This window comes from Aquamicrobium sp. NLF2-7 (genome assembly GCF_022359935.1).
GTDB lineage: Bacteria > Pseudomonadota > Alphaproteobacteria > Rhizobiales > Rhizobiaceae > Mesorhizobium > Mesorhizobium lusatiense.
This window is the reverse complement of sequence record NZ_JAKSED010000001.1, coordinates 2798450-2912522: the sequence shown is the minus strand read 5'-3', so window position 1 is coordinate 2912522 and position 114073 is coordinate 2798450. Positions and strand designations below refer to the sequence as shown.

General features: G+C 62.5%; 106 protein-coding genes, 2 tRNA genes and 1 pseudogene (2 of these 109 cut by a window edge). 41 read left to right on the top strand and 68 right to left on the bottom strand.

The genetic code is table 11. The features are described from left to right. The 3 genes from MIC97_RS14330 to MIC97_RS14320 form a co-directional block, all read right to left on the bottom strand. Window positions 1-368: the 5' portion of an NADH dehydrogenase ubiquinone Fe-S protein 4 gene (locus MIC97_RS14330; RefSeq protein ID WP_345773549.1), read on the bottom strand. Its footprint begins 364 nt before the window's first position; 368 of the gene's 732 nt are visible here — the first part of the coding sequence; it begins with the start codon at window positions 366-368; its stop codon lies off the left edge, out of view. A 71-nt stretch (window positions 369-439) separates the two neighbouring features. After that, window positions 440-952 (bottom strand): Hsp20/alpha crystallin family protein, encoded by a 513-nt coding sequence (locus tag MIC97_RS14325; protein ID WP_035029032.1) that lies wholly within the window; start codon window positions 950-952, stop codon window positions 440-442. Between the two features lie 96 nt (window positions 953-1048). Further along, entirely contained in the window at window positions 1049-1525 is a 477-nt protein-coding gene (locus MIC97_RS14320; RefSeq protein ID WP_035029034.1) for an Hsp20 family protein, read from the bottom strand. Window positions 1526-1744: 219 nt separating this feature from the next. On the opposite strand from MIC97_RS14320, the gene MIC97_RS14315 reads away from it, so the two are divergent. Together MIC97_RS14315 and MIC97_RS14310 are read left to right on the top strand one after the other, a co-directional pair. Continuing rightward, complete coding sequence (locus MIC97_RS14315) at window positions 1745-1960, top strand: hypothetical protein (RefSeq protein WP_035029037.1); 216 nt, start codon at window positions 1745-1747, stop codon at window positions 1958-1960. A gap of 33 nt (window positions 1961-1993) precedes the next feature. Further along, complete coding sequence (locus MIC97_RS14310; RefSeq protein ID WP_338149057.1) at window positions 1994-2380, top strand: DUF982 domain-containing protein; 387 nt, start codon at window positions 1994-1996, stop codon at window positions 2378-2380. On the opposite strand, the gene MIC97_RS14305 is transcribed toward MIC97_RS14310, so the two are convergent. Together MIC97_RS14305 and MIC97_RS14300 are read right to left on the bottom strand one after the other, a co-directional pair. Then, complete coding sequence (locus MIC97_RS14305; RefSeq protein WP_091523882.1) at window positions 2374-2652, bottom strand: usg protein; 279 nt, start codon at window positions 2650-2652, stop codon at window positions 2374-2376. The genes MIC97_RS14310 and MIC97_RS14305 overlap by 7 nt on opposite strands. A gap of 19 nt (window positions 2653-2671) precedes the next feature. Beyond that, entirely contained in the window at window positions 2672-3016 is a 345-nt protein-coding gene (locus tag MIC97_RS14300) for a hypothetical protein (protein WP_183824455.1), read from the bottom strand. A 340-nt stretch (window positions 3017-3356) separates the two neighbouring features. Between MIC97_RS14300 and MIC97_RS14295 the strand changes: the two genes are divergently transcribed. The 4 genes and pseudogenes from MIC97_RS14295 to MIC97_RS14280 all read left to right on the top strand — a co-directional run. Continuing rightward, window positions 3357-3671 (top strand): co-chaperone GroES, encoded by a 315-nt coding sequence (locus MIC97_RS14295; protein WP_122066815.1) that lies wholly within the window; start codon window positions 3357-3359, stop codon window positions 3669-3671. 56 nt (window positions 3672-3727) lie between these two features. Then, window positions 3728-5353 (top strand): chaperonin GroEL, encoded by a 1626-nt coding sequence (gene groL, locus MIC97_RS14290; RefSeq protein ID WP_239800560.1) that lies wholly within the window; start codon window positions 3728-3730, stop codon window positions 5351-5353. Window positions 5354-5424: 71 nt separating this feature from the next. Next, window positions 5425-5649, top strand: a complete 225-nt coding sequence (locus MIC97_RS14285; protein ID WP_239800559.1) for a hypothetical protein — start codon at window positions 5425-5427, stop codon at window positions 5647-5649. Between the two features lie 134 nt (window positions 5650-5783). Next, window positions 5784-6209, top strand: a pseudogene (locus MIC97_RS14280) (trypsin-like peptidase domain-containing protein); the annotation flags it as partial. An 82-nt stretch (window positions 6210-6291) separates the two neighbouring features. Here the strand turns inward: MIC97_RS14280 and MIC97_RS14275 are convergent. From MIC97_RS14275 to MIC97_RS14260, 4 genes are read right to left on the bottom strand one after another with little or no spacing between them, the layout of a single operon-like run. Next, window positions 6292-6786, bottom strand: a complete 495-nt coding sequence (locus tag MIC97_RS14275) for a hypothetical protein (protein WP_239800558.1) — start codon at window positions 6784-6786, stop codon at window positions 6292-6294. Between the two features lie 15 nt (window positions 6787-6801). Further along, window positions 6802-7614 carry a hypothetical protein gene (locus tag MIC97_RS14270; RefSeq protein WP_239800557.1) on the bottom strand — a complete coding sequence of 271 codons (813 nt, stop codon included), beginning with the start codon at window positions 7612-7614 and terminating at the stop codon, window positions 6802-6804. Window positions 7615-7616: 2 nt separating this feature from the next. Further along, window positions 7617-9647, bottom strand: coding sequence for a VWA domain-containing protein (locus MIC97_RS14265; protein ID WP_239800556.1), 2031 nt, complete (start codon window positions 9645-9647; stop codon window positions 7617-7619). A 23-nt stretch (window positions 9648-9670) separates the two neighbouring features. Next, window positions 9671-10654, bottom strand: coding sequence for a hypothetical protein (locus tag MIC97_RS14260; RefSeq protein WP_239800555.1), 984 nt, complete (start codon window positions 10652-10654; stop codon window positions 9671-9673). A 79-nt stretch (window positions 10655-10733) separates the two neighbouring features. On the opposite strand from MIC97_RS14260, the gene MIC97_RS14255 reads away from it, so the two are divergent. Genes MIC97_RS14255 through MIC97_RS14245 form a run of 3 tightly spaced genes read left to right on the top strand, consistent with a single transcriptional unit; the run spans window position 10734 to window position 13809 of the window. Next, window positions 10734-11357 carry a molybdopterin-dependent oxidoreductase gene (locus MIC97_RS14255; protein WP_239800554.1) on the top strand — a complete coding sequence of 208 codons (624 nt, stop codon included), beginning with the start codon at window positions 10734-10736 and terminating at the stop codon, window positions 11355-11357. Beyond that, the gene (locus MIC97_RS14250; protein WP_239800553.1) at window positions 11354-13165 is read left to right on the top strand and encodes a PAS domain-containing sensor histidine kinase; all 1812 of its coding nucleotides are present in this window, start codon (window positions 11354-11356) and stop codon (window positions 13163-13165) included. Before MIC97_RS14255 ends, MIC97_RS14250 begins: the two co-directional genes overlap by 4 nt. Then, a complete protein-coding gene (locus tag MIC97_RS14245; protein ID WP_239800552.1) occupies window positions 13162-13809 on the top strand; it encodes a response regulator transcription factor in 648 nt (215 codons plus the stop codon). The genes MIC97_RS14250 and MIC97_RS14245 overlap by 4 nt, the downstream gene beginning before the upstream one ends. Window positions 13810-13953: 144 nt before the next feature. On the opposite strand, the gene MIC97_RS14240 is transcribed toward MIC97_RS14245, so the two are convergent. The 11 genes from MIC97_RS14240 to MIC97_RS14190 form a co-directional block, all read right to left on the bottom strand. Further along, window positions 13954-15051 (bottom strand): ABC transporter ATP-binding protein, encoded by a 1098-nt coding sequence (locus MIC97_RS14240; RefSeq protein WP_239800551.1) that lies wholly within the window; start codon window positions 15049-15051, stop codon window positions 13954-13956. Between the two features lie 21 nt (window positions 15052-15072). Next, complete coding sequence (locus tag MIC97_RS14235) at window positions 15073-15867, bottom strand: ABC transporter permease (RefSeq protein WP_239800550.1); 795 nt, start codon at window positions 15865-15867, stop codon at window positions 15073-15075. Then, a complete protein-coding gene (locus tag MIC97_RS14230; RefSeq protein ID WP_239800549.1) occupies window positions 15864-16790 on the bottom strand; it encodes an ABC transporter permease in 927 nt (308 codons plus the stop codon). Before MIC97_RS14230 ends, MIC97_RS14235 begins: the two co-directional genes overlap by 4 nt. 51 nt (window positions 16791-16841) lie before the next feature. After that, window positions 16842-17942 (bottom strand): extracellular solute-binding protein, encoded by a 1101-nt coding sequence (locus MIC97_RS14225; protein WP_239800548.1) that lies wholly within the window; start codon window positions 17940-17942, stop codon window positions 16842-16844. Window positions 17943-18039: 97 nt separating this feature from the next. Next, window positions 18040-19014: an ornithine cyclodeaminase gene (locus tag MIC97_RS14220; RefSeq protein WP_239800547.1), complete on the bottom strand. Its 975-nt coding sequence runs from the start codon at window positions 19012-19014 to the stop codon at window positions 18040-18042. Between the two features lie 38 nt (window positions 19015-19052). After that, on the bottom strand, window positions 19053-20222 hold the full coding sequence (locus tag MIC97_RS14215; RefSeq protein WP_239800546.1) for a mandelate racemase/muconate lactonizing enzyme family protein: 1170 nt from the start codon (window positions 20220-20222) through the stop codon (window positions 19053-19055). A gap of 15 nt (window positions 20223-20237) precedes the next feature. Beyond that, window positions 20238-21401 carry a M20 family metallopeptidase gene (locus tag MIC97_RS14210; RefSeq protein WP_239800545.1) on the bottom strand — a complete coding sequence of 388 codons (1164 nt, stop codon included), beginning with the start codon at window positions 21399-21401 and terminating at the stop codon, window positions 20238-20240. Window positions 21402-21437: 36 nt separating this feature from the next. After that, complete coding sequence (locus MIC97_RS14205; RefSeq protein ID WP_239800544.1) at window positions 21438-23486, bottom strand: dipeptide ABC transporter ATP-binding protein; 2049 nt, start codon at window positions 23484-23486, stop codon at window positions 21438-21440. Continuing rightward, a complete protein-coding gene (locus MIC97_RS14200) occupies window positions 23476-24348 on the bottom strand; it encodes an ABC transporter permease (protein WP_239800543.1) in 873 nt (290 codons plus the stop codon). The genes MIC97_RS14205 and MIC97_RS14200 overlap by 11 nt, the downstream gene beginning before the upstream one ends. Continuing rightward, window positions 24345-25358, bottom strand: coding sequence for an ABC transporter permease (locus MIC97_RS14195; protein ID WP_239800542.1), 1014 nt, complete (start codon window positions 25356-25358; stop codon window positions 24345-24347). The genes MIC97_RS14200 and MIC97_RS14195 overlap by 4 nt, the downstream gene beginning before the upstream one ends. 48 nt (window positions 25359-25406) lie before the next feature. After that, window positions 25407-27074, bottom strand: coding sequence for an ABC transporter substrate-binding protein (locus MIC97_RS14190; protein ID WP_239800541.1), 1668 nt, complete (start codon window positions 27072-27074; stop codon window positions 25407-25409). Between the two features lie 309 nt (window positions 27075-27383). Between MIC97_RS14190 and MIC97_RS14185 the strand changes: the two genes are divergently transcribed. Continuing rightward, window positions 27384-27938 (top strand): XRE family transcriptional regulator, encoded by a 555-nt coding sequence (locus MIC97_RS14185; protein WP_239800540.1) that lies wholly within the window; start codon window positions 27384-27386, stop codon window positions 27936-27938. A 96-nt stretch (window positions 27939-28034) separates the two neighbouring features. On the opposite strand, the gene MIC97_RS14180 is transcribed toward MIC97_RS14185, so the two are convergent. From MIC97_RS14180 to MIC97_RS14135, 10 genes are all read right to left on the bottom strand, one after another. Then, window positions 28035-28778, bottom strand: coding sequence for a creatininase family protein (locus tag MIC97_RS14180; protein WP_239800539.1), 744 nt, complete (start codon window positions 28776-28778; stop codon window positions 28035-28037). 253 nt (window positions 28779-29031) lie between these two features. After that, on the bottom strand, window positions 29032-29961 hold the full coding sequence (locus MIC97_RS14175) for a pyridoxal-phosphate dependent enzyme (RefSeq protein ID WP_239800538.1): 930 nt from the start codon (window positions 29959-29961) through the stop codon (window positions 29032-29034). Beyond that, window positions 29936-30607, bottom strand: a complete 672-nt coding sequence (locus MIC97_RS14170; RefSeq protein WP_239800537.1) for a helix-turn-helix domain-containing protein — start codon at window positions 30605-30607, stop codon at window positions 29936-29938. The genes MIC97_RS14175 and MIC97_RS14170 overlap by 26 nt, the downstream gene beginning before the upstream one ends. After that, the gene (locus tag MIC97_RS14165; protein WP_239800536.1) at window positions 30604-31320 is read right to left on the bottom strand and encodes an amino acid ABC transporter permease; all 717 of its coding nucleotides are present in this window, start codon (window positions 31318-31320) and stop codon (window positions 30604-30606) included. The genes MIC97_RS14170 and MIC97_RS14165 overlap by 4 nt, the downstream gene beginning before the upstream one ends. Continuing rightward, a complete protein-coding gene (locus MIC97_RS14160) occupies window positions 31317-32030 on the bottom strand; it encodes an amino acid ABC transporter permease (RefSeq protein ID WP_239801143.1) in 714 nt (237 codons plus the stop codon). Before MIC97_RS14160 ends, MIC97_RS14165 begins: the two co-directional genes overlap by 4 nt. Window positions 32031-32094: 64 nt before the next feature. Then, entirely contained in the window at window positions 32095-32895 is an 801-nt protein-coding gene (locus tag MIC97_RS14155; RefSeq protein ID WP_239800535.1) for an ABC transporter substrate-binding protein, read from the bottom strand. A gap of 60 nt (window positions 32896-32955) precedes the next feature. Continuing rightward, on the bottom strand, window positions 32956-33657 hold the full coding sequence (locus tag MIC97_RS14150; RefSeq protein WP_239801142.1) for an amino acid ABC transporter ATP-binding protein: 702 nt from the start codon (window positions 33655-33657) through the stop codon (window positions 32956-32958). A gap of 393 nt (window positions 33658-34050) precedes the next feature. Then, window positions 34051-34127: transfer RNA gene (locus MIC97_RS14145), tRNA-Arg, on the bottom strand. Window positions 34128-34564: 437 nt separating this feature from the next. Next, entirely contained in the window at window positions 34565-35773 is a 1209-nt protein-coding gene (locus MIC97_RS14140; RefSeq protein WP_239800534.1) for an NAD(P)/FAD-dependent oxidoreductase, read from the bottom strand. A gap of 92 nt (window positions 35774-35865) precedes the next feature. Further along, window positions 35866-37299: a short-chain fatty acyl-CoA regulator family protein gene (locus tag MIC97_RS14135; protein WP_239800533.1), complete on the bottom strand. Its 1434-nt coding sequence runs from the start codon at window positions 37297-37299 to the stop codon at window positions 35866-35868. Window positions 37300-37452: 153 nt separating this feature from the next. On the opposite strand from MIC97_RS14135, the gene MIC97_RS14130 reads away from it, so the two are divergent. From MIC97_RS14130 to prpB, 4 genes are read left to right on the top strand one after another with little or no spacing between them, the layout of a single operon-like run. Further along, window positions 37453-37863, top strand: coding sequence for an acyl-CoA thioesterase (locus tag MIC97_RS14130; RefSeq protein WP_239800532.1), 411 nt, complete (start codon window positions 37453-37455; stop codon window positions 37861-37863). After that, window positions 37860-39374 (top strand): MmgE/PrpD family protein, encoded by a 1515-nt coding sequence (locus MIC97_RS14125; RefSeq protein WP_239800531.1) that lies wholly within the window; start codon window positions 37860-37862, stop codon window positions 39372-39374. The genes MIC97_RS14130 and MIC97_RS14125 overlap by 4 nt, the downstream gene beginning before the upstream one ends. A 10-nt stretch (window positions 39375-39384) precedes the next feature. Beyond that, window positions 39385-40551: a 2-methylcitrate synthase gene (prpC, locus tag MIC97_RS14120; RefSeq protein WP_239800530.1), complete on the top strand. Its 1167-nt coding sequence runs from the start codon at window positions 39385-39387 to the stop codon at window positions 40549-40551. An 8-nt stretch (window positions 40552-40559) separates the two neighbouring features. After that, the gene (gene prpB / locus MIC97_RS14115) at window positions 40560-41471 is read left to right on the top strand and encodes a methylisocitrate lyase (protein WP_239800529.1); all 912 of its coding nucleotides are present in this window, start codon (window positions 40560-40562) and stop codon (window positions 41469-41471) included. Window positions 41472-41817: 346 nt separating this feature from the next. On the opposite strand, the gene MIC97_RS14110 is transcribed toward prpB, so the two are convergent. Beyond that, the gene (locus MIC97_RS14110; protein WP_239800528.1) at window positions 41818-42120 is read right to left on the bottom strand and encodes a hypothetical protein; all 303 of its coding nucleotides are present in this window, start codon (window positions 42118-42120) and stop codon (window positions 41818-41820) included. A 26-nt stretch (window positions 42121-42146) separates the two neighbouring features. Further along, on the bottom strand, window positions 42147-42305 hold the full coding sequence (locus tag MIC97_RS14105) for a hypothetical protein (protein ID WP_239800527.1): 159 nt from the start codon (window positions 42303-42305) through the stop codon (window positions 42147-42149). Here MIC97_RS14105 and MIC97_RS14100 point away from each other — a divergent pair. Together MIC97_RS14100 and MIC97_RS14095 are read left to right on the top strand one after the other, a co-directional pair. Continuing rightward, window positions 42304-43095: an IclR family transcriptional regulator gene (locus MIC97_RS14100; RefSeq protein ID WP_239800526.1), complete on the top strand. Its 792-nt coding sequence runs from the start codon at window positions 42304-42306 to the stop codon at window positions 43093-43095. The genes MIC97_RS14105 and MIC97_RS14100 overlap by 2 nt on opposite strands. 295 nt (window positions 43096-43390) lie before the next feature. Then, window positions 43391-44728: an aspartate aminotransferase family protein gene (locus tag MIC97_RS14095; RefSeq protein WP_239800525.1), complete on the top strand. Its 1338-nt coding sequence runs from the start codon at window positions 43391-43393 to the stop codon at window positions 44726-44728. A 20-nt stretch (window positions 44729-44748) separates the two neighbouring features. Here MIC97_RS14095 and MIC97_RS14090 read toward each other — a convergent pair whose 3' ends face one another. From MIC97_RS14090 to MIC97_RS14020, 15 genes are all read right to left on the bottom strand, one after another. Next, window positions 44749-45774: a LacI family DNA-binding transcriptional regulator gene (locus MIC97_RS14090; protein WP_239800524.1), complete on the bottom strand. Its 1026-nt coding sequence runs from the start codon at window positions 45772-45774 to the stop codon at window positions 44749-44751. A 192-nt stretch (window positions 45775-45966) separates the two neighbouring features. Continuing rightward, window positions 45967-46812, bottom strand: coding sequence for a fumarylacetoacetate hydrolase family protein (locus MIC97_RS14085; RefSeq protein WP_239800523.1), 846 nt, complete (start codon window positions 46810-46812; stop codon window positions 45967-45969). A gap of 66 nt (window positions 46813-46878) precedes the next feature. Then, window positions 46879-47622 carry an amino acid ABC transporter ATP-binding protein gene (locus tag MIC97_RS14080; RefSeq protein ID WP_239800522.1) on the bottom strand — a complete coding sequence of 248 codons (744 nt, stop codon included), beginning with the start codon at window positions 47620-47622 and terminating at the stop codon, window positions 46879-46881. After that, on the bottom strand, window positions 47619-48272 hold the full coding sequence (locus MIC97_RS14075; protein WP_183827272.1) for an amino acid ABC transporter permease: 654 nt from the start codon (window positions 48270-48272) through the stop codon (window positions 47619-47621). The genes MIC97_RS14080 and MIC97_RS14075 overlap by 4 nt, the downstream gene beginning before the upstream one ends. Before the next feature lie 161 nt (window positions 48273-48433). Continuing rightward, window positions 48434-49306: a transporter substrate-binding domain-containing protein gene (locus tag MIC97_RS14070; RefSeq protein ID WP_239800521.1), complete on the bottom strand. Its 873-nt coding sequence runs from the start codon at window positions 49304-49306 to the stop codon at window positions 48434-48436. A gap of 303 nt (window positions 49307-49609) precedes the next feature. Then, window positions 49610-49786, bottom strand: coding sequence for a hypothetical protein (locus MIC97_RS14065; protein WP_239800520.1), 177 nt, complete (start codon window positions 49784-49786; stop codon window positions 49610-49612). A 656-nt stretch (window positions 49787-50442) separates the two neighbouring features. Continuing rightward, window positions 50443-51135, bottom strand: coding sequence for a cytochrome c (locus tag MIC97_RS14060; protein ID WP_239800519.1), 693 nt, complete (start codon window positions 51133-51135; stop codon window positions 50443-50445). After that, a complete protein-coding gene (gene soxC / locus MIC97_RS14055) occupies window positions 51119-52330 on the bottom strand; it encodes a sulfite dehydrogenase (RefSeq protein WP_239801141.1) in 1212 nt (403 codons plus the stop codon). The genes MIC97_RS14060 and soxC overlap by 17 nt, the downstream gene beginning before the upstream one ends. 162 nt (window positions 52331-52492) lie before the next feature. Further along, entirely contained in the window at window positions 52493-54193 is a 1701-nt protein-coding gene (soxB, locus tag MIC97_RS14050; protein ID WP_239800518.1) for a thiosulfohydrolase SoxB, read from the bottom strand. A gap of 189 nt (window positions 54194-54382) precedes the next feature. Continuing rightward, window positions 54383-55243 carry a sulfur oxidation c-type cytochrome SoxA gene (soxA, locus tag MIC97_RS14045; protein WP_239800517.1) on the bottom strand — a complete coding sequence of 287 codons (861 nt, stop codon included), beginning with the start codon at window positions 55241-55243 and terminating at the stop codon, window positions 54383-54385. 47 nt (window positions 55244-55290) lie between these two features. Further along, on the bottom strand, window positions 55291-55620 hold the full coding sequence (gene soxZ / locus MIC97_RS14040; RefSeq protein ID WP_183827257.1) for a thiosulfate oxidation carrier complex protein SoxZ: 330 nt from the start codon (window positions 55618-55620) through the stop codon (window positions 55291-55293). Between the two features lie 43 nt (window positions 55621-55663). Next, window positions 55664-56119, bottom strand: coding sequence for a thiosulfate oxidation carrier protein SoxY (gene soxY / locus MIC97_RS14035; protein WP_239800516.1), 456 nt, complete (start codon window positions 56117-56119; stop codon window positions 55664-55666). Between the two features lie 17 nt (window positions 56120-56136). Then, on the bottom strand, window positions 56137-56598 hold the full coding sequence (gene soxX / locus MIC97_RS14030) for a sulfur oxidation c-type cytochrome SoxX (RefSeq protein WP_239800515.1): 462 nt from the start codon (window positions 56596-56598) through the stop codon (window positions 56137-56139). A 111-nt stretch (window positions 56599-56709) separates the two neighbouring features. Next, complete coding sequence (locus tag MIC97_RS14025; RefSeq protein ID WP_239800514.1) at window positions 56710-57306, bottom strand: thioredoxin family protein; 597 nt, start codon at window positions 57304-57306, stop codon at window positions 56710-56712. Window positions 57307-57333: 27 nt separating this feature from the next. Next, window positions 57334-58068 carry a cytochrome c biogenesis protein CcdA gene (locus MIC97_RS14020; RefSeq protein WP_239800513.1) on the bottom strand — a complete coding sequence of 245 codons (735 nt, stop codon included), beginning with the start codon at window positions 58066-58068 and terminating at the stop codon, window positions 57334-57336. 107 nt (window positions 58069-58175) lie between these two features. On the opposite strand from MIC97_RS14020, the gene MIC97_RS14015 reads away from it, so the two are divergent. The 3 genes from MIC97_RS14015 (at window position 58176) to MIC97_RS14005 (ending at window position 60168) form a co-directional block, all read left to right on the top strand. Beyond that, window positions 58176-58550, top strand: coding sequence for a transcriptional regulator (locus MIC97_RS14015; protein WP_183827242.1), 375 nt, complete (start codon window positions 58176-58178; stop codon window positions 58548-58550). Between the two features lie 69 nt (window positions 58551-58619). Further along, on the top strand, window positions 58620-58973 hold the full coding sequence (locus tag MIC97_RS14010; protein WP_183827240.1) for a metalloregulator ArsR/SmtB family transcription factor: 354 nt from the start codon (window positions 58620-58622) through the stop codon (window positions 58971-58973). Window positions 58974-59073: 100 nt separating this feature from the next. Continuing rightward, a complete protein-coding gene (locus MIC97_RS14005; protein ID WP_239800512.1) occupies window positions 59074-60168 on the top strand; it encodes a YeeE/YedE family protein in 1095 nt (364 codons plus the stop codon). 38 nt (window positions 60169-60206) lie between these two features. Here MIC97_RS14005 and MIC97_RS14000 read toward each other — a convergent pair whose 3' ends face one another. Beyond that, a complete protein-coding gene (locus MIC97_RS14000; protein ID WP_239800511.1) occupies window positions 60207-61145 on the bottom strand; it encodes an MBL fold metallo-hydrolase in 939 nt (312 codons plus the stop codon). A gap of 119 nt (window positions 61146-61264) precedes the next feature. Here MIC97_RS14000 and MIC97_RS13995 point away from each other — a divergent pair, with 119 nt between their 5' ends. Together MIC97_RS13995 and MIC97_RS13990 are read left to right on the top strand one after the other, a co-directional pair. Next, window positions 61265-61735 (top strand): DUF302 domain-containing protein, encoded by a 471-nt coding sequence (locus MIC97_RS13995; protein ID WP_239800510.1) that lies wholly within the window; start codon window positions 61265-61267, stop codon window positions 61733-61735. A gap of 184 nt (window positions 61736-61919) precedes the next feature. After that, window positions 61920-62282, top strand: a complete 363-nt coding sequence (locus MIC97_RS13990) for a pseudoazurin (RefSeq protein WP_239801140.1) — start codon at window positions 61920-61922, stop codon at window positions 62280-62282. A 74-nt stretch (window positions 62283-62356) separates the two neighbouring features. Here the strand turns inward: MIC97_RS13990 and MIC97_RS13985 are convergent, their stop codons facing one another. Next, on the bottom strand, window positions 62357-63220 hold the full coding sequence (locus MIC97_RS13985; protein WP_239800509.1) for a DMT family transporter: 864 nt from the start codon (window positions 63218-63220) through the stop codon (window positions 62357-62359). Between the two features lie 106 nt (window positions 63221-63326). On the opposite strand from MIC97_RS13985, the gene MIC97_RS13980 reads away from it, so the two are divergent. Then, window positions 63327-64736 carry a PLP-dependent aminotransferase family protein gene (locus MIC97_RS13980; protein ID WP_239800508.1) on the top strand — a complete coding sequence of 470 codons (1410 nt, stop codon included), beginning with the start codon at window positions 63327-63329 and terminating at the stop codon, window positions 64734-64736. A 104-nt stretch (window positions 64737-64840) separates the two neighbouring features. Here the strand turns inward: MIC97_RS13980 and MIC97_RS13975 are convergent, their stop codons facing one another. Both MIC97_RS13975 and rocF read right to left on the bottom strand, forming a co-directional pair. Then, on the bottom strand, window positions 64841-65899 hold the full coding sequence (locus MIC97_RS13975) for an ornithine cyclodeaminase (protein WP_239800507.1): 1059 nt from the start codon (window positions 65897-65899) through the stop codon (window positions 64841-64843). Further along, a complete protein-coding gene (gene rocF / locus MIC97_RS13970) occupies window positions 65900-66817 on the bottom strand; it encodes an arginase (protein ID WP_239800506.1) in 918 nt (305 codons plus the stop codon). A 130-nt stretch (window positions 66818-66947) separates the two neighbouring features. On the opposite strand from rocF, the gene MIC97_RS13965 reads away from it, so the two are divergent. Beyond that, window positions 66948-67385, top strand: a complete 438-nt coding sequence (locus tag MIC97_RS13965) for an Lrp/AsnC family transcriptional regulator (protein ID WP_239800505.1) — start codon at window positions 66948-66950, stop codon at window positions 67383-67385. Window positions 67386-67433: 48 nt separating this feature from the next. Here the strand turns inward: MIC97_RS13965 and MIC97_RS13960 are convergent, their stop codons facing one another. After that, on the bottom strand, window positions 67434-67622 hold the full coding sequence (locus MIC97_RS13960; RefSeq protein WP_239800504.1) for a hypothetical protein: 189 nt from the start codon (window positions 67620-67622) through the stop codon (window positions 67434-67436). A gap of 175 nt (window positions 67623-67797) precedes the next feature. Beyond that, a tRNA-Thr gene (locus MIC97_RS13955) sits at window positions 67798-67873 on the bottom strand. Between the two features lie 316 nt (window positions 67874-68189). Between MIC97_RS13955 and MIC97_RS13950 the strand changes: the two genes are divergently transcribed. After that, a complete protein-coding gene (locus MIC97_RS13950) occupies window positions 68190-69155 on the top strand; it encodes a hypothetical protein (protein WP_239800503.1) in 966 nt (321 codons plus the stop codon). A gap of 122 nt (window positions 69156-69277) precedes the next feature. On the opposite strand, the gene MIC97_RS13945 is transcribed toward MIC97_RS13950, so the two are convergent. Together MIC97_RS13945 and MIC97_RS13940 are read right to left on the bottom strand one after the other, a co-directional pair. Further along, window positions 69278-70882: a cisplatin damage response ATP-dependent DNA ligase gene (locus MIC97_RS13945; protein ID WP_239800502.1), complete on the bottom strand. Its 1605-nt coding sequence runs from the start codon at window positions 70880-70882 to the stop codon at window positions 69278-69280. 5 nt (window positions 70883-70887) lie between these two features. Then, window positions 70888-71898, bottom strand: coding sequence for a ligase-associated DNA damage response exonuclease (locus tag MIC97_RS13940; RefSeq protein WP_239801139.1), 1011 nt, complete (start codon window positions 71896-71898; stop codon window positions 70888-70890). A 153-nt stretch (window positions 71899-72051) separates the two neighbouring features. Here MIC97_RS13940 and MIC97_RS13935 point away from each other — a divergent pair, with 153 nt between their 5' ends. Together MIC97_RS13935 and pdeM are read left to right on the top strand one after the other, a co-directional pair. After that, window positions 72052-74676: a ligase-associated DNA damage response DEXH box helicase gene (locus MIC97_RS13935; RefSeq protein ID WP_239800501.1), complete on the top strand. Its 2625-nt coding sequence runs from the start codon at window positions 72052-72054 to the stop codon at window positions 74674-74676. Further along, complete coding sequence (pdeM, locus tag MIC97_RS13930) at window positions 74673-75386, top strand: ligase-associated DNA damage response endonuclease PdeM (protein ID WP_239800500.1); 714 nt, start codon at window positions 74673-74675, stop codon at window positions 75384-75386. Before MIC97_RS13935 ends, pdeM begins: the two co-directional genes overlap by 4 nt. 68 nt (window positions 75387-75454) lie before the next feature. Here the strand turns inward: pdeM and MIC97_RS13925 are convergent, their stop codons facing one another. From MIC97_RS13925 to MIC97_RS13915, 3 genes are all read right to left on the bottom strand, one after another. Continuing rightward, window positions 75455-76255, bottom strand: a complete 801-nt coding sequence (locus MIC97_RS13925; protein WP_239800499.1) for a TIGR02186 family protein — start codon at window positions 76253-76255, stop codon at window positions 75455-75457. Next, window positions 76255-77178, bottom strand: coding sequence for a sulfite exporter TauE/SafE family protein (locus MIC97_RS13920; RefSeq protein WP_183827208.1), 924 nt, complete (start codon window positions 77176-77178; stop codon window positions 76255-76257). The genes MIC97_RS13925 and MIC97_RS13920 overlap by 1 nt, the downstream gene beginning before the upstream one ends. Window positions 77179-77445: 267 nt before the next feature. After that, a complete protein-coding gene (locus MIC97_RS13915; protein WP_239800498.1) occupies window positions 77446-81186 on the bottom strand; it encodes a peptidoglycan-binding protein in 3741 nt (1246 codons plus the stop codon). Window positions 81187-81574: 388 nt separating this feature from the next. On the opposite strand from MIC97_RS13915, the gene MIC97_RS13910 reads away from it, so the two are divergent. The 8 genes from MIC97_RS13910 to trxA all read left to right on the top strand — a co-directional run bounded on the left by MIC97_RS13910 (window position 81575) and on the right by trxA (window position 95731). After that, window positions 81575-82036: a MerR family DNA-binding transcriptional regulator gene (locus tag MIC97_RS13910; RefSeq protein ID WP_239800497.1), complete on the top strand. Its 462-nt coding sequence runs from the start codon at window positions 81575-81577 to the stop codon at window positions 82034-82036. A 249-nt stretch (window positions 82037-82285) separates the two neighbouring features. After that, complete coding sequence (gene ahcY / locus MIC97_RS13905; RefSeq protein WP_239800496.1) at window positions 82286-83686, top strand: adenosylhomocysteinase; 1401 nt, start codon at window positions 82286-82288, stop codon at window positions 83684-83686. Window positions 83687-83886: 200 nt separating this feature from the next. Beyond that, entirely contained in the window at window positions 83887-86439 is a 2553-nt protein-coding gene (locus tag MIC97_RS13900) for a PAS domain-containing sensor histidine kinase (protein WP_239800495.1), read from the top strand. A gap of 8 nt (window positions 86440-86447) precedes the next feature. Beyond that, window positions 86448-87959 (top strand): tRNA (adenosine(37)-N6)-threonylcarbamoyltransferase complex ATPase subunit type 1 TsaE, encoded by a 1512-nt coding sequence (gene tsaE, locus MIC97_RS13895; protein ID WP_239800494.1) that lies wholly within the window; start codon window positions 86448-86450, stop codon window positions 87957-87959. Window positions 87960-87976: 17 nt separating this feature from the next. Continuing rightward, on the top strand, window positions 87977-88681 hold the full coding sequence (locus tag MIC97_RS13890; RefSeq protein ID WP_239801138.1) for a nucleotidyltransferase family protein: 705 nt from the start codon (window positions 87977-87979) through the stop codon (window positions 88679-88681). After that, a complete protein-coding gene (addB, locus tag MIC97_RS13885; protein WP_239800493.1) occupies window positions 88678-91803 on the top strand; it encodes a double-strand break repair protein AddB in 3126 nt (1041 codons plus the stop codon). Before MIC97_RS13890 ends, addB begins: the two co-directional genes overlap by 4 nt. Then, complete coding sequence (gene addA, locus MIC97_RS13880) at window positions 91800-95318, top strand: double-strand break repair helicase AddA (protein WP_239800492.1); 3519 nt, start codon at window positions 91800-91802, stop codon at window positions 95316-95318. The genes addB and addA overlap by 4 nt, the downstream gene beginning before the upstream one ends. An 89-nt stretch (window positions 95319-95407) precedes the next feature. Next, window positions 95408-95731 carry a thioredoxin gene (gene trxA / locus MIC97_RS13875; RefSeq protein WP_183827196.1) on the top strand — a complete coding sequence of 108 codons (324 nt, stop codon included), beginning with the start codon at window positions 95408-95410 and terminating at the stop codon, window positions 95729-95731. Between the two features lie 94 nt (window positions 95732-95825). Here trxA and MIC97_RS13870 read toward each other — a convergent pair whose 3' ends face one another. The 9 genes from MIC97_RS13870 to MIC97_RS13830 all read right to left on the bottom strand — a co-directional run bounded on the left by MIC97_RS13870 (window position 95826) and on the right by MIC97_RS13830 (window position 104541). Beyond that, window positions 95826-97157, bottom strand: a complete 1332-nt coding sequence (locus tag MIC97_RS13870) for a folylpolyglutamate synthase/dihydrofolate synthase family protein (protein ID WP_239800491.1) — start codon at window positions 97155-97157, stop codon at window positions 95826-95828. Between the two features lie 9 nt (window positions 97158-97166). Then, window positions 97167-98090, bottom strand: a complete 924-nt coding sequence (gene accD, locus MIC97_RS13865) for an acetyl-CoA carboxylase, carboxyltransferase subunit beta (protein ID WP_239800490.1) — start codon at window positions 98088-98090, stop codon at window positions 97167-97169. Between the two features lie 45 nt (window positions 98091-98135). Then, window positions 98136-98978, bottom strand: a complete 843-nt coding sequence (gene trpA, locus MIC97_RS13860; protein WP_239800489.1) for a tryptophan synthase subunit alpha — start codon at window positions 98976-98978, stop codon at window positions 98136-98138. A gap of 1 nt (window position 98979) precedes the next feature. Further along, window positions 98980-100200 carry a tryptophan synthase subunit beta gene (trpB, locus tag MIC97_RS13855; protein ID WP_239800488.1) on the bottom strand — a complete coding sequence of 407 codons (1221 nt, stop codon included), beginning with the start codon at window positions 100198-100200 and terminating at the stop codon, window positions 98980-98982. A gap of 30 nt (window positions 100201-100230) precedes the next feature. Then, window positions 100231-100890 carry a phosphoribosylanthranilate isomerase gene (locus MIC97_RS13850; protein ID WP_239800487.1) on the bottom strand — a complete coding sequence of 220 codons (660 nt, stop codon included), beginning with the start codon at window positions 100888-100890 and terminating at the stop codon, window positions 100231-100233. Window positions 100891-100989: 99 nt separating this feature from the next. Next, window positions 100990-101733 (bottom strand): amino acid ABC transporter ATP-binding protein, encoded by a 744-nt coding sequence (locus tag MIC97_RS13845; protein WP_239800486.1) that lies wholly within the window; start codon window positions 101731-101733, stop codon window positions 100990-100992. A 2-nt stretch (window positions 101734-101735) separates the two neighbouring features. Beyond that, on the bottom strand, window positions 101736-102806 hold the full coding sequence (locus MIC97_RS13840; protein ID WP_239800485.1) for an amino acid ABC transporter permease: 1071 nt from the start codon (window positions 102804-102806) through the stop codon (window positions 101736-101738). A gap of 106 nt (window positions 102807-102912) precedes the next feature. Then, window positions 102913-103755 carry an ABC transporter substrate-binding protein gene (locus MIC97_RS13835; RefSeq protein WP_239800484.1) on the bottom strand — a complete coding sequence of 281 codons (843 nt, stop codon included), beginning with the start codon at window positions 103753-103755 and terminating at the stop codon, window positions 102913-102915. Window positions 103756-103788: 33 nt separating this feature from the next. Then, entirely contained in the window at window positions 103789-104541 is a 753-nt protein-coding gene (locus tag MIC97_RS13830) for a gamma-glutamyl-gamma-aminobutyrate hydrolase family protein (protein ID WP_239800483.1), read from the bottom strand. Window positions 104542-104594: 53 nt separating this feature from the next. On the opposite strand from MIC97_RS13830, the gene MIC97_RS13825 reads away from it, so the two are divergent. Beyond that, window positions 104595-105299, top strand: a complete 705-nt coding sequence (locus MIC97_RS13825) for an FCD domain-containing protein (RefSeq protein ID WP_183827167.1) — start codon at window positions 104595-104597, stop codon at window positions 105297-105299. Between the two features lie 96 nt (window positions 105300-105395). On the opposite strand, the gene MIC97_RS13820 is transcribed toward MIC97_RS13825, so the two are convergent. Continuing rightward, complete coding sequence (locus MIC97_RS13820) at window positions 105396-106259, bottom strand: outer membrane protein (RefSeq protein ID WP_239800482.1); 864 nt, start codon at window positions 106257-106259, stop codon at window positions 105396-105398. A 288-nt stretch (window positions 106260-106547) separates the two neighbouring features. Here MIC97_RS13820 and MIC97_RS13815 point away from each other — a divergent pair, with 288 nt between their 5' ends. The 6 genes from MIC97_RS13815 to asnB form a co-directional block, all read left to right on the top strand. Next, entirely contained in the window at window positions 106548-107759 is a 1212-nt protein-coding gene (locus MIC97_RS13815; RefSeq protein WP_239800481.1) for a GNAT family N-acetyltransferase, read from the top strand. Between the two features lie 85 nt (window positions 107760-107844). Then, the gene (locus MIC97_RS13810) at window positions 107845-109074 is read left to right on the top strand and encodes a glycosyltransferase (protein ID WP_239800480.1); all 1230 of its coding nucleotides are present in this window, start codon (window positions 107845-107847) and stop codon (window positions 109072-109074) included. Window positions 109075-109140: 66 nt separating this feature from the next. Then, on the top strand, window positions 109141-111105 hold the full coding sequence (locus MIC97_RS13805) for a heparinase II/III-family protein (protein WP_239800479.1): 1965 nt from the start codon (window positions 109141-109143) through the stop codon (window positions 111103-111105). A 90-nt stretch (window positions 111106-111195) separates the two neighbouring features. After that, a complete protein-coding gene (locus tag MIC97_RS13800; protein WP_239800478.1) occupies window positions 111196-112509 on the top strand; it encodes a UDP-glucose/GDP-mannose dehydrogenase family protein in 1314 nt (437 codons plus the stop codon). Continuing rightward, complete coding sequence (locus MIC97_RS13795) at window positions 112490-113746, top strand: glycosyltransferase family 4 protein (protein ID WP_239800477.1); 1257 nt, start codon at window positions 112490-112492, stop codon at window positions 113744-113746. The genes MIC97_RS13800 and MIC97_RS13795 overlap by 20 nt, the downstream gene beginning before the upstream one ends. Before the next feature lie 11 nt (window positions 113747-113757). Continuing rightward, window positions 113758-114073 carry the 5' end (the start) of an asparagine synthase (glutamine-hydrolyzing) gene (gene asnB / locus MIC97_RS13790; RefSeq protein ID WP_239800476.1) on the top strand. Its footprint extends 1565 nt past the window's final position, so 316 of the gene's 1881 nt are visible here — the first part of the coding sequence; its start codon is at window positions 113758-113760; the stop codon falls past the right edge of the window.

The following is a 114073-nucleotide window of genomic DNA, read 5'->3' as shown; positions in this document are numbered from 1 at the left end:
GTAATCCTAGCCTTATCCTTTGGTACGTCCACGACATAGCAAAGACCCTGCCGCTGCGCGTAACGGATCGCAGACGCCAGCGTCGGGAACTTAAGCTCGACCTGCTTCAGTGTGTCCCGGCTGCCGGTGTAGCCCATGAGCGGTTCGATAAAAGACGGGCTGCGCGCCTCGAACACGAGCTTCCATTGATCGCGCGACGGAGCACTGGTAGTCGCCGAGCGAGATGGGCGGTAGATCCTGGCCACGGCATCGCTGGGGAATAAGGAGCGTCCTATTGACAGCATCGTGCGACGATTGTCGTTGGCTCCCGGCACGGCCCGGTCGACAGGACCATCTGCCATTGATGTCCTTCTTGCAGCAATGTTCATGGTTCTTCCTCCGTGATCGGTGAAGGTCGGCGCCGACGGGCGCAACGAACCCGCCGGCGTAGAAACCGTCGTCAGCTCTTGATCGCTATGCGTTTTACCTGCGACTGTGCCTTTTCGGTCTTGGGAAGGATGAGGTTGAGCACGCCATTCTTGAACCTGGCGTCGATCTTGTCCTCGACGATTTCCCTTCCAACCGGGATACGGCGCTCGAAACGGCCGTAGAAGCGTTCCGAGAACTGCTTGTCCTTGTCCTCGGTCTCAGATCGCTTTTCGCCTCTTAGCGTCAGCACACCGTCGTCCAGAACCAGTTCGATGTCCTTTTCCTCCAGACCTGGCACTTCTGCGGTTATGCGGATCTCCTTTTCAGTCTCGGAGATTTCGACGCTTGGCCACCCCCGTCCGAAGGAAGCCAGAGAGTCAAAAGCTGGCAGGTTTCGATCAAACGAGCGAAAGACATCATCGAACAGGCGATTGACTTCCCGGTGCAGCGACAGGAACGGATTGCGGTCCTCTTCACGATAGACAGCGGGAGCCTGATTGCTGCTCGTGTCACGGCCCCAGGGGATCAGGTCACGTACGTTCATGGTTACTCTCCTTCTGTTCTGAACAATTGGACACAGCTTCGCTGATGGCGCCGGACGCGTGGCCCGGCGCTGGCGATACGTAAACTGACAAAAGCGTCAGGCTGCGATCTGCTCGTTGGTCTGCGAAGGGGCTTCAATCTGCATCGTCTTCTCCTGCGACGAGATCGCAATCCGACGAGGCTTCATCTCCTCCGGGATCTCACGCCGAAGATCGATTGTCAGGAGGCCGTTGACGAGAGTCGCGCCTTCAACTCGCACGTGGTCGGCGAGCTGGAAGCGACGCTGGAACGAGCGTCCGGCAATGCCGCGATGCAGATACTGCGCATTCTCGTCGGTGGCTTTGCTACCCGCCACGAGAAGCATGTTCTGCTCCTGCGTGATGGAAAGCTCGTCTTCGCTGAAGCCGGCCACCGCCATGGTGATGCGGTAGTCGTCTTCGTCAGTCTTTGCGATGTCATAGGGAGGCCAATTGTCGATGCTCTCGACGCGGCTGGCTGCCTCCAGCGCATTGACCAGACGGTCGAAGCCGATGCTCGACCGGAACAGGGGAGAAAAATCGAAAGTGGTTCTCATAGCCACATCCTCCTTGAAGCAACATGGGTACAAGATTGTCCGGCTTTTTTAACCGGCGCCGCCCCGTAGTGGCAGCGGCGCACAATCGATCTGGTTTCGTCATCTCTGAGTTTCAAGAGGGTGACGGCAGAAAATTTCTACAGCTATTTCAGGCTGTTGGAATTTGAGAACAACTACACCATGTGATGAGTTGGTTGGTAATATGAATGGAGGCCTGCCATGACCTATGACGACATCGTTTCAGTGCTCGGCTCCATAGACGACGATCTGGCGGCGGGGCTTATCGCAACCGGGGCGAGTGTTGATGAACTGCGAGAAGCGTGGAACTGGCTTAACAATGACGAGGCGCTGATGGGCGAAGGGCGACCGCTCCCGGACACACGCGTCAGCCAACTCATCGATCTGCTTGAACCTGATGATGACGGCGTTGACTGAGATACGGATGGAGGGTTGAAGAGGCCCGTCGGTATGCCCAGATCACAAGAGATCGTACAGAACGATCAGTTACTTGCTCTTAAAAGACGATCAGAAAACAAGGAGGAAGTGATGTCTGATGTCGTGTTCCAAGAACCCGTAATTCTGCGCATGCCAAAAACTGGCCTCCGAAAGGTGGCGACAGGTTTTGAAGCACTGGAATGCCTTGAGCGCGAATGGCCGGACTGGGCACGTGGACGTCGTTGGCGGAATGCCATTGCTGCCTGTCGGGACGCACTCGATGGATGGCGCTCTGCGAAGGAGGCGCGCCGGAGCTTCATGAAGGCTGCAATGCGAGCGGGCCTCGTTCAGGGAGCACGACGCACGCGAGTTCGGGGTACTCTCGGTAGCTATCAGGGAATTCCCGCCGGGCTTCAGTGAACGGATATGATCCCGTCGACGGCTTTCCATTCTGATGGCTGGATCAGACGGTGGTGGGCGACGCGCACGGAGTGCAGCGCGCCCTCCAGCGTCTCGGTCCAGTAGTCGAGAAAGCCGCGCAGTTCGGGAAACTTCGGGGCAAGATCGTAATCCTGCCAGACATAGACCTGCAACAGGCTCGGGTGATCTGGAAGACGATAGTGGATTTCGGCTGTGGTCAGGCCGTAGCCTTCCATCTGCATCCGGAATTCACGACTGACGATCGCTGGCATATGTCTCTCCTTTGTCGTTTCATGCGTGAAGACGATGGTGATGGTCTGCGGATCCGCATACGGCATCGTCCGCCCCGATGTCGTCGCGATCAAGTCGCCGCAGCGCATCCATGATGACATCGAATGGGATGGGGCTTTCTGCGCCCGGCGGCTGGCGCAGTGCGGGCATCGATTCGACCGCGCATGCGTCGGATGCCCATGACGAGAGAATGGCGCGCTTTTCGCTGCGTTCGAGCGTGTCGTCGCGCAGCACATCCTCGGGATGCCTGTAGTGGCGCGCCGGCGACAGGAGCCGGTCGAGCGCAATGTCTTCGGCTCGTGGCGCGAGAGAGGGAATGATCGTCGAAAAATCGGCTCGGCGCATCGCTGTCCTCCTTCCGTTTTCAGCCGTTCCAAAAACTCCGTTTCGATCAGGACTCCGGACCGCACCTCCCGGCACGGCACAGAAGGAAGTTCGGCCAATCGAGCGAATTTTTCAAGTGCCCGGATGCTCGATGGTGTCAATTTCGGCTGCGATTACATCGCACTAGCAGTGAATGGCTGCGAGTGCCAAAAATTTTGCATTCCTCTCTTGAAATCGAAAATCGCCAAAACCAGATCGATACGCGCGTGACGCCGACAAGGGTTGCGCGGCCCCGCTCCGGTTCTCACCGGGCCGGAGCGGAGGGACCTCTCAAAATCTGTTTGTCCTTGAGGAGAACGATATGACGTTCCGTCCATTGCATGACCGTATCCTGGTTCGCCGCATCGAAGCCGACGAGAAAACCGCAGGCGGCATCATCATTCCCGATACCGCCAAGGAAAAGCCGAGCGAAGGCGAAGTGATCGCCGTCGGCCCCGGTGCCCGCGACGATGCGGGCAAGATCATTGAGCTCGACGTAAAGGTCGGCGACCGCATTCTGTTCGGCAAATGGTCCGGCACCGAGATCCGGCTCGACGGCGAAGACCTGCTCATCATGAAGGAAAGCGACGTGATGGGCGTGATCGAGCAGACCGCGACGCTGAAGAAGGCCGCCTGACGGATTCTTCGATCATCAACCAGTCAATGAAAACTGCCTATTGAAGGAGTGATCCAATGGCTGCCAAGGAAGTCAAGTTCAACACCGAAGCCCGCGAGAAGATGCTGCGCGGCGTCGACATTCTCGCCAATGCCGTCAAGGTGACGCTCGGGCCGAAGGGCCGCAACGTCGTCATCGACAAGTCGTTCGGCGCGCCGCGCATCACCAAGGACGGCGTTTCGGTCGCGAAGGAGATCGAGCTTGAGGACAAGTTCGAGAACATGGGCGCGCAGATGGTGCGCGAGGTGGCGAGTAAGACCAACGATCTCGCCGGCGACGGCACAACCACCGCGACCGTTCTGGCGCAGGCCATCGTCAAGGAAGGCGCGAAGGCCGTGGCCTCCGGTATGAACCCGATGGATTTGAAGCGCGGCATCGACAAGGCGGTGGATGCGGTTGTCGCCGAACTCAAGGCCAACGCCCGCAAGATTTCGAAGAACGACGAGATCGCGCAGGTCGGCACGATCTCGGCCAATGGCGATTCCGAGATAGGCCGCTTCCTCGCTGAGGCGATGCAGAAGGTCGGCAATGAGGGCGTCATCACGGTCGAAGAAGCCAAGACCGCCGAGACCGAGCTCGAGGTGGTCGAGGGCATGCAGTTCGACCGCGGCTATCTCTCGCCCTACTTCATCACCAATCAGGACAAGATGCGGGTCGAGTTCGAGGATCCCTATGTCCTTATCCATGAAAAGAAGCTTTCCAACCTTCAGGCCATGCTTCCCGTGCTCGAAGCTGTCGTCCAGTCCGGCAAGCCGCTCGTCATCATCGCCGAGGATGTCGAGGGCGAGGCGCTGGCCACGCTCGTCGTCAACCGTCTGCGCGGTGGCTTGAAGGTCGCGGCCGTCAAGGCGCCGGGCTTCGGCGACCGCCGCAAGGCCATGCTGGAGGACATCGCCATCCTCACCGGCGGCACGGCGATCAGTGAGGATCTCGGCATCAAGCTGGAGAATGTCACGCTGGAGATGCTCGGGCGCGCCAAGAAGGTGGTGATCGAGAAGGAGAACACCACCATCGTCGATGGCGCCGGTTCAAAGGCCGAGATCGAAGGCCGCGTGAAGCAGATCAAGGCGCAGATCGAGGAGACGACCTCCGATTACGACCGCGAGAAGCTGCAGGAGCGGCTGGCCAAGCTCGCCGGCGGCGTCGCGGTGATCCGCGTCGGCGGTGCGACCGAGGTCGAGGTCAAGGAGAAGAAGGACCGCGTCGATGACGCGTTGCATGCGACCCGCGCGGCTGTTGAGGAGGGTATTCTGCCCGGCGGCGGCGTGGCGCTGCTGCGTGCGCAGAAGGCACTCGACAGTATCCAGACCGACAATGTCGACCAGAAGCACGGCGTGGAGATCGTGCGCCGGGCCATCGAGGCGCCGGTGCGCCAGATCGCCGAAAATGCCGGCGCCGAAGGTTCGATCATCGTCGGCAAGCTGCGGGAGAAGCCCGATTTTGCTTACGGGTGGAACGCCCAGACCGACGAGTATGGCGATCTCTTCGCACAGGGGGTCATAGACCCGGCGAAGGTGGTGCGTACTGCCTTGCAGGACGCGGCGTCCGTCGCCGGCCTGCTCGTCACCACCGAGGCGATGATCGCAGAGAAGCCGAAGAAGGAAGCAGCCCCGGCGATGCCTGCGGGCGGCATGGACTTCTGACCATCTCGCGCTGAAAGTGACCGCTCTCGTATCGGGAGCGGTCAGGAGCAAAGCATAGATCGGAGACTGACATGAGCCTCATGCCAGACTTTGACCATGTACCTGTGCCGCATCATCCGCCGTCCGAGTTCCTGTCGCACGATGCGGAGGCGCGGACGGCATTGGCCCCGCTGATCGAAACCCTGCTCGACAGGCTCGTGATGGCTGGATGGGATCGGCGCACGGCAGCCTCCGCGCTGATGTTCCATGCGGCGGCGCAGGTGTCGGCCCTGTCGAGAGGCAGCCGGCCGCAATGATCCAGGAACCTCGCCTTCGGGCGGGGTTCATCTCCAATCGCACCAGATGCGCGAAGGACCGGCGGCGGAAGATCTCTTCCGGTGCGACGGCAGCGCCGTATCCCACACGAAGGAACCATATCGGGAGATCGACAATGTTCATCGGCCTGCCTCGCGCCCCGCAGATTGTCGCCGTCCTTGTCACGTGCCTTGCATTGTCATTTTCCGGTGGCGCTGTGCCGCCCGCTGCCGCACAGGATGTGGCATCCGGCGTGCGTGGCGAGCGTTCGTTGCCCGATGTTCTGGAGGAGGCCACGCCCGCGGTGGTCAACATCGCCGTCCCGTCTCGCGCGTCTGCCGAAACCAACCCGCTCTTCAACGATCCCTATTTCCGGCGCTTCTTCGACCTGCCGCAGATGCCGCAGCAAAGGCCCCGCATGAGCGCCGGGTCCGGCGTCATCGTCGACGCGGACAAGGGTTACATTCTCACCAACCACCATGTCGTCGACGGCGCGAGCTAGATCGCGGTGACGCTGAAGGATCGCCGCCGCTTCACGGCCGAACTGGTCGGCAGCGACAAGACACGCAACCCAATCCATGAAAGCGTTCATTCCTGGGCGAAAACTACGTGTTAAACCTCGCAGGAAATCAAGGCCCTGTTCCTTACTGCGCGCCGCAATCGATGGTTAGGGTCGCGCCGTCATCGATAGATGCGCCGTTTTCGTCCACCAAGACCAGACCGGCAACGGACAGTTGTCTCCCGGAAGCCACGATTGTGAACTCCTGTGAATAGACACGTCCGGCCTGGATCCGACGCTCGGGACTGGCGAACGGGCCATCGACGCCGAGGCCGATGGTCATTGCATTTGCAGTAGAAGACAGTTCGAAAAAGAGTCTTTCTCCATCTGGTGCCGTCCCTGGTCCCTGGATTTCAATATCGTCGAAACCATCCTGGCTATGGATGCCGCATGTGGTCGGCGTAAATTCGTAGCGCCCTGCGGATGTTTCCAAAACACTTATTGCGACGGCGGCGGAGCTTTCTGATGTCGGCGCTTCTGCCTCCGCTCTGCAACCTGTCAGCATCAGGGCGCCGAACAAGCCGACCATGGCAACGGATACGGTTCTACACCCGTCCATTCCAAAATTTCCTGTGATCACGACTTTCTCCATGACCTACGGATAAGACCAGCCATTGTGCTCGACGCGGAAGATCCGCAATGGCGCGCCGGGTTTTGTGGTGTCGGCGCGCAGGTGGAAGACCGCGCGCTGGTCCTTGCCGAAATTGGTGAAATCGACATTGATGGTAATCATCCCGCGCAGCATCGGCTGATCGAGGTCGGGCATGGGGTCTCCGATGGCGCCGTCGAAGTCCTGGGCGCCATACAGAGGATGTGCACCGACATTGCCGGAAGCCAGCCAGGCGACGATGTCGTCGGTGAAGTAGTTTCTGGATACGGCAGGATCGAATGCGCTCGGCAGATTGCTGTTTTCCGACTGGAACTGGCGTTCGTAGAGCTCACGCACCAAGTCCTGCGCCTGAGCAACCGGATCGATGCCGGGGGCTGCTGCATAGGGTTCGGGCGCTGGCTGTGCCGGGCGGGACTTTGTCGCTGAGGCGATGGGTTCGCTGCCATCGGGGGTGATATAGCGTTGCGCTACCCAGCCGGCCTTGCTCATGGCCTTGTTGCGCATCAGGCACCAGCGGGGCGGCAGCGCGCTGATCTGCGCCTGCGTCATCGCCATATAGTGGGCAGCGGTGTAGAACGGCACACAGGTGATCTGCTGCATGTTGCGTTCATTGTGGGCGAATGTCTCGATCACCGGATAATTGGTGCCGGGGCCCATCCGGGCGTTGAGAACATCGTTGCCGGATACGCCCGTGACGCGCCAGGCATCCGGGCCGTGGCCGTCGATTTCGGCATGGGCGGCAGGCGCGGCCAGGCCGAGCACCATGACAAGCAATGCGGCCTTGAATGTGTGCGTCATGGTCATTTCACCTCTACGATTGAACGGCCCAGAACCTTGCGGCCGCCGAGGTCAAGAAACCGGATTTCATAGGTTCCGGCCTGTGCCGGCATCTGCAGTTCCAGCGACTTTTCCGTTCCGATCTTGTGCGCGGCAATCCAGCTGAAATCGGCCTGATCGGCGCGGGCAAGGGCGACGCGCTGGTCAGCGCTTCCGGCTTCCGCGCGCCACGACACAGTGATTGTCTCGCCGGCCCCGGCCTCTGACGGTGCCGCCAGTCCAGCCCCGTCATCCAGCGGCGCGTCTTGCGCCACCACTTCCAGCTGGTGGCTGGCAAGAGTGCGGGCGCCTTCGCGCAACACATAGCGGATTTCGTAAAGCCCTGTTTCGGCTGGCGCCTTCATCTCGCCGGCACGTGCGTCCCGAACCCGGATATAGTCGGCATATTTACCCTCGGCAGTCCCAGCGGGAACAATGGTGACATAGTCTTCCGGGTGGATCGAGATCGACCAACTCACCTGAATCCTGGTTCCCGCCCGGACGACATCGGGGCCGCTCACCGTCACTTCGGCCTCAACGATTTCCACAGGGGTGGACGCCATGGTGCGGCCCTCTTCGCGCAGCACATAGCGCACTTCGTAAAGACCCGGCTCTGCGGGCGCGACCAATCGGTTTTCGGTGACATCGCGCACGCGCTGATAGTTGGTGTATTTTCCTTCCTCGGCTCCCACGGGAACGATGGTGACATAGTCTTCCGGATGGATCGACGCCGACCAGGTCACCTTGAAGCTTGCGCCAGTAATCACCTCTTTCGGCGCGGCGACCCCGATCTCGGCTTCAACGACCTCCACAGGCGTAGACGCCATGGTGCGGCCCCCTTCGCGCAGCACGTAGCGTACTTCGTAAAGGCCGGGCTCTGCCGGCGCGGTCAGTCTGTTTTCGGTGACATCGCGCACGCGCTGATAGTTGGTGTATTTTCCCTCCTCGGTTCCGGTGGGGACGATGGTGACATAATCTTCCGGATGGATCGACGTCGACCATGTCACCTTGAAGCTTGCGCCTGTGGTCACCTGTTGCGGCGCAGTGATACCGATTTCGGTCTCGACGACCTCGACGGGAGTTGCTCCCAGCGTATGGCCATCTTTCCGTGTGACGTAACGTACCTCGTACAAACCGGGCTGGGCGGGCGCGATCAACCTGTTTTCGGTGACATCACGCACGCGCTGATAGTTGGTGTATTTTCCTTCCTCGGCTCCGACCGGAACGATGGTGACATAGTCTTCCGGATGGATCGACGCCGACCAGGTTACCTTGAAGCTTGATCCGGTCGTCACCTGTTCCGGCGCCTGGATCGCTATTTCCGCTTGTGGCTCCGGCTCCGGCTCAGGCGCCACTTCGGCCTCTGGCGGCGTCATTGGCTGCAAATCCATCACCGACTGGACATGGGCCAGCGCGGCCTTCAATTCATCGGCATTCTGCGCCGGAACGAAGACGCCGCCGGTGTTTTCGGCAATACAGGCAAGGCTTTCATGGGCCTGATCCTCAAGGTCGAAGCCGACGACATGGGTCGTGAACTTCACGCCCTGCCGCGCCAGTTGCTCGGCCAGCGCACAAGGGTCGGCCTGACAGGTTTCCAGACCATCGGAAATGAGCACCACGGTGGCGGGGTTGTCGCGATAGGACAGGAGTTCCGCGGCGTGCTGAACCGCGGCGGAAATCGGCGTCTTTCCTTTCGGGCGGATGCGGTTCACCGTGCTGATGAAGCTTGCCCGGTCGAGCGGCCCCGGCTCGATCAGGGTCTCGATGTCGCGGCAGTCGCCTTCCGAGCGATGCCCGTAGGCGACGAGGCCGAGATTGATGTCGTCGGACCAGCCGGTCACGAGATCGGCCATCACGTCGCGCGCGATTTCAATCTTGCTGGTGCCGTCGATCTGGCCCCACATCGAGCCGGAGGCGTCATAGACGATCACCACATCCTCAGCCGCCGAGGCGTCCGAAATGGACATCGTGACTGCCGTGGCCGCGACCAGCGCTGCCTTCAGAACTTTCATCATTGTCTCCTGTCGTGAATGGCGCGTCACGCCTGACGCCAGCTGCTTTCGGCTGCGGCGGAAGGTCGTGCTTCACCCAGGGCCCGGGCCTTCAGCTTGCGGAATTTGGCCGACATCTGTTCCAGCCTTGCGTCCCATTCGGGGTTTGGCTGCTGGCCTTCAATGGTCCTGAAGTAGACCTGCATCATGCAGGCGATGGCGAAGGGTTCCAGAAGCGCCGCCTTGACACTCCAGGCAAACAGCAGTGCGAAGACGAAGCCGCCTGCCGCCCAGGCTCCCGGCATCAGATAGACGACGAGAGCCGCCGGCGCGAGCATGACCAGAAACACGAGAAAGCTCATGAGGTAGACAATGATCGCCAGCCAGGCGGCGTTCTTGAGCATCACCTTGTAATTCTGGCCATAGAGCACCAGCGCTTCCCTGGCCGATCCCCATGGGTTGGTCGAACCAGTGCGAATTGCGTAGGCGAGGATGACCTCGTCGATGAAGCCGACGGCGACCCGCAGGAAGGCATGCAGGATACCGGAAAGCTGCTGCGCGCCAGGTATGGGCAGGATGGTCAGAATTCCGCGCACCAGCCCCGTGATCGCGCCGATCACGCCCTTGACGAGCTGATCGATGGCAAACAGCACGCTGGCCTGAGCGAAACGCTCCTTTACCACCGCTGTCGCATGGCTGACTTGCGACTTTCCGTCTGGCATTGGCTTGCCGTCGATCAGCTCGACCAGCACCGCTATATGGCCCGCCTTGACGATATAAAGGATGTATTCGCGCGCCCAGTACATGATGGCGCCAAACAGGCCGAACCCCATGATGGCGCCCCACATGGTCGTATTGGCCTGAAATCCTTCGTCACCGAAGCCGCCAACGCCATAGCCGATGCCCGCACCGGTTCCGGTTACCAGAACGTAGCCAGCGGCGATGCCGAAATAGACGACCATCCGCAGCACGATGAACGGCATGGTCCGCGCCATCATTGCCAGCGCATTGCCGACATTGAAATCCCACATGCTCTGCTCCGCCCTATATGCCTGTTGCGCAAGCTTAGCAGGCGCAAACCCAATATGCCCCGTTCATTTGGATAGGGACATGCCGGCAAGCCTGGGTATAATTGGCCCCAGCTATCCGAGCTGCAGAACGGATGGAATAAACTGGCAGAAAAAATACACGGAAAAGCCTGGGAGGCGGCGCGTCAATTTGCGAAGATTTTTCTTTTCTATCCTGGCGGCCACGTTGTTTCACTTTTCCTCTGACGTCCATGGACGTGACATGGAAAAAATCCCGCCGCCAATGTCTCCCCCAATACTTGAGGTTCGGGGTGCCATTTCCAGGATCAATACGCAAGGAGCGGCGTATTTCGACATGGAGATGCTGAGGGCGTTGCCTGTCGCCCGGCTGGAAACAGCGACAGCCGTCACAGATGGTGTGCGTCGCTTTAGCGGATTTCTGATGAGAGACCTTCTGGCGCATATCGGTGCCCGGGGCACAACCGTGACGGCGAGAGCCCTGAACGATTACGCAATTGACATTGCGATCGAGGAATTCGACCGGTTTGATGTCCTCGTAGCCTATGAAATGGATGGCGAACCGTTGTTGCCGAGCGACAAGGGGCCGTTATGGATAATCTATCCGCGTGACCAGCATGCGGAGTTGCAGGATATCCGCTTCGACTATCGCTGGGTCTGGCAATTGCGATGGCTGGATATTCAATGAGCCGTCAGGCGCGTGCATTGCTTGGCGTCGCGCTGCCGGTTTCGGCCATCGTCATCTTCGTTGCTCTGCTGGCGTTTTCGCTGATGCGTCTTTCCGACCTTGAGCGGGATATGCGCATCGAGGCCACCCAGAACATGCTTTGGGTGATCTCCAGGGCGCATATTTCAAGCCTCCAGTTGGGCGAGGCCGCCGCAGGCAGCGTTGCCGGTGAGGTTGATCACGCGCAGCTGGAATTGCGTTACAACGTATTTCTCAGCCGGCTTGCCTTGCTTGATGATGGCCCGCAGCGGCGGCGGATGGAAGCGCTGGGTGCCGCCGCCGCGCTTGGTACCCTGCGGGGAAGCCTGCCCGAACTTGGCTCGCTGTTGATGAGCGGTAGACCAGAGGTAGTACCCCGCATCAGGGCTCTGCTTGCTCCTTACAATGCCGCCCTCACGCAGGCGGCCAACAAGGCAATGGTGGCCGAATGGGACGATCTTGGCGCTACGCTGGACGCCACACGCAAGCAGTTATGGCAGATCATCATCTCCATGATCGGCATATCGCTGGCGGGCACCGTGCTTTGCATCCATTTTCTGCTGGCGATCCGCGATGCAAGGCAACGGTCCCGTCTGCTCAACCAGGAAAAGGCGTTCTCCGAACTTTTGATCGGCTCCAGCGGTGAAGGCATCATCGCTGTGGATATGGATCGGCGCTGCACGGTCTGGAACGAGGCTGCCAAACGGTTGTTTGGGGTTAACGCTGACGTGGCTACAGGCGCGATGTTGAGCGACGTCTCAGGCTTTTTCGAGGTCGGCAGGATTGAGCAGGCGATCAGCGATGCCCTTCAGGGACAGGCTGTTGCACTGCTGGACCAACCGTTCTTCCCATCCCACCAGTGCGAGCCGCTTTATGTCGACTTGCGCTGCTTCTCTCTGCGTGACGGCGAACGCATCATCGGCACGATCCTGTTGGCGTCTGATGTGACGCAACGCAGGGCGGCGCAACGGGAGATTGCCGATCATCGCGATCATCTGGAGAAATTGGTTCAGGCCCGTACGCAGGAGCTTGACGCGGCCCTGACCCGGGAGCGGGCTACAGCGGATCTTTATCGGAACTTCGGCACCATGATCTCGCACCAGTTCCGCACGCCGCTCGCCCTTGTCGATTCCGCGCTTCAGCGCCTGATGCGCCGGCGTGACCGGCTGACTCCGGAAGAAATCCTGGAACGGGGCGAGGAAGCCCGCAGCGCTGTCGCGCGTCTGGTGCGGTTGGTGGAAAGCACCCTCGACGCCGCACGCCTCGATGCCGGCCAGATCGAAGTCCGCAGTCAGCTTTGCGATCTCGGTGACCTCGTAGCAGAGATCTGCTCCCGGTCGACAGAAAACACTGGCTCGGGGCGAATCACTGTCACGCTTCCAGACGGCGCTTCTCCCATTGCCTATTGTGATCCCGTGCATGCGGAACACATCCTCACGAATCTGCTGTCCAATGCCGTCAAATACTCACCGGCAAAGACACCGATAAGCATTACCCTCACCGACAGCGGCACGCAGATCGAATGCGTAGTAGCCAACACTGGACCTCAGGAGAGGTCATTCGAACGGGAGGCGCTGTTCGAACGCTATTATCGCGGCAGCAATACGGAAGGCCGTCCCGGTATCGGAGTCGGCCTCTATATGGCCAGAGCGCTTGCCCGCTTGCAGGGCGGTGATGTGCAATTGCAAAATTCGGAGCCTGGCATGGTTCGAATGGCGATGCTGCTGCCCAGTAGTGCCTCCGGTTCCGGCTCCGTTACAGCCATGGCCCTACGAAAGGAACCGGCATGACATTCGCGCCGTCTCCGAACCGGAAGCGCTTTGTGATCCTTTGCATCGAGGATGAAGCGCAACTGAGGCGTGACATCAGGGATGAACTGGTCGAGGCAGGCTATGATGTGGTAGAAGCCGACAATGGCAAGCATGCGCTCGGCAAGCTGGCGCGTGTCTGCCCCGATCTGGTTCTTTGCGACATCTCCATGCCCGAACTTAACGGCTATGGCGTGCTTAAGGCCCTGCATGAAAGGGGGCCGGACTATGCCGAAATTCCGTTCGTGTTCCTCTCTGCCCTTGCGGATCCAAGGCATATTGTGGATGGTAAGCGGCTTGGTGCCGATGATTATCTTGTCAAACCAATCGATTATGACCTGTTGCTGGCGACCATCGAAGCGCGTTTGCGCCAGATCGAACGTATCCGTTCGGCACGCCCACCGGAGACGACGGGTCCAGATTTTTCAACGCTGGCGCAGTCATACGGCCTCACGCCCGCAGAAATACGGATAACCCAAGCGCTTACACAAGGCAGGAAGCTGATGCAGATCGCGGCTGACCTTGGTGTATCCCGGTCCACCGTTGCCTTCCATATGCGCAATATATTCCAGAAGACTGATACCGGCAGGCAGGCGGAACTGGTTGCTCTATTGCTCAAGAAATAACAGCGCCTGCGAGGCTTTCGTATATGGAGGTCGTCATGTGACCACCGAGCCGGTGTTTTCTCCACCAAGTCCAGATTAAGCAGCGACTTGCTGGAAACGCTCCACTACATCTCATGACGTCGAGTTTGTGAGCAGGAGGCTGGTTCATTTCTGGTCGACAGCCAGAACGACCATCTCGTTCGACCCGCAGATGAAGCTGACTGTATCGCCGACGTTGTCAGCCATCGAAGGAGGTGCCTCTGCCAGGATCATTTGTCCGGTGGCCGTGACAAAACGTATGTGGGCCCGCCCCCCGAGAAACGTCACATCCTCCAACCTGCCTTGCAATTCGAGCGATTGCTCCTGCCCGCGCCCACCGGCGGCGAGTTGCTCGGGACGGATGACGACCGTTGCCGCGTCGCCAGCCCTCAGGGCACGCCCGGAGGTCAAGCGTGACGAGGGCAGCCTGAACCGGCTGCCGCCGATATCGAGAACGATGCCGTCGCCATCGACGCCCTCTACCTCGGCGTCCAGCATGTTGGCTGCGCCGATGAAACCGGCGACGAAGGCGGTGGCGGGACGCGAATAGATTTCGCGCGGCGATGCGATCTGCTCGATCCGGCCACGGTTCATCACCGCCACCAGATCCGACATCGACATCGCCTCCTCCTGATCGTGGGTGACGAAGACGAAGGTCTTGCCTGTCCGCTTCTGAACCGCCTTCAGTTCGTTCTGCATCTCCTGCCTCAGCTTCAGGTCGAGCGCGCCCAGCGGCTCGTCGAGCAGCAGCGAAACCGGGTCGGGCGCCAGCGCACGGGCCAGCGCCACGCGCTGGCGCTGGCCGCCGGAAAGCTCGTCCGGCATGCGCTCGCCGAGCTGCGGCAGGCGGATGAGCTCCAGAAGCTCGTCGCATCGCCTTTCAATCGCCGCGCGATCCAAGTTCTTCATCTCGCAGCCGAAGCCTATATTGCGACGCACGCTCATATGCGGGAACAGCGCATAGTCCTGAAAGACCATATTGACCGGCCGGCGAAAAGCGGGCTCGTGCGTGATGTCGCGGCCATCGACCAGAATCTTGCCCGAATCCGGCTCCACAAAACCGCCGATCGATCTCAGCAGCGTCGATTTTCCGCAGCCGGACGGCCCCAGAAGCGTCAGGAACACGCCACGCTCAACGGTGAGAGAGACCCCGTCAATGGCAACCGCCGCTCCATAGCTCTTGCGGATATCCTTCAGTTCGATCGCCGGATTGGTACTCGTCATCTCATTCAGCTCCGCAAGGTGTCACTGGTCGTCGCGGCGCAGCCGTCTGCGTCGCGTGAAGCGTTCGGCATAGAGGCCGAGCGCCATGGTGGTGAAAAGGACCATTGTCGAAATCGCCGCGATGCCGGGATTGAGGCCGAAGCGCAGCTTGGCGAACAACAGCACGGGAAATGTCGGCTCAAAACCACCAAGGAAAAAGGACCGGACGAAATCCTCGAACGACAACAGCAGGCAGAACATGAAGGCCCCGAACAAGGCCGGCGCCAGCCATGGAAGCACGACGCGCACGAACACGATCACCTCGTCGGCGCCGAGGTCGCGCGCAGCATCCGCCAGATTGTGGCCCATGCTGTCCAGTCGCGTCAGGGCCATCACCGCGACGAACGGCGTTGAGCCTGCAGCATGACCGAATACGATCGCGGCAGTGCCCGGCTCGATACCCAGCCTGCTGATGAACATCCGCAGTGCGATCGACGAAACGACCACCGGCAGAAAGGCCGGCATGACGACGATCGCCACCAGAATGGCGCGCATCACCCCACGGGTGCGTGTCAGCAGCAATGCTGTCGGCAAACCCACCGCCAGTGCGATAAGTGTGGACAGGACAGCGACGCGAGCCGACAGCACCAATGCAGACAGCATCTCCCGATCGAACACCATGTCGGCATACCAGTGGGTTGTCCATTTGGTGATCGGAAAAGCGATGAAGGCGGAATCGCGTAACCCCATCGCCGCCATCACCAGTAGGGGCGCGAAGAGATAGGCGATGAAAAGCCAGAAATAGGCGGGCAGTGAAAAACCACGCAGGTATCTCATGACGTTTTTCTCCGGCGCGGCTGGAACAGAAGCATGAACAGGCCGACATAGGCGAGCGCGGCGGCAAGCAGAATAAGGCTGAAAGCACTGCCGAGCGGCCATGAATCGCCTGCCTTGGCGAACACCTGACCGATTGTGGTGGCGAACATGGTGGTGTTGGGACCGCCCAGCAATTGCGGCATGGCGAACAAGCCAACCGTCAGCAGGAAAACCAATGTGCAGCCCGTAACCACACCCTCGCGTGACAAGGGCAGGACGATGCGGGTGAAACGCCGCCATCCGGGTGCTCCCAGATCGGAGGCAGCCTCCAGAACGCTTCTGTCGATCTTCTCCAGTGCCGCATAGAGCGGCAAAAGCATGTAGAGTGACGTCAGATAGATAACACCGATGGTCAGGGAAACATTGTTGTAGAGCAGTTCATAAGGCGTGCCCGGCAGACCGATCCATGAAGCGAAGGAGTTCACCGCACCGCGGTTGGCCAGCATAAGTATCCATGCGAAGCTGCGGATGACCTCGCTTACCCAGAACGGCGCAATCACCAGCAACAGCAGGCGGGTTCGGCGTGCCGGCGCGGCGACCTTGGATATGTAGAAGGCGATCGGAAACACCACCACCAGTGTCAGCGCGGTGACTGCGGTGCCGAAGACAAAGGTGCGCAGGAAGGCCGTCAGGTAGAGCGGCCGCCCGAAGAAGGCCGTGTAGTGACGCAGTGTGAATTGCGGCTCAGTGCCTGGGGCGAGTGGATAGCGATCATAAAGGCTGATCATCGCCATCTGGACGAGCGGAGCCAGATTGGCAACGATGATCCACGCGACCGGCAGTGCGGCGACAATGGACAGCCGAAACCAGCCGGCGCGCGCATGCAGGTCCAGCAGGGCCCGATAGGCTCGGAAATCGCGCGCATGCACGAGTAAGCGGGTCATGACAAATATCCTGTGCAGTGAGAAACGGCGGCGCGAACGCCGCCGTTGCAGTTATGCCGCCCGAATTTCCTCGGCCGCCTTGTCGATCAGGTCGAAGATGAAGGGCGCGGTTTCGACATTGACCCAGGTGAGCCTGCCGCGATGCTCCGGTGACAGGAACAGAACCTTCCTTTCCTCGTCGGAAAGCAGCGCTTCAGTGCCCTTGAGTGCTGAGATATAGCCTGTCTCGCGCACCATCGCCGCGCCATTTTCCGGGCTGGCCAGCAGCGCGTCGAGGAAGCGATAGGCATTGTCGAGGTTCTTTGCCCCGCGCACGATGTTGAAGCCATAGGCAAACGCCCAGCCACCCTCTTTCGGAATGGTGTAACTGGCAGGAAAGCCGTCAAGGATCAGCTTGGAGGCTGCTCCTGACCACGACTGGGCAAGGGCGATGTCCCCATTGACCATCATTTGCTGCACTTCTGTGCCGGAATCGTAAAACCGCCGTACCAGCGGTTTTTTCCCGATGAGGAAGTCGCGCGTAGCATCCACCGCGCGCTGGGCAACATCCGTGTTGCCCCGATAGCGCGCCGCCGATCCGTCGAAGCCCAGATAGTCCATCGCAATCGGGAAGAAGTCCTGTATCTGATAGGCGATCCTGCCCTTGTTCTCTTCTGCGAACATTGGAGCCCAGCTGTCCGTATCGGTGAAGGTCTCGGTGTTGTACAGCAGCCCCATCGAAGCGATCAGCAAAGGTACGCCCCATCGCTGGCCACCGCGCGATACCCAGTCCGCTTCGGCATATTCAGTTTCGATCTGCGACCAGTTGGAAAGCCGCGACGTATCGACCGGCTCAAGAAAGCTGGCATCGACGAACTGATAGAAGCGGTGACCGGCACAGCATACGATGTCGGTGCTGAAATTGCCGTTTTCGGCCGCCAGCAGATTGAACTGCTCGCCCTGATCCGACACGAGGCGGATATTGAGGCGGATGCCGCTTTCCTTCTCGAAGCGATTGCGAAACTCCTCTGTGACAAATCCGTTATAAGCCCAGATGTTGAGCTGATCCGATGCGGCCCACGCGCGGCTGACGAATGCCGGCATTGCAAGTGCGCCAGCCCCCATGGCTGCAGTGCTCTTCAGGAACTCTCGTCTTGGAAAGGTCTTTGACATGTTCTCCTCCTCTTGTTTTGCATTCCAGAACAGGCGGCTTGTTTTTCGGGTCGCCGCTGGCCTTCCTGCCAGCGGCGAGCCCATTGCGTCATGCCAGTTACGATGAGCATTTTGTCCGGAAAGGCCGCCCATGCAGGCGATCAACCAGATACTTCGCGACGTAATAGTCCATATGCGCACCACCGCCGTTCTTCATGACAGTGATCTGGTCGGCCGAGGTGCGGCCGGGGACCTTCTTCTGGCAAAGATCGAACATGTCGCCGCAAATGTCGGTGGGCGAAATGATGCCGCGCGCATAGGGATCGAGGAACTCGCCCGAACGCTCCGTCGTCTGGCGGTGATCGACGAAGACGGCGGCGCGCGTCAGCACATCGTCATCGGCCTCGCGCATCTCCGGCGTGAACGACCCCACCAGATCGACATGGGTTCCGGGCCGGAGCAGCCTGCCCTTGAGATGGGGTGTGCTGGCCATGGTGGCGCTGGAAATGATGTCGGCCCCGGCCACCGCCTCGTCGAGATCGTCCGCCACCTCGGCCGGCACATCTTCAGCGCGCAGCAGCGTGGCCAGCTTTTCCGCATTGGCACGGGTGCGGTTCCAGATCCGCACCTTTTCCAGCGATGGCCGCACGCTCAGATGGGCGCGCACGAGATAGGGGGCGAGTGCGCCCGCGCCGATCATCAGCATGGTGCGCGAATCCTCGCGCGACAGCAGGCGTGAGCCGAGCGCGGAGTCCGCCGAGGTCTTGCGAAAGATCATCGCCTCGCCATCGATGATGGCCTCGGTAATGCCGGTGTTGCCGTCGCTGAAGGCATAGATCGAGTTGACGTTGGAAACGCCGTGGCGCGCCTGATTGTTGGGAAAGGAGGTGACCAGCTTGCACAGCAGGCCCTCCTGCGGCTCCCATGCCGGCAGGATGATGACGGCATCGGGATGGCCGCCCCCGTTTTCCTGGCTGTAGATGAGACGATCCGAAATCTTCGGCATGCCTCCCAGATGTGCCACCTCGATCGCATTGATCAGCCCTTCATATTCAAGCAACTGGTGGACCCGCTCGGCGTCGATGAGTTTCATCTTGATTTTCTCCTGAATTGATCTGGTTATGGAAAGGGTCAGGCCCGGCAATCCGCATACAGATGCGGCGCAAGCGAAGCGCTATGAAGCTCGACGCCAAGCCCGGCGCCTTCCGGAACCGGCATGAAGCCGGCCTCTACCGTGTGTTCGAGCGGGCACTCCAGCACCGGCTGGTATCCCGGCTCCCTGTCGAAATCGGGAAAGTGCTCCAGCACCATGAAGTTCGGCGTGGTGGCTGCGAGCTGCACCGCCACGGCGGTCGCCAGCGCGCTTCCGTAATTGTGGGGCGCGACGCGCGCGTTGCGGCTTTCGGCCATGGCCGCCATCATGCGCGCCTCAAGCAGGCCGCCGGTGTTGCAAACGTCGGGCTGGAGAATGTCGATGGCGCCGCTGTCCAGCAGGCGCTGGCAGCCGGACCGGCCATAGGCGCGCTCGCCGGCGGCCAGCGGAATGGAGGTATTGGCAGCCACCTTCGCCAGCGCCTCCATGGAAGAGGGATCGACCGGCTCCTCGATGAACAGGACGTCGAAGGGTTCCAGTCGCTTGCACAGCCGGATGACCTGATCCGTGGTCAGGCCGCCGCCAAGATCCAGCATGATGTCGACTTCCGGCCCCACAGCCTCGCGAATTGCCGCCACACGGTCGGCAGCCAGAAACAGCACCTGCGTCTCAACCTGCCGCCGCACCGGGTGGCGAACAACCGTCACCGGATCGGCAAGGCCCAGCGGATAAAGTTTCAACCCCCTGTAGCCCCGGGAGACCGTCGCAGCGGCAGCGCGCGCATATTCGTCAGGTGTGTCGCATCCGATCCACCAGCCATTGGCGTAAACCGGCAGCTTGTCCCAGACCCGACCGCCCATAAGCTCGTAGACGGGAACGCCCAGCCGGCGGCCCTTGATGTCCCACAGCGCCTGCTCGACAGCGCTGAGCGCGGCAAAGGAAATAGCACCGCCGTTGCGCGTCCAGAAGGACCGATCGTAAATATCGCTCCAGATGGCAGTGATAGCGGAAGGGTCGCGGCCAATTACGTGACGCTCGACCATCGATCGGATCATGGCTGCAGCGGCTTCCCCACCCAATCCGTAGGCGACGCCTGCCTCACCAATTCCGCGCGTACCCTCGGCGGTCACCAGTTCAAGCACAATAGCACGGCGATTGCCGGTCGGCGCGACATAGATTCGCGCCTCCTCGACGATTGTCCTGGGCATGTTTTCAGTCCTTTTTCAGTTCGATTGGGCGCGGCGCCAGACGGCCCCTGCAAGCAGTTGCGCGCGTGGCACGAGGCTGTCGAGCCGCAGATATTCCTCTGCTGTATGGGCTTTCCAACCCATTGGTCCGGTGCCACAAAGGCTGGGGCAGCCGGCATTGTGGGTGAAGCCGGAATCGGCACAGCCCCCGGAAAACTCACCTTCGACGCTCATTCCGAGATCCGCTGCCGACTGCCGGTAGATTTCCAGCATCTCCCGCGTGCCCTCATTCGGTTCCATCGGATCGAAGCGAGCGAGAATTTCGAGGCGGGAGCGCGTACCGGGCACGAAAGACCGGCGGACGATCTCGTCGATATCCGCCTTCAGCGCATCGCGCTGCGCCACGGTGACGAAACGGCAGTCGATCAGGGCTCTTGCCGACGGTGCGACCGTATTGTGAGACTGACCGCCCTCGACCACGCCGACATTGACCGTGTAGCCGGCCTCGACATCGCTCAGGGCATGCAGAGCCGTTATCTTGCCCGCCAGCTCGCCGATTGCCGAGATGCCCTCGGTGAAGTTGCCTCCGGAATGGGCCGAGCGGCCTTCGATGACGAGTTCCAGGATCATGCCGCCGCGACGGCCGGTCACCACATTGCCCGTCGGGCGTGCCGGCTCCGAGTTGAAGACCGCACGGGCCTTGCGGCCATATTCGATGATGATTTCACGGCAGGAAGGCGAGCCGATTTCCTCGTCGCTGGTCATCATCACCATCAGTGACGGCGGGTTCACCTGCGTATGGTGGAAGGCGGCGAGCACGAAAGCGTTCTGGACAAGCCCGCCTTTCATATCGCAGACGCCCGGCCCGTAGGCTACCCCGTCGACGATACTGAACGGTCGCTGAGCAACCTCACCTGTGGGGAATACGGTATCGCGATGGCCGAGCATCATGATCGGGCGATCTGTTGCTGAGACCGGGCCGATTTCCGCGATCAGCACGTCGCCGGCGGCAGGCAGCGGCAGGGTGCGCGTCGCGATGCCATGTTCTTGGAAGAAATCGCGGAACCGTGTGCCGACAGCATCAACGCCCTGCTTGTCGTGCGAATTGGAATCGATGTTCACCACATCGCGCAACAGATCGACCATCGCGTCCTCCTGCCCCGACAGCCATTGATGTAACCTGCTGATTTCTTCGTGCATCTTGTTGTACCGGTTGCATGTTCTGTTATGCTTCACTCAGGCGAAAGCGCCCTGCCCCAGGGCAGACACGGGCAGATGACAGCAGATGAGATGGTTCTCGCCCGTCTCCAGGTTCGGCGGCGATTGGATGTCGCAAAGTCCCTCAATGCTGCTTTCGCAGCGTGCGGAAAACGGGCAGCCACGCGATTGTGGCGTCCAGCTTGTAGCCTCGCCCTCAAGCGGACGGTGCGGCGCAGCGATGTCCTGATCGACGCTCGGAACAGCATCCAGCAATGCCTGCGTGTAGGGATGGAAGGGCGGTTCGAACACCTCTTCAACCCCGCCTGTTTCAAGGACATGACCGAGATACATCACGCACACGCGGTCGGCGATATAGCGCACCACGGCCAGATCATGGGAGATGAAAACCAGAGCGGTTCCGGTCTGCTTCTGCACGGACAGAAGAAGCTCCAGTATGGCGGTCTTGACCGACGTATCGAGAGCGGAGGTCGGCTCGTCAGCGACCACAAGCGCGGGACGGCCGGCAAAAGCGCGCGCCACCGCAACGCGCTGTTTTTGTCCGCCTGACAACCGGCCCGCGCGCATGCGCATGACTTCTGCCGGAAGCCGCACGAGGTCAAGCAGGCGCTCCACCTCTCGCCGCCGACCGTCCCTGTCGCGAACGCCGCCCAGCAGCTTCACCGCACGGTCGAGGATGAACCCCACCGTATGCAGCGGGTTGAGCGTGCTGTCGGGGTTCTGAAACACCATCTGGACGTTGCGGACCTGCTCGCGGCTGCGCTGCTCGACTTGTTTTCCGGTCACATCGTCACCGAGCACGACGACCCGGCCCGAACTCGGAGCCTCCAGCCCCATGATGACGCGCGCCAGCGTGGACTTGCCGCAGCCGGACTCGCCGACGATGCCGAGCGTTTCTCCCGGCGACAGGGCGATCGAAATGCTTTCGCCGGCGCGCACCTGCCTGCTGCGTTTCCCAAACAGGTCGAATGGACTGCGCAGTTCATAGGTCTTGCACATGTTCTCGACCGAAAGCACGCAGTCCCTGCGATGCCGGGGCATTTCTGGCTCCCGCGCAGGCGCTTCGGGACCAGCATCCTTGCCGAGGTCCTTCCACCGCGCACACCGCACGTCCACCGAGGAGCGCGCCGGCCCGATGTCGATGCGGGTGTCGCATTCGCCAGGCACGGCATGGTGACAGCGATCCATGAAGGTGCAGCGCCGCGGCGCCGAAGAAAGCCGGGGCACCTGACCGGGGATCGAGTTCAGGCGATAGTCGGCGCGGCCACGATCGAGGCGCGGGATGCAGCTCACCAGCCCCTGCGTGTAAGGATGCTGCGGCGCTCCCAGAATGGTTGCGGTGGCGCCGCGCTCGACGATCTGGCCGGCATACATCACCGACACGCGCTCGCACACGCGCCGCACCAGACCCAGATTGTGGGAGATGAACAGCATCGCCGTGCCGTGCTCCTCGCGCATGCGGGCAAGAAGCTCGATGATCTGCGCCTCGACGGTCACGTCGAGCGCCGTGGTCGGTTCATCGAGGATGAGCAGAGCCGGCTCCGCGAGGAAAGCCATGGCGATGACGATGCGCTGTTGCTGGCCACCCGAGAGCTGATGCGGGTAGCGGCCCATCGTGCCCTCGGGGTCGGGAATGCCGACCTTGCGCAGCATCTCCAGAACACGGGGGGCGATGCTGCCGGCTTCGGCATGCTCATGAGTCTCCAGAACCTCGGCAAGCTGACGCCCGATCTTCATGGTCGGGTTCAGCGCGCTCGACGCGTCCTGATAGACCATGGCGATGCCGCCCCTGCGCAGGGCGCGCAGGTCCGCTTCGGTCATGGTGCCCAAATCCTGTCCGCGAAACAGGATGCGGCCCTGTGCGATGCGCCCGTTTTCACCGAGATAACGCATGACGGACATTGCCACGGTGGATTTTCCGCAACCGGATTCACCGATCAGAGCCATGCATTCGCCGGCGCCAAGCTCCAGGCTGACATCATTGACCGCCAGAACCTCGCGATCAGCTCCCCTATAGCGAATTTCGAGATCCTCGATCCTGAGCAGGGGCGTTGCTTCAGCGGCCATGATCAAGCTCCTGAAGTCCATCGGCAATGAGGTTGAAGGCCGAAACCAGCGTCACAATGGCCAGCGAAGGAAACAGCGCCGCGTGCGGATAGACGTTGAGGATGGGCGTCGCGTCGCGCACCATTCCGCCCCAGTCCGGATCGGGGGGTGGCAGGCCGAGGCCGAGGAAGCCCAGCACACCGATGGCGATGATGGTGTAGCCCATGCGCACGCAGAAATCGACGATGAGCGGGCCGCGGGCCAGCGGCAGGATTTCCACGAAGACGATGTAGAGACTGGTTTCGCCGCGTGTGCGCGCCGCCGCCACGAAGTCGCGTGTCTTGATGTCGAGTGCGAGGCCCCGCACCAGACGGGCAATGCCCGGACTGGAACTGAGGACGATGGCCAGCACGATGTTGAGAGCGGACGGACCAAGCGAGGCGATCAGCACCACGTAAAGCACGATCTTCGGGAAGGAGAGCAGCACGTCGATGACGCGCGACACGACCTCGTCCACCCAGCCTCCCTTGTAGCCGGCCGCCAGACCGGCGCTGATACCCACGACATAGGCGCAGATCAGCGAAACCGGCGCGATGAGCAGGACCGGGCGCGCGCCCCAGATGATGCGGGAGAGGATATCCCTGTGAAGGCTGTCGGCGCCGAACCAGTGATGAGCGGAAGGCCCCAGATCGGACACCGCCGTCATGTGCTGGGCGTTGGGCGCGTAAGGTGCGATCCACGGCGCCAGCACGGCCACCGCAATCCAGAAAAAAAGGATCGCCAGCCCCACGCACAGGATGGGGGAATGGGCGAGCGCCCTGCCCCACCGGCTGGCAGGACTGCCCGAACCGGCGCGGATTTCATTGTCCATCGTCGCGCTCATGACAATCTTATCCGCGGATTGAGCAGCACATAGCCGACGTCGCCGACAAGCTGGGTGGAGATGGCGATGGCCACCGTGATCAGGCTGGTCGCCTCGATTAGCGCGATGTCGCCGAACATGGCCGCCTCCAGCAGCATGCGGCCGATGCCGGGATAGGCGAACACGACCTCTGTGACCACGACACCGCTGATCAGCCAGTTGATCTGGAGCAGGATGATTGTGAACGGCGCCATCATCGCGTTGCGCATCACATGGCGGGCAACGACCTGTCGGGGTTTCAGCCCCTTCAGAACGGCGGTCCGCACATAGGGCGTCTGCATCACCTCCATCACGGAAGTGCGCACGAATCGGGTAACGTAAGCTGTCACGTAAAGCGCGAGCACTGTCACCGGCAGAATGTATTGCAGATAGATCGGCCAGCCGCCCGCGGTCTGCAACGGACTGGTTCCTGGCAGCCAGCCCAGCCACACCACGAAGACGCTGGCCAGTATGACGGCCGACGCGAACTCAGGTATGGAGGCGAGCATGGTTGTCACGATCGTCACGGCGCGGTCGGCCGGCTTATTGGCGCGCAAGCCTGCATAGGTACCGATCAGGATCGCCAGCGGCACGATGGTCGCAAAGGCGAGCGCCGCCAGCTTCAGCGAATTGCCGAGACGCTCCCAGATGATGTCGGCGACCGGCATGTTCATCATCGACGAATAGCCGAAATTGCCGAAATAGCGGTCGCCGCGCGGATCCTCGAACCCAAGCCCCAGGTCCGGGTCCTGCAGGGGATCTGCCTGCAGGCCCACCAGCACACCAAGCCACCGGCCGTAGCGGACGAGCACAGGATCGTTGAGATGCAGACGTTCATAGAGCAGAAGCACCTGCTCCTCCGAGGCGAATGGCCCAAGTGTCTTTCGGGCCACATTACCCGGCGAAGCCTCGACCAGCATGAATATGATGAACGAGGCCGCAATCATCGTCACGAGTGACGAGGCGAGACGCCTTATCAGGATGGTGTTCACGAGACTTACCGATTTTTACAATGTTCTCTTTGCCGGAAGCGTCCCTTCCTATTCCTCGATCCACATATCTTTGTAATAATTGTAGTTGGACGGATGCATCGAGAAGTTCTTCAGCTTCTTGTTGTAAGCCGTGTACACGTTCCGATAGACAGGCTGGACAAGAGGGCCGTCCTCGATGAGAATTTCCTCCAGCTTGCTCATGATCTTCTTGCGCTCATCCAGTTCGACCGTTGCTCCCGCCTCATCCAAAAGCTTGTCGAAATCCGGATTGGAATAAGCGGATTCGTTCCACTCTCCGCCGGTGCGAAGCACCAAGTCGTAAAGCATGATACCAAGCGGACGGTGGTTCCAGTCTGTGAAGCCGAGCGGGACCTTCTGCCAGATTTCCCAGTACTGGGCCGGCGGCACAGGACGCATCGTCACGCGAATGCCGGCCTCGGCCCATTGACCAAGCATGCTCTGGACAATCTTGCTTTCCCACGAAGGCGCTGACTTCAGGTAAAGCTCGACATCAATGCCATCCGGATAACCAGCCTCGGCAAGCAGCTTCTTTGCCTGTTCAATGTCACGCTCAGGCGCCACAACCGCGCCATAATCTGCATGGTGTTTCGACACCAGATGATGCTCGCCAAGATAGCCCAGACCACCGAGACCAAGTTGCAGCACGGCCTCGCGATCGATGGCAAGACGCATGGCCTTGCGCACCCGCCCATCATCGAACGGCTTTTCAGTGACGCGCATACGCACCGCGCCGGTATTGGCGCTCGGCGCCTCGTAAACCTGAACGTGGCCAAGCTTGCGCAGCGTATCCAGAGCAGCGTTGTCCACCCAGATCAGCCCATCCACCTGCTTCGATGCTATTGCTGCGAGCTGGGCGTTGGGGTCCGTTCCTAGATCGAGCCACTCAAGTTCCTCGATGTAGGGACCCTCACCCCAATAATCATCCCGCGCCCGCATGCTGCACCGCTGACCCTTCTTGAAATCCACCAGCCTGTAAGGCCCGGTCGAAGCAGAGTCCGGGCCGAACCTGCCATTATCTTTCGGATCAATGATGAAGAGCTGCTCGTGGAACAGATGCTCTGGCACAAGCACATTGGCGCTCTTGCCGTTGAGGCGCACGGTGTGGTCGTCGAGCTTCTCGATGGCATCGTCGCGCCACAGACGATGACCTGTGACAGGCTTTCCGCCGTCATCCTTCTTGTCTGTCTCGTAAGCTTCCATGATGAAGCCAGCAAAAAGGCTCAGGAATGAAGAGCCCGAAGCCGGATCAAGCGCGTGCTTCAGGTTCCAGACCACATCGTCCGCGGTGAAGGGGCGACCATCGCTCCACTTCACATCTCTGCGCAGGCGCAGCGTCCAGATTTTTGCGTCGTCACTGGCCTCCCAGCGCTCCAGAAGCAGAGGCCGCGTGACATTGTCGGCACCGGTGACCGTCAGCGTTTCAAGAACCTGACGCATGAACATCTCCTGCCCCCAGCTGTAGGCATGGGGTGCGGAAACATCATCGAGATTGGCAAGGATGCGCAGCTTGCCGCCTTTTTTGGGCGCTTGCTGCTGGGCAAAGGCAGGAGTGAGACCAGCCACGCCATAAGCAGCCCCCGCCGACATGCCGAGCAAGGTGGCCAGTCGCAGGAAGGCGCGACGATCAAGCAGACCACCCTCCATTTGCTTTGCATAGGCGGAAATCATCGGATGGGCAGGTTCTTTGATCGGCATTCTGGTCTCCTCCAAGCCAATTTCAGGCCACTTTAAGAGAACATGATCCATTGTCAATTCCATATTATGATTTTTGTGATCCTTTAGTAGACTTATCTCCCGAAAGGGCCCACCTCCTGTTTTTTCGGTCCGAACCGCTCATTCGTGAACTTCTCTCGTAATCCGGCACCCGACCGAAGGGGAGTGACGAAGGCATGAATAGAGGATATTTGGGCTGCAAAGGCGCAGAGTCTACTATATGAGTACGAATCGCAGGGTAAGGGTCAGATGATGCTAAGTTCTTTTGAACAGTCGCCACGGGAAGCGGACATGGAAATTCATGTCGGCAACAACATCCGTGACCTGCGCAAAAAACATGGGTGGTCTCTGACCGACGCGGCGCAGCAGCTTGGCATTGGTCGCTCTACGCTGGCGAAGATTGAGGCTGCATCCATGTCGCCGACAGTGGGCATGCTTCAGAAGATTGCTCTTGGGCTGGGAGTGGACATAACTGCTCTCATCTCACAACCCAATTCGGCACCCGCCTCCGGGCGCCTGACCGTCACCTATTCCGGGCAGGGTGAACATCACAGCACACCGGAGCACCACCACGAATTGCTTGGCGCGGGTCTTGCCAACAAACGCATGGTGCCTTTCCGCAGCCGGATAAAGGCCCGCAAGCACGACAAGTTGCCGCCATGGTATCGCCATGACGCGGAAGAGTTCATTTTCGTTCTTGAGGGAGAAGTGGTTCTCCACAGCGAACACTATGCACCAACCGACCTTCGACCCGGGGATTCTGTCTATCTCGACGGGCGCATGGGCCACTGCTTTGTGGCAAAAGGCGACGCGGACGCGATTGTGCTGTTTGTCCTGGCCCAATAATGTCTGCCGGCCAGTTACCTCTGCTCCTGCACCCGCACGCTAACCGATATCGGGTTATTTCGCGCGGCTGTCCAAGGTCCACACCCAACTGGATCTTCACGCGCCTTTCATAGCTATGAAAACCCTAAGCATCTCCACCAGCCCCGCAATCGCGCTCTGCAATATCCGCTCTCCATGTTTCGCCTCTGACAGGCCTGGATTGGAGCCGATGCGGCCGTCCGGAAAGCGTTGGCGGAAATCGGCAGCATCATGAAACTCGCCGGTCGGCGCGACGGCAGGATCCAGAACTACGTTCTTAGCGTGATCGGGAAACAGATGGCGGGTGATTGCGATCTCGCTGGCCGTGGCATGGCTTCCCTCTACATCCCCATAATATTCCTGCGACAGTTCAGCCACGCCTGCCGGATCCCACCAGTTCGCCAGTTGACAACGGATTGCCGGCAGGCCGGCCTGCCAGCGCAGCGCATGGATCTCTGCAAAAGCGGAGTTGATCGTAGCGATATTGCCGCCATGGCCGTTGACGAAGAAGAAGCTGCGGAACCCATGCGCCGCAAGCGCCATCACCTGTTCGCGCACAATTGAAATGAGCACCGTCGGCGTATGACTCATGCTTCCGGGAAAGGCCATGTGATGCGCAGCCATGCCGACCGAAATGGTCGGCGCAACCAGAACTCCTGTTCGACCTCCGACACCGCACGCTACATGTTCCGCACAGATCGCATCCGTACCGATCAGGCCGTTTGGCCCATGCTGCTCGGTGGAGCCGATCGGCACGACTATGGCGTCGCAGTTGCGAAGATAGGCCTCCACCTCAGGCCATGTCGACAGGGAAAGCAACACGTCACTACGCCCCCACGGCTATCGGCATGCCAGCTTCGCGCTCCAATGCGCGAAACAGATGGAACTGGGAGAATAGCGACGCGGTGCCGCCCGTGTGGATCACGCAAGGCGGCTCGTCTGGGGGGATTGCCTCGCTTGTAACGAGGTCCATGAAGCCGGCGAATGTCTTGGCGGTATAGATATGTTCGAGCAATATGCCTTCCGTGCGCGCCAATGTTACAATCGCTTTCTCCGAAGCTTCTGTGGGATGGCCTTAGCCCGGGCCGAGATGGTCCATGTGATAGTGAACAAGCAAGTTGTCAAATTCAGGTGCAGCCAGCCCTGTATGAGCCGCCAGATCGCAGTAGATGCGCGCGATGCGCGCGGCCAAATCGGCTTGACCGTATTCAACGCTGACCAGATGAATCTCGAAAGGATTGTCCTGCAGGGCATTGCCGAAGATGAAGCCTGCCTCTGTCGGGCCCATCGAACCGGGAAGCACGACATGGCGTATGGGCGCATCCAGTGACCGTGACTGGCGGTGAAGTTCGAGCGCACCCTGTACATAGCCAAGTGCCCCGATAATCGCATCGCCGACAATGTAGGGGGATCGGCCCTGCCTCCTCAACTCGTCTGCCGCCTCCTCAACCAGAACGGCCCTTTGTTGCTCGCTGACATTGCCAAGGAAACGCACCTCGGCCCCGAACAAGCCGTTGAGGAAAGAGGCACGGAGACTTTCATCATGCGGGTTGGCATTGTGGAATACGACACAGTCAAGCCCCGCCACCGAAGCCGCAGCGGCTGTCAAGCGGCACTGGTTCGACATCGGCCCGCCGGCGACGAGCACCACGTCGGCTCCCTCATCCAGTGCCGCGCCCAGCCAGTATTCGAGACTGCGCAGCTTGTTGCCGCCCATGCCGATTTCCATGTGGTCGTCACGTTTCACATAAAGCGGGGCCCGGCCAATCCTTCCCTCCAGGCGCATCATCCGGCGCAGAGGTGTGGGGGTGTGGAGAAGGGTAAAACGGGAGTCTTTTATGTTGAGCATTGATAGTCCTGGCGGAGCAAAAGATATATTTTCAAGCGTGGAATTCGGGGTCTTAGTGCCGGAAAGGCTTTGAACCGGTCCGACCATGCACCGAGCCGCAATCAGGTGTTTTCCATCTGATTGCAGGGCTTCAAGATTGAGCGTGTCCGCCTCCACCCTTCTTGATCTGGTCGAGATAGTTGTAGATCGTGTATTTCGAGATGTTGAGCTTGGTGGATACGATATCGACGGAGCCCTTGACGAGGAACACTCCACGCTCGTCCAGCCTCCTGACGATCTCCATCCGATGCGCCTTGCCGGTCACACTGCGCGGATTGCTCTGGTTTCGCAGGGCATCGGCGATGATGGTGTCGACGAGTTCACCAATATCCTCGACCGGCCCCTCGGCCGCGGCCTTCGGCTCCTCGTAATTGCAGAAGGTCTGCAGCACATCGATGCTGGTCATCAGATGCTCGATGCAGAAATCGATCTTCATGCACCCCACCGGCTGACCCGTTTCGGGGTCGTCTATGATGGACAGGGACGAACTGAGCCGCCGTCCATCCGGTGTGGAGGAGGTGAAGATGGTTTTGCCGGTATTAGCGCGGCTGGCCTGTTCCAGCTTGGAAACGATGCTTGCCGGCAATCGCGAGCCGATCGCGACCTCCATTACCGAGCCAGCCACCGCGATCAGCCTGGCGCCACCTGCCCGCGTGTCGTAAAGAGAAACCTGACAATTGGTTCCGAACTGCGCGACAAGCGTGTCCATCAACCGAAGACATGTGCGGAACACAGGGGGCACTTCGAGGGTGATCTGGTTCATTCCGCTGCCTCCAGGCGACCGGACAGGACCGCCGTTCCGTATTTTGCGCCAACCTTGGTGCGCCGCTCCAGCCAGTCCACGGTCATCAGCACCGGAAAGCAGAAGGCGAAGTAGAGCAGCGCCACGAGAAGGTATATATAGAGAATATCCGCGGGAAAGCGCAGAATCGAAATCTCCCCCTGCCGGGTCAGCTCGGCAATTCCGACCACGGAAACAATCGACGTCGCCTTGATCAGGTTGACATAGACCCCACCGAGCGAAGGCATGATCAACCCCACCGACTGTGGCAGGATGACATGGCGCAGAGACTGCATGCGGGTGAAGCCCACCGCGAAGGATGCCTCCCACTGGCCGCGCGGAATAGCCCGGATCGCGGCGCTGACAATTTCCGTGACATAGCTTGATGTGTAGATGCCAAGGCTGGCGAAGGCGGCAGTCTGGGAATCCCACATCAGCCAGGCAAGACCTGTATTCGGCAGGACGAAATAGGCGATGTAGAGTTGCACGAGAAACGGTGTGCCGCGCAGGATGTGGATATACGCCCCGATCAGCGGGGAAAAAAAGGCGATCTGCTGGCCCCGAATTATGCCCAAAAGCGCTCCCAGCACGGAACCCCAGAGCACCCCGACAAGAGAAAGCTTCAGCGTTTCGGCAAATCCCTGAAGCAGGAAAGGCATGACCGAGAAGAAGACGTCGATGTGATGCTGGCTCATGCCGTCCTCGCTTTACGGCTGGTGCCGGCAAGATAGTGTTCGGCCACCCGTGACAGCATCAGCATCACGAAATAGATGGCGAGATAGATTACGGCCACGGACAGAAAGCCCTCGTTGGGACGGATGCGCTCACTGTTGAGCAGCATGCCGGCGCTCACCAGATCGAAGACCGTTATCAGCGACAAGAGCGAGGTATCCTTGACCAGAATGGCGGACTGGCCAAGCAAGGGCGGCAGCGTGTTGGTGAAGGCTTGCGGCAATATGATATGGCGATATTGCTGAATCGGGGTCATGCCCACGGCAATGGCCCCTTCGCGCTGGCCGCGCGGAACGGAAACGATGCCTGAGCGGATGATCTCGGCCATATAGGGCGTCGTGTGCAAGGTAAGGGCGATCACTCCGAGCACGACTTCCGACCACCTGCCGGTTGCCGGAATCAGCAGGGGAAGGCCGAAATAGACGATATAAATCTGCAGCAACAGCGGCGTTGCACGTATCGAATGCGTGTAGGCGGCAGCCGGATAGGTAAGCCAACTGCGTCCTGACAGCCGGATGAGCGCCAGCAGGAAGCCGAACGCGATCGAGAGGACAAGGCTTGCGGCCGCAGCCGAGAGGGTATTGCCGATGCCCCTCGAAAATTCGTCCGCATATTGCAGGACTATTCTGTAATTGTAGATCGGAACTATCTGTTGGCCAAGCAATTCCAGCATGATCGCCACTGATGGTTGCCTTCCCGGCGGCCGTCATAGATGACGCCGGGAAGGGAAATGATGATTATTTGTGATCGGCCTGCCAGGCTGTGGTGTTCCACCAGTAGTCGAGCAGCCGGTCCAGCTTGTGGTTGGCCGAGATGAGTTCGACGTAGTTGTCCATCCAGAACTTCAGGTGAACATTTTCCTTGCGGGTCGCGAAAGCAAGCGGCTCGCGCGTGATGACACCGTCCAGAAGTTTCAGATTATCGTATTCTTGGGCGTAACCGCGCACATTGCCGAGATCGGACAAGGCGCCGTCGATACGGCCGGCCGAAAGCGCCTGCGCCACGGTCGGCCCACTCGCAAATTCCTTGACATTGGTTTCGGGCAGGAACTCCTTCACCGCAGTCACATAGGTGCCGCCCTGCACGGCGCCGATGTTGAGGCCGGCGACATTGAGATCCTGCCAGGTGGTGTAGGGCTTGTCCGTGGTGGTGAAGGCCACGGTTTCCTGGTAGAAGAATGGCCTGGAGAAAAGGAGCGCAGCGGTCCGCTCGGCTGTCGGCGTCATATCGGCGGCAATGAGATCGAATTTGCCGGCCAGCAATGCCGGTATCAACCCCTTCCAATCGTAATCCTGAAGAACCAGCTTCACACCCAGATCATCCGCCATCATCCTGGCGATGTCGATGGCAAGCCCCGCGCGCTCACCGTCCTTGTTGACGAAACTGACTGGCGCACCCTGGGTCTGCACGCCGACGCGCAGTTCACCCCGCTGCAGGATTTCATCCATGATGGTGTCCGCGGCATGGGCCACACTCTGGCCAACGACCATGGCTGCAAGACCGAGCGCTGCGGTGAGCAGCCTGAGATATCTTTTCATTCCAGTTCCTCCCTTGAAAATCGAGTGACAATTGCGGCCTGCCCGAATGGCCGGCAGAGTTCAGTTCACGAGCGACAGGAAGCGCCTCGTGCGCTCGTTGACAGGACTGTCGAAGATCTGCGCCGGCGCCCCTTCCTCGACGACGGCCCCGGCATCCATGAACACGACCCGGTCAGCCACATCGCGGGCGAACCCCATTTCGTGCGTGACAACGACCATGGTCATGCCTTCGGAGGCAAGCTGACGCATGAGGTCGAGTATTCCGCCGACCATTTCAGGATCGAGCGCGGAAGTCGCCTCATCGAACAGCATCACCTGAGGATGCATCGCCAGCGCCCGGGCTATGGCAACGCGCTGCTGCTGACCGCCGGAAAGCTGCATCGGATAATGATCGGCGCGATCGGCCACACCGACCTTGTCAAGCAGCGAGCGGGCTATCTCGACGGCTTCAGCCCTTGAGCGCCCCTTCACTACCATCTGGGGCAACACGACGTTCTCAATCGCGGTGCGATGATGAAACAGGTTGAAATGCTGAAACACCATGCCAACCTTGGCACGCAGCTTCGGCAAGTTCGCACCGCGTCCCGTGACTTCGTCGCCATTGACCACGATGGTGCCGGAATCGACAGCCTCCAGCGCATTGATCGTACGCAACAGCGTGCTTTTTCCGGAGCCGGAAGGACCGATGATGACCACCACCTGCCCCGCCTCCACAGAGAGATCGACCCTGTTCAGGGCAACACAACGCCGGCCATTGCCCATGCCCGCAAAAGTCTTGCATACGCTGTCGATGGTGATGGCGGCGGTGCCCCGCGGTCGCATGCCGCCTTCACGAAGTTTTTGTGTTGCGGCCATGCTCTCCCCCCAATGCAAGACATGGAAGAGCGATATACCGGCTCAGAGCTTTATGTCAAATTTTTTTGCTTTTAAAAATTTTGTTGAAATCCGGCATGCCTGATGCCCACAGAGGCCGACACGCCAAAAAAATGAAAATGAGGATGACAGGTTGAACCATCGCGTGCTCTGACGCAGCGCGTCGAGGTTGCTGACGATGAGGTTCGTATAATGGGATCGAAGTCAGAGCTGCTGCGAACGCTAGTCGCGGCTTCTAGCGTAGAAACGGCGGCGTTCGGCGTTCATAGTTCTGTACTGAAATGGCGCACCCGACAGGATTCGAACCTGTGACCTTTGGCTTCGGAGGCCAACACTCTATCCAGCTGAGCTACGGGTGCATGCTCTGTTTTGCCTAGCCCGAACGACCACTAAAGGCAACGGATTCGGCCGACATAATCATCGCTTCGCCAACAGATCAACGCCGCATTTCAACCGTGCGCTACGTCATCCCTTTTCCCGCCACCGTTTCCTCTAAACTGCTTACGCGCCGCTTACGTGGAAATTTTCGCTGTCTCGGTGGTTTGTGGCTCGGCTCTTAAACTGCTGTATTCCCTTCATTTTTTTCGTCTTCAGTTCATGCATCCACCCTTGACAGCAGCCTTCGGAGGGCGACACTCTATCCAGCTGAGCTACGGGTGCATAAGCAGTGCGAGCAACCTCTTAGACGATCCGCGCGCGGGCATCAACGGCAGAGATTGCGAAATGGGTGTTTTGTAAGGGAAGCTGCAGCCAAGATGGTGATAGTCGTTCGCTGCCGCTACCGATGTGACAGCGCTCATGCTGCCCGTTCGGCAATCGCTGTTCCAGCCGCCCAGCCGGACGACCATGCCCACTGGAAATTGTAGCCGCCGAGCCAGCCGGTCACGTCCACCACCTCGCCGATGAAATGCAGGCCCGGGACGGCTTTGGCTTCCATGGTGCGGGAATCGAGGCCGCCGGTGTCGACACCGCCAAGTGTGACTTCCGCCGTGCGGTAGCCTTCCGTGCCGATGGGGAAGACCTCCCAGCCCTGAAGCGTGGCGGCGATCGCGGCGAGCCTTTTGTCGGTGGTTTCGCCCAGTGCTCCCACCCAGCCCTGCGCCTGCGCCAGATGGGCAGCCAGCCGTTTCGGCAGGAGTTCGCCAAGCGCGGTGGCGATGCTGCGGCGGCCGTTTTCGCGCTTGGCGGCGGCGAGTGCGGCGGAAAAATCCTGACCGGGCAGAAAGGCGATGCGAACCGGCTGTTTTTCACGCCAGTAGGATGAAATCTGCAGGATGGCGGGACCGGAAAGGCCTCTGTGCGTGAACAGCAAGGCTTCCTCGAAAGCGGTCTTGCCGCAGCTCACGCGCGCGTCGACCGCAACGCCTGCGATTTCACGAAAGCCGGCCAGCACATCCTCACCAAACGTCAGGGGAACGAGGCCGGCGCGGGTTTCAGTCACAGCGAGACCGAATTGCGTTGCGATCTGGTAGCCGAGGCCGGTCGCGCCCATCTTCGGGATGGATTTGCCGCCGCAGGCAACAACGAAGTTGCGGCAGGCAATGTTTGCAGCGCCCTCGCCGCCCAGCGTCACCGAAAAACCGGCTTCGCTGCGCCCGACCTTTTCGAGCGTGGTCGAAAGCCGGACCTCGCAGCCCGCACGCGCCATCTCGTCCAGCAGCATGGCGATGATGTCCTTTGCGGAATGATCGCAGAAAAGCTGGCCGAGCGTCTTTTCGTGATAGGCGATGCCATGCTTTTCGACCAGCGCGATAAAATGCTGCGGCGTGTAGCGGCCAAGCGCGGACTTGGCGAAATGCGGATTCGCTGACAGGAAGTTGCGGGCAGTGGCGCCGGTGTTGGTGAAATTGCAGCGGCCGCCGCCTGAAATACGGATCTTTTCACCCGGATTGCGGGCATGGTCGACGATCAGCACGCGGCCGCCGCGGGCGGCGGCGTGGATCGCGCACATCATGCCGGCGGCACCGGCGCCGAGAATGACGGTATCGAAACTTTGCGTGCGCATCCGGACCTTTCCGCAGGGCAATTTCGCCCGGCGCCCGCCCTACCCCATCGCGGCTTCGAGGGGAACCTGTTTCGGCAGCAGCAGCCCCGACCTCAGGTGGAGGCATAGGGGGTGAAGCTGCTGCGCGTCTCGTCGATGCGCAGCGCCTGCGCCACCGGCGGAAAGGCGCGCTGCGGACAGGCAGGCCGCTCGCAGATCTTGCAGCCGGCGCCGATCGGCGTGCGCGCCTCGGCGTCGTCGAGCCGCAGTCCCTTGGAATAGACCAGCCCCGGCGCATGCTGGAGATCACAGCCAAGACCGATGGCGAAGGTCTTGTCGGGCGTTCCGTAGCCGCCTGCCGAGTGATCGACCGTGCGCGCCATCCACAGATAGGTGCGCCCGTCCGGCATCTCGGCAAGCTGGGTGACGATGCGTCCGGGCCGGGTGAAGGCCTCGTAGACATTCCACAGGGGGCATGTGCCGCCCACTCGCGAGAAGTGAAAGTCCGTGGCCGACTGGCGCTTGGAGATGTTGCCGGCGCGATCGACGCGGATGAAAAAGAAGGGAACGCCGCGCGCACCCGGCCGCTGCAATGTGCTGAGGCGATGGCAGACGGTCTCGAAACCGACATCGAATTTCTGTCCGAGCAGGTCGATGTCGTAGCGCAGTTCCTTGGCCGATTGCAGGAAGACGGAATAAGGCAGCACCAGCGCGCCTGCGAAATAATTGGCAAGGCCGATGCGGGCGAGCGCGCGGGTCTCGGCATTGGAGAACGAGGCTTCCGCCAGTTCCGCATCGATCAGCCCGCCATATTCGAGAAAGGCAAGCTGCGTTGCCAGCTGGAACGCCTGCTGGCCGCCGCTCAGGCGCTCCGAGAGCCGCAGCACCCGTGCCTGCGGATCGAACGCGCGTTGCACGCCTGAGCCGGGCGGCAGCGCGTGGCGCAACACCCGCACGCCGTGCTTCGCTTCCAGATAGGTCTCCAGCCCCGTTACCATGCGCCCCGGCGGCAGGCCAAGCCCCGTGGCAGCTGCCTCGGCGGCCCGGTCAAGCGCATCGATATGATTGTGCCTTGAATAGAAGAAGTCGCGCACCTCCTCGAAGGGAGCGGCCGCGATGGGTGCTGAGTCCGCCCCGCCGTCGCCCTGCCGGTCATCGCCCAGCCGCGCGGCCAGCGCCGCAGACTGGTCCAGCGCGCGCGACAGACGCTTATGCAGCCCGACGATGGCGCGCCCCACGGCAGGCATGCCGGTGGCGATCTCCTTCAGTTCGGCGCTCGAAATCTCCTCGCCCACGCCCGGATCGAACAGCGCCTCGCGCAGCTCGCCCACCAGCCGCGCTTCGTCCTCGCCGGAGAAAAGCTGCACGTCGACGCCGAAGGCGGCGTTGAGCTTCAGGAGCACCGCTACGGTGAGCGGGCGCTGGTTATTCTCGATCTGGTTGAGATAGCTCAGCGAAATGCCGATGGCGTCGGCCAGCGCCTGCTGGGTGAGCCGTCGCTCTTCCCGCAGCCGCTTCAATCGCACGCCCATAAACAGCTTTTTCACGGTGTCACCCTCGCCTCACAAACTTCGCAAACTTTGCAAATTCACTGATCTGGCTTTGCAAATGTCTGCTTTTTCAGTGGTTTACGATTTTCAACATATGCGGATATTGCGGATTAGCAAAGAGGCTCTCGAACCAAGGGGCACGTTTCAGGAATGCCGGAGGAACTTTCCCTGCACAGTGATGCGCGCTTCAGCGAACTGGTTCTGCCGGCGCTGACCAATCACTACGGCACCCTTTATGGCGCCAACGCGCTGCATCTGATGGGCAAGGCCGCCTTCCTGTGCGCTGCCCGCCACGCCGGCTGCGATGTGGTCATGGCCAAGGCCGACGGCATCGAGTTCCATCGCCCGGTGCGGCTGGGTGAGATCATCGACATCAGCGCCCGCATCGTGTTTCGCGGCCGCTCCTCCATGACCATTCTGGTCAACGCCTTCACCGACGACGGCGGTGAGAAACACCCCGCCATCAGCGGCCATTTCATGATGGTCGCCGTCGATGGCGACGGCAGGCCGACACCCCTCCCCACTTCCGATCAATGCAACGCAGAGGATATTCATTCGTGAAGTCGCATAAGGTCCGCACCTACAAATCCGCCGAGAACCTCGCCCGCGAGGACCAGCTCGCCTGGAAGATCGCCTCGATCGCTGCCGACAACGTCGCGCTCGACGCCGATGTGGTCGAGATGATCGGCAACCGCATCATCGACAATGCAGCCGTCGCTGCGGCCTCCGTGGCGCGCCGCCCGGTGGCGAGCGCCCGGGCGCAGGCGCAGGCTCACCCCTTCCTGCCCGGCGCTACCGTGTTCGGTCTTTCCACCGCCAAGCGCATTTCGCCGGAATGGGCGGCATGGGCCAACGGCGTGGCGGTGCGCGAGCTTGATTTCCACGACACCTTCCTCGCTGCCGACTATTCGCATCCGGGCGACAACATTCCGCCGATCCTTGCCGTGGCGCAGCATTGCGGCCTGTCGGGCGCGGCACTCGCCAGAGGCATCGCCACCGGCTACGAGGTGCAGGTCAATCTGGTGAAGGGCATCTGCCTGCATGAGCACAAGATCGACCACATCGCCCATCTCGGCCCCTCGGCCGCCGCCGGCATCGGCACGGCGCTGGGGCTTTCGGCGGAAGTGATCTATCAGGCCGTGCAGCAGGCGCTGCATGTCACTACCACCACCCGCCAGTCGCGCAAGGGCGAGATTTCAAGCTGGAAGGCCTACGCGCCGGCCTTCGCCGGCAAGATGGCGGTCGAGGCCGTGGATCGCGTACTGCGCGGCGAAGGCGCGCCTTCGCCGGCATGGGAAGGCGAAGACGGCTTCATCGCTTACCTGCTCTCCGGCCCCAAGGCCGAATATGTGGTGCCGCTGCCCGAAAAGGGCGAGGCCAAGCGCGCCATCATGGACACCTACACCAAGGAGCATTCGGCTGAATATCAGAGCCAGGCGCTTATCGATCTGGCACGCCGCATGGGACCAAAGGTCGGCGACCTCACCAGGGTGAAGGACATCGTCATCCACACCAGCCATCACACCCACTACGTGATCGGCACCGGCGCGAACGATCCGCAGAAGATGGACCCGAAGGCCAGCCGCGAAACGCTCGACCATTCGATCATGTACATCTTCGCCGTGGCACTGGAAGACGGCGGCTGGCACCACGAGCGCTCCTATGCGCCCGAACGCGCCAACCGGCCGGAAACGGTGGCCCTGTGGCACAAGATCTCCACCATCGAGGACCCGGAGTGGACGCGTCGCTACCACAGCCATGACCCGAAGGAAAAGGCGTTCGGCGGCCGCGTCACCGTCACCCTTCAGGACGGCTCGGTCATCGAGGACGAGCTGGCGATCGCCGATGCGCATCCGCTGGGCGCCCGCCCCTTCACCCGTCCGGACTACGTCAACAAGTTCCGCACGCTGGCCGAGGGTGTCGTGGAAAAGGCCGAGCAGGACCGCTTCATCGCAACCGTCGAGCGCCTCATGGAGCTGAAGCCGGAAGAACTGTCGGGCCTCACCTTCACGGTCGCGCAGGACAAGCTCGGCCCGGCCGCCGCCACCGGCATTTTCGACTGGAAGAGATAGGGAGGAAACAATGAGCGCATTCAAGCCGAAGAAGTCCGTTGCCCTGTCCGGCGTCGTTGCCGGCAACACGGCGCTGTGCACCGTGGGGCGCACCGGAAACGATCTCCACTATCGCGGCTACGACATTCTCGACGTGGCCGAGACCTGCGAGTTCGAGGAGATCGCCCACCTCCTCGTCCACGGCACGCTGCCGACGCAGGCCGAGCTTGCCGCCTACAAGGCAAAGCTCAAGGCCCTGCGCGGGCTGCCGGATGCGGTCAAGCGCACGCTGGAGCTGTTGCCGGCCGCGACCCATCCGATGGATGTGATGCGCTCCGGCGTCTCCGCTCTCGGCTGCGTGCTGCCGGAAGCGGCGGACCACAACCTGCCCGGCGCGCGCGACATCGCCGACCGGCTGATGGCCTCGCTCGGCTCGATGCTGCTCTACTGGCACCACTATGCCCATAACGGGCGGCGCATCGAGGTCGAGACCGATGACGACAGCATCGGCGGTCACTTCCTGCACCTTCTGCACGGCAAAGCACCGAAGGCCTCGCATGTGAAGGCGATGCACATCTCGTTGATCCTCTATGCGGAGCACGAGTTCAACGCATCGACCTTCACCGGGCGCATGATCGCCGGCACCGGCTCGGACGTCTACTCGGCCATCACTGGGGCCATCGGCGCGCTGCGCGGGCCGAAGCACGGCGGGGCCAACGAGGTCGCGTTCGAGATCCAGAAGCGCTACGCCGATCCCGACGAGGCGGAAGCCGACATCCGCCGCCGCGTCGAGGCTAAAGAGGTCGTCATCGGATTCGGCCATCCGGTCTATACGGTGAGCGACCCGCGCAACAAGGTCATCAAGACTGTGGCGCGCCAGCTCTCGGTCGAGACCGGATCGACAAAGATGTTCGACATTGCCGAGCGCATCGAATCCACCATGGCCGATGCCAAGGCTATGTTCCCGAACCTCGACTGGTTCAGCGCGGTCTCCTATCACATGATGGGCGTACCGACGGCCATGTTCACGCCGCTGTTCGTCATCTCGCGCACCAGCGGCTGGGCAGCGCACATCATCGAGCAACGCGTCGACAACAAGATCATCCGGCCTTCCGCCAATTACACGGGACCGGAAAATCTGGAATTCGTGTCGATCGAGCGCCGTGGCCGGCCGGCCGAAAAATCCAAGGCAGCCTGAGGAAAAGCATGCCCTATCTCGTCTCTTCAGACCTTCCGCAACACTCCGCAGGCGAGCGCTTCCGGGCGCTCGTCGCAAGCGGCGGCATCACCCGGCTTCCCGGAGCCCATAACGGCATGGCCGCCCTGCAGGCCAGGGCCGCCGGCTTCGAGGGGCTTTACCTGTCAGGCGCGGCCATGACCGCCTCGATGGGCATTCCCGATCTCGGCATCATCACCGTCGATGAAGTGGCCTTCTTCATCCGCCAGATCGCGCGTGCCTCCGGCCTGCCGCTGCTGGTCGACGGCGACACCGGCTATGGCGAGGCACTCAACGTCATGCACATGGTGCGCACCTTCGAGGAGGCGGGCGCCGGCGCGGTTCACCTCGAAGACCAGCTCCTGCCCAAGAAATGCGGCCACCTCAACGACAAGAAGCTGGCCGACGCCAACGACATGGCGGCCAAGGTCGCCGCTGCGGCAAAGGCGCGGCGCAACCTCTACATCATCGCGCGCACCGATGCGGCGGCCAGCGAAGGCATGGACGGCGCCGTGGCGCGGGCAAAGCTCTACATGGAAGCGGGCGCGGATGCGATCTTCCCCGAGGCGCTGACCACGGCGGACATGTTCCGCGAATTCGCAGCGCGGATGCCGGGCGTGCCGCTGCTCGCCAACATGACCGAATTCGGCCGCACGCCCTTCTTCACGGCCGACGAGTTCGAGGCGATGGGCTACAAAATGGTGATCTGGCCGGTTTCCTCGCTGCGCGTCGCCAACAAGGCGCAGGAAAAGCTTTACGCGACGCTGAAGCGCGACGACTCGACAAAGGCGATGGTGCCCGAAATGCAGACCCGGGCCGAGCTCTACGACATGATCGACCTTGCCGGTTACGAGGCGCTCGACGCCTCCATCGTGGCGACGGTGGTGCCGACGCCGGTCTGAAGACCGAGGCCCCGGAACCGGTCCGTCAGAGCCGTTCAGTATTTCACGGAATCACTGAACAGCTCCAAGTCTTTGATTCGTCGCGTTTCCGAACCGGAAAAGTGGTTCCACTTTTCCTGGAAACGCTCCAGTCGTCAGCAATGGCCGCCCGGCAAGCCGGGGCGGCCATTCGCTTTTCGTAGCTGCCGGCGCGGTTGCCGGAGTGCCGGGCAGGTCAGTCGTTGATAGCCGTTATCCGGATTTCGCCTGGCTCCCCGACAGCCGAAAACCAGATTTCGCCGTCGCCAACCATCACCCCCTGCCAGTTCGCGAACAGGCTCTCATAGGCCTGCGCCTCAAGGGCATGCTACACCTTTGCGGTGACGACCTGATCGTAATCGGCAACGAAATGGGCGGCATCACGGATTCTCACCGACTTGCCCTTTATCCGGGCCTGAAACGGATAATCCACCATCGCCGCGAAGGACTTCTTGTCACCCTCCGCGACCGCTTTCTTCAGCGCCGTGAAAAAGCTGTGGTAGCGGTCGTGCTCGCCGAACAGGGAATCGAGGCTGGCATTCATCTCGTCGGCTGTCTGCGCACTGGCCGGGAGAGGCATCGCCACGCCAGCCAGAAGTGAAATGCCTGCTGCGATAAACAGTCTGCGCATGTTTTCCCTCTCCTTTGCGGAAGCTCTCAGCCTGCCCACCGTAGCATGTGCGCGCGCCCTTCAAAATCGGACGGCGCAGCGAAAACATCGGCCCGCACCCACAATTCGCCCACCCGGAACCTTGCTGCTTCCGCCATCATGAGCGACATGGCATCACAGATGCCGAAACCGGAGATGTCAGCCATGACTGGTACAGTGCCGCAACACGTTCCCGCCTCCGAAGTGCGGATCCAGTCCATCGCCCGCGCCAAAGCCCTGCTGGATGCCATGGCCGACGGCGAATGGGTTTCGCTGCGGGATCTGGCCCAGCGCACCGGACTTGTGAAAACCACGGCGTTCAACCTCATCAAGGCGCTGGTCGAGACGGGGCTCGCCGAGCACGATACGGGAACGGGCTCCTATCGGCTCGGACTTCAGCACCTCGTCTATGGAAACGCGGTGGCCCGCCGGCTGGACATCGCCACGATTGCACGCCCGCATCTGACCGCCCTGTGCGCGCAGACGCGTGAGACGATCAACCTTGCCATTCCAGGCCCCGCTGACGTGTTCATCGCGGAGAGCCTCGAAGGCAGTTACAATCTGCGCGTTTCCTCCTATTCCGGCACGAGGGCTTCCTATCATTCCACCGCCTGCGGGCGCGCGCTGCTGGCTTACCAGCCCGAGGATTTCCGGCGCTTCATCTATGAGGTCGCGCCGCTGCAAAAATTGACGCCCAACACCATTACCGACCCGGAAGAACTCGAAAGCGTATTGCAGGACTGCCGCACCAGAGGATGGACGCAGGAGTTCGAGGAAAACGAACCCGGCAGTGCCTGCATAGCGGCCCCGATTTTCGGTCCGGGCGGCAATGTCGTTGCCTCCGTCAGCATCGCCGGCCCTGCCTCACGGTTCGATGGCCCGGCCGTCTCGCGCCTTTCCGATATCCTCATTACCAGCCTCGCCGGCATCACCCGGGATCTCGCCGGCCAGTCCTGAAAGACGCGGAAAAGGCCCAAATTCCTGAAATCTTATAATGCAGGATGGTTTTCTCAGAACTGACCTCAATAACGATAAATCATGATGGTTTATCGTGATAATCAGCTTGATAAAGGCTAAAATTCCGTATTAGATTGCGGCATGAACATCGGAGGTCGTCCTACATTATGCGACTAACGATCTTATGGGGAGCGGGGCACTGAGACATGCCTGTACCGTCGCGGCCAGCCCGTGGCGGCTACAGACTGCAGCCTCTGTGAGCACACCGCCTCATCGGTCTTATCGGGAGCAAGCCATGACTGCCTCAAGCAACGCCATCACATCGCACCTTCTGTCCTTCACCAGATCGGCGGAGGCCATCCGGCACAACTGCCAATGGATGGCGGGTGGCGTTAACAGCAATTTCCGCCTGAACATCTCCCCCACGCCGCTGGTGATCGAGCGCGGCGAAGGCCCCTTTCTGTATGACGTCGATGGCAATCGGCTGATCGACTACTATCTGGGCATGGGGCCGATGATCCTCGGCCACAACCCCGCAGCCCTGACACAGGCCGTCAAACGGCAGATAGACGACGGCATTCTGTTCGGCGCGCAGAGCGCTGTCGAAGCCGAGGCTGCGCGGCTAGTCTGCCAGATGGTCCCATCCGCTGAGCGCATGCGCTTCGGAGGCTCCGGCTCCGAAGTGGATCAGGCGGCCCTTCGCCTTGCACGCGCCGCCACGGGGCGCCGGAACATCATCAAGTTCGAGGGCCATTATCACGGCTGGTTCGACAATGTGCTGTGGTCGACGGCACCCGCACCCGACGCAGCCGGCCCGCGCGAAGCACCGAAGGCTGTCGCGGGCAGCAAGGGGCAACTTGCCGACACCGCCGACACGCTGGTGGTGTTGCCATGGAACGATCCGGAGCTTCTGGAAGCCCGCCTCGCGCAGGGAGATATCGCCGCCGTCATCATGGAAGCCGCCATGTGCAATGCGGGCGCCGTTCACCCCCTTCCCGGCTATCTGGAAGGCGTTCGCGAAGCCTGCACCCGTCACGGCACGATCCTTATCTTCGATGAGGTCATCACCGGTTTCCGCCTTGCCCCCGGCGGCGCACAGGAACTGTTCGGCGTCACGCCCGATCTTTCAACCTTCGGCAAGGCGATCGCCAACGGCTTCCCCGTCGCCGCCATCGCCGGCCGGGCCGACCTTCTGGACATGTTCGTGAGCGGCGGCGTCGTGCATGGCGGCACCTACAATGCACAGCCCATCGCCATGGCGGCCACCGTTGCAACCCTGCAGTCGCTGAAGCCTTCGCTTTACGAAGAGATCGCCGTCAATGGCACAAGGCTGATGGACGGCATGCGCGAGATTTTCGCACGTCATGGCGTCCAAGCCGTGGTTGAAGGCTTTCCGCAGGTCTTCCATGTCGCCTTCGGACTTGAGCAGCCGGCACGGGACTATCGCGATCTGGCGCGCATGAACCGGCAGGCTTACGTCGCCTTCACCACCGCCCTGCTGCATCGCGGCGTGCGCGCCCTCGAACGCGGCGCATGGTTCATGTCGATCGCCCATGACGACGCGGTGGTCGCCTCCACGCTGGAGGCGGTCGAAGGTGCCGTGAAGCAGATCAGGGCCGATGGCGCGATCTGAGCCACATCATCGGTCGCGGATCAGGACCGGGTGGAAGCACCCGGTTCCAGCTTCACCGGCAGGATGATCTCATGAGAGCTGAACGTTGCCGCCTGAAGCCGCGCGATCAGCTCCGCCGCCGCCCGCTCGCCCAGCGCATGGGCGGCGGAACGCACCGTGGTCAGCACCGGATCCACGTAGCGCCAGAAATCAAAGGCATTGAAGCCGGTGATCTGGATATCTTCCGGAACCCTCAATCCGTGAGCGATACAGGCCTTCATCGCCCCCACCGCCATCTGGTCGTTGCCGCCGACAATGGCATCAGGCGCCGTGCGGCTGCGCAGGGCGGCGAGCGTTTCGGCATAGTTGACGTCAAAACTCTCGTCGGCGCAGCGGATCACTTCTGGCGGCGGCAGGCCAGCCTCCCGCCACACGGAGGCAACGCCTTCCATACGCGCCCGCATCGCCGGCCATTCGGTCTGCGGCATCAGCATCCAGCAGGTGCGGGTTCCGTTGGCGATGAGATGCCGCGCAATCTGGCGACCGCCATCGAAATCATCCTGCCGGATGATCGTGCAGTCGTCATGGGCCGGGCGCTGATGCTCCTGCAGGAGCACGAACGGCACACGCAGGGTGGCCAGCTCGCTCACGAACCATTTGCGCTGCACCTCGTCGCCCGAGAGAATGGCCACCATGCCATCGGCTTCAATGTCCTGAAACAGGCCAGACGTGCGGAAATCCGAAGGCTTGATGCCACGCAGGATCAGGCTGTAGGCATGCGCCGTGAGATAGTTGGTCAGACCCGTCACCTGCGCGGTGATGAAGGGATCAGAAAGAAAATCCGGGTCTTCCACGACGATCAGCATGCCGATCGTCCATTGCTGGGAAAGCCGCAGCCGCCGTGCCGCCACCGAAGGCCGATACCCAAGCCGATCGACGACATCGCGCACGTTCTGCGCCGTGGTTTCGGCCACGCGCCCGCGCCCGTTCAGCACATTGGAGACGGTCATCGCCGAGACTCCCGCCTCGCGCGCCACATCCTTGATCGTTACCGGCTTGTCCGACATATGCATCTCTGGCTATTTTCTCTGGTTTGACCGAAAACCAATCCAGTCTGCAATAGAGCGTTTCGGCTTTTCCCGCCGTTGCGCCCGTTCATCATCGTTGCCGGGCGGAAATAGTGCCCGAAACAATGAACCGCCGGACGCTATACATCATCCGGCGGCCCGATCATCTGATACGAAAGTCCTGAGCTAGGACTAGGCGTCCGCCTTCACATTCTGCTTCTGCGTGCCCAGCCCTTCGATGCCGAGTTCGATAACATCGCCGGCCCTGAGAAAACGCTGCGGCTTCATGCCCATGCCGACGCCCGGTGGCGTGCCTGTCGAAATGATGTCGCCCGGCATCAGGCTCATGAACTGGCTCAGATACGAAACCAGATAGGCCACCTGATAGACCATGGTTCTGGTCGAGCCGTTCTGCATCGTCTCGCCGTTCACTTTCAGCCACATGCCAAGCTGCTGCGGATCGGCGATCTCATCCTTCGTCACCATCCACGGCCCGATCGGCCCGAAGGTGTCGCAGCTCTTGCCCTTGGTCCACTGACCCTGACGCTCGTTCTGGAAAGCGCGCTCGGACACGTCGTGTGCGACGCAATAGCCCGCCACATAATCCAGCGCCTCGGCTTCGGAGACGTATTTCGCCTTGCGGCCGATGACGATGCCAAGCTCGACTTCCCAGTCGGTCTTTTCGGAACCGCGCGGGATCAGCACATCGTCATCGGGACCGACAATGGCGGACGAGGCCTTCATGAAAACCACCGGCTCGGACGGCACGGCCAGGCCCGCTTCTGCGGCATGGTCGGCATAGTTGAGGCCGATGCAGATGAACTTGCCGACATTGGCAACGCAGGGTCCGATGCGCGGCGAGCCTGAGACCGCAGGCAGGGTCTGCGGGTCGAGCTTCGCCAGTTCCGCCAGCGCGGCGGGATCAAGCGCGGCGCCCCCGATATCGGTCACATGTGCCGACAGGTCGCGGATCCCGCCCTCAGCATCGAGCAGGCCGGGCTTTTCAGCGCCCGGCTCTCCATAGCGCAACAATTTCATGAAATATCCTCTCCACAGCGCCCGTTCCGGGCTTCTTGTCAATCCGCGACGCCGGAGCGCCGAGGGTCAGGTGGTCTGTTCCAGAACAGCCGTCAGGAACTTCCTGAGCCGCTCGCTCTTCGGCCGGGTGAAAATCTCCTCCGGTGGTCCGACCTCGACCACGACCCCGCCATCCATGAACACGACCCTGTCCGCGAATTCGCGGGCAAAGCGCATTTCATGGGTAACGAGTAGCATGGTCATGCCCTGACGCGCCAGATCGCGCACCACATCGAGAACCTCGCCGACCAGCTCGGGATCGAGCGCTGAGGTAATCTCATCAAGCAGCAGAAGCCGCGGCTGCATGGCAAGGCAGCGCGCAATGGCCACACGCTGCTTCTGCCCGCCGGAAAGCTGCTTTGGGAAGGAACCCGCCTTCTCCAGCATGCCCACCTTTTCCAGAAGCCGGCGCGCTTCAGCCTCGGCCTGATCGCGCTTGATCCTGCGCACATGAACCGGCGCTTCCATCACATTGGCAAGAGCCGTCATGTGTGGAAACAGATTGAACTGCTGGAACACCATGCCCATGCGCGTGCGCAGCTGGTTGATGTCGGTGCGCGCATCGATGCGGTTTCCCTCGAAGAGCACATCGCCGCCGGTCGGGGTTTCCAGCCGGTTCAGACAGCGCAGCAGCGTGCTCTTGCCCGAGCCGCTCGGCCCGATGATGGCAATGCTCTCGCCCTCTTCGACCTTCAGGTCCACGCCGCGCAGAACGCTGAGCTGGCCGAAGGCCATCTCAAGCCCCTGCAGTTCGAGTATGGTCTTGCTCATCGGGAAGCCCTGCGCTTTTCAAGAGCCTTCGCAAACCCGGACAGGGGAAGGCAGATCGCCAGATAGAGAACGGCCGCCATCGAATAGATGGCCATGCTGCGGTACGACTGGCTGGACGCATCGTAGGACCGGTACATGATCTCCGGGACCGAAATGGTCAGCGCCAGCGACGTGTCCTTGATCATGGAAATGACGAAGTTGGTGAAGGGCGGCAGCACGATCACCGCCGCCTGCGGCAGAATGATGCGGCGCATCGCCAGCGGAGTGGACATGCCAAGGCTGCGGGCGGCCTCGAACTGCCCGGTATCCACCGCCTCAATGCCGGCGCGGAAGATTTCCGCCGCATACGCGCCGCCGACCAGTGACAGGGTGATGGACGCCGCAGTGAACGGATCCAGCCGCAGGCCGAACGAGGTCAGGCCGAAATAGATGATGAAGAGCTGCAGCAGCGCCGGCGTGGCGCGGATCAGCTCGATGTAGATGCTGGCAACGATGCGCAGCAGACGCAGATTGGCGAGCTTGGCGAAGGTCGTGAGAAGACCGAGCGCCACGCTGCCCAGCAGCGCCACGATCGTCAGCTGGATCGTGATCGACGCGCCCTTGGCCACGTAGGGAAAATAGGTTTGCACAAGCTGGAGATAATCGCTCATCGATTTCCAATCCGGGAGACAGGAGCCCCGACGCCTGCGCGCCGGGAGCCTTGTTCATGAGATGCGGGGCATTTGCGCCTTTACGGGAAGAGCGAAATGCGCCTGCTCTTTGATGAAAGCAATTCGGAATGCCGAATTGCGGGCACTTCTGCCTGAACCGCTCAGAACTTGCCGGTCAGGTAGGACGGATTGCTGAGGCCGTATTTTTCCATGATCTGCTTGTCAACGCCGGCGGCCTTGAGCTTCTCCGTGGCGGCATCGAAGGCCTGGATCAGGCCGGCGGTGCCGTTCTTGGAGAAGACGTAGTAGTTGCCGGGCAGCGTCTCGCTGTTGAGATATTCCGGCGCCAGATACTCGACGACCTTGAAGTCGTAATCCGGGTTCTGCTGGGCAGCGTAGTCGAATGTGTAGCCCCACCAGACCGCCGCATCGAGACGACCGGCCTTGAGATCCATCAGCATCGGATCGGCGGCATCGTACTTGCGGATATCGGAAATGCCGTAGCGCTTCTGCAGCTCGGCAGCCTCGATTTCCTGCGCGGAGCCGCGCACGGTGCCGATCACCTTGTCCTTGAGGTCTTCAACCGTGGCCACGCCGCCTTCGGAGCGGGTGAGCAGCACGTCGATGCCGTACCAGTAAGGTGCGGAGGCATATGCCATCACTTTTTCGCGCTCAGCGGTGCGGTAGAGACCGGAAATCACGTCGATACGGCCGGAATCGAGGGCCGGAGCCAGCGCCGAGTGAACCAGCACGACCGGATCGACCTCAACACCGATCTCTTCCGCCACAGCCTTGGTGAAGTCGGCCGCGATGCCTTTCCATTCGCCGGTGCTGATGTCGATCCAGGTTTCCGGCGGAATGCTGAAGGTGCCGACGCGGATGAAACCGCGCTTTTTGATGTCTGCCAGCAGATCGGCGTCCTGCGCGAAGGCAAGGCTGGTGCCGGCGGTGAGGCCCGCACCGGCAGAAGCCGCAGCCAGACCGAAAGTTGCGCCCGCACGCATGAACCCGCGGCGCGTCATCCCATTGTTCATCTCAAGTCTCCATTGTCGTTTTTGTAGGAAGGACTGACACTTGCCGGCGCGGGTCCTCCATACCCAACCCACGCCATTACTTCACACTGCACTCCCCCACCACGCTCCGGAGAGCCTGACGGGAAATCTTTCATTCAATGCCTCGTCCGCCATCCGGTGCGGGACGCTCTGGCGCCGGGAACCGCCCTTTTTCACGCGAGGGAATTGACGAGCTTTTCCGTGATCCCGATGTTGGTGTCGGCGCAATCGAGCGAGATCGGGACCTGCCTTGTGACCGCCGGGAAATGAAACACGCCATTTCGATCAGCGCACGACGACAGGCGAGACGCCCGGGCAGATGATGGCGATCACCGCCTCATCGACTTCCGGGTTGCCATGGCCGAACAGTTGCGAGGGCGTGATCACTCGGTTCAGCGACATCGTTCCACCAGCACTGTACTGGCGCCGACGATCAACGGTGCTCGCAAGGTCTGCCGACATAACTCCCCTTTCGCCGATATGCGATGCAGGCGGCTTTTAGCACCTGTTCACAGCGCGTCCGCTTCTTATCCCGGCAATCTAGGTGAGTTAAGTTTAACGTTAAGTCAAGTGGGTTATTCGCAGGATTCGGCCATAAACGTCATCCTGGCCGAATTTTCCACGAAATACACACGATCAAGGACGGCGTGGTGGGCAAACGCGATGAAGGCAGATTTCCTCCATTCCATATTATAGGACGAAGATCGAAAATCTTCCGGACAGAATGGACATGTACGGACTTCATTCCCGTTCCGGACATGAATTCAGGCCTGAAGGAGACGCATGGAAAAAGGAAGTGTCCGGGCACAACGGGCAGCTAACGGGAAGACGAGGAGCCCGTTGCCTTCACCGCTCTTAGGGCGGAAGGAAAAGCTTCGTTTCCGTGCGATGTCAGAGCGACTGCCTTGCCGCACCTGTGCCAAATGACGGCAGCACACTTTCAGGCAAGAGCAGATTTCCCCGCCAAAAAGAAACGGCGCCGCCGGCAAAAGCCGGCAGCGCCGTCGAAGCAAGCTACCCATATTGGCAGCACGAAGACTGGAGAACCGAAATGGCGGCCCTTCTCTCCGGGCCGGAATTCCCGCCTCTTTCAGCCGCATTCCTGCGGCATCAGCTGCTCAGTCGATGCCGCCTTGCGGGGCGCTGTCATCGGCATTTTCCGGCGTTACATCCAGCACCGCCGCATGCATTTTGACCTCCGCCTTGCCCGGCTTGCAATCGCTCATGCAGGGATCCGACTTGTCGGCATAATGCGGCTCGCTCTCGCGATCGTCTTCGATGAAATTATCCGCATTGGGCAATTTGATCGACGTGAAGTTTTCCTTCGACAGCTCGAAGTCCTCATCATCGACGATATCGTTGAGATAGAGGAGGTAAGCCGTCAGCGCGTAGACATCGTCATCGGAAAGAGACCGCGCATTGCCGAACGGCATGGCGCGACGCACGTAATCATAGACGGTCGACAGATGGGGCCAGTAAGAGCCGATGGTCTTTTCGGGCCGCTCGTTCTCCAGCGTGCCCTGCCCGCCGGCCAGAACCGGCCAGCGATCCACCGCCTCACCGAAATCGCCATGACAGGAAGCGCAGTTCTCATCATAGATCGCCATGCCTTCGGCCGCAGTGCCGCGTCCTTCCGGAAGGCCGAGACCATCGGGGCGTACGTCGATATCCCATGCAGCCACTTCTTCCGGCGTGGCCTCGCGGCCAATGCCGAATTTTCCGGCTGCCGGCGCGTCCTGCGCGGCAAGGGAAATCGATGCGGGAGCCACCAGCAGCGCGACGGCCAGAACAAGCTCAGGAAATCTCGACATTCTCGACCACTCCCTCGCCGTCGACATGCCAGGTCTGGATGCCATTGTTGTGATAGATGGAATTCGGGCCGCGCACCGAGCGCAGCTGCTCCTTGGTGGGCTGGATGAAGCCCTTGTCATCGATGGCGCGCGACTGCAGGAACAGCTCTGAACCGTCCCAGTCGAACTCATAGTAGAAGCGATGCAACGCCATGGGCAGGCTCGGCCCGTCGATGCGCGCCGCGTGCCAGTTGCGGCCGCCATCGATGGAGACATCCACCCGGCTGATCGCACCATTGCCCGACCAGGCCAGCCCGGAAAGCACCATGGCGCCCTTACCGTGCGTGATCGGGGCCTGCGGGCTCGGATTGGTGATCACCGACTTCACGTCCATCACCCAAGTGTGACGACGCGCCTTGCCGTTGGCGAGCAGGTCCGTGTATTTCGACGTCTCCTCGCGCTGCTCCCAGGGCTCGTCGCCCACTTCGAGGCGGCGCAGCCACTTGATCCACATATTGCCTTCCCAGCCGGGCACCACGAGACGGATCGGATAGCCCTGCTCGGGACGCAATGCCTCGCCATTCATGGCGAAAGCGACCATGCAGTCGTCCAGCGCCTTCTCCACCGGGATCGATCGGGTCATGGCCGACGCGTCGGCGCCCTCGGCCAGAAGCCATTTGCCTGCCGTCTTCACGCCGGCTTCCTCAAGCAGATATTTGAGGCGCACGCCGGTATAGGCGACGCAATGGATCATACCATGGGTGAACTGGCAGCCATTGAGCTGCGCGCCGCGCCATTCCATGCCGGAATTGGCTGCGCATTCGAGGAAGAAGATCCGGTTTTCACGCGGGAAGCGCTTCAGATCCGCCATGGTGAAAACCAGCTGCCGATCCACCAGACCGTTGATCATCAGCCGGTGCGATCCGGGCTCGATCTCGGCAATGCCGGCATGGTGACGCTCGAAGCACAGGCCGTTCGGCGTGATGATGCCATCCAGCTCATGCAGCGGCGTGAAGTTGATCGACGAGATGGAATCGGACGTCAGCCACGGCACGTTCTTGCGCACCACATGCGCCTCGAACTGGGAGGGCTGACCATAAGGGCGCGCATCGACACCATCGCCGGGATAGCGGTTCCAGTCCTGGATCTCGGTGATGACCTCCTCACCTTCCGAAGCACGGGCAAGGCCCGTGCTCGCAAGAGCGGCAGCGCCCATCAGCCCGCCAGTGAGGAAGCCGCGCCGCGATGGCGACAGCACCTGCTGCCGTTCAGCCATGATGTCCTCCAGATAATTCTTTCATCAATTCTAACATATGAATTTTTCTATGTATAGGACGACAAGAAAGCCGGCGTAAAGCCGGCTCGCTGCGGATTGCGCTTACTGGATGACTTTTACGGTCCGCTCATCCGCAACGGACACCGTGCCCTTGCCGGAAATGTAGCTTTCCATGAGGTCGTAGATGGCGGGACCTTCGGCGCCTTCGTTGACGGAAGCCCAGCCTCCGACGACATAGGTCGCATCCGGCTCTATCGCCTCGCCGGTGGCGGCGAGCTTCATGTCGGAAATGCGGTTGCCGATCTTCTCGCCCACCGTGCAACTGTAGGTCATGCCGCCGACGCGCACCATATCGCCGCCCTGCTGCAGGAAGGGATCGGGATTGAAGAGGTTGTCGCAGACATCCTCCAGCACTTCCTTGAGCTGCGCGCCGGTCATCTCGTTGCGATAGACGGCCGGATAGCTCATCGAGGTTTCGGTGTAGAGATCATCGATGGTGATGTCCTGACCCGGCAGCAGGGTCGTGCCCCAGCGGAAGCCGGGCGACAGCGCAATCTGCGTGTCCCGCTCTTCCATGATACCCCTGCAGATGAGATCGTCCCACGTGCCGTTGAAGTTGCCCCGGCGATAGAGCAGCGACTCGGTCTTGCCGATGACGCGGCCAAGCTCGTCCTTGTAGGGGTCGCGCACTTCCGCAATCTTGGCGGCCATTTCGGCGTCAGGCGTAATCACGTCGGAGAACACCGGGATCAGCTTCGAGCTGTAGCCCGTCACCTTGCCATCGGACACTTCCAGATCGATGCGGCCGAGATATTTGCCGTGCGAACCGGACGACATGACGAGCGTGTCCTCCACCTGCAAGGCAACCGGCACGGCATCATGGGTATGGCCGGTGAGGATGACATCGATACCCTTGACCACGCTGCACAGCTTGCGATCGACGTCGAAGCCATTGTGCGAGATCAGCACGACGATCTCGGCACCGGCTTCGCGGGCGGCGTCGACATTGGCCTGAAGCACGTCCGGGCGGATGCCGAACGACCATTTGGGGAACATCCAGCGCGGATTGGCGATCGGCGTATAGGGCATCGCCTGGCCGATCACCGCCACCTGCACGCCACCCCGCTCGAACATGGCGGTGTTGTCGAAGGCCGGTTCGTCCCACTCCGCATCGAAGATGTTGGAAGCAAGGAATGGGTAGCCCATGCTTTCGATGATTTCGAGAAAACGGTCTTCGCCGAAGGTGAACTCCCAGTGGCCGGTCATGGCATCCGGCTTCAGAAGCTTCATGCAGTCGACCATGTCCTGACCGTTGGTCTTCAGCGAGGTGTAGGACCCCTGCCAGGTGTCGCCGCCATCGAGGAACAGAACCTTGTCGTCACCCCGCTCGGCGCGGATCGCCTTGACCAGCGTGGCGGTGCGGTCGAGGCCGCCGAGGCGGCCGTAAGCGCGGGCGAGATCGACATAGTCGAGGAAGGTGTGCGCATAGGCAAGCGGACTGCCGGCGTCGATGCCGAACTCCTTCAGGAAGGCCTCTCCGACCAGATGCGGCGGGATGCCCGCATAGTCGCCCACCCCGATATTGGTATCCGGCGGGCGGAAATAGATCGGCATCAGCTGGGCATGAACGTCGGTGAAATGCAGCAGCGTCACCTGCCCTTTGCTATCGAAGCTCAGCAGGTCGTCCTGCGTCAGCTTCTGCTGGGCCAGCGCGCGGGTGGGATTCGACAGATAGCCCGCAGCGCCGAGCGCCATGCCGGCATTGGCTGCGAACTGAAAGAAATCCCGACGGGTATAAGTCATGCTTGCCTCTTCAGGGCGTGGGGCCCGGAACGTGTTCTGGGGCAATTCCGCGTTTCTCCGAAGCGCTGAAATGCTCCAACCCTTTGTTTTGATGCAACTCCGGACACGAAACCGCTGCGTATTTCTGCCGGAACTGCTTCAGCCGGCCGGAACGCCCGGCCGGGCTGCATGTCATCGCTGACGTCGTGCTTACTGCCGGACGGCGGGCGTCTCGACCGACAGGCCGGTGCCACGCCATGTCACATAGACCTCCAGCGCCATCAGATCGTCTGAGAAGGCATCCGGCATTTCGGCGCGCGTGTCCTTGATGCAGCCGCGCAGGCGGTCATGCAGCGAGATCACCTTGCCGTCGCGGAAGCGGTAGGTCGGGAAGCCATTGGCCTGCCCCTGGCTGAGGTGGTCGGCACGGATATATTTGCCCATCGAGGCCTCGTGGCACGATGCACAGGCAAAATTGAGCTGCCCCATGCGGGTGTAGTAGTTCTCCTTGCCCTTATCCCACCAGCTCTGCATCTGGCCCTCGGCCAGATCGATCTTCACCGGCATGCCCAGCGACTGGTGCTTGATATAGGCGGCGAGCGCGATCTGGTCGGGATGGTCGAACCTGTAAGGCTCCGCCTCCATGTTTTCGACCCTGCACTTGTTGATCTGCAGTTCCAGATTGACGGGCTTGCCGGAGGCCGCATCCCATTTCGGGAAACGCGCGCCCACGCCCTTCATGCTCTCCGCCGCCTCATTGTGGCAGGAGGAACAGGACTTGCCTGCCGCACCCTCGACCGTGTCCCATACATCGGCGCCGCGCTCGACTGTGAGCATGCCCGGATTGGCAAAGGAATCGGCTTCCGTCTCGCGCGTCTCCGCCTCGCGGAACAACCAACCCGACAGCACCTCATCGAAGGGATGCCCCTCCGGAGCGGGGGCGCGGGTGATCATTTCCACGCCGTCGATCTCCAGCTCCTCATCAACCGGATCGGCCCAGGCAGCCCCAACCACCAATGCCGCAACACCTGCACAAAGAGCGGACAATGCCGCAATGGAACGTGTGCTCACCCTCGTCCTCCCCCGCTGGCGCGCGGCATGTCAGCCGCGCATCTGGCTCAGGCCACTTCGATTGTCTGCTCGTCGGTGTAGACCGATCCGTCGTCATCGACCCATGTCAGCTTGAAGGTGCCGCTTTCGTTGACCTTCGCGCTGAACTCGAAATAGGGATTGGCCGAAATGGCCGGATCGATGTCGCACGAGAACACCGGCTGACCGTTGAACTCGCAGGTAAACTTGTTGATGATCTTGCGCGGGATGACATTGCCATCCTTATCCTTGCGCTGACCCGATTCCATTTCATGGCTGATCAGGGTCTTGAGCACGACGATCTCGCCGGCCTTGGCCTTCTTCGGAATCTTCACGCGGGGCTTGGGAGCTGCAGACATTTCTTTTCCTTCAAATCAGAACCAGAGGGTATGAAAATACCGGTCAGCCGCCGCAGCCGCCGATCGTCACCTTCACTTCCTTCCTGTCCATGTAGACCGACCCGTCGGCCATCTTCGCAACCGCGATGACGTTCTGGGTTTTGGCAAGACGCATGCGGGTGGTTGCGGCCGCCTTGCCGCTCATTGCGGTGAAGGCGAAGGTCGCCACATCGGCGCTCGGATTGCCGTCAGCCAGGATCAGCACCTGATCGACCATGTCGCCGCCTTCCATCGCGCTCTCGACCTCGACCGAGATCGGCACCGTGTTGCCATTCTCGGCAATCTCCGGCGCGGTGAGCGTGATCTTGCCGCTCTGCGGCTCCTTGCCGCCGGCAAAATCCGCAATCAGCTTGCCGACCTCTTCAGGCGCAGCAAGCGCCCGCCCGGGCAGAAACTGAAATGCGGGCACGACGGCCGCGCCTGCGGCCAGTGCGAGTACATGACGCCTGCTGAGAGCCATGCTTGTCTCCTTCCTGTTCATTCCTTGAGCGTCGCCAGATAGGCGACCACATCCTCGACCTGCTGCGCGGTCAGTATCGTTTTTCCGACAAGATCCTTGCGGACATCCTTGCCCAGATTCAGGCTGTAAAAGCCCGGCATCATCGTTTCATCCGAAAACACCTGCTTGGCATCGACGACGATGGCGCGCAGCTCTTCCGGCGACCAGCGATCCGCCACCCCATCGAGCGCCGGCGCAACATCGCCGTGGAACTGCTCCTTCGTCAAAGCAGATACGGCATGGCAGGCGAGGCAATTGCCGAGACCGCGATTGGCGAGCGCCTTGGCGCCCTCTTCCGGGTTACCCGGCGCACCCGTCAGCGATGTGGCGACCGCCATGTCCTCGAAAGCAACATCGGCCGGCGCGATCTCGCCAGCCCGCGCCATTCCGGCAACGGCGCAAACGGCAACAGCAGCGATAGCGATGAGCGTCCGCCTCATTCGGCCTTCTCCTCCAACCCGCGATCCGCAAAGGGCGAACCGCTCCTCCTGACGTAACGATAATCCGGCCTTACCGGCCAATCAATCAAAAAATATGAATTTGTGAATATATCACTCTTCATCCCCAAGCCGGCCTTCGGCGCGCAGCTCGTTTATGATGCGCGCATGATATTGCTGGAAGTGCTCGTCGCGCTCGTAGCCCTTCTCCTTTACCCAGCGAAACATGTTGAGAAAGGTCCATTTCCCGAAGGCGCCGGGCATGGTGGCCACAGCGGCTTCCGCCACCGTCTTGCCTTCCGGCGTTTCCTCCGGAAGAAACACGATGGTCGGCGTGAATACGTAGCCCCACCGGCGCGCGGCGGTTTTTTCCGTCAGCGTCTCGCCATCCAGATCGGTGACCTCCTCGTCGCCGAACATGTTGTACTGCACGACCATGAAATTCGCCGAAATGTAATCGCGCACTTCAGGGTCGGAGAGAATCTTCTCGTGCATCTGCGCGCAATAGATGCAGCCGCGCTGCTCGAAGGTGAGAGCCAGCCGCTTGCCCTCGGCCTTTGCCTGGGCGATGTCGTCGGCAATGTCGCGGAAGGTGATGGTAAACCATGCCTCCTTGTGCAGGCCATCATCGCCCACTTCCGCCGCATGCAGCGTCTGTGAAAAAGCAAGCGCCATCAGCATGGTGACGGCGCGGGCCAGAAGCTTGTGCATGTTTTCTCCTCCTAACCGATTGTCTGGCTAACCGATGGTCTGGAATGCCGGAAAGGTTTCCAGAAGCCAGTACGAGATCGCCGACATCTGGCCGGTGATGAACAATATGCCGGTGATCACCAGCAGGCCGCCCATTGCCATCTCGACCTTGCGCATGTGCTTTTTGAAACGCGCGGCCCAGCCAAGGAAACGGCTGGCGAAGATGGCGGCGAGCAGGAAGGGGATGCCGATGCCCAGCGAATAGGCGCCAAGCAGGGCCGCCCCGCGCAGTGCGGTGCCCTCGCTGCCTGCAATGAACAGAATGGCGGCCAGAACCGGCCCGACGCAGGGCGTCCAGCCAAAGGCAAAGGCCAGTCCGATCACATAGGCGCCCAGCGGCCCCGCCGGCTTGCGGTCCACCTGTACGCGCGCCTCGCGATAGAGCATGCCGATGCGGAACACGCCCAGAAAGTGCAGCCCCATGATGATGATCAGAATGCCGGCGACGATCGCCAGCGTATCGAAGTACTGGGCGATGGTCTTGCCGATGACACTTGCGGTTGCACCGAGCGCGATGAATACCGTGGCAAAGCCGAGCACGAAGGCGAAAGCGGCAACGATCACCCGCCTGCGCTGCTGTGCACCCGGCGCCTCGTCGCGCAGTTCATCGAAGCTCACACCGGCCAGCCAGGCCAGATAAGGCGGAACGATCGGCAGGACGCAGGGGGACACAAATGACAACAGCCCCGCCAGCAATGCGGCGCCCACGCTTACATCCAGCATTTCCCCTCCCGGATCGCAGATCAGGCCTTGCGTCAGTCTGGCCTATTGAATGCATACAATGCTATATTTCTATATTAAACAAGGGCCGACGTTGTGCGAGGACACCTATGATCAGTTTCAGGGCGTTGCTGAAATTCGCGCCTGTCTTGTTTTTGCTCGGGTTTTCACCTGCATCCGCGGCCGAATTGCTGATGATGGAGCAGCCGGGCTGCGCATGGTGCGCGCGCTTCGATGCCGAGATCGCCCCGGCCTGGCCAAAGACCGAAGAAGGCCGCCGCGCGCCGTTGCGGCGCGTCGACATCACGCGCCCATGGCCGGAAGATCTCAGGCATGTGCAAAAGGAGCGTTTCACTCCGACCTTTGTCCTGATGGACAACGGCAAGGAAATCGGGCGTATCCGGGGCTATGTGGGTGATGAGTTTTTCTGGTATCGTGTCGGCGAACTTCTTGCCCTGTTGCCGAAAGACCAGCCGATACAGTAACAGACCTCAAGATATGCAAATGTGCGGCGCACAAATGCGCGGCCTCAACTGCGGATGGTCAGTGACGTTATGAGCTTGCCGAAAATCCAGGACGCCCAGACGCCGGAAGATTTCAACGAGCTGCTGGCGCAGGCGCGTGAAGCCAGCGAGTTGCTGAAGGCCCTTGCCCATGAAGGCCGGCTTCTGATCCTGTGCCTGCTGGCGGAGGGTGAAAAGTCGGTGTCCGAACTGGAGGAGGCCATGCGTCTGCCGCAGGCCGCCGTTTCGCAGCAGCTTGCGCGCCTGCGCTTCGACCGGCTGGTGAACACCCGCCGCGAAGGCCGGGTGATCTACTATTCGATCGCCAGCAAGGAAGTGTCCTCGGTCATCGAAACGCTGTACAATCTGTTCTGTGCTCCGGTGAGGCGCCCGAAAGGCGACTGAACCTGACTGTCGCGAACGGGAGAGCGCGGCGGCACGGATACCAGCCAGAGACCTGACCGCCGCGGACGCGAATCCGGTCTTCAGCCAGAGGGAGGGAAACATGAATATCGCCACCCATCCATGGTTCCTTGCCTTTGCCGGGCTCGGGGCCGGCATTCTGCTCGGCTTCGTGGCCCGCGCCAATCATTTCTGCACCATGTCTGCACTTGAGCGCATGTGGTACGCCGACGACAGCCGGGGCGTTCGCACATGGATGCTGGCCGCCGCCACCGCCATGATCGTCACCCAGTCGCTGCAGGCACTCGGCATGGTCGATACGCAATCGAGCTTCTACATCCATTCCAGTTTCGCCTGGGTCGGGGCCATAGCAGGCGGGCTGGCCTTCGGCATCGGCATGGCGCTGGTGGGCACATGCAGCTTCGGCGCGCTCGTGCGGCTGGGCGGCGGCAGCCTGCGCTCCCTGATCGTGCTGATCGTTCTGGGTCTCGCGGCGATGTCGGCGCAGAAAGGTCTCGTCGCGCAGGCGCGCGTCGCGCTTTCGGACAACCACGCCATCGACCTGTCGGAAATGGGCGGCCAGTCGATCGGTGCGCTGGCCTCATGGTGGTCGGGACATGACCTGACCCTCACCATCGCGCTTGTCGCCGGCCTCGCCATGCTCTGCTGGATATTCAACGAACGCCGTTATCGCAGCCATACGGGCTCGATCCTGACCGGCCTCACCATCGGCCTGATCATCACCTTCGGCTGGTGGGCCACGACCTATGCGAGCGAACACTCCTTCGAGGTGGTGCAGATCGAGGCCGGATCCTTCGTGGTACCGGTGGCAGACACCATTCTGCACGCCATTACCTTCACCGGCGTGGTGCCGGATTACGGCGTCGGCCTTGTTCTGGGCGTGATCGGCGGCGCTGCGGCCTGCGCCGCGTGGAAGCGCGACGTGCGCTGGGAAGCCTGCGACGACGCCCGCGAGCTTGGCCGCCACATTGCCGGCGGTGCGCTGATGGGCTTTGGCGGCGTTTTCGCCATGGGCTGCACCATCGGTCAGGGCGTTACCGGCGTTTCGGCCCTCGCCATATCGGCACCACTGGTGCTGGCCTCCATCTTTCTCGGTGCGAAGCTCGGGCTCGCCTATCTGATCGAAGGCTCGCCGCTCGGCGCATTCCGCGCCATGGATCGCCAGCCTGCCGAATAGGGCCAGGGCACGCCGCCCGAAGCTACCGTTTTCGCGCGTCAGGCGGCCACGTAGACGAAAGCCCCTCCGCGCCGCTCGACAATGCCCGCACCCGGATGCGGAAAGTGGAAGCCGATGGCTCTCGCCTTGTCGCCCGCCAGCCTGTCCAGCAGCGCTGCCCGGGTCTTTGCACCCAATGCCGGATCCTGATCGCTGGCGGTCGGCCACTCGGGATGTGCGAAGGCGACCGTGTCGTTGCCGATGGCATCGCCGACGATCAGCACCGGCTCCGAGCCATGGACCATGAATGACAGATGCCCCGGCGTATGACCGGGCGTCTCCACGGCCTCGATGCCCGGCAAAACCTCATCCCCGTCTCCGATGAATTTCACGCGACCGTCGAGCGCCGCAAAACGGTTCTGCGCACCGACCACGAAGGTCTGCCGGTCCTCCGGCATCTGCGCCATGGCATCGGGCGAGGACCAGAACTCCCATTCCCTGGCCCCGATATGATAATCCGCATCCGCGAACACCAGTTCGTCGAAGTCGTCGGTCAGGCCCCATATATGGTCGGGATGGGCGTGGGTGATGACGACATCGGTCACGTCGCCGGGAGCAACGCCTGCCGCCTCCAGCGAATCCAGCAGCTTTCCCGTGCTGGACATGAAGTTCGGCCCCGCGCCCACATCGAAGATGGCGAGCCGATCCCCCGTGCGCACAAGCGTGACGTTGCAATCGGGCCGCATCGCATCGGTCGGCTGCCCGTATTTCTCCAGCAGCTTCACCAGCTCTTCCTGCGGCGCATCGGGAAAAATGAGGCCGAGCGGCAAGGTCATCATGCCGTCGCTGACGACGGTCAGCTCGGCGCTGCCCGTGGAAAGAGTTTGCGCGAAGGCCCTTGCAAAGGGAAAAGCAACAGTGCCACCAAGCAAGGCAGCCGCTCCGCCAAGAAAGTGCCTGCGGTCCGGTCCGCTTCTGCGGGACGACATGGTGGACATATGCCAATCTCCTTCTATGCAAACATTTTATTTTTTGCATATTATGAAGAAGCAGGCTAGCCTTGCATGGCGGATTGCAGCCTCATGCAATTCGGGGTTGGGACCCGAGGAGGAATTATATGCTTATGCCAAAAGGTGTCGGCGCGGCCCTGCTTGCGCTGGGATTGGCCGGTGCCGTTGTGAGCCCTGACGCGCGGGCGCAGGACGGTGTCCACACCGTCACGACGGATACGGCTTTCACGCAGGTGATCGCCGATCTCGAAGACGCCATCGTCAATCGCGGCTATGTCGTGGACTATCACGGCCATATCGGCGACATGCTGGAACGCACCGCCGCAGACGTGGGTGGCAGGAAGCTTTACCGCAATGCGGAGTTCCTGCAGTTCTGCTCCGCCGTGGTCTCGCGCAACGCCATGGAAGCCGACATCGCCAACATCGCCTTCTGCCCCTACATCGTTTTCGCCTATGAGGCGGAAACGAAACCCGGCGAGGTCGTCATCGGCTTCCGCGAATTGCCGACAGGTCCCGGCCGGGATGAAGTCAACACGCTTCTCACCGAAATCGTCGATCAGGCGGCAAATGGTCTCTGAGGCTTTTTCGCCGCTTGACCCCGAAACCGAATATTGGAACGCATGGACGCGGAAGTGCAGTCCCGGCGCGCTCCATGTCCTTGTTTTTACTGGAGGTACTATCTTGAAGACGTTTTTTGCCGCTGCTGTGGCCATCGGTCTTGCGCTGCCTGTTTCCGCCCTTGCGGCGGACCATGAGGTGAAGATGCTGAACAAGGCCTCGGATGGCACGGCGATGATGTTCGAGCCGCTCGTGGTCAGGGCCGCGCCGGGCGACACCATCACCTTCATCCCCACAGACAAGAGCCACAATTCGGCCAGCATGAAGGATGGCCTGCCCGAGGGCGCCGAAACCTGGAAAGGCAAGACCAACGAACAGATCACCGTCACCGTGGGCCCCGAAGGGGTCTACATGTATCAGTGCACGCCGCACTTCGGCATGGGCATGATCGGCGCTGTCGTCGTCGGGCAGCCAACGAACCTCGATGCAGTGAAGGGGCTGAAATATCCCGGCAAGGCCAAGAAGACGGCCGAGCGGATTTTCGCCGAGATCGAAGCCGGCTCCTGAGGCTTTTCATGTGGCCCGCATCACGCTGTGCGTGCGGGCCACATCACTCTGCGGAACAGTCGTCTGTTCCGAAACTATCTGGCGAACTTTCTTGCGCCTGCGACGCAGGCCACGATAGCGACGGTCACGACGACCATGGCCGCATTGACCTCTTCGTGCAGCAGCAGCGCCGCAAGCGCCAGCCCGAAGAAGGGCTGCAGAAGCTGAAGCTGGCCGACCGCCGCGATGCCGCCCAGCGCCAGGCCGCGATACCAGAAGACGAACCCGATCAGCATCGAGAACAGCGACACATAAGCAAGCCCGATCCATGCCGGGCCGCCTATGCCGGCGAGGGTGGCCGGACTGGTGATCAGGGCGACGAGAGCCATGACGGGAAGCGACAGAACCAGCGCCCATGAGATCACCTGCCAGCCGCCAAGCTTGCGCGACAGCCTGCCGCCTTCCGCATAGCCCAGCCCGCACACGATGACCGCCGCCAGCATCAGCGCATCGCCAAGCGGTGCCGCCGACACGCCCTGCGAGATGGCGAAGCCCACGACCAGCGCGCTGCCCAGACAGGAGAACGCCCAGAAGGCAGGACGCGGACGTTCACCGCCGCGCAGCACGCCGAAGATGGCGGTGGCCAGCGGCAACAGGCCGATGAACACGATGGAATGGGCCGAGGTCATATACTGCAGGGCAATCGCCGTCAGCAGCGGAAAGCCGACCACAACACCGAGCGACACGATGACGAGCGACACAAGGTCGTCACGATCCGGCCTGCGCTCGTGCAGCGCCACCAGCAGCGCCAGCGCGATAAGGCCGGCTATGGTGCCGCGCGCGGCCGTCAGGAAGACAGGATCGAAATCGGCAACGGCCACGCGCGTGGCCGGCAGGGATCCCGAAAAGATCAGAACCCCCAGAAATCCGCTCAGCCATCCGGTCGTCGTCTTGTCCATGTCCATCACCTGCCGTTTCCGTTGCTATCGGCCGGGAGGGCATGGTTTTTCCAGATACAGTGCAGTACGATTTCACCAAACTGTATTGGTCTGAAGGGCAGTACGAATGGAAACCACCCCTTCCCGGCAAGTTGCCGCTCAGGGCGAGACGCTGATCGGCACAGTGATGGCCTCGATCCGCCGGCGCATCGCATCGCGCGGCCTGACGCCGGGTGCCCGTCTGCCCTCGATCCGCGCGCTCGCCACCACCATGCGAGTGTCGAAATCGACGGTGGTGGAGGCTTATGAACGGCTTGCGGCGGAAGGGCTTATCCGCGCGCGGCCGGGCTCCGGCTACTATGTCAGCGCGCCCATGGCGCCGCTTTCGCTGGCCGAGATCGGCCCGAGGCTCGACCGTGAGGTCGATCCCCTGTGGATCTCGCGCCAGTCGCTGGATGCGGGCGACACCGTGCTGAAGCCGGGCTGTGGCTGGCTGCCGGCCTCATGGATGCCGCATGAGGCGATCCGGCGCGGCCTGCGCACGGCATCGCGCGCGGCCGATGCAACGCTTGCCGATTACGGCACGCCGCTTGGCCTGCGGCCGCTGCGCGAATTGCTGGCGCGGCGCATGGGCGCGCATGGCATACACGCTTCGCCCGAACAGGTGATGCTGAGCGAATCCGGCACGCAGACCCTCGACCTTATCTGCCGCTACCTGCTCGAACCGGGCAATGCGGTGGTGGTCGACGACCCCTGCTATTTCAATTTCCATGCCTTGCTGCGCGCCCATCGGGCCAAAGTGGTGAGCGTGCCCTACGGGCCGGATGGGCCCGACATTGCAAAATTCGCCGCTGTGCTGGAAGAACACCGGCCACGGCTCTACCTGACCAACAGCGGCATTCACAACCCGACCGGCGCCACCCTTTCGCCGGTGACGGCCCACCGCCTGCTCAAGCTGGCCGACCAGCATGAGCTGATCATCGTCGAGGACGATATCTTCGCCGATTTCGAGGTCTCTCCCGCACCCCGGCTCGCCGCCTTCGACGGGCTGGAGCAGGTCATCGCCACGGGAAGTTTTTCGAAAACCCTGTCTGCCTCGGTGCGCTGCGGCTATGTGGCGGCAAGACCGGACTGGCTGGAAGGGCTGGTCGATCTCAAGATCGCCACCAGCTTCGGCGGCAGCCACTTCGCCGAGGCGCTGGTGCTGAACCTTCTGATCGACGGCAGCTACCGCAAGCATCTGGAAGCGTTGCGTGTGAAACTCGCGCGCTCGATGGCCGAAACGGCCGGACGGCTGGAAGCGATCGGCATCAGGGCATGGCTGATGCCGCAGGCCGGCATGTTCCTGTGGTGCCACCTGCCGGAAGGCGTGGATGCGGGCAATGTCGCGCGGCAGGCGCTGGCCGAGGACATCGTGCTGGCACCCGGAAACGCCTTCAGCCTCTCGCAGACCGCCCACGGCTTCATGCGCTTCAACGTCGCCCAGTCGGGCGACGAGCGGATTTACCGCAGTCTCGAGGCCGCCATGCGCGGCTAGAGAATCGGACCGAAAAGTGGAATCCGGTTTTCGGCTATACCGATGCTCTATCAATAATTCAGATCGTCCTTTGTGCGTCCGAATGGACGCACGGCGATCTGAATTCAGTGCGCGGCAGGAGCTGCCGGCGAACGCATCAGCATGCCGAACAGATCGCGCGGATCGTCCGGATCGGCGATCAGGTCGAGCGCCTCCAGCGCATCGCCATCCACCGTCAGATCATAGACGTATCGCAGCGCGGAGAAATCCTCGATGGCGAAGCCGACCGAATCGAACAGCGTGATCTGGCGCTCGTCGCGGCGGCCCTGAACATGACCGGCGATCACGTCCCACAGCTCGATGACGGGATGGTCCGGACCAAGCTGCTGAATCTCGCCCTCGATGCGGGTTTGCGGCGGAAACTCCACGAAAATGTCGGAGCGCCGCAGAATGTCGCCATGGATCTCGGTCTTGCCGGGGCAATCGCCGCCCACGGCGTTGATGTGGACGCCGGGGCCGACCATGTTGTCGGTGAGGATCGTCGCATATTGCTTGTCGGCGGTGGCGGTGGTGATGATCGAGGCGCCCTCGACAGCTTCGGCTGCCGCACCGAATATCTCAATCGAAGCAAAGCCGTGCCGCGCCAGATTGCCGGCGCATTTGCGCGATGCAGCCGGGTCGATATCGTAGAGGCGAAGCTTGTCCACGCCAAGCAGCGCCTTGAAGGCGAGCGCCTGAAACTCGGACTGCGCGCCATTGCCGATCAGGGCCATGGTCCTGCCGCCCTTCGGCGCCAGATATTTGCCGGCGAGTGCCGACATGGCGGCGGTGCGCAGCGCGGTCAGCATCGTCATTTCCGACAAAAGCACCGGATAGCCGGTCGCCACATCCGCCAGCAGCCCGAAGGCGGTCACGGTCTGGAGGCCGTCGCGCGTGTTCTTGGGATGGCCGTTGACATATTTGAAGCCGTAGAGCTTGCCGTCGCTGGTCGGCATCAGTTCGATGACGCCATCCACGCTGTGCGAAGCGATGCGCGGCGTCTTGTCAAAACTCTGCCAGCGGCGGAAGTCTTCCTCGATATAGCCGGCGAGTTCGGTCAGAAATCGTTCGATGCCCACCGAATGCACCAGCCGCATCATACGGTCGACGCTGACGAACGGCACCACGTTCAGTTGCTTGTCCATTCAGGCTGCCCTCCTCTTGCCCGTTATCGTCTTGCCGAGCAGGCTGCTTACCAGTTCGATGGCGAGCCCTGCCGTGCGGCCACGCTCGTCGAGCGTGGGATTGAGTTCGACCACATCAAGGCTGGCCACCAGTCCGCTCTCATGCAGCATCTCCATCGCCAGATGGGCCTCGCGGAAGGTGGCGCCGCCCTGAACCGGCGTGCCGACACCCGGCGCCAGCGGCGGATCGAGGAAATCCACGTCGAAGGAGACATGCAGCAGACCGTTTGCCGCGCGCACTTCATCGAGGAAGGCTTCAAGCAGCGGCGCAATGCCCTTGCGGTCGATAGTGCTCATGTCATAGGCGCGCACCGGCGAATTGGCCAATGCCTCACGCTCGGCCCTGTCCACGCTGCGCAATCCCAGAATGCAGACCCGCTCCTGCGCCAAAGGCACCGCCAGCGGCGGGAAATAACCTTCAAAGCCCGGCAGGCCGCACAGATAGGCCAGCGGCACGCCATGCAGATTGCCGCTGGTGGTGGTGTCCAGCGTGTGGAAATCGGAATGGGCATCCATCCACAGAACGAAAAGCGGACGGCCCTGTTCGGCGGCGCGGCGGGCGATGCCCGATACCGAGCCGGCCGAAATGCTGTGGTCGCCGCCGAGAAAGATCGGGAAGCCGTCAGCGCTGGCCTCATAAGCCATGTTGGCGGTCGCCTCGATCCAGGCGCTGATTTCGGGCAGATGCTTCAGATTGTTGGCATGGGCCGGCACGGGGTGTGGCGCGGGCGTGGGCACGGCGCCAAGATCGGTCACGTCATGGCCAAGCTCGCCAAGCGCGGCGGCCAGACCGGCACCCTTCAGCGCCTCGGGGCCAAGCGCACATCCGGGAACGGGTTGTCCCTGTTCGACCGGTACGGAAATCAGTTTGCAGTTCATGGCCGTTCCTCAAGCTCTTTGCTGAAGCAAGGAAACTCCATTCTCCCGGCACTTGGAAGCAGCCAGATTGCCTAATTCGCGCGTGTGACTTACCTATATGGTCAGACTGATTGATCGAAATGAGCAGCAAATGGACGCAATCGACCAGCGGCTTATCACCATATTGCGCCATGACGGGCGGCGCAGCCTTTCCGATCTGGCGACGGAGCTGGGGCTCACCCGCGCCACGGTGCGCGCACGGCTGGAGCGGCTGAAGAAAAGCGGCGAGATCATCGGTTTCACCGTCATCCTGCGTTCCGACGCCATCGACCTGCCGGTGCGCGGCATCATGATGATCGAGATCGGCGGGCACAGCGCCGATGCCGTCATCAAGACGCTGAACGGCTTTTCGGAAGTGAGCGCCATCCACACCACCAACGGAAAATGGGATCTGGTGGTGGAACTGGGCACCTCGGACCTGATCGCCTTCGATCAGGTGCTGCGGCGCATCAGGCTGATTGCCGGCATCACCAACTCTGAAACCAGCCTGCTGCTGGCCACGCCGCGCAGCGTCAAGGCAAGGCTTTAGAAGAAGGTACGGAACACGGGCGGATCGTTAAGCAGACGAACTTGCCGTTCAGGAAGCTTCCGCCAGCTTCCGCTCCAGATCGTAAATCACCTGCCGCAGCGCACCGCAGGCCTCAAGGTCCAGCCGGATCGTCACCCTGTCACCACCATCACTCTCAAACAGGACCTCGCCGAAAACCGGAGTTTCCTCCCGCGGCGAGATGATTCTGATCGTTGAGGGGACGAATGGCGTGGTCATGGTTCGACCCAGCTACCCGACTTTCATGACAGTTATATTGCAGTGCCCGGCAGCGTCTCCACCATCTCCGGGGCCGGCAGTTACCGCCCCCTCGGAAGCCAGCCGCAACATCACGCCGCGCGGGCAGCCTGACTGCCTGCGACCTGCAGTATGATGCAAACCTGATGAAGAGTAGTGGTGCCGCTTGCGTGACTCGAACACGCGACCCCATCATTACGAATGATGTGCTCTACCAACTGAGCTAAAGCGGCCCGGGAGGACCAGCCTCCGAGAATGCGGGCGTGATAGCTGCAAGCCTGCGCAAATTCAAGATGCCAATGCAATTTCGGAGACGATTGTCGATGATAATTGCCCCGCAGCCCGGTTCCGGTTTCACAAACCCGCCCTCATCAGCCTGTTCATAGCTGATTACGTAGGCCTGCGACGTTGATTGATCGGCATTCTGCGGGTAACCATCAGCATAGTGTAAAGCAGCGTACAGAGGATTCCGGCTTGGACCCGATCGAAAAAGCGATTCGGAATGCCCTGGAAAAAGGCGATTCCACAGACCGGGCCTTTCGAGAAAAGGTGTATCGGTCGGCCTTTTCCGCGCTCGACCGGGCCCTGAAGGCCAATCCGAACGTGACGGTGGAATCGGCCATCAATCGCCGCAAGGCGATGACAGCCAGGATTGCCGAGATCGAAGCGGAGTTCCTGCCCGCACCCGCGGCTGCCGGAAATCCGGCCGGAGCAGACGCCGCCCCCAGCATTGACGCGCCGGGCCATCACGGCGGCTCCGCCTCCGATGCGCACATATTGCCAGTCGTGCCCGACATCATGCCCGATGCGCCTTTGCCGCGCACCATGGAGCCGGAGCCCGACATCGCGCCGCGCAGGCGGCGGCCTCGCAGGCGCGGACTGCCTGCCCTGTTTGCCGCACTGACCGTGCTTGCCGTCGTTGCCCTTGGCGCATGGTGGCTGCTGCAATCAGGAGCCCTGCGGACACCCGAGCAGCGCGGCGAAGTGCCGGTGCCGCCGGCAACGGTCGAGGACGAGGATTTCAGCCCCTCCGGCGGGGCCACGGCGCCGCTGCGCACGGGCGAGAACGGCTTCTCGGGCGAATGGATCACCGTCTTCACGCCGCTGGATCCGACAACGGTATCCACCCCCTCGGACGCCAAAGCCGATGTCATGGAAGATGACAGCGGCACCTACCTGCGGGTGCGCTCGGGCAGTTCGGGCTCCGCCGTATCCTTCGATGTCGGACAGGGCATTCTGGACGAGGTCGCCGGCACGCGCGCCGTCTTCGTCATCGTCGCGCGCGGCGAAGGCGGCACGGCAACGCAGGTTTCCATCGACTGCAATTTCGGCGAACTCGGCGATTGTGGACGCAAGCGCTACGACGTGAAGGGCGACCGCGGAGAATATCTGTTCGACGTGCAGTTCCCGGACAAGCGCGCAGGGGCTGCCGGCACCATCGCCATCACCTCCGACGTGGAAAACCAGGGCCGCTCGGTCGATATCTACGAAATCCGCGTTTCGGTGGCGGAGTAGCCGCAGCCGGCTTCGAGCCTGAAACTTGCGCGACAGCCGGATCAGGACCGGGCGGCCGCGTCATCTGCTTGCTTCGCTGCATTTGTGCGCCCTCCGGTGAGTCGACCTGACTGCGAAATGCCTTATCCGTCCAGCAGGCGCCTGAGTGTTTCGATGCGGTCGGCTTCCGCTGCCGGCTTGTCCCAGCGCAGGCGCGAGACACGCGGAAACCGCATCGCCACGCCCGATTTGTGGCGGCTGGAACGGTTCAGCCCCTCGAACGCTACTTCCAGAACGAGCCCGCTCTGCCGGTCGGCGCGCACGGCCCGCACCGGGCCGAAGCGCTCGACCGTGTTGTCGCGCACATATTTGTCGATGCGGCGCAGTTCCTCATCGGTGAAGCCGAAATAGGCCTTGCCCACCGGCACCAGTTCTTCCTCGCCTTCCGGCCCGGACCAGACGCCGAACGTGTAGTCGGAGTAGAAGGAAGATCGCTTGCCGTGGCCGCGCTGCGCATACATCAGCACGGCATCGACCGTGTGCGGATCGCGCTTCCACTTGAACCACGGCCCCTTCGGCCGGCCAGCCAGATAGGGCGCGTCCCAGCGCTTCAGCATCACGCCTTCGATGATCGGGTGCGGCGGGGCGGTGCGAAGCCCTTCGAGCTGTTCCCAGCCCCGGAAGGCGACCAAAGGCGAGAGGTCGAATCGGGCCGGATCGAGCGTCGCCACAAAATCCTCCAGCCGGGCGCGGCGCTCGCGAAACGGCAGGGCGCGCAGATCCTCGCCGCCCAGTTGCAGAAGATCATAGCAGCGCACGAAGGCGGGATAGCCTTGCATGATCTTTGACGAGACTGTCTTGCGGTTCAGCCGCTGCTGAAGGTCCGAAAAGGTGCCGGTGGCGGCCGGCTGGCCGACCAGAAGCTCACCGTCGATGACGGCCTCGAAATCGAGTGCATCGGACAGATCGGGAAAGGCGCGCGAAACGTCGTCGCCGGTGCGCGAATAGAGCCGCCGCACGCCGCCTTCCGACGACACCTGCACGCGAATGCCGTCCCATTTCCATTCCGCCGCATAATCCGCCGGATCGAGCTTTTCGAGATCGCCATCGCCGATCGGATTGGCCAGCATGACCGGCCGGAACAGCGCGAAAGCCGCCCGCTCGGGCTTCGTCGCGCGCCCTTCCAGCCATGCGAACAGGTCCGTATAAGGCGGCTCCAGCCCGTGCCACAGTTCCTCGATCTCGGCCACATCGACAGGACCGAGATCTGCGAGCGCCTGTTTGGCGAGACGGGCCGATACGCCGATGCGCAGGCCGCCGGTGACGAGCTTGATGATGGCGAAGCGCGCGGCGATGTCGGACCTGTCGAGAAGATCGGCCAGAACACGCGGCCCGTCGGAGCGGCTGGCTCCTTGCAGCTTTGCCACCACTTCGGCCAGCGTCATGCGCGTGGCGGATGCAGCATCCGCATCGTTCCGGGCAGGCCACACCAGCGAAACCGTCTCGGCCAAATCGCCGACATAGTCGTAGGAATAGCCGAACAGCACCGGGTCCATGCGCTCGGCCACCAGCGCGCGCAGCATGGCGGGTTTTATCGCCGCTATCGACAGGTCGCCGGTGATCGCTGCCAGCGCCAGTCCGCGATCCGGATCTTCCGTCTCGCGGAAATAATCGGTCAGCAATTTGAGCTTGCCGTTGCGCGATGGCGTCAGCACCAGCCGGTCGAGAAGTTCGGCAAAGCGGTTCATGCCGGTCAGTCCCCCTCGTCCTCGTAGCCGACCAGATGCAGCGGGCGGGCGCTGATGCCCTGCAATTCGCACCAGCGCACCAGCGCTTCCTCGCGGCCATGCGTCACCCACACCTCGCCGGCCCCCGTCCCGGTGATGGTTTCGCACAGCTCGTCCCAGTCGCAATGGTCGGAGATGATGAGCGGCAGTTCCACGCCGCGCTGCTTCGCCCGCTGGCGGATGCGCATCCAGCCGGACGCGAAGCAGGACACGGGGTCGGGAAAACGCCGCGCCCAGCGATCGGCGAAAGCCGAGGGCGGGCCGATGACCACCGCCCCGGCGAAGTCGCCCTTGCGGCCAGCCTCCACCGTCGCCGGCTCCAGCGGGCCGAGATCGATGCCCTCGGCCTGATAATAGCCGCTGAGCTTCGCCAGCGCGCCATGGATGTGGATCGGCCGGTCATAGCCGGCCTGCCGCAGTTCCTTCATCACGCGCTGCGCCTTGCCGAGCGCATAGGCGCCAACCAGATGGGCACGCTCGGGAAACTGCGCCACCGATTTTAGCAGCCTGCCGATTTCCTCCTGCGCCGGGGGGTGACGGAAAACCGGCAGCGCGAAAGTGGCCTCGGTGATGAACACATCACAGGGCACGAGTTCGAACGGCGCGCAGGTCTTGTCCGGCACGCGCTTGTAGTCGCCGGAAGCGACAATGCGCAGGCCACCCTTCTCCACCGCGATCTGGGCCGAGCCCAGCACATGACCTGCCGGATAGAAGGTGACGGACACGCCGCCAACATCGATGGTTTCCCCCAGCGCCGCCGCCTGCCGCGCACCGGCGAAATTCTCGCCATAGCGCAGCGCCATGATGTCGAGGGTCTGGCGCGTGGCCAGAACTTTCGCATGGCCCGAACGCGCATGGTCGGAATGGCCATGGGTGATCAGCGCGCGGTCTACGGGGCGCACCGGGTCGATGAAGAAATCGCCGGGCGGGCAATAGAGCCCTTCGGGGCGGGGCTGGAGCAGATCGCTGGGACGCATGGCTCTCAGATAGGTCGTTTCGACGGCATGGAAAGGTCGCACTGTGCCTGCGACTGGCCGCCGGCACAAGCAAATGATCCTGTTTTGTTCTTTTTGCTTGGCGATGCGCCCTGCCCGCGCTACCTGTGTGGCGTGACAGCGAAGCCAGAACCCTTGCAGGAAACGGCCGTCGCCCGCCTGCCCGAGCCGTTCCTGAAATGGTTCGCAGGCAAGGGCTGGTCGCCGCGCGCCCATCAGCTCGAACTGCTTTCACGCGCGCAGGCAGGCCAGTCCACCCTGCTGATCGCCCCCACGGGCGCCGGTAAGACGCTGGCCGGCTTTCTGCCTTCGCTGACAGAACTGGCGATACGGCCGAAGCGCAAGCCCGGCGAGAAGCATCGCGGCATTCACACGCTCTACATCTCGCCCCTGAAGGCGCTGGCGGTGGATATAGAGCGCAATCTGGGCAAGCCGGTCGCCGAAATAGGGCTGCCGATCGCGATCGAAACCCGCACCGGCGACACGCCCACCCACAAGCGCCAGCGCCAGAAGCTCGTTCCTCCCGATATTCTGCTGACGACGCCCGAGCAGCTTGCCCTGCTGATCGCCAGCGCGGACGCGAAGCGGTTTTTCGAGGATCTGCGTTATGTGATCTTCGACGAGCTGCATTCGCTGGTGACCTCCAAGCGCGGCCATCTCCTGTCGCTGGGGCTTGCCCGTCTGCGCGCCATCGTGCCGGGGCTCCAGACCATCGGGCTTTCCGCCACGGTGGCGGAGCCGGACGAATTGCGCCGCTGGCTGGTGTCGCAGAACCCGCCCGGAGAGATGGCCGGCCTCGCCACGGTTGCCGGCGGGGCCAAGCCCGACATTTCCATTCTCGAATCGCAGGAGCGGGTGCCGTGGGCCGGCCATTCGGCGCGCTATGCCATTCCCGAAATCTACGAGGAAATCCGGCGGCACAGGACGACGCTTTTGTTCGTCAACACCCGCAGCCAGGCCGAGATGCTGTTTCAGGAACTGTGGCGGGCCAATGAGGATGCGCTGCCCATCGCGCTCCATCACGGCTCGCTCGATGTCGGCCAGCGGCGTCGCGTGGAAAAGGCGATGGCGGACAATGCGCTGCGCGCCATCGTCGCCACCTCGACGCTCGACCTCGGCATCGACTGGGGCGATGTCGATCTCGTCATCCATGTTGGCGCGCCCAAGGGCGCCAGCCGGCTTGCCCAGCGCATCGGTCGTGCCAACCATCGCATGGACGAGCCATCGAAGGCGATCCTCATTCCCGCCAACCGCTTCGAGGTGCTGGAATGCCGGGCCGCGCTCGACGCCAACTATCTCGGCGCGCAGGATACGCCGCCGCTGCTGGCCGGCACGCTCGACGTGCTGGCTCAGCACGTTCTGGGCACGGCCTGCGCGGCCGCTTTCGATGCCGATATTCTCTACGAGGAAGTCCGCTCCGCCGCGCCCTATGCGGAGCTTTCGCGCGCGACCTTCGATCAGGTCGTCGATTTCGTCGCCACGGGCGGCTATGCGCTGCGTGGCTATGAGCGCTATGCCCGCATCCGCCGCACGAAAGAAGGGCTGTGGCGCATCACACATCCGCGCATCGCCCAGCAATACCGGCTCAATGTCGGCACCATCGTCGAGATGCCGGAGCTGAACGTGCGCTATGTGCGCTCCGGCCGCGGTCTTGCCGGCCATGGCGGACGGGTGCTGGGCAAGGTCGAGGAATATTTCGCCGAAACGCTGCGCCCCGGCGACAACTTCCTGTTCGCCGGCAAGATCCTGCGCTTCGAGGGCATCCGCGAAAACGAATGCGTGGTCTCGGCCGGCTCAGGTGCCAACATCATCGTGCCGAGCTATGCCGGCGGCAAGTTCCCGCTTTCCACCTATCTGGCCGATCAGGTCCGCGCCATGCTGGACGATCCGGCCAGATGGTCCACCCTGCCCGAGCAGGTGTCGGACTGGCTGCGGCTGCAAAAGGAAAAGTCCATGTTGCCCAAGCGTGGAGATCTTCTGGTCGAGACCTTTCCGCGCGCAGGCCGGCATTACATGGTGTGCTACCCGTTTGAGGGGCGGCTGGCGCACCAGACGCTCGGCATGCTGCTGACACGCCGGCTGGAGCGCGCGGGTGCGCGCCCGCTCGGTTTCGTCGCCACCGATTATTCACTGGCCATCTGGGCGCTGGACGACATGGGCGCACTGTTCGGAGCGAAGAAACCCTCGCTTGCCGGGCTGTTCGACGAGGACATGCTGGGCGACGACCTCGATGCCTGGCTCAACGACAGCTGGATGCTCAAGCGCACCTTCCGCAACTGCGCGGTGATCTCCGGCCTGATCGAGAAGCGCTATCCCGGGCAGGAAAAGACCGGCAGGCAGATGACGGTTTCAGCCGACCTGATCTACGATGTGCTGCGCAGCCATGAGCCCGACCACGTCCTGTTGCAGGCGACCCAGGCGGATGCGGGCGCCGGGCTGCTCGATGTCAGCAGGCTTGCCGACATGCTCTCGCGCATCCGCGGGCGAATCGTGCATAAGCCGCTGCAGCAGATTTCGCCGCTGGCGGTTCCGGTCATGCTGGAGATCGGCCGGGAAAGCGTCAATGGCGAGGCCAATGACAGCCTGCTTCTGGAAGCCTCCGAACTGATCGGAGACGCGATGGGAACGGCAACGGACGACGCGCCGGCGCGCAACGGACCGGCGGTGGTGATTCACGGCACCGCACCAAGGCCCGGGCACGCAGCACGGAAAGGCGTCGGAACGGCGGACTATGGACGCCGCAGCATGAGGAAGAAATGACCACGGCCTTCCATGCCGGATCGACAGCGCAAAGCGTACTGGCCAGCATCGCCGGCGAGCGCGCGATATGCGACGCGCGTGGCGTGCTTTACTTTCCGGAGCTGCACCTGCTTGCGGTCTCCGACCTGCATCTGGAAAAGGGTTCCTCCTTTGCGCGGCGCGGGGCGCTGCTACCGCCTTACGATACCATCGCCACGCTGGCGCGGCTGGAGGAAGCGCTGGAGCTTTTCCGGCCACGCATCGTCATCAGCCTGGGTGACTCCTTTCATGACGACGGCGGGGCCATGCGTTTGCACATCGCCTTTCGCGACAGGCTGGAGGCGATCATGTCGGGGCGCGACTGGTTCTGGATCACCGGCAACCACGACCCGGAGGCGCCCGCCGGACTGCCCGGCGACACGGTGCGGGAGCTTGCCATCGGCACCCTTCTGTTCCGGCACGAGCCATCGCAGACACCGGTCGAGGGAGAAATCGCAGGCCATCTCCATCCCTGCGCGCGCATCGTGCAGCGTGGTCGGTCGGTGCGCCGGCGCTGCTTCGCCGGCGACGGAAAGCGCATGGTGATGCCGGCCTTCGGCGCCTTCACCGGCTCGCTCAACGTTCTGGATCCCGCCTATGCGGGGCTGTTCCGCCGCGACAGCCTGATGGCCTACATGATGGGCCGCGACAGGGTGTTCCCCATCGCCGGCTCCCTGCTGCGGCCGGGCTGACCACGCCTTGAATTCTCGTTTTTTCGCATATCGCCCGAAACCGGCTCCCGTTTTCAGGCGATATGCTTTTAATCCTTGCGGAAGACGATGCTGCCAAGCCAGCCCACGCCCATGGCCAGAGCCACCGACAACGCTCCGTAAAACAGGCCGTGATTGTGGGCGAGCCGGAACACGGCCTGCTCGAAGCCGGCCTTGCGGATTTCCAGCTGGGCCGAGCTTTCCTTCACGAACACGCCGTTCTTGAACAGGAACGCACGCGCCTTGTGGGTGCCGACGGGTGCATCCGGCGCCAGCCGCACGGTGGCGCGGAACAGGTTCTGCGACAGAAAACGGACCCCGCCGACATTCTCGCTGTAGAGGCCGGCTGCCACCTTGCGCTCACGAAGCGCCTTCGTGAATTCCGCAATGGTCACGGGGTTGCCGGTCATATCGGCCGGCTGCAGATAGATATTGCCGGCGCCAAGGGAAAGCTGGCGATAGCTGACCGGCTCGGTGATGTCCTGGAAAGGACGCGTGGTCGCGACCGAGTATGAGAACGGCACGTTCTCGAATTCCTCGGAGCGGAGATTGATCCAGATGCCCATCACCCGGTCCTTGCGGCGCACGACAATGCGCCTTGCAGGGCCTTCCAGAACCACGATCACGTCATAGCGCCCCTGCCGTGCCACTTCAGGGTCGGGATTTTCCAGAGACCCGAAAATGGTGAGGTCGGCGCCGGAGAAGCCGGCGGTGATCTCGACGTGCTCGGTGGACAGTCCGATCTGGATGCCTTCGGGGTTGGCCAGCTGCGCGGCGGCCGGCGCGACACAAGCCAGCCACGCCACCACAGGCACAAGAAGGCGCAACAGGAGAGAGGCGCGCGCAGACATCAGCCCATCCCCGGTATCGAAAGCGAATAGAGATTGTTGGGGCGGATGAAGAGGTCGACGGCAAGGCGCGCCGCAACCGCCAGCACCAGCAGCGCCAGCAGCGCCCGGAGCTGTTCGCCGCGCAGTTTCTGACCGGCCTTGACCCCATATTGCGCGCCCGCGACACCCCCGATCATCAGCAGCATGGCCAGCACGATATCGACGGTGAAGTTGGTCGAGGCATGCACCAGCGTCGTGTAGGCGGAGGTGAAGATGATCTGGAACAGCGAAGTACCGACCACGACATTGGTGGGCACGCGCAGCAGATAGATGAGCGCCGGCACCATGATGAAGCCGCCGCCGACACCCATGATCGAGGACAGGAAGCCGATGATGGCCCCAATCGCGAGCACCGGAATGACGCTGACGAACAGCTTCGACGTGCGAAACCGCATCTTCAGCGGAAGCCGGTGAATCCAGTTGTGCTGGCCGGATTTCTTCAGCGGCTTAGGCGTCCCGCCACGGGACACACGCAGGGTGTTGAGGCTTTCCACCAGCATCAGCCCGCCGACGGAGCCCAGCAGCACGACGTACAGAATGGAGATGAAGAGGTCGAGCTGGCCGAGGCTGCGCAACAGCGAGAATACATAGACGCCCGCGGTCGACCCCACGATACCGCCCGCAAGCAGCATGAAGCCCAGCTTGAAGTCGAGCGTCCCCCTCTTCATGTGCGACATGGCGCCGGAGAAGGACGAGCCGATCACCTGATTGGCGCCGGTTGCAACCGCGATGGCGGGAGGAATGTTATAGAATATAAGCAGTGGCGTGATCAGGAAGCCGCCGCCGACCCCGAACAGGCCCGACAGAAAGCCGACCGCTGCGCCCATGGCCAGCAGTACGAAGACATTGACGGAAATTTCCGCAATCGGGAGATAGATGCCCACCCGCTTGTTCCAAACAACTGTCGCTTCCGGCCCGCATCATAGCGCCAAAAAGCTAACCTCTTCTTGCGCAAGGACCGCAGGCGGTTTTTTTACCCGCTGCGGCCTTGGGAAGAAAACATCTCAGTCGGTTAGCAGGCATTTGTAAGGCAAGGCATCTCACAAACGACGCTGTCCACGCCTATTTGCACGATGGCGGCGGCCCGCTGACCATTACGCGCCTGCGACGGCGCTTTTTTTTGCAGCTACGCGCCAGCAGCGACGCGGTTGCTATTTGCGTGCCAGCAGCGCCTCGACCAGCTTGTCGTCGATATCGCCGGTCGCCGGCAGGCCATTATCGGCCTGGAAGGCGGCAATGGCTTCCTTCGTCTTGCCGCCCATCACGCCGTCGATCGCACCAGCCTGATAGCCGTTCTTGTTGAGGATGCGCTGAATGTTCTGCACGGCCTTCTTCATGTCGACCGAAGACGTCGTGACCGGCTCGCCCAGCCACGCGTCAGGAACGTCCACGTCATTGGCCGCCGGGTCCATTTCGCGGGCCTGCCACAGCTCCGCCGTCTGGCGGGCCTTTTCAAGCTGCTCGGGACGCAGCGCCTTGGCGATTTCGTCGCGCTTGGCGGCCGCATCCTTGTCGCCGGTGCGGGCCACGAGCGTGAACCACTTGTAGGACTCTTCCAGATTCTGCGGCATGCCCACGCCCTTAGCGGCAAGAATACCCAGATTGAACTGGCTGTCCTTGACGCCGAGATCCGCGGCAGCCTTGAACCAGCGGGCGGCACCCTCGTTGTCGGCGGGAGCGTCGGTGCCCATGGCCAGAAGCACCGCGAGATTGTGCATGGCGCTGGCATTGCCCTGAGCGGCAGCCTTCTCATACCATTCACGCGCCTTTGCGGTATCGCGGGCGACGCCGATGCCCTTCTCGTAGAAATTGCCGATACGGTACTGGGCCGGCGCGAGACCCATCTCTGCAGCCTTTTCGTACCAGTTTGCGGCAGCGGCAGTGTCTTCCTTCACACCACGCGCTTCAGCGTAATGGGCGCCGACCTCGAACAGCGCTTTGGCATCGCCACCAGCAGCCGCTTCACGAAGGGCGGGCGTGCCTACATCCGCCGGCACATCGATCAGGCTCGACGCAACCGTGGGAACGGCGCCGGTTGCGAGATCGTCCGTCGCATCGTTCGTGGCTTCCGGAACTGCGGTTTGCGGGGCAGAGGCTTCCTGCCGGGCTTCAGTCACCGGCGCAGCCGCAGTCGGCTCGGAGACCGGGTTGTCGGCCGTCTGTACCGGCTCCTGCAGTACGGATTCTTCGATGATTGGTGCAACGGGGTCCTGCGCCACCCGCTCGGGCTCCACCACACGCGAGGCTTGCACCGGCGGGGCGGGCTGCTCCGCCGGCAGGATCTGCTCTATCGCGGCGGGTGCAACGGCGGCGCGCGGAGCTTCTTCCTGCTTGCCGATGAAAGCCTTGCCGAACTGGAGGCCGGCCAGCGCCAGCATGACCGCGCCGACAGCCATCAGGATCGGCTTGCGGCGGGCCCTGAACAGTTCGCCGATGCGCAGCCCCCTGGCGGGACCGCCGAGGGTCGACTGGCGCTTCAGCGTTTCGGCTTCGGCGGCAGCCGCCTGCGCCGCGCGACGGGCAGCAGCTATGAAGTCGGACTTGGCGGCATCCGTGCCCGGACGCTCGGCCGACTGACCGCGCTCGTCACGCACACGCTTCAGAATGGCGTTAAGGTCCGGGGCACCGGAACCGGGTTCCAGCGGACGGTTGAGCAGCGAAGGCTCCAGTGGCTCGTCCAGTCCCGGTTCGGCAGTTGCGGCAGCCGGTTCGGCCACTTCGGGACGCACCACTGCCGCATCCTTGCGGAAAGCGCGGGTGATGTTTCCAAGCAGAGACGTCTTGCGCGCAACCTCTTCACCGGCCACATCGCCGAGAGCCGCGCGGGCGGCTTCGGAAGCAGCCTGCGCAGGCGTGCGCACCTGCACTTCGCCATCCATGGCGTCGGCGAGCAGCGTCTCGCCTTCACCAGCCAGCGTGTCCATGTCCAGGCTCGGCACCTGACGGACCGGAATCTTTTCAGCTTCGGGGCGCACGACTTCCGCCGCAGAGCTGAAATTTTCCAGAGAGCCGAGCCGCTCCACGATCTTCAGAAGCGTGTCGTGAATGGCCTCGAACGTCCTCGCATTGCGGTCATCAGAGCGGCGCGTCAGCGATTCAAGCGTCTTCAGATCCTGCGCCAGACCGGCAACGGCCGCCTTCTCGGCATCCGCTCCGGCCATCGACTGCACGGCCCGCTCGGCGGCTTCGCGCGCCGCTTCCAGAATGGTTTCGCGCGTGCCGGCCAGCGACTCTTCGATCTGGCTGAGACGCGGGCTGATGTCCTCCAGATCCGGCAGCGGCGTGCCGGGCTGCGACAGATGGGCGGACAGGCCAGCGACCTGTGCTTCAAGGCTGCGGATCAGATCCTGATCAAGGCTGCTGAAGCGCTCGGAAGAGCCGTCAAGCCGCTGGGAAATGTCGGCAAGACGCGCCTCAAGGCCGCGTATGGCGTCCTGACCCGCCGGCTCGCGGCTTTCCAGTTCACGCGCCAGTGCATCGAAACGGGCATCGATGGCTTCGATGACCTCGCCGCCGTCGAAGGCCGGCACGGCATCGCGCCGGTCGAGCCGTTCGGCGAACTCGTCCAGCCGGCGTTCCAGATCACGGAAGATGATGTTGCCCTGCTCGACGGCGTCGCTCTGACGCCGCTCCACGGAAATGGCGAACAGGTCGAGGCGCTGCTCCAGCCCTTCCAGCAGATGACTGAGATCAGGCATTTCGGACCTCTGCCCGACGCGCTCGGCGATCACCGCCATCTGGTCTGCAAAGCGCTCCAGCATATCGACGGGCAGGCGGTTGCCGGCAGCGAGTTCGTCGACGCGGCGTGACAACAGGCCAAGCCGCTCCATGATTTCAGCCGAGGGGCGGTCATGCGCCACCTCTTCGATCTGTTCAGCCAGCGCGGCAATCCTGCTCTCGATCCGCTCAAGGGAGGCCGGATCGAAACCGCTGGTCTTTGCCGCCACGGTCGAAGCCACGATCGCCCGCGAAATCTCGTCCAGCCGCTCGTCGATCAGGCCAAGCGTCTCTTCGCCGGACGGACGGTGCGCGGCAAGCTGGTCTACGGCGGCCGACAACGTGCGCAGCTTTTCTTCCAGCGAGCGCAGCGAAAGCGACTGCGGCAGCGTGTCGACCGCGCGGGCAATGTCCTCCAGCCGCTGATTCAGGATGGAAAAGCCTTCTTCGGCCATGCGATTGTCAAGGCCGGCCCCGAAACGATCCTCGAAAGCCGTCCAGCGGCGGTCGAACTCTTCCCAGCGACGATCGACCGCCTGCACGCTGTCCTCGCGTGCCAGCGTTTCGACCTGTCCCCTGAGCTGTTCCAGTTCCAGACGCAGCATGCTGACGCTGCGGTCGTCGCTTTTATGAGCCAGTTCCTGCACAGCGCCGGAAAGACGCTCCAGCTCGCGGCCGAAGCGCAGGGAGCTGCCCGCCCCTTCACCCGAGCGGACAGAACGATCGATGTCGCGGCGCAGCACCTCGAATTCACGCTGGAGGCCAACCGTCATCTGCTGGCGCAATTCTTCCCGCAATCCCTGCAATTCACCGGCGATGCGGCCGGCCATGGCAAGGCCGTCTTCCTGACCGCGCACGCGATCGATGTCATGGGCGATGGCTTGATAATTACGGCCCTGGGCCGGCGCCGTCTTCTGCGCATATCTGGACGAACCGGGTGCGGAAGCAGCCCAGTGCAGGTCGTCGCGCCCGGCATCGCGGTCCGCTGCGGCGAAAAAGCTGCGCGGAAATCCGTCCTGGCGAAGGTTCTCGGAGCGGGGCTGCACATCGGCACGGCTGCGCTTCAGGCGCTCTTCAAGCGCGGCGAGCGACTCGTTGATCTGGTCGAGGGCCGAGTGCGGCTTGCGCGGCCGGCCCGCGTTCAGCGTGTCGAGATAGGACCTTCTGTTGCTCATCGCGACGCCCCGTTTCCTCAAAGCGGCCGGTCTTCACCGGCGTCCCCTTCAAATTCGGTCGGAACGGAAAGCTGACACGGGCGTTTATGACCCGGCGCTTGCCCGAAACCGTGAAAACTTCGCTACTGGATAAGCACGGAGGACCGACAAACGCACAATTCGCCGAACGTGGTAAACAAGCGGTTAACTGTGGTTAACAAGTCATCTGTTTGCGGCTGAAAAACGCAGCTTTGCCGGTATGAGCGCTCAATACTTGAACCCGGAGGCAATTCCCGCTAATCACAGTTTACGTAAACGTAATAGACAGGGCTACAAACCGACTCAAGCTGGGGCCGACTCAAGCCGGGCCTTTGACGTCAGGCAAACAAACATGATCCGGGACTCCCGAATGAAGACGAACGATCTGATTGCCGAACAGGCGACCACCGCAACTGGTGAAATTCACGATTGCGAAGAACTGACCCGCATTGGCGAGATGGCCAAGCATTTCGGCATAACGCTGCGCACGCTGCGTTTTTACGAGGACAAGGGGCTCATCAACCCGCAGCGTGACGGCACCACCCGGCTTTACACGCATCGCGACAAGGCACGGCTGAAGCTCATCCTGCTCGGCCGCAAGGTCGGTTTCTCCCTGCGCGACGTGAAGCAGATGATGGATCTTTACGATCCGACGGGCTCCAATGCCCGGCAGCTGAAAGTGACGCTGGAAAAGTCGGAAAAGCAGATGGCACGACTCCAGAAGCAGCGCGCCCTGCTCGATGAGGCCATCGCAGATCTCGGTGCCGCAATGGACGATGCACGGCGCAGGCTCACCGAACAGGCAACATCCCAGCAAAGCAGCGCTGCCTGAACCGGCGCTTTGCCACGAAAACCGGTCAGCCTTCGCGATTTTCGGGGAGGCTGTTGCAGGGACGGCGGATGCCGCCGTCTTCAGCTATTGGCCGCACACCAGAAGCGGCCCGGACACATCTACAGATAAAGATTTCCTTATATCCGTTGTCGTATCTGCCGTGATCTGCTAGTCAGCCCAGCAGCTTTGCGCCATTCGCCATGTCCGTGGCAGGGCGGCCCGCCAACAGATTCCCACCGGAGTGCCATCATGACAGCTAACAAGGACTATGTGGTCGCCGACATCTCGCTTGCCGACTGGGGCCGCAAGGAGATCGAGATCGCGGAAACGGAAATGCCCGGCCTGATGGCCTGCCGCGAGGAATTTGGCCCGGGCCAGCCGCTGAAGGGTGCGCGCATCACCGGCTCGCTGCACATGACCATCCAGACCGCGGTGCTGATCGAGACGCTGACCGCGCTTGGCGCACAGGTGCGCTGGGCTTCCTGCAACATCTTCTCCACGCAGGACCATGCCGCCGCCGCGATCGCCGCGTCCGGCGTTCCCGTGTTTGCGATCAAGGGCGAGACGCTGGAGGACTACTGGCAGTACACCGACCGCATCTTCCAGTGGGATGACGGCCAGCCCTCCAACATGATCCTCGACGATGGCGGCGACGCCACCATGTACATCCTGCTCGGCGCGCGCGCCGAAGCCGGCGAGGACGTGCTGACCAACCCCGGCAGCGAGGAAGAGGAAATCCTCTTCGCGCAGATCAAAAAGCGCATGGCGGCGACGCCCGGCTTCTTCACGAAGCAGCGCGAGGCGATCCGCGGCGTTTCGGAAGAAACCACCACCGGCGTCAACCGCCTTTACCAGCTCCAGAAGAAGGGCCTGCTGCCCTTCCCCGCCATCAACGTCAACGACTCGGTCACCAAGTCCAAGTTCGACAACAAGTATGGCTGCAAGGAATCGCTGGTCGACGGCATTCGCCGCGGCACCGACGTGATGATGGCCGGCAAGGTTGCCGTGGTCTGCGGTTATGGTGACGTGGGCAAGGGTTCGGCCGCTTCGCTCTCCGGCGCCGGCGCACGCGTCAAGGTCACCGAGGTCGACCCGATCTGCGCGCTGCAGGCAGCCATGGACGGCTACGAGGTGGTGACGCTGGAAGACGCGGCGCCCAACGCCGACATCATCATCACCACCACCGGCAACAAGGACGTCATCCGCCTCGACCACATGCGCGCGATGAAGGACATGGTCATCGTCGGCAATATCGGCCACTTCGACAACGAGATTCAGGTCGCCGCCCTGCGCAATCTGCAGTGGACCAACGTGAAGCCGCAGGTGGACATGATCACCTTCCCGGATGGCAAGCGCATGATCCTGCTGTCCGAAGGCCGCCTCCTCAATCTCGGCAACGCCACCGGCCATCCGAGCTTCGTCATGTCCGCTTCCTTCACCAATCAGGTGCTGGCCCAGATCGAGCTTTACACCAAGGGCGGTGAGTACAAGAACGAAGTCTATGTGCTGCCCAAGCATCTCGATGAGAAGGTCGCGCGCCTGCATCTCGACAAGCTCGGCGCGAAGCTGACCACGCTTTCCGAAGAACAGGCTTCCTATATCGGCGTCACGCCGCAGGGTCCGTTCAAGCCGGAACACTACCGCTATTAACCATAACTGAAGTTACCACCAGATATAGAGCCGGGCGGTTGACTTTCCGCCCGGTTTTATTTTTGCGCCCGGGCTGCTTCACGCAGATTCGGCGAGGCGGTATTGTGGGGTGATTCGCGACGCTTCAGCCGGACATGGGTTCGGAGCCGGGGTTTGCCGGCTGGGCGTCCTTTACAAAGGGCGGCGGAGAGGACCACGACATGCCGGGGGAAAACCCGCTTCATGCGGGAAAGGCCGTTGCCGGCGGCCACGACGATTTCCGCGACGGGAAACGCCCGTCATTTCGTTGGCGGCTGCGCGCCGGGCTCATGCCCTACCGTCTCCTTGCCTCCTCGGCGCTTGTCCTTCCCCTGACGTCTCTGAGCGCCGGCGCACAGACCGCGACGCGCGCGGCCATGCCCATAGGCACGTCCGATGTGATCCAGCTTGCGCTGTCGGTCGGCGTGATGGGCGCTGCACTTATTTCCGCGATCGTGCTGATCCGCGAGCGCCAGCGCACCGCAGCGGAGAACGCGAAGCTTCGCGCCCGCATCGCCGATGTCAACGCAGCCCTGCAGCGCTCTGACGCCATCCTCAATCTGCGCGACCAGCGCGTCATCGTGTGGTCCGGCGACAACCAGAAGCCCGAGCTGGTCGGCTCGCTTCCGCTGGAAGCCGGTGCCCCGGAGGACCGCGCGCCTTTCCTGGCTTTCGGACGCTGGCTGGCGCCGCGTTCCGCCGCAGCGCTCGAACGCGGCATTGCGGGCCTGCGCGAAAAAGGCACGCCTTTCGACATCGTCGCCGAAACCCATGGTGGCGCGACCCTCGAAATTCAGGGTCGCAAAGGGCCGTCTCACACGCTGGTGCGGTTCCTTTCCCTTGCGGACATCCAGCGCGCCCATGCACGGCTGAAGCTGGAAAACGAGCGGCTTGTCGGCGACCACGAAACGCTCATCAGCCTGCTCAATGCACTCGAAATGCCGGTATGGCTGCGTGATGAAAACGGCCGGCTGAAATGGATCAACCGCGCCTATGCCGCCGCCGTTGAGGCCTCGGCGGATGGAGATGCGATCCGTGAAGGCCGCGAGTTGCTGGGCGACGGCGCCCGCGCGGCGATTGCCGATCAGCACCGTACGCATCCGGTGTTCGCGCAGACCATGTCCACCGTCATTCAGGGCGACCGGCGCCAGTTCGCGGTGACGGACTACAGCGGCGCAAAGGGCTCTGCAGGCATTGCCTGCGACGTGAGCGCGGTGGAAACGATGCGCGAGGAGTTCCAGCGCACCGTGCGCAACCACTCCGACACGCTCGATCATCTCAACACCGCTGTCGCGATCTTCGACACCGAACAGAAACTGCGCTTCTTCAATCAGGCTTTCCAGAAGCTGTGGTCGCTCGATATTCCGTTCCTCAACAGTGCGCCCGACAATGCGCTGCTGCTCGACCGGCTGCGCAGCGAAGGCAAGATCGCCGAACAACCCGAATGGCGGCGCTGGAAGGAAAACCTGCTTGGCGCCTATCGGGCGGTCGAAACGCAGGAGCACTGGTGGCACCTGCCGGACGGCAAGACTATTCGCGTCGTGGCCAACCCGCAGCCCAAGGGCGGCGTGACCTGGCTGTTCGAGAACCTGACCGAGAAGATCGACCTCGAAAGCCGTTACCAGACCGCCGTGCGCGTACAGGGCGAGACCCTCGACAACCTGGCTGAGGGTGTCGCGGTGTTCGGACCCGACGGGCGGCTGCGCCTTTCCAACCCGGCTTTTGCCGCGCTGTGGGGACTTGAGCAAACCCTCGTCGCGCCGAATGTCCATGTCGCTTCGGTCCGCGCAGTTTGCGACAGCCGGGCAAAGGACAGCCCATGGGGCGGTTTCGTTGCAGCCATCACCGGCTTCGACGAAGAGCGCACCAACTGGCATGGTCTGGTGGAACTGAACGCGGGCAGCGTGTTGCGCTACGCCGTCATCCATCTGCCCAACGGACAGGTGATGACGACCTTCGTGGACGTGACCGACAGCGTCAATGTCGAACGGGCGCTGAAGGAAAAGAACGAAGCCCTTCTGAAGTCCGACCAGATCAAGAACGAGTTCGTGCAGCACGTTTCCTATGAGCTCCGCTCGCCGCTTACCAACATCATCGGCTTCACCGAACTTTTGTCGCTGCCGGCCACCGGGCCGTTGTCGCCGCGCCAGCGCGAATATCTGGAGCATATCGGCTCGTCGTCGTCGGTGCTGCTCACCATCGTCAACGATATCCTCGACCTTGCCACCGTCGACGCCGGCATCATGCAGCTCGACATCACCGAGGTCGACGTCAACAACGCCATTACGGCCGCCGCAGAACTGGTTTCCGAACGGCTGCAGGAACACGCTATCAGGCTCTCGGTCGATGCCGCCGCCGCGCCGCAGACGCTCAAGGGCGACGAGGTGCGGGTGCGGCAGATCCTCTACAATCTGCTCACCAATGCCGCCAACTATGCGCCCGAGGGCAGCACGGTGCGTCTGACCTGCCGGCAATTGCCGGACGGCGTCGAATTCTCCGTGCATGATGACGGGCCGGGCATGCCGCCCGACGTGCTGGATCTCGTGTTCCACCGCTTCGAATCGCGCGTCAATGGCGGGCGCAGGCGCGGCGCGGGCCTTGGCCTTTCCATCGTCAAAAGCTTTGTCGAACTGCATGGCGGCGAAGTGCGCATCGAGACAGGCTCCGGACAGGGAACCACGGTCGTGTGCATCTTCCCGGCTACGCCGGCAGATATGCGCAACGCGGCGGAGTAGCTCCCGACATGGAAGCCTCCCCTATCGAGGTGGCGCTTGGCGATGAGGCGGCGACAAAACGGCTCGGCGAGGACCTCGCCATGGCCGTGCGGCCGGGCGACGTTCTGGCCCTGCATGGCGATCTCGGCGCTGGAAAATCCACGCTGGCGCGGGCGCTGATCCGCGCCCTTGCCGACGATGCCACCCTCGAAGTGCCGAGCCCCACCTTCACGCTGGTGCAGAGTTACGAGACGCGCTTTCCCGTCCACCATTTCGATCTCTATCGCCTCGGCCATGAGGACGAGCTGGACGAGCTCGGTTTCGAGGACGCCTTTGCCAATGGCGTGGCTCTGGTGGAGTGGCCCGAACGCGCCGGCAGCCGCCTGCCGCAGAGCGCGTTGGCGGTCGAGCTGATCCACGAGGGCGAAGGCCGCGGCGCCCGCATCTCCGGCTCCGACGAGGCGATGGCGCGAATTGGGCGCTCGCTCGCCATGCGCGGCTTCCTGACAGGCGCCGGCTGGGGCAGCGCCCAGCGCCGCCATCTGACCGGCGATGCCTCGGCACGCTCCTACGAGACGGTGCGCCTTGCAGGCGAAGCGGACCGCATTTTGATGAACTCGCCGCCGCTGGTGATGGGTCCGCCGGTGCGCGACGGCAAACCCTATGCCGAGATCGCCCATACCTCAAAGACCGTCGCGGCCTTCGTCGCCATCGACAAGGTGCTGCGCGAAGCCGGCATCTGCGCCCCGGAAATCCACGCGCAGGATCTCGACAACGGCTTCCTGCTGATCGAGCATCTGGGCAGCACAGGCGTTCTGGACGAGGCACGCAATCCGATCGAGGAGCGCTATGTCGCCGCCGCCGAACTGCTGGCCGACATGCATGGCCGTCCATGGTGCGCCCATATCGAGGTCGCGCCCGGCATAGTCTATGACGTGCCGCCCTTCGATCGCGACGCGATGCTGATCGAGGTCGATCTGCTGATCGACTGGTACGTTCCGGCGGTGAGCGGCAAGCCGGCGGACGACGCGCTGCGCGCCCGCTACCGGCAGGAATGGAACGTCGCGCTCGACCGCATCGAAGGTTTCGAGCCCACGCTGATGCAGCGCGACTATCACTCGCCGAACCTGATCTGGCGGGCGGAGCGCAGCGGCCATGACCGGCTGGGCATCATCGATTTTCAGGACGCGCTTGTAGGCCCGACGGCCTACGATCTCGCCTCGCTGGCCATGGATGCACGCGCCACCGTGCCGCGCGACGTCGAACAGGCGACGGTGAATGCCTATCTTGCCCGCCGACGCGCGGCCGGGCATTTCGACGAGGCTGCCTTTCTTGAAGCCTATGCGCTGATGGCGGCGCAGCGGAACTCGAAAATTCTCGGCATCTTCGTGCGCCTGCATCGCCGCGACGGCAAACCCGGCTATCTGAAGCACCTGCCGCGGATCCGCGACTATCTGCGCCGCGCGCTCGCCCACCCGGCGCTTGCCCCAATGCACGCCTTCTACGAGGAACAGGGTTTTCTTGAGGAGCGGGAGCTTTGACAGACCCGAAGACAGCAATGGTGCTCGCCGCCGGGCTCGGCACGCGCATGCGCCCGATCACCGACACGCTGCCGAAGCCGCTGGTGGAGATCGCCGGCCGCACCCTGCTCGATCGCGGGCTGGACGCGCTGGCCGGGGCAGGCGTGGAAAAAGCCGTGGTCAATGTCCATCATCTGAGTGCCATGATCGCCGCCCATGTCGCCGGATACACAAAACCCCGCATCATCATTTCCGACGAGAGCGACAGGCTGCTGGACAGCGCCGGCGGCATCGTGCGGGCGCTGCCGGAACTGGGGCCGGATCCGTTCTACATTCTTAATGCCGACACCTTCTGGATCGAACGCGGCACGCCGGAGCTTGAGCGTCTGGCCGCGACGTGGGACGATGCGCGCATGGACATATTGCTCATGCTCGCCAATCCGGCGGATTCCACCGGCCACAGCGGTTCGACCGATTTCCTGCTTGACGACGACGGCCGGCTGGCGCGCGGACGCAACCACCCTGAGGGGCTGATCTATGGCGGTGCGGGCATCGTCCATCCGCGCATCTTCGAAGGGGCGGACGCGGAACCGCATTCGCTCAACCTCTACTTCGACCGCGCCATTGCCGCAGGCCGCCTGTTCGGCGTTGCCATGAACGGCCACTGGATCACTGTCGGCACGCCGGATGCCATCGCCCCGGCGGAGGAAGCGCTGCGACAAGTTCCGGCCGGGGCGGCATGAGCAGCGCGCCGCGCGTTCTTTCGATCCCGCCCGGAGCGCCGTTCCTGCCGACACTGGCCTCGGCGTTGCTGTCGGGCGAACTGGTTCCGGGTTTCCGCTTCGACGGCGATCCGATGGCGCTGGCCGACGTCACCATCTATGTGCCGACGCGGCGCGCCGCGCGTGCGCTGCGCACCGAGTTCATGAAGCTGATGGGCGGCCGCGCCGCCATCCTGCCGACCGTGCGGCCGCTTGGCGAATTCGACGAGGACGAGGCGCTGTTCGAGACGGATGCGCCCGAAAATTCCGCGGCACTCGACCTTGCCCCGCCCATCGCCTCGACCGAACGCCTGCTGCTTTTGGCGGTTCTGGTGCGGGCGTGGAAGCAGCGGCTGCCGGCCGAGGTGGCCGCGCGTTTCGCGGAAGAGATCATGGTGCCGGCCTCCGCCGCCGACGCCATCTGGCTGGCGCGCGATCTGGCCGACCTGATGGACGAGGTGGAAACGGAGGGCTCCGACTGGGCAAAGCTCGCCGGGCTGGTCACCGGCAATCTCGCCGGCTGGTGGCAGGTGACGCTGGATTTCCTTGGCATCGCCAGCCAGCACTGGCCGCTGATCCTCGCCGAGCGCGATCGCTCCAATCCGGCGGCACATCGCAGCGCGCTGATCCGCTTCGAGACGGAACGCCTTCAGCGCAAACCACCCGCAGGTCCCGTGATCGCCGCCGGTTCGACCGGCTCGATCCCCGCCACGGCTGAACTGCTGAAGACAATCGCGCACCTGCCGAACGGCGCGGTGGTTTTGCCGGGGCTTGATGCAACACTCGATGCGCCCTCACTCGCCGCCATCTCGGCGCCGGACGCGCGCCCCGCGCTGCTCGGCCATCCGCAATACGGCCTGATCAAACTGGCGAACAAGATCGGTGTCGCCCGCGACGAGATCGCACCGCTCGGAACGCCTTCCACCGCGCTTGCCCTGCGCAATGCAATCGTCAGTGAAGCCCTGCGCCCCGCCGATACGACCGAGTTGTGGCCGCAGATGCGGGCACGCTTCAGCGATGCCAACATGACGGGCGCCCTTGAAGACGTGACCGTGCTGGAAGCGCCGAACGAACGCGACGAGGCGACCGCCATCGCGGTGGCGCTGCGCCATGCCGTGAGCGCACCCGGCAAACGTGCGGCGCTGGTGACGGGTGACAGGGCGCTGGCCCGCCGCGTCTCGGCCGAATTGCTGCGCTTTGGCATCACGGCCGACGATTCCGGCGGCACGCCGCTCGCCAACACGCCGCCTGCCGCCCTGCTACGACTTGCCGCCCAGGCCGCTTTCCGCCCCGGCGATCCGCTGCCTTTGCTGGCGCTGGTCAAGCACCCGCTGCTGTCGCTCGGAATGGACCGCGCGCCGGTGCGCCATGCAGCCGAGTTGATCGAGCTGGCCGCGCTGCGCGGCGGCACCGGGCGTCCTGACATCGCCGCCCTGCCCGACCTGTTCGAGCGTCGGCTGGCCGACCCCGCCGAGGGCGGGCGCGAGCCGTTCTGGTTCGCACGCTTTCCGGCGCGGCGCATCGAGGAGGCGATTGGCGTTGCCCGCAAGCTCGTTGAGGCACTCACGCCCCTGCTCGAACTGCGCGACCGCACCGACCTCGGCGTTCCCGATTTCGCGCAGGCAAGCACACAGGCGCTGGAAGCGCTGGGCCGTCAGGCCGATGGCAGCGTCACAGCCCTCTATGCCGGTGATGCGGGCCACAAGCTGGCGCAGGTGCTGCGCGATCTGGTGGCCGCTCAATCGCCCTTCGGCTTCGGTGCCGACGAATGGCCGGATGTGCTCGACGCCCTGCTCGCGCCCGAGACTGTGAAGCCGCGACAGGGCACCGATCGGGCCATCGCCATCTGGGGTGCGCTGGAAGCACGGCTCCAGCATGTCGACACACTTGTCGTCGGCGGGCTCAACGAAGGGGTGTGGCCGCGCAAACCGGAGAACGACCGCTTCATGTCGCGGCTGATGAAGGGGGGGCTCGATCTCGAACCGCCGGAGCGGCGCATCGGCCTTGCCGCGCATGATTTCCAGATGGCGATGGGCACACAGAAGGTGGTGCTGGCGCGGGCGCTGCGCTCCGGCGATGCGCCGGCCGTGCCTTCGCGCTGGCTGCAACGCCTGCTCACCTTCACCGGCAAGGACCATGCCGCCGTCATGCGCCGGCGCGGCGACCAACTGCTTTCATGGGCGCGTACGCTGGACGAAGCGCCGCGCATCGACTTCGCACCGCGCCCCTGCCCCGCGCCGCCCCTAGACGTGCGGCCGAAGCATTTTTCCGTCACGGAAATCGAGACGCTGCGGCGCGATCCCTATGCCATCTATGCCCGTCGTCTTCTCGGCCTCTACGCGCTCGATCCGGTGATCCGCGATCCGGGCGCTGCCGAGCGCGGCACGCTGTTTCATGACATACTGCACCGCTTCTCCATGCAGGCCGATCCATCTGCACCGGACGCACTGGAAAAGCTTTTGCAGGCGGGCCGCGACTGTTTCGCCGATGCCGAACTGCCGGAAGATGTCGAGGCTGTGTGGTGGCCGCGTTTCGAGACGCTGGCCGCCAACATCATCGCGTGGGAGCGGAGCCGCTTCGACGTGCAGGCACGCCATGCCGAGGCGCGCGCTGAAAAAACGGCCATCGGAGCCACTGGCGTGACGCTGTCCGGCTATGCCGACCGGGTCGACCTGCTCACCGGCAACATGGCCGACATTCTTGACTACAAGACCGGCTCATCGCCTTCCAAGGTGCAGGCGCACACGCTGCTCGCTCCACAGCTCGCGCTGGAAGCCGCGCTGCTCAGGCGCGGTTCGTTCCGCGATCTGGGCAGCCGTGAACCGGCGGACCTTGCCTTCATCCGCCTGCGCGCCAATGGCGAGGTGGAACCCGAATCCATTCTCAGACACGGCAAGGCGATCCGCTCCGGCATGGAGCTTGGCGAGGATGCGTGGGCGCGGCTGGAAAAGCTGCTCTATTATTACGCCAACCCGGCCACCGGCTATCTTTCACGCGCATTGCCCTTCCGCGAGGGCGAGACGGATGGCGATTACGACCATCTGGCGCGCGTGCTGGAATGGTCTGCCGGCGGCGACGGGGCGGGCGAAGGAGGAGAGGAATGAAATATCCGATCCCCACCGATACCGCGCTCGCACAGGCGCGCGCTTCCGACCCCGCCAATTCGGCATGGGTGTCGGCCAATGCCGGCTCGGGAAAGACGCATGTGCTGGCCCAGCGCGTCATCCGGCTTCTGCTGCGCGGCACGGAGCCGTCGAAGATCCTGTGCCTGACCTATACGCGCGCGGCGGCGGCCAACATGTCGAACCGCGTGTTTTCCACGCTGTCGGAATGGACAGCGCTCGACGAGACCGAGCTTGCGAAACGCATCGAGGCTATGGACGGGCGGCATCCGGATGCGACAACCCTGCAACGGGCGCGCCGCCTGTTTGCCGAGGCGCTGGAGACGCCGGGCGGGCTGAAGATCCAGACCATCCACGCCTTCTGCGAGGCGGTGCTGCACCAGTTCCCGCTGGAGGCGAACATCGTCGCCCATTTCCAGATGGTCGACACCCAGATGGAGCAGACGCTGGTCGCCGCCGCGCGGCGCGACATGATCGCCGGCGCGGTCGGCGGTGCGGCCACGGACCTCACGGAAGCCTTCGCCACCGTGCTTGCGCGCGGCGGCGAGACTGGGCTTGATTCCCTGCTTTCCGAGATCGTGGGCAAACGCGAGGCGCTGCGCGAATTTCTCGGCAGGATCGGCGGCACTGCGGCCGGCTTCGCGCCGCTGTTCGCGGAATTCGGCTTCAGCGCCGATGACCATGAGGCCGCTATTGCCACATCAGTCTGGCCCCTGCCCGGTTTCGAGCCTGCCTATATGGCGACACTCGACGAGCTTTCGCTGCAACTGGGAGCCAACCGCGCACGCGGTTCCCTTGTGGATGATGCGCTGATCGCCTTCGCCGAGCCCGACCCGATGCTGCGCTTTGCGGGTTTGCAGAAATCCTTCCTCAGCGGCAAGGGCGATGCCTACAAGCCGGACTGGCTGTTTTCAAAGGCGCTGATCGGCGCGATGCCCGATCTGGCGGAACGCTATCTGGCCGCCACCGAAGCGATCATTTCCGCCTGCGACCGGCTGGCGCTCTACCGCATGGTGAAGGGCACCACCTCCGCGCTCACGATCGCCGACTGGCTGATCCGCCGCTACGAGGAGCTGAAGCGGGCGCGCGGCCTGCTCGACTTCAACGACCTGATCACCCGCACCGTCAACCTGCTGAAGCGCCCGGAAGCCGGCGCATGGGTGCAGTACAAGCTCGATCAGGGCATCGACCACATTTTGCTCGACGAAGCGCAGGACACCAGCCCCGAACAATGGGACGTGGTTAAGAAGCTCGCCGAAGAATTCTTCTCCGGAGAGAGCGCCCGCGACAACACCTTGCGCACCGTGTTCGCCGTGGGTGACGAAAAGCAATCGATCTACTCCTTTCAGGGCGCGGCCCCGGACTCCTTCGCCGAAAGCAAGGATGAGTTTGCCATTCGGGTGCGCGATGCCGGGCGACAATTCGCCGACCTGAAGCTCACCTTCTCCTTCCGTTCCAGCGAGGACGTGCTGCGCGCGGTGGATCGCGTGTTCTCCGACGACGAGGTGCGGCGCGGCATCAGCCATGATCCCGAGCCGCTCGACCACAAGGCCATCCGCAACGATGCGCCGGGCTATGTGGAAGTGTGGCCGACGCTGGGTGCCGATCAGGTCGAGGAACCGGACGACTGGACGCTGCCCGTCAACCACGCCAGCGCGCCTGCGGTGCGCGTGGCCGAACATGTCGCTGCCACCATCAAGGGCTGGCTGGACAAGGGCGAAATCCTTGAAGGCAAGGGCCGCACCCTGCGCGCCGGCGACGTTCTGGTGCTGGTGCGCAAGCGCGACCGCTTCATCCATGCGCTCTCAAAAAGCCTGAAGGAAAAGGGCGTGCCGGTGGCCGGCGCGGACCGCCTCAGCCTGCCCGGCCACATCGCCGTGAAGGATCTGGCCGCCCTTGGCCGCTTCCTCGTCCAACCGCAGGACGACCTGTCGCTCGCCGCCGTGCTGCGCTCGCCGATCTTCGACCTGCCCGAAAAGCGCCTGTTCGATCTCGCTGCAGGGCGTGAGCGCAGTGTCTCGCTGATCCAGTCGCTCCGCCGCCAGGCAGAAGCGGACAAGTTGCTTGCCACAATCGCCGAAACCCTTGAGCACTGGGCGAGCGAGGCCGCCTTCAAGCCGGTGTTCGAGTTCTATGCCGGCATTCTGGCGCGCGACGGGGTGCGCCGCAACATGATCGCGCGCCTCGGCCCCGAAGCCGGCGACATACTGGACGAGTTCCTGAATTTCTGCCTCGCGGAAGAGCGCACCGGCCTGCCCGGCCTCGATTCCTTCCTCTCCACGCTGGAAAATGCGGGGCCCGAAGTGAAGCGGGAGATGGATCAGAGCCGCAACGAGGTGCGCATCATGACCGTGCATGCCTCCAAGGGCCTCGAAGCGCCGGTGGTGTTTCTCATCGACGGCGGCGCGCGCGCTTTCAGCGACCAGCATCTGCCGCGGCTGATGCCATTCGAAAGCTCCGGCCGGCACTGGCGCGGCCGCGGCTATCTGTGGCGCTCCGATGCGGAAGTTGCCAACGCCGTCTCGCGTGGCGCTGCGGAGAAGGCGAAGCAACTGGCCGACGACGAATATCGCCGCCTGCTCTACGTCGCCATGACGCGCGCAGAGGACCGGCTGATCGTTGCCGGCTATCACGGCAAGCGCGAGCCAGGAGACGGAACCTGGCACCGGATCGTGTCCCGCGCGCTGGCAACAGCGCCGGAAACGCGCGAACTGGCGCATCCGGTCACCGGCGACCCCGTGCATCGCTTCCACGCCACCGGCCTGCCGCCACGGTCTTCCGCACAAGCCGACACTGAAACCGCAGGAACCAGCTTCACGCCCCTGCCCGCCACACTGTTTGACAGGCTGGACGACGATGAGGAATTGCCGCGCCCGCTTTCGCCCTCCGGTGCTTCGGCGCTGATCGGAGAGGACGGGATCGAGCCGCTTCCCGATCCGCGCTCACCGGTGCTGGAAGCGGGTGATGAGCCTTCGCTGGCCATCGCGCGTGGCCTTGCCACTCACAAGCTGTTGCAGATGCTGCCCGGCATTGCTGACGACGAGTGGGAGGACGCAGGCCGGCGCTATCTGGCGCGCGCGGGCGCCGACTGGCCGCAATCCGAGCGCGAGCGCGTGCTTGGCGCGGTGCTCGATGTGCTCGTCGATGCACGCTTTGCTCCCATCTTCTCCGAAAGCTCCCGCGCCGAGATCGCTCTCATGGGCAGCCTGAAGGTGAAGGGCAGGCAGCGCTCCGTATCGGGCAAGATCGACCGGCTGGCGGTGACGGACGAGCGGGTGCTGATCGTCGATTACAAGACCAACCGCCCGCCGCCGGCCACGCTGGCGCAGGTGCCGGAGGCTTATGTTTTGCAGCTCGGCCTCTATCGGGAACTGCTGAAGCCGCTCTATCCGGAGCGGGAAATCGCGGCCGCCCTGCTGTTTACCGAAGCGCCGCGCCTCATCGAACTGCCGGGGGACGCCATGGATGCCGCCCTTGCCCGACTCACCCTATCGTGACACAAGACCTGCCTGAATTTGAACTCGCTTGAATTTGGCCGGTTCCACCGCCACATAGTGTTGAGCTGAACAACCGAAAGGACTTTCGCATGGCAACCGTCAAGGTCGACAACGGCAACTTCCAGTCGGACGTGCTCGACGCCAAGGAACCCGTCGTGGTGGATTTCTGGGCTGAATGGTGTGGCCCGTGCAAGATGATCGGCCCGTCGCTGGAAGAGATTTCCAACGAGCTTGGCGGAAAGGTCAAGATCGCGAAGCTGAACATCGACGAGAACCCGGAGCTTGCCGCCCAGTTCGGCGTGCGCTCCATTCCGACCCTGATGATCTTCAAGGACGGTCAGGTTGCCGACACCAAGGTTGGTGCTGCGCCGAAGACCGCCCTGTCGCAGTGGATCAACGGCGCCGTCGCCTGATCCGAAGCGTATACCAAACAAAAGCCCGGCCATTGCGCCGGGCTTTTTTATGGCAGGCTGGATGGCCGATCAGCACCGGCCCGAAAAGGACGGTTCAGGTCGGCGGGGTTCCGTTTTCAGCCAGAACGGCACCGACCAAATACAGCGAACCGCCGATGAGGATGCGCGGCGGCACATCTGTCTCCTGCCAGTTGTCACGCAGCAGCATCAGCGCATTCGCCACCGAGCTGACGGGTTCGGCCGACAGGCCTGCCGCACTGGCGCGCACGGCCAGCTCGTCATTGCCCACGCTGGCATCGCTGAAATCCACCGGCACGGTATAGACATGCTTCACCAGACCGTTGAACGCGTGGAAATAACCGCTCTGATCCTTGGTGTTGATCATGCCGGCGATCATGAACAAAGGCCGCGGATCCTTCTGCTCCAGTTCCGCCAGAGCTTCTGAAATGACGATGCCGGCGCCGGGATTGTGGCCGCCATCCACCCAGATTTCTGCTCCGGCAGGCGCCAGTTCCATCAGCTTGCCATGCGGCAGCTTCTGCATCCGGCCCGGCCACGAGGCCGTCGTCATGGCGCGGTCGATGGCGTTTTCGCGCGGATCGAAACCGGCGGCCTTGACCGCCGCAATGGCAGCCGATGCGTTGGCGAGCTGGTGGCGGCCGGTCATGCGCGGCAGGGAAAGGTCCATCAGGCCATCCTGATCCTGATAGACCATGCGGCCATGTTCCGCGAAGGCAAAAAAGTCCTGACCGTAGATATGGGTCGGGCAGCCGAGACGCGCGGCGGTGTCGGCAAGCACCTCAAGAGCGGCCTCATGCGGCTGGGAGCCGATCACCACCGGGCAGCCCGGCTTGATGATACCGGCCTTTTCGGCAGCGATCAGTTCGACCCGGTCACCGAGATAGGCTTCATGATCCATGGAAACCGGCATGATCACCGAGGCGGCAGGCCGTGCAATGACGTTGGTGGCGTCGAAACGCCCGCCAAGGCCGACCTCCATGACCACCACGTCGGCAGGATGCTCGGAAAACAGCAGGAACCCGACCGCCGACAGAATCTCGAACACGGTGATCTGCTGTCCGTCATTGGCCTTCGCCACGCGCGCTATCGCCTCGGCCAGCGTGGCATCGTCGACCAGCCGGCTCCCACCGTCGGCGGCGATGCGATAGCGTTCGTGCCAGTTGACGAGGTGCGGCGAGGTGTGGGTATGCACCAGCAGGCCCTGCGCTTCGAGAATGGCGCGGGTGAATGCGGCGCAGGAACCCTTGCCATTGGTGCCGGCGATGTGGATAGCCGGCGGCATGTGATCCTGCGGATTGCCCAGTTTGTCGAGCAGTCGTGACACCCGATCCAGCGAAAGGTCGAAACCTTTCGGATGCAGCGTCATCAGATGTTCGATCTCGCGCTCGGCGGAAAGCGTGTTCATGCCGCGCGATCAGGCTTGCGGCCGCGCTTCCGGGGCAACCGGAACGGGCGGCGGCATGTCCGCAACCTGCGCCTGTTGCGTTTCCGGCTTCTTGAGCAGCAGCTTGAGCAGGTTGGCGACCGTCCTCTTCATCTCCAGCCGCGACACCACCATGTCCACCATGCCGTGCTCCATCAGATATTCGGCGCGCTGGAAACCCTCAGGCAGCTTCTCGCGGATCGTCTGCTCGATGACGCGCGGTCCGGCAAAGCCGATCAGAGCGCCGGGCTCGGCAATGTGCACGTCGCCCAGCATGGCGTAGGAAGCGGTGACACCACCCGTGGTCGGGTTGGTCAGCACCACGATATAGGGCAGACCGGCTTCCTTGAGACGGTCGACGGCGACGGTGGTGCGGGCAAGCTGCATCAGCGACAGGATGCCTTCCTGCATGCGCGCACCGCCCGAGGCAGCGAACAGAACCAGCGGCTTGCGGCTCTGACGTGCGGTGTCGAAGGCGTGAATGATCGCCTCGCCGGCGGCAAGGCCGAGCGAACCGCCCATGAAGGTGAAGTCCTGCACCGTTGCCACGACCGGCAGGCCGTCGATCTGGCCGGTCGCGCTCAGGATGGCATCGTCCATGCCGGTCTTGGCCTTGGCGTCCTTCAGGCGGTCGACATAGCGCTTCTCGTCACGGAACTTCAGCGGATCCTGAACGACTTTGGGATTCTCCAGAACCTCATAGCTGCCGCCATCGAAGAAGAACTTCAGCCGTTCCTTCGCGGCGATCTTCATGTGATAGCCGGAGGCTGGGATCACGAACTGGTTCTCTTCCAGATCCTTGTGGAAAACCATCTCGCCCGACTCCGGATCCTTGATCCAGAGGTTTTCGGGCATCTCGCGCCTGCCGAGCATCGAATTGATCTTCGGGCGGACGTAGTTGGTGATCCAGTTCATCGTTCGGCTCCTGACCGCGACTTGATTCTGTTTGGGTTAGGGCAACTATTCGGCAGCAGCAAGGCGGGCCTGACGCACGCCTTGTGCAAGACCGGAAACCAGCGTTGCAACCGCCTCGGCCGGATCGGCGGTGCGCTTGCCATCGGCGCCCAGAACATTGGCCACCGCATTGACGATGGCCGTACCGACCACGACGCCGTCAGCCGAAGCGCCGATCGTGCGGGCCTGCCCGGCCGTCTTGACGCCGAAGCCGACGCACACCGGCAGATCGGTATGCTGCTTGATACGCTTCACCGCCTCGGAAACCTTGCCGGTATCGGCCAACGCCGAACCGGTGATACCGGTCATCGACACATAGTAGACGAAACCGGAGGTGTTCTGCAGAACCTTGGGCAGGCGCTTTTCATCGGTCGTCGGCGTGGCCAAGCGAATGAAGTTGATGCCTGCCTTCAGCGCCGGAACGCAAAGCTCCTCGTCCATTTCCGGCGGCAGATCGACCACGATCAGGCCGTCGATGCCGGATGCCTTCGCATCGGCCAGGAAGCGGTCGACGCCGTAGATGTAGATGGGGTTGTAGTAGCCCATCAGCACGATCGGCGTCTCATTGTCATCCTTGCGGAAATCGGCGGCCATCTGCAGGGTGCGTACCAGCGTCTGCCCGCCCTTCAGCGAACGCAGACCGGCCGCCTGAATGGCGGGACCATCGGCCATGGGATCGGAAAACGGCATGCCGAGCTCGATGATGTCGGCGCCTGAGCGCGCCAGCGCCTTCATGATCGACAGGGAGGTATCATAATCCGGGTCGCCGCCCATGAAATAGGTGACGAGCGCCGGCCGGCCCTCTTCCTTCAGTTTCGCCATACGGCGGTCGATGCGGGTATCGGTCATCTCAGATCTCCATGCCCATCATCGAGGCCACGGTATGCACGTCCTTGTCGCCACGCCCGGACAGGTTGACGATGACGATCTGGTCCTTGTCCATCGATGGCGCGATCTTGACGGCGTGGGCAATAGCATGAGCCGATTCCAGTGCCGGGATAATGCCTTCGGTGCGGGTGCAGAGCTGGAACGCCTCCAGCGCCTCGTCGTCGAGGATCGGCACATATTCGACCCGGCCAGTGTCGCGCAGCCAGCTGTGCTCGGGGCCGACACCGGGATAGTCGAGACCGGCGGACACGGAATGGCCGTCGATGATCTGGCCGTCCTCGTTCTGGATCAGATAGGTGCGGTTGCCGTGCAACACGCCGGGGCGTCCCGCATTCATCGACGCGCAATGCTCGACGCCGTCGAGACCACGACCGCCGGCTTCGATGCCGATGATGCGGACATCCTTGTCGTCAAGGAAAGGATGGAACAGGCCGATGGCGTTGGAGCCGCCGCCGACGGCAGCGATGATCACATCGGGAAGGCGTCCTTCCTGCTCCAGAACCTGCGCGCGCGCTTCCGTGCCGATCACCGACTGGAAGTCGCGCACCAGCTCCGGATAGGGGTGCGGCCCGGCAGCTGTGCCGATCAGGTAATAGGTGTCTTCGACATTAGTGACCCAGTCGCGAAGGGCTTCGTTCATCGCATCCTTGAGCGTACCGTGGCCCGATTCCACCGGCCGCACCTCGGCACCCAGAAGCTTCATGCGGAACACGTTGGGGCTTTGGCGGGCGACGTCGGTGGCGCCCATATAGACGACGCATGGCAGGTTGAAGCGCGCTGCAACGGTGGCTGAGGCCACGCCATGCTGGCCGGCACCCGTCTCGGCGATGATGCGGGTCTTGCCCATGCGACGGGCGAGCAGGATCTGGCCAAGACAGTTGTTGATCTTGTGGGATCCCGTGTGGTTCAGGTCCTCACGCTTGAGATAGATTTTCGCGCCACCCAGATGCCGGGTCAGACCCTCTGCAAAATAGAGCTTCGATGGGCGCCCGGCATAGAAGGTGGAAAGCGCCTGAAGCTCGGCCCTGAATTCGGGATCGGTCCTGGCCTTGTTCCACTCCGCCTCCAGATCGAGGATCAGCGGCATAAGGGTTTCAGCCACGAAGCGGCCCCCGAAAATGCCGAACATCCCCTGCTCGTCGGGACCTGTGCGGAATGAATTTGGTGTGGCCGGCTTGTTCATCGCCGATCTCCTCGGGCAAAAGGCTGCGGTTCAGGCTGCACGGTCGTCGCGCGCGGCTGCAACCGCCTTGAAAAAAGCTTCGATGAGCGCCGTGTCCTTGACGCCGGGCTCACTTTCGACGCCTGACGATATGTCGATGCCGGGCGGATTAGCAAGCCGCAGGGCCTCTGCGATATTGGCAGCGTCGAGCCCGCCGGAAAGCATGTAATCGACACCAGCGTCAAGCCCGGCGAGGATGGTCCAGTCGAAGCGGACGCCGTTTCCGCCCGGAAGCTCGGAGCCCGGCGGCGGCTTTGCATCGAACAGGAAGCGGTCGGCGACGCCGCGATAAGGCCCGATCCGCGCCAGATCCGACGCATCATGAATGGCGAAGGCCTTCATCACCGGCAGCGCATGGCGCGCCTTGACCTGCGCCACACGTTCCGGCTTCTCCGAGCCGTGAAGCTGGAGCATGTCGGGTTGCATCGCATCGACAATGGCGTCCAGAAAAGCGTCATCGGCATCGACGGTGACCGCGACGGCCTTCGCCCTGCCGCGCGCCAGTGCGCGTAACCTGCCGGCTTCCTGCGGGGTCACGTTGCGGGGGCTTTTTGGGAAAAAAATAAAGCCGACATGGCTGGCGCCGCCGTCGATGGCCGATGCCAGCGCCGCCTCCGTCTTCAGCCCGCAGATCTTGATGTCCAGTGCCATGGCGGGGACTTGGCATGAAACGGGGCCCGAGTCGAGACAAAGCCGCCGGCTACCGGCTGTTGACGAGGCAGGGGCCGCACTGCGCGCGGCCCCAACCGGTCAGAGGCGTCCCGCCTCGATGATCTGCTTCAGGAAGGCGCGCGTGCGTTCTTCCTTCGGCTCACCGAAGATCTGCGCGGGCGGCCCCTTCTCCAGAAGTCTGCCCTGTTCAAGGAACACCACGACGTCGGAGACCTCGCGGGCGAACTGCATTTCATGCGTGGCGAGGATCATGGTCATACCATCGCGGGCCAGATCGCGCACGATGTTGAGCACCTCTGCCACCAGTTCGGGGTCGAGCGCGGAGGTGATCTCGTCCAGAAGCAACGCTTCCGGCCGCATGGCGATGGCGCGCACGATGGCGACGCGCTGCTGCTGGCCGCCGGACAACTGGTCGGGGTAGTAGCCGGCCCGGTGTTCGAGGTTGACCCGTTCCAGCAATTCGCGCGCCCGCTTCAGCGCCGCGCCGCGATCTTCGCCCAGAAGGCGGATCGGACCGACGGCGATGTTTTCCTCGACCGTCATGTGCGGGAACAGGTTGAACGACTGGAATACCATGCCGACCTTGCGGCGCAGGCGGTCGAGATCGACGCCCGGCCCAGAGACGACATCGCCGTCCACGGAAACGGTGCCGCGGTCGATCGTCTCCAGCGCGTTGATGCAGCGCAGCAGCGTCGACTTGCCGGAGCCCGAGGCACCGATCAGCGTCACCACCTGGTGCTTTTCCACATCAAGGTCGATGCCCTTGAGCACCTGATGACCGGAATAGCTCTTCTCGATGCCCGAAAGTTCGATGAAAGCCATGGTCAAGCTCCCTTGCGGCGGCTGGCGCCACGCTCAAGCATCCAGTCGACAAAACGGGTCTGCGGAATGGTTATGATGACGAACAGGATGGCCACCACTGTCACCGACGACAGGTTGAAGGTGCTCGACGCGTAGAACTTCGCCTGGTTGAAGGCATCGAGCGTGCCGATGACGTTGACCAGCGACGTGTCCTTCTGCAGCGCGATGAAGGTGCTCAGCATCGGCGGAATGACCAGACGCATGGCCTGCGGCAGGATGAAGAAGCGCAGCGTCTGCAGATAGGAGAAGCCGAGCGAGCGGCTGGCCGCCCATTGCGAGGGGTGGATGGAGGCGATGCCGGAGCGGTACACCTCGGCCACATAGGCGCTGTAGGTCAGCGACAGCGCCATGATTGCGAACCATTCGGCATTGAGCCCGCTCAGCAGCGGCAGATTGGTCAGCGGCAGGCCGAAGCCGATCAGATAGAGAACGATGATGGCCGGCACCGCCCGCATCAGGTCGATATAGGCGACAGCCAGGAACCTGACCGGCGCGCCGGCTTTGCCCGGGATCATGCGGGCAATGGCCAGAACCAGCCCGAACACCAGAACGATGACGCCCGAGATGAAGGCCAGCCGGATGTTGACGATAAAGGCACGTGCAATATCGAGCGCGCTGGAGGCCATCAGGTCGCCGCGCAGGAAGGTGCGCTGGATGTTGCCGTCGTTGATCAGCACGAGCTGGATCAGGGCAAAGGCGATCACGATCGCGAAGGCCAGCCCGAAGGTGACGAAGCTCTGCTGGCGCGACTGCGCAGCACTTGCACGGGAGGCGAGCACCTCGCCGGCAGCTTCTTCACTGGCACTGCGAAAAGAATGACGCAGCGCGCTCACGGCGGCCCACAGGGTCACGGCGCCGAGCGCCAGCCCCGCTGCCATCACCCAGATGCTGAACGTGGAAAGCTCCGGGCTGGTGGTTATGCCTGCGCGAACACTTTCTCCCACCGCAGCAACGGCAACGAGCAAGGCTATGGCGAGCAGCGTGGCGAAAACCGCCAGACCGCGACTGCGCGGTGCAGGGCTCAGCGAAGTCATGCCAACTCCAATCTGTCAGTTGATAAACCGGCTGCCCGGAACCGCATGACGATCCGGGCAGCGCTGGTGTGGATCAGATCCGCACCGATGGGCGGAAGGGATAAAGTCAGTCCTGCTTCCAGACGGGGATGGTCGCCGGATCGACGCCGAACAGGGGCGTCAGATATTTGGCGGACAGACCGGCCAGCGTGCCGTCTTCCCGGAAGGTGGCGACCGCCTGATCGATCGTGGCGGCATTGGCTGAGCCCTTCGGCAGCACGATGCCATAACCCTGATCGAGCTCGAACTGGCCGATGACTTCGATCATGCCATTGGTTCCGTTGGTGGCGGAGAGAACCAGCGTCGTATCGGAGATGATGGCATCCACCTGACCGGCGATCAGCGCCGTGACCATGTCGGGCTGCGACTGGTAGAGCCCCGGCTGCTGCTCGGGCTTCAGCGTGCCGATGACCCAGTCCGAACCCATATTGCCCTGCAGAACGCCGATGCGCTTGGTGCGGATGTTCTCAGCCGTCACATCGGCGCCCTTCTTTACGGCAACGCCGAGATTGGACGAGAAATAAGGCTGGCTGAAATCGAAGACCTGCTTGCGGGCTTCGGTGATGGTCGTGCCGGCAATGCCGATGTCATAGTTGGAAGCGGTGCCGGAGATGTACTGATCCCAGGCCATATTGACGAGGCGCACCTTGTCGAGGCCGGCACGGTGGGCGATCTCGGCGCCCATGCAATATTCGAAGCCATCCTCGATCTTTTCGGGCGACACGCCGTTGTACCAGCCGGGATTGGGCAGCACCGTCGCCACGGTCAGCGTATCGGCGGCAATGGTTTCCAGCTTGATGCTGCCGCGCTCGCCCTGCGGCTCGCACTTGCCATATTCGGCCGCCTGAGCGGCAGCACCGGCAAAAACGGCAAACGCGCCGGCCGCCGCCAGCAATGCAAATGACTTCATAGAAGTGATCTCCCTGATCGTTGTCTTATGTTGTTATGCGCGGCGGCAATGAGCGAGAAACGCGCCCACAAGCCGCTCGAAATCTTCATGCGAGGCTTTGGGGTCTTCAGGATGCCACTGAACACCCACAACCCACGCATCGCCGGTGCCCTCCAGTGCCTCGACAATGCCATCCGCCGCCCTTGACGCGACGCGAAGCCCCTCGCCAACCTTCGACACGGCCTGATGATGGCCGGAGCGGACGATGATTTCGCCGGCCCCGTAAACCTCCTCAAGGCGGGTATCCGGCAGTATTTCGGTGGGATGCGCGGTCATCACCGAATTGTCGGCGTTGAGATAGTGCATGGTGCCGCCACCGATCTCCTGAACCATATCGCCGCCGGCAGCGATGTTGAGAAGCTGCATGCCACGGCAGATGCCCAGAATGGGGAGACCCTTCTCCCGCGCAAGCTGCAGAAGCCCGATCTCGTAGTCATCGGCCGCGCGATGGATGCCGTAGACGCTGTCGGCCACGACCTGCTGTCCGTATGTCTGCGGATCGGCATCGGCGCCGCCAAGCATCAGCACTCCGTCGACGTCTTCGAGCGCCTCGCGCTGGGTGAGCTGCGGCGCGGACGCCTCGACGAAGGAAACCGAGGCGCCGGCGGCCTTCAGCCCGGCAAAGGCGGAATCCGAAAACTCCCGCAGGGTGCGGGCCAGATAATCGCTCGCATAAGGCGAAGAGAGAGAGCCGGAGACGAGAATGCGGGGACCGGCCGGCTTGTGTTCAGAGGTGGTTTGGGGCATTGCATTCCAACTGTTAATCACATAACCTTTAACATCTATAGTTTAATGGTCAAATGAAATTTCTGAAGCCTCTCTCCGCTGAAGGAAACAGCGCGCCGGACATGGTGTTCCGCCGCCTGCGCGAAGCCATCACCATGGGCGAGCTCAGCCCCGGCGAGCAGCTTCCGCCCGAAAACGAGCTGGCCAGAATGCTGGGCGTCGCCCCGATGACAGCCCGCATCGCGCTCGGCGCCATGCGCGACATGGGATTGCTCACCACGGTACGCGGCCGCAATGGCGGCAATTTCATCGCTGAGGATGTGGGCGAGCGTCTGGCCGATGCCGCGCGCCGCCTGCGGCTAACGCGCGAGGAATTGCGCGATCTGACCGACTGGCGACGCGCAATCTCCGGCGAGGCCTGCTATCTGGCCGCCGAGCGCGGTACGGAGGACGATTTCGTCCGCATCGAGCAGGCGGCACGGGAATATGACGACCTGCTGCCCAAATTTCCGGATATGCGTTTCGCCGATGCCCGCTTTCACATGGTCATCGCCGAAGTGTCGGGATCGTCGCGGCTTCTCAAGCAGGAAACGGAAATTCAGGTCGAGGTGACGAATTTCATCCTGTCGGCAGCCAAGCCGGCAGCCGCCAAGAACCTCACTCCCTACAATCATGACAGGATCGTCAAAGCGATCCGCAATCGTCAGCCGGCAGCAGCGCGCGACGCCATGGCCGAGCATGCGGAACAGACGTTTGCATGGGTCACGGTGGTGATCTGAGATCAGCCGCACCAAACCGGCAACACCTGACGCCGAATTGAAAAAGGCCGGACGGCAATGCCGTCCGGCCTCCTGATCTGAAAAGCTTTGGCCGGCTTACTTGGTGTAGATTGGCTCCGGCACGTAGACTGCGGTTTCGGGCTGGGCACACTGGCTTGCGCCGCCGAAATTGTAGCGCAGGCCGGCGCGCACCTCATGGGTGTTGAAGCCCTTGTCGAAGCCCGGACCCGCACCATTATATTCGAACATGCGCCCGCCATTGATGCGGCTGAAGCGATAGCCGGCATCGATCATGGTGTTTTCGGTCAGGCAGTAGGATGCACCGGCCATCAGCGCATAGGCAAAGCGCCAGTTCTTGCTGCCCTTGTGAACGGCGTAGCCGACATTGGCGTCATTCTCCAAATCGCCCCACTTGATGTGGGCGCCGCCGATACCTGCGCCGACATAAGGCGTCAGCCCGTTCCAGGTGCCCAGATCGACATAGGCATTGGCAAGCAGCACGAGCGCGGACATTTTTGCGCGGTCGACGGACTGGCAGGGAATGGTGGGACTGCCGCAACCATAGTTGCCATCATCGGACGTGCTGCCCTTGAACTTGGATTTCGACCAGTAGTCGAGCGTAAGATCCGTGCGGAAATACCGGTTGAGCTGATAGCCGACGCCGGCGCCGATCGAGAATGTGCTCTTGAGTTCCGTTTTGTCGAAGCTCTTGGTGCCGCCCGCCCCGCCACAGCCGGGGCCGCACGGCGCACCATAGGTGATGTACTCCGAGCCGCGCATCTTCGACTTGTGATAATCCACATCACCGCGAATGTACCAGCCGCCGAACTCCACCGGCTGCTCCACGACCACAGGCTCTTCGATGACAACCGGCGGCTGAACATAGTCGGCGGCAAAGACCGGCGCGACGGCGAAAGTTGCAATCACGGCGAGTGCCGCTTTTATGGAAAGATCAGACATACATCACCCCTAGATCACCAGAACGACGGCGCAACGGCTGCCATCTGATCGCGACATGGATAATGATTCAAAAATGTTAAAACGAACTTAACCCTGTCGGTTAACCACGACGCACCACAAATGCAGCCGTAGGCAGGACAAGCCTGAGTTGAGAAACGCTGATCCCCGTATTCCTAGACCATTCCTTAAAACGTATAGGTTAGGGCTGGGGCGGGAGCAGCATAGTCGGGGCGGTTTCATAGGATGCATCGTATCTCGGCCGTACAGCGCACTTACGGAGCACAGGAGATGACATCACCGCAGGAAATGCGGGCGTCCGCACCGGTGAAAACGAGCCGGCAGAGTTCCGGATCGCCCCATTTTGAGGTGCAGGCGTTTGACAGGCCGCCGCTGATCGAGCCGGAATGGAGGCAGCTGGAGGCAACCGGTTGCGGCACGGTCTTTCAGCGCTACGACTGGGTCGATGCCTATGTGCGCCATGTCCTGCCGCATGAAAATGCTAGGGCGTCCATCCTGCTTGGAAGGCTCGACGGAGAACCGGCCTTCATCCTGCCGCTCGCCATATCGAAGACCGGACCGCTGCGCATCGCAAGATGGATTGGCGGCAAGCATACGAGCTACAATTTCGGACTGTGGAGCCGGGAGGGCGCGGCGAGAATGCGCAGCCTTTCCCGTCCCGTCATCGAGCGGATACTTGGAAAGGCACTCGGCAACGCGGACTGCGCGCTGCTTGGGCAGATGCCGCGTTGTTTCGACGATATCGCCCAGCCTCTCGGCACACTGTCCTCAATCCCATGCGCGACCGAAGGCTATGCGTTCGCGCTGTCCCGCGATTTCGACGCCCTCCTTCACAGCCGTGACGGGCGCAATCGCCGGAAAAGAGTGAAGGCCAAGGAGCGCAAGATGAGCGCGACCGGCGAGGTGCGCTATCAGATGCTGCTGGACCCCGCAGAGGAACATGCAGCTCTCGATTTCTTCTTTGAGCAAAAAGCGCTGCGTCTTGCCGAGCAGGGCAAACCCAACAGCTTCGCAGAACCGGGCGTTACCGCCTTCTTTCACGATCTCATAGATCGCTCCATCGGCACGGATGAGCCTCTCCTGGAGATTGCCTCGCTTTCAGTCGACGGGAAAACGCGGGCCGTTACCGGATCGGGCATCTATCGCGGCCATATGAACAGCTATTTTACGGCATTCGCGCTCGACGAGCTTGCACAACACAGCCCCGGCAACGTACTCACCTTCCGTCATATCGAGCACAGTTGCGAACGTGGCATGACCGTCTACGATCTCGGCATCGGCTATGAAGACTACAAGACACACTGGTGCGATATCATTCACGAACTCGACGATGCCTATGCTGTTTTCACTCCCCTTGGATCAGTAGCGGTTTCAACGATGCGCCTCGGCGAGGCCGTCAAAGACCGCATCCGGCGCAACAGACAATTATGGCAGAGCCTGAAAACCGTGAAGGACTACGTTTCTCGCCGCCTGTCCAGATGAGCAAGCAATGACGAGCCGGTCCCCATCTTCCGCGACTGTCCCTGAACCATCCGCTGCCTCCGACGCCCCTCTGGCCGGAGTGCGCATGCTGTTCGTCGCACCGGACGACTATCCGCCCTTCCGTGTCGATCTGGTGGAGCTGTTTTCCAACCATCTGGTCGGTCGTGGGCTTGAGATAGACTGGAGCCTGCGCCCCTATCAGGACGGCACGGCCCGCGTGGAAGAGCGTGGAAACGAACGCTTTTATCTGGCTCACCGCGCCAAGGCGAAGCGCCTCGGCTCCGTGCGGTACATGCTGGCTGAGAACTGGTTGCGGCTGAAACTGGCGTGGAAGGTCGCGCGCGGCCGCTATGACCTCGTACAGGTCCGCGACCAGCCCCTGTGGGTGATCACCTACGCTCTCGCCGCGAAAATCTCAGGCACGCCCTGCCTGTTCTGGATGAGCTATCCGGTGCTGGAAGCGCGCCTGCGCATCGCCGTGGAAAACCTCGTTCCGATGAGCTGGCCCTCGCGGCTGTTGCGGATGCTCTACGCCACCATGGGCAGCGTTCTGTTTTACCATGTGGGGCTGCCGCTCACCGACCACGTCATCGTGCAGTCGAAACGCATGCGCGAGCGCGTCGGCTTTCGCGGCATACCCATGCAGAAGATGACGCCGATCCCGATGGGCGTCTCCACCGGGCGCTACAATGCGCAATCCATTGTCCCGACAGACGATCCGCGCCTGAAGGGCAGGAAAAGCATGGCCTATATGTGCGCGGATGTTTTCAGCATCACCACCGACCTGACCTTTCAGGCGCTGGCGGCACTTGTGGCCGAAGGCTACGACGCCGTGCTGGTCATCATCGGCGCAGTGCCTGATTTCGAGCGCGACAATTTCATGGAACAGCTGGAAAAGCTTGGCATATCCGAACGGGTGATCTTCACCGGACGCCTGCCGCTTGCCGAAGCGCTCGGCTGGGTCAAGCGGGTGGATGTGTGCCTGTCGCCTTTCGAGATGGACCCCGCCCAGCAGGTCGCCACCCCGACCAAGCTGGTCGAGTATCTGGCCATGGGCAGGCCGGTGGTGGCGACCGTTCACTATGACCAGAGCGAAGTCATCAATTGCAGCGGCGCCGGGTACATCACCGCCTTTTCAGGCGAGGCCATGGCGCAGGCCGTGGCGCGGCTTTTCGACGACCCGCAAAAGGCCGAGGCGATGGGGGCAAAAGGCCCCCCCTGGATCAAGGCCAACCGCGAATATGCGCATCTGGCGGATACCGTGGAAGAGATCTACGCCGGGTTGCTGGCGAGACGGAAGAAGATCCGCAACTGACCCACCTGTCCAGCGGGACGGTGGCACATTAATTCTAACGCAACCGCACCCTGCTAAGGCACTTTCATGTTGGGACGGCTAAGCTGGTATGCACGTCGCCTCGCCGTCATGGAGCGCGGCGAGATCGGCCATCGGATTCGCGAGCAGATTGCACGGCGTGCCGCCCGGCGCGAGAATGGCGGCTGGGTGCAATTCGCCATGCCGGGCGCGCGGCCGCAGGTGCTGCCGATGTTCGCCCCGCTGTTCGAAAACGATTTGCCGGCAATGATTTCGGCGCAGCTGGCGCATGCCGCCGACACGTTCGGCTCCGGCAAGCTGAGGCTGCTCAACCGCGACTGGCCGGGATCGGTTCTCGACGCCGGCGGCGGCATCGCCCCGTCCATATGGACGCTGGATCCTGTCAGCGGCACAGACTGGCCGGGCGCGGAAGTATCGGCCTTCGACATCGATTTCCGCTTCGAGGGGGACAAACGCGACGTCAAATATGTCGCCGAGGCAAACCGTCTGCATTTTCTGGCGGCACCCGCCATCCATGCCCGCCGCGCGCAGGACGCCGCTCTTGCCGGAGCCATCCTGCGGTCTGTGCTTTCATGGATGGAGGTCAATCCGCCCGGCCGGGGCGTGAACTGGTATTCAGGAATAGAAGCCGGCTACAGACTTGTTTCGTTAAGCGTGATCATCAGTGCCCTCGATCCGTGGATCGACAGTGCGAAAGGCGAGAAGCTCGCCGCTTTCGTGGCGGCACATGGCACATGGCTGGCGCGTTTTCCCTCGCTGTTTTCCTCCGCCAACAACCATCTCGTGGCCGAGGCGATGGGGCTTGCCCTGGCTGCGCGCCTGCTGCCCGGTCATGCGAAGGCACAGGCATGGCTGACGCAGGGCCGGGCGCGTCTCGAAGACAGGGCGCTCGCACTTTTTCATGACGATGGCATCGGGCAGGAACAGTCGCCCGCCTATTCGGCCTTCACGCTGGAAATGCTGCTGGTCGGCTTCGCTGCCATCGGCGCGGACGCCGCCTCGCCCGCCGTGCGCGAGCGACTGGCGAAGGCCGCGCAGGCGCTTTGCGCCTTCCTCGACGATGACGGCATCGTACCGCTGATCGGCGACGACGACCAGAGCCGCGTTCTGATGGCCAATGGCAGCGATGAGCCGCGCTATGCGGCCTCCATCGCCGGTGCCATCGCCGGCTTCCTCGAACGTCCCGATGTTGCACCGCATATCCGCGATCCGCACTGGCGCGACCTCGTGTTTGCCACGCAGCCGCCCGGCCCCGGCCCCGCGGACGGCACGACGACCTTCAGGGACGGCGGCTACACCATCCGGCGCGGCGAGATCGCCGGCCGGCGCGTGCATTTCACCTTCGATCATGGCCCGCTGGGGTTCGGTGCGCTTGCCGCGCATGGCCATGCCGATGCGCTTTCGGTCTGGCTTTCCCTCGACGGCCGGCCGGTGCTGGTCGATGCGGGAACCTATCTCTACCACTCGGAAGGTGAGAACCGCCGCCGCTTCCGCGTGACGCCGGTGCACAACACCCTCACTCTGGGCGGGGTCAGCCAGAGCGAGCCTTCCGGCCCGTTCAACTGGATGCCGCGCCGGGCGCGGGCCACACTCGACAAAGGGGCGGACAGTTTGCCGCTCGCCATCTCGGCCTCCCATGACGGGTATGAAAAGCGCTTCGGGGTCATCCATCGCCGCGAGATCACGGAGACCACCAACGGCTTCGACATCACCGACAGCCTGAGCGGAGCGGTCGCCGCCGGAGAGGTTGAGATTGCATTCCTGCTCGCGCCGGGCCTCGACGTGTCGGCCACGCAGGGTGAGGTGCAGGCAAGCCGCAATGGACGGCATGAACTCACGCTCGCCGCGCCTGAAGGTGCGGCCATCGAAATCATCCGCGCCGACGCAGTCTCGGGGCGCGGTTTTCATTCTCCCGGCTTCGGCATCCTGCAGGAGGCCGCAACCGTTGTTGTGCGCGCGCCGGCGTCGGCGCTGCGGTGGCGCTGTTCGATAATCCTGTCACCCGTAACGTGACCTTTACCTGTGACAGGTACATGGGTTGCCAATGGGCAGGACAGGTAATTCCGCCACGTTTGCGGAAACAGGGCAAATGGTCGAGCATCAATGAAAGTTTCTATTTTCGGACTGGGATATGTCGGAACAGTCTGCGCTGCCTGCCTGGCCGAACGCGGCCATGAGGTCATCGGCTGCGACGTCAGCGAGTCCAAGGTCGCGCTCGTCAATGCGGGCCAGAGCCCGATCATCGAGAAGGACATTGGCGAACTGGTCGCGGCAAAGGTCGCCGCAGGCAGCCTGAAGGCTACCACCTCGACGGAAGAAGCGGTCATGGGCAGCGACCTGTCGCTTTTGTGCGTCGGCACGCCTTCGCGGCCAAACGGCTCACTCGACCTTTCAGCGGTGGAGGCCGTCGCCCGCCAGATCGGCGCGGTGCTTGCCACAAAGAACAGCTACCATTCGGTGGTGATCCGCTCGACCGTGCTGCCGGGCACGCTGGCCGACATCGTCGTGCCGGCACTGGAAGAAGCTTCCGGCAAGAAGCTGGGCGTCGGTTTCGGCGTCGCCTCCAATCCCGAATTCATGCGCGAGGGCTCGGCGGTCGCCGACTTCAACACTCCCGCCAAGACCGTGATCGGCACCGACGACGAGCAGACCCGTCAGCGCCTGCTGGACCTCTATGCCGGCCTGCCCGGACAGACGATCCTCACCGAGCCACGGCTGGCGGAACTGGTGAAGTACACCGACAACACATGGCATGCCCTGAAGGTCGCCTTCGGCAACGAGATCGGCAATATCTGCAAGGCAGCCGGCGTCGACAGTCATGAGCTGATGAAGGTGTTCTTCGCTGACACCAAGCTCAACATCTCCAATGCCTATCTGCTGCCCGGCTTCGCCTTCGGCGGCTCCTGCCTGCCCAAGGACGTGCGCGCCATCAACGCCTATGCCGTTCAGCATGACGTGGAGGCGCCGCTGCTGAAATCGCTGATGCCGTCCAACAAGCAGCAGATCGAACGCGCCCTGCAATGGGTGCTGGGCTACGGCAAGCGCAGCATCGGCTTCCTCGGCTTCTCCTTCAAGGCCGGCACCGACGACCTGCGCGAGAGCCCCTATCTGGAGCTGATCGAGCGCCTGCTCGGCAAGGGCTGTGACATCCGCATCTTCGACCAGAACGTCTCGCTGGCGAAGCTGGTCGGCGCCAACAAGGCCTATCTGATGAACGCCATCCCGCATGTCACCCAGCTCATGGTGCCGTCGGTTGACGACGTGGTGAAGCATGCCGACATTCTGGTCGCCACCAGCCGTTCGCCCGAATATGAGGCGGTAGTGAACAAGATGCGGCCCGGCCAGGTGCTGCTCGACATGGCGCGGCTGCCGAACACCGACGCGATTGCGGGGACTTATGACGGCATCAACTGGTAGGCGCGTCCTCATCATCGTCGAGAACCTGCCTGTTCCCTTCGACCGGCGGGTCTGGTCGGAGGCAACCACGCTTGTCAAAGCCGGCTATCAGGTCTCGGTCATCTGCCCGAAGGGCAAGGGCTCGACCGCCTCCCACGAGGTGATCGACGGCGTCCACATCTACCGCCATTCCCTGCCGCTCGATGCCGAGGGCGTGCTGGGCTATGCGGTGGAATACAGTGCCGCCCTGTTCTGGGAATTCCTGTTGTCGCTCAAGGTGCTGTGGCAGCGCGGCTTCGATGTCATACACGCCTGCAATCCGCCCGACACCATCTTCCTGATCGGCGGCTTCTACCGGCTGTTCGGCAAGAAATTTCTGTTCGATCACCACGACATCAATCCCGAGCTTTATGAAGCGAAGTTCGGCCGCCGCGATTTCGGCTGGAAGCTGATGGTGTGGCTGGAAAAGCTGTCGTTCCGCACCGCCAACCGCTCGCTTGCCACCAATGAAAGCTATCGCGAGATCGCCATCACCCGGGGCGGCATGGCTCCGGACAAGGTGCATATCGTGCGCTCCGGTCCCAATCTCGACCGCGTGCGCGAGGTGGAGCCGGATGCGAAATGGCGCAACGGCCGCCGCTTCGTCGTCGGTTATGTCGGCGTCATCGGCAAGCAGGAAGGGCTCGACCTCCTGCTGGAATCGGTCAGCCATCTGGTCAATGTGCGCAAGCGCGACGACATCCAGTTCGTCATCTGCGGCGGCGGCCCCGAACTGGAGACGATTAAGGCCGAAAGTGCTTCGATGGGGCTGGGCGACTACGTCACTTTCACCGGACGCTGCCCGGACGAGACGCTGTTCTCCGCGCTCTCGACCTCCGATGTCTGCGTGAATCCCGACCGGCCGACGGCGATGAACGACAAGTCGACCATGAACAAGATCATGGAATACATGGCGCTCGGAAAGCCGATCGTGCAGTACGATCTGCGCGAGGGGCGGTTCTCGGCACAGGAAGCCTCGCTCTACGCCACCTGCACCGATCCGGCCGACTTCGGCGACAAGATCGCCGACCTTCTCGACGATCCTGAACGCCGCGCGACCATGGGCGCGTTCGGACGCGAACGGGTCCGCAAGGAGCTCGCCTGGAACTATGAAGCTCCCAAGCTGCTGGCGGCCTATGAGGCCTTGTTTACAGGCAGAAAGACTGTTGCCGCCGGGGATGCCGTGAACGGTTCCGCGGCAACCCACGGCAAACAGTAGAGGCTCGCGCCATGTGCGGCATCTTCGGATTTCATGCCAGATCGCGCCTGTCGCTCGATGCCGAACTGAACACGGCCACCGACCTTCTGGCCCACCGCGGACCTGACGGACGCGGTACTTTTACCGCCCGCAGCCCCGATGGCGACTGGCAGGTCGGGCTCGGCCACCGCCGCCTGTCGATTGTCGACATCGAAGGCAGCGCGCAGCCGATGCACTCGCATGATGGTCGCTACACGATCGTCTACAATGGCGAGATCTACAACTATATCGAGTTGCGCGCGGAACTCGTGGAGCGTGGCCATCGCTTCGCCACGCAGGGCGACACGG

Excerpts from the sequence above, each read along its gene's own strand:
- MIC97_RS14325 (WP_035029032.1), bottom strand. The coding sequence starts at position 952 with ATGAACGTACGTGACCTGATCCCCTGGGGCCGTGACACGAGCAGCAAT.
- MIC97_RS14320 (WP_035029034.1), bottom strand. The coding sequence starts at position 1,525 with ATGAGAACCACTTTCGATTTTTCTCCCCTGTTCCGGTCGAGCATCGGC.
- MIC97_RS14315 (WP_035029037.1), top strand. The coding sequence starts at position 1,745 with ATGACCTATGACGACATCGTTTCAGTGCTCGGCTCCATAGACGACGAT.
- MIC97_RS14310 (WP_338149057.1), top strand. The coding sequence starts at position 1,994 with ATGCCCAGATCACAAGAGATCGTACAGAACGATCAGTTACTTGCTCTT.
- MIC97_RS14305 (WP_091523882.1), bottom strand. The coding sequence starts at position 2,652 with ATGCCAGCGATCGTCAGTCGTGAATTCCGGATGCAGATGGAAGGCTAC.
- MIC97_RS14300 (WP_183824455.1), bottom strand. The coding sequence starts at position 3,016 with ATGCGCCGAGCCGATTTTTCGACGATCATTCCCTCTCTCGCGCCACGA.
- MIC97_RS14295 (WP_122066815.1), top strand. The coding sequence starts at position 3,357 with ATGACGTTCCGTCCATTGCATGACCGTATCCTGGTTCGCCGCATCGAA.
- groL (WP_239800560.1), top strand. The coding sequence starts at position 3,728 with ATGGCTGCCAAGGAAGTCAAGTTCAACACCGAAGCCCGCGAGAAGATG.
- MIC97_RS14285 (WP_239800559.1), top strand. The coding sequence starts at position 5,425 with ATGAGCCTCATGCCAGACTTTGACCATGTACCTGTGCCGCATCATCCG.
- MIC97_RS14270 (WP_239800557.1), bottom strand. The coding sequence starts at position 7,614 with ATGACGCACACATTCAAGGCCGCATTGCTTGTCATGGTGCTCGGCCTG.
- MIC97_RS14265 (WP_239800556.1), bottom strand. The coding sequence starts at position 9,647 with ATGATGAAAGTTCTGAAGGCAGCGCTGGTCGCGGCCACGGCAGTCACG.
- MIC97_RS14260 (WP_239800555.1), bottom strand. The coding sequence starts at position 10,654 with ATGTGGGATTTCAATGTCGGCAATGCGCTGGCAATGATGGCGCGGACC.
- MIC97_RS14255 (WP_239800554.1), top strand. The coding sequence starts at position 10,734 with ATGCCGGCAAGCCTGGGTATAATTGGCCCCAGCTATCCGAGCTGCAGA.
- MIC97_RS14250 (WP_239800553.1), top strand. The coding sequence starts at position 11,354 with ATGAGCCGTCAGGCGCGTGCATTGCTTGGCGTCGCGCTGCCGGTTTCG.
- MIC97_RS14245 (WP_239800552.1), top strand. The coding sequence starts at position 13,162 with ATGACATTCGCGCCGTCTCCGAACCGGAAGCGCTTTGTGATCCTTTGC.
- MIC97_RS14240 (WP_239800551.1), bottom strand. The coding sequence starts at position 15,051 with ATGACGAGTACCAATCCGGCGATCGAACTGAAGGATATCCGCAAGAGC.
- MIC97_RS14235 (WP_239800550.1), bottom strand. The coding sequence starts at position 15,867 with ATGAGATACCTGCGTGGTTTTTCACTGCCCGCCTATTTCTGGCTTTTC.
- MIC97_RS14230 (WP_239800549.1), bottom strand. The coding sequence starts at position 16,790 with ATGACCCGCTTACTCGTGCATGCGCGCGATTTCCGAGCCTATCGGGCC.
- MIC97_RS14225 (WP_239800548.1), bottom strand. The coding sequence starts at position 17,942 with ATGTCAAAGACCTTTCCAAGACGAGAGTTCCTGAAGAGCACTGCAGCC.
- MIC97_RS14220 (WP_239800547.1), bottom strand. The coding sequence starts at position 19,014 with ATGAAACTCATCGACGCCGAGCGGGTCCACCAGTTGCTTGAATATGAA.
- MIC97_RS14215 (WP_239800546.1), bottom strand. The coding sequence starts at position 20,222 with ATGCCCAGGACAATCGTCGAGGAGGCGCGAATCTATGTCGCGCCGACC.
- MIC97_RS14210 (WP_239800545.1), bottom strand. The coding sequence starts at position 21,401 with ATGCACGAAGAAATCAGCAGGTTACATCAATGGCTGTCGGGGCAGGAG.
- MIC97_RS14205 (WP_239800544.1), bottom strand. The coding sequence starts at position 23,486 with ATGGCCGCTGAAGCAACGCCCCTGCTCAGGATCGAGGATCTCGAAATT.
- MIC97_RS14200 (WP_239800543.1), bottom strand. The coding sequence starts at position 24,348 with ATGAGCGCGACGATGGACAATGAAATCCGCGCCGGTTCGGGCAGTCCT.
- MIC97_RS14190 (WP_239800541.1), bottom strand. The coding sequence starts at position 27,074 with ATGCCGATCAAAGAACCTGCCCATCCGATGATTTCCGCCTATGCAAAG.
- MIC97_RS14185 (WP_239800540.1), top strand. The coding sequence starts at position 27,384 with ATGGAAATTCATGTCGGCAACAACATCCGTGACCTGCGCAAAAAACAT.
- MIC97_RS14170 (WP_239800537.1), bottom strand. The coding sequence starts at position 30,607 with ATGAACCAGATCACCCTCGAAGTGCCCCCTGTGTTCCGCACATGTCTT.
- MIC97_RS14165 (WP_239800536.1), bottom strand. The coding sequence starts at position 31,320 with ATGAGCCAGCATCACATCGACGTCTTCTTCTCGGTCATGCCTTTCCTG.
- MIC97_RS14160 (WP_239801143.1), bottom strand. The coding sequence starts at position 32,030 with ATGCTGGAATTGCTTGGCCAACAGATAGTTCCGATCTACAATTACAGA.
- MIC97_RS14155 (WP_239800535.1), bottom strand. The coding sequence starts at position 32,895 with ATGAAAAGATATCTCAGGCTGCTCACCGCAGCGCTCGGTCTTGCAGCC.
- MIC97_RS14150 (WP_239801142.1), bottom strand. The coding sequence starts at position 33,657 with ATGGGCAATGGCCGGCGTTGTGTTGCCCTGAACAGGGTCGATCTCTCT.
- MIC97_RS14140 (WP_239800534.1), bottom strand. The coding sequence starts at position 35,773 with ATGCGCACGCAAAGTTTCGATACCGTCATTCTCGGCGCCGGTGCCGCC.
- MIC97_RS14130 (WP_239800532.1), top strand. The coding sequence starts at position 37,453 with ATGCCGGAGGAACTTTCCCTGCACAGTGATGCGCGCTTCAGCGAACTG.
- prpC (WP_239800530.1), top strand. The coding sequence starts at position 39,385 with ATGAGCGCATTCAAGCCGAAGAAGTCCGTTGCCCTGTCCGGCGTCGTT.
- prpB (WP_239800529.1), top strand. The coding sequence starts at position 40,560 with ATGCCCTATCTCGTCTCTTCAGACCTTCCGCAACACTCCGCAGGCGAG.
- MIC97_RS14110 (WP_239800528.1), bottom strand. The coding sequence starts at position 42,120 with ATGCGCAGACTGTTTATCGCAGCAGGCATTTCACTTCTGGCTGGCGTG.
- MIC97_RS14100 (WP_239800526.1), top strand. The coding sequence starts at position 42,304 with ATGACTGGTACAGTGCCGCAACACGTTCCCGCCTCCGAAGTGCGGATC.
- MIC97_RS14105 (WP_239800527.1), bottom strand. The coding sequence starts at position 42,305 with ATGGCTGACATCTCCGGTTTCGGCATCTGTGATGCCATGTCGCTCATG.
- MIC97_RS14095 (WP_239800525.1), top strand. The coding sequence starts at position 43,391 with ATGACTGCCTCAAGCAACGCCATCACATCGCACCTTCTGTCCTTCACC.
- MIC97_RS14090 (WP_239800524.1), bottom strand. The coding sequence starts at position 45,774 with ATGTCGGACAAGCCGGTAACGATCAAGGATGTGGCGCGCGAGGCGGGA.
- MIC97_RS14085 (WP_239800523.1), bottom strand. The coding sequence starts at position 46,812 with ATGAAATTGTTGCGCTATGGAGAGCCGGGCGCTGAAAAGCCCGGCCTG.
- MIC97_RS14080 (WP_239800522.1), bottom strand. The coding sequence starts at position 47,622 with ATGAGCAAGACCATACTCGAACTGCAGGGGCTTGAGATGGCCTTCGGC.
- MIC97_RS14075 (WP_183827272.1), bottom strand. The coding sequence starts at position 48,272 with ATGAGCGATTATCTCCAGCTTGTGCAAACCTATTTTCCCTACGTGGCC.
- MIC97_RS14070 (WP_239800521.1), bottom strand. The coding sequence starts at position 49,306 with ATGAACAATGGGATGACGCGCCGCGGGTTCATGCGTGCGGGCGCAACT.
- MIC97_RS14065 (WP_239800520.1), bottom strand. The coding sequence starts at position 49,786 with ATGTCGGCAGACCTTGCGAGCACCGTTGATCGTCGGCGCCAGTACAGT.
- MIC97_RS14060 (WP_239800519.1), bottom strand. The coding sequence starts at position 51,135 with ATGTCGAGATTTCCTGAGCTTGTTCTGGCCGTCGCGCTGCTGGTGGCT.
- soxC (WP_239801141.1), bottom strand. The coding sequence starts at position 52,330 with ATGGGCGCTGCCGCTCTTGCGAGCACGGGCCTTGCCCGTGCTTCGGAA.
- soxB (WP_239800518.1), bottom strand. The coding sequence starts at position 54,193 with ATGACTTATACCCGTCGGGATTTCTTTCAGTTCGCAGCCAATGCCGGC.
- soxZ (WP_183827257.1), bottom strand. The coding sequence starts at position 55,620 with ATGTCTGCAGCTCCCAAGCCCCGCGTGAAGATTCCGAAGAAGGCCAAG.
- soxY (WP_239800516.1), bottom strand. The coding sequence starts at position 56,119 with ATGGCTCTCAGCAGGCGTCATGTACTCGCACTGGCCGCAGGCGCGGCC.
- soxX (WP_239800515.1), bottom strand. The coding sequence starts at position 56,598 with ATGAGGCGGACGCTCATCGCTATCGCTGCTGTTGCCGTTTGCGCCGTT.
- MIC97_RS14025 (WP_239800514.1), bottom strand. The coding sequence starts at position 57,306 with ATGCACAAGCTTCTGGCCCGCGCCGTCACCATGCTGATGGCGCTTGCT.
- MIC97_RS14020 (WP_239800513.1), bottom strand. The coding sequence starts at position 58,068 with ATGCTGGATGTAAGCGTGGGCGCCGCATTGCTGGCGGGGCTGTTGTCA.
- MIC97_RS14015 (WP_183827242.1), top strand. The coding sequence starts at position 58,176 with ATGATCAGTTTCAGGGCGTTGCTGAAATTCGCGCCTGTCTTGTTTTTG.
- MIC97_RS14010 (WP_183827240.1), top strand. The coding sequence starts at position 58,620 with ATGAGCTTGCCGAAAATCCAGGACGCCCAGACGCCGGAAGATTTCAAC.
- MIC97_RS14005 (WP_239800512.1), top strand. The coding sequence starts at position 59,074 with ATGAATATCGCCACCCATCCATGGTTCCTTGCCTTTGCCGGGCTCGGG.
- MIC97_RS14000 (WP_239800511.1), bottom strand. The coding sequence starts at position 61,145 with ATGTCCACCATGTCGTCCCGCAGAAGCGGACCGGACCGCAGGCACTTT.
- MIC97_RS13995 (WP_239800510.1), top strand. The coding sequence starts at position 61,265 with ATGCTTATGCCAAAAGGTGTCGGCGCGGCCCTGCTTGCGCTGGGATTG.
- MIC97_RS13990 (WP_239801140.1), top strand. The coding sequence starts at position 61,920 with ATGCTGAACAAGGCCTCGGATGGCACGGCGATGATGTTCGAGCCGCTC.
- MIC97_RS13985 (WP_239800509.1), bottom strand. The coding sequence starts at position 63,220 with ATGGACAAGACGACGACCGGATGGCTGAGCGGATTTCTGGGGGTTCTG.
- MIC97_RS13980 (WP_239800508.1), top strand. The coding sequence starts at position 63,327 with ATGGAAACCACCCCTTCCCGGCAAGTTGCCGCTCAGGGCGAGACGCTG.
- MIC97_RS13975 (WP_239800507.1), bottom strand. The coding sequence starts at position 65,899 with ATGGACAAGCAACTGAACGTGGTGCCGTTCGTCAGCGTCGACCGTATG.
- rocF (WP_239800506.1), bottom strand. The coding sequence starts at position 66,817 with ATGAACTGCAAACTGATTTCCGTACCGGTCGAACAGGGACAACCCGTT.
- MIC97_RS13965 (WP_239800505.1), top strand. The coding sequence starts at position 66,948 with ATGGACGCAATCGACCAGCGGCTTATCACCATATTGCGCCATGACGGG.
- MIC97_RS13960 (WP_239800504.1), bottom strand. The coding sequence starts at position 67,622 with ATGACCACGCCATTCGTCCCCTCAACGATCAGAATCATCTCGCCGCGG.
- MIC97_RS13945 (WP_239800502.1), bottom strand. The coding sequence starts at position 70,882 with ATGAACCGCTTTGCCGAACTTCTCGACCGGCTGGTGCTGACGCCATCG.
- MIC97_RS13940 (WP_239801139.1), bottom strand. The coding sequence starts at position 71,898 with ATGCGTCCCAGCGATCTGCTCCAGCCCCGCCCCGAAGGGCTCTATTGC.
- pdeM (WP_239800500.1), top strand. The coding sequence starts at position 74,673 with ATGACCACGGCCTTCCATGCCGGATCGACAGCGCAAAGCGTACTGGCC.
- MIC97_RS13925 (WP_239800499.1), bottom strand. The coding sequence starts at position 76,255 with ATGTCTGCGCGCGCCTCTCTCCTGTTGCGCCTTCTTGTGCCTGTGGTG.
- MIC97_RS13915 (WP_239800498.1), bottom strand. The coding sequence starts at position 81,186 with ATGAGCAACAGAAGGTCCTATCTCGACACGCTGAACGCGGGCCGGCCG.
- MIC97_RS13910 (WP_239800497.1), top strand. The coding sequence starts at position 81,575 with ATGAAGACGAACGATCTGATTGCCGAACAGGCGACCACCGCAACTGGT.
- ahcY (WP_239800496.1), top strand. The coding sequence starts at position 82,286 with ATGACAGCTAACAAGGACTATGTGGTCGCCGACATCTCGCTTGCCGAC.
- MIC97_RS13900 (WP_239800495.1), top strand. The coding sequence starts at position 83,887 with ATGCCGGGGGAAAACCCGCTTCATGCGGGAAAGGCCGTTGCCGGCGGC.
- tsaE (WP_239800494.1), top strand. The coding sequence starts at position 86,448 with ATGGAAGCCTCCCCTATCGAGGTGGCGCTTGGCGATGAGGCGGCGACA.
- MIC97_RS13890 (WP_239801138.1), top strand. The coding sequence starts at position 87,977 with ATGGTGCTCGCCGCCGGGCTCGGCACGCGCATGCGCCCGATCACCGAC.
- addB (WP_239800493.1), top strand. The coding sequence starts at position 88,678 with ATGAGCAGCGCGCCGCGCGTTCTTTCGATCCCGCCCGGAGCGCCGTTC.
- addA (WP_239800492.1), top strand. The coding sequence starts at position 91,800 with ATGAAATATCCGATCCCCACCGATACCGCGCTCGCACAGGCGCGCGCT.
- trxA (WP_183827196.1), top strand. The coding sequence starts at position 95,408 with ATGGCAACCGTCAAGGTCGACAACGGCAACTTCCAGTCGGACGTGCTC.
- MIC97_RS13870 (WP_239800491.1), bottom strand. The coding sequence starts at position 97,157 with ATGAACACGCTTTCCGCCGAGCGCGAGATCGAACATCTGATGACGCTG.
- accD (WP_239800490.1), bottom strand. The coding sequence starts at position 98,090 with ATGAACTGGATCACCAACTACGTCCGCCCGAAGATCAATTCGATGCTC.
- trpA (WP_239800489.1), bottom strand. The coding sequence starts at position 98,978 with ATGACCGATACCCGCATCGACCGCCGTATGGCGAAACTGAAGGAAGAG.
- trpB (WP_239800488.1), bottom strand. The coding sequence starts at position 100,200 with ATGAACAAGCCGGCCACACCAAATTCATTCCGCACAGGTCCCGACGAG.
- MIC97_RS13850 (WP_239800487.1), bottom strand. The coding sequence starts at position 100,890 with ATGGCACTGGACATCAAGATCTGCGGGCTGAAGACGGAGGCGGCGCTG.
- MIC97_RS13845 (WP_239800486.1), bottom strand. The coding sequence starts at position 101,733 with ATGGCTTTCATCGAACTTTCGGGCATCGAGAAGAGCTATTCCGGTCAT.
- MIC97_RS13840 (WP_239800485.1), bottom strand. The coding sequence starts at position 102,806 with ATGACTTCGCTGAGCCCTGCACCGCGCAGTCGCGGTCTGGCGGTTTTC.
- MIC97_RS13835 (WP_239800484.1), bottom strand. The coding sequence starts at position 103,755 with ATGAAGTCATTTGCATTGCTGGCGGCGGCCGGCGCGTTTGCCGTTTTT.
- MIC97_RS13830 (WP_239800483.1), bottom strand. The coding sequence starts at position 104,541 with ATGCCCCAAACCACCTCTGAACACAAGCCGGCCGGTCCCCGCATTCTC.
- MIC97_RS13825 (WP_183827167.1), top strand. The coding sequence starts at position 104,595 with ATGAAATTTCTGAAGCCTCTCTCCGCTGAAGGAAACAGCGCGCCGGAC.
- MIC97_RS13820 (WP_239800482.1), bottom strand. The coding sequence starts at position 106,259 with ATGTCTGATCTTTCCATAAAAGCGGCACTCGCCGTGATTGCAACTTTC.
- MIC97_RS13815 (WP_239800481.1), top strand. The coding sequence starts at position 106,548 with ATGACATCACCGCAGGAAATGCGGGCGTCCGCACCGGTGAAAACGAGC.
- MIC97_RS13810 (WP_239800480.1), top strand. The coding sequence starts at position 107,845 with ATGCTGTTCGTCGCACCGGACGACTATCCGCCCTTCCGTGTCGATCTG.
- MIC97_RS13805 (WP_239800479.1), top strand. The coding sequence starts at position 109,141 with ATGTTGGGACGGCTAAGCTGGTATGCACGTCGCCTCGCCGTCATGGAG.
- MIC97_RS13800 (WP_239800478.1), top strand. The coding sequence starts at position 111,196 with ATGAAAGTTTCTATTTTCGGACTGGGATATGTCGGAACAGTCTGCGCT.
- MIC97_RS13795 (WP_239800477.1), top strand. The coding sequence starts at position 112,490 with ATGACGGCATCAACTGGTAGGCGCGTCCTCATCATCGTCGAGAACCTG.